Source organism: Streptomyces sp. ISL-99 (assembly GCF_018614005.1).
In the GTDB taxonomy this organism is placed as follows: Bacteria; Actinomycetota; Actinomycetes; order Streptomycetales; family Streptomycetaceae; genus Streptomyces; species Streptomyces flavidovirens.
Genome location: NZ_JAGGPC010000048.1, coordinates 1 through 115,343, shown reverse-complemented (window position 1 = coordinate 115,343; position 115,343 = coordinate 1). Strand labels below are relative to the sequence as shown.

Below are 115,343 nucleotides of genomic sequence, written 5' to 3'. Positions count from 1 at the left end.
ACCCCCAGCACATTGCCGATCTCGGCGAGGGTGAGACCTTCGTAGTAGTACAGCGTGACCACGGTCTTCTCGCGTTCGGGCAGCGTGTTGATGGCGCGGGCGAGCATCCGGCGCAGTTCCCGGTCCTCGGCCACCTCGACCGGGTCGTCGGCGTGGGTGTCCTCCAGCGTGTCCATCAGACTCAGCCGGTCGCCGCCCTCTCCTCCGGCGTGCAGCAGTTCTTCCAGGGCGACGACGTTCGCCAGCGACAACTGGCTGAAAACCGCGTGCAGTTCCTCCAGCAGGATGCCCATCTCCGCCGCGACTTCGCTCTCGGAGGGCGTACGGCGCAACTGCGCCTCCAGCGTCGCGTACGCGCGCTCGACCGCCTTGGCCTTCTGCCGCACCGATCGCGGGATCCAGTCGAGGGCCCGCAGTTCGTCGATCATGGCGCCGCGGATGCGGGTGATCGCGTATGTCTCGAACTTGATGGACCGCTCGATGTCGAACTTCTCAATGGCGTCGATGAGCCCGAAGACTCCTGAGGAGACGAAGTCGGCCTGCTCGACGTTGGGCGGCAGCCCGACGCTCACCCGCCCCGCGACGTACTTCACCAGCGGCGAGTAGTGCAGGATCAGCTGCTCCCGCAGCCGCTCGTCGCCCGTGGTCTTGTACGACCGCCACAACTCGTCGAGCGACGAGGGTGCGGCGGGCCGCACGCTGCCACGCGCCGCGTGTGGCACTGCCGCGCGGTCAGACCCGGAGGTGTGCTGGGGCATGCGTTGCCTTGAGCCGTTCTGCTGTGACGTCGGGGGAATCTTGCGCCTGTATGGGGACCCTCGTGAGCGTAGCGTGACTGCGCCGTCGCAGTCCGCGCAGGATATGGGATGGCCCCCTTCAAGATGAATGCCGGGAGACACACGCCGCTCCGGGGCCGTCACCGTGTACGGCGGCCCCGGAGAGCGGTCCGGGAGGGCTGAGAAGGCCATAACCAGTACCTTTTCACCCGAATGCCGCTGGTCAAGTACCGCCTCGCCGCACATTCGCAGGGCGCACGGCCCCGGGCGTCAACTGCCAGCCGTCACCCAGCCGTTCGACGAACCCCAACGAGTGCAGTTCGTACAGCTTGCCGAGGGCGTCCTCGGGGGTGGTCCCCGCGCCCCGGGCGACGCCGCGCGCGTCGACGGAGCCCCGGACCGGCAGCGACTCCAGTACGAGAGCCGCGACCGGATCCAGCAGGTCCCTGGGCAGTACGGGCCCCCGGCGCGCCGGGGCGAGATCGCCGATGTCCCCGACCAGTTCCACCACCTCCGCGGCGTCGGTGACCAGCACGCCCTCGCCCCGCAGCAGTTCGTGCACGCCCGCCGAGAGTCCGCTGGTGGCGGGGCCGGGTACACCCATCGTGAAACGCCCGAGCCGCTGCGCGCTGCGTGCCGTGACCAGTGAGCCACTGCGGTACTCCGCTTCCACCACGACCGTGCCCCGGGTGAGGGCGGCGATCACCCGGTTCCGGAGGATGAACCGGCTCCGCGTGGGATGGCCCCCGGGCGGCAACTCCCCGATCACCAGTCCTTGTTCCGCGATGCGCCCGATCAGCTCCGCGTGCCCCCGCGGATAGACGACGTCGACCCCGCAGGCCAGCACCGCGACGGTGGCGCCGCCCGCCGCGAGCGCTCCCCGGTGGGCGGCGCCGTCGACGCCGAACGCGGCCCCGGACACCACGACCCAGCCACGCTCCGCGAGCCCGGCGCCCAGCGATGCCGCCATGTGCGCCCCGTACGAGGTGCAGGCCCGGGCCCCGACGACGGCGACGGACCGCAGCGCCCACATCCTCAGATGCGGCCGGCCCCGCACCCACAGCCCGACCGGCCGGCCGTCCCCCAGGTCGTCGAGCTGCCCGGGCCACTCCTCGTCGCCGGGGCAGACGAAGCGGCCGCCGACCGCGGCCACCGCCGCCAGGTCCCGCGCGGGGTCGGCCGCCGCGGCCCGCATCCGGTAGCCGCCGAGCCGCTTCCCCGTCACGCCGGTCAGCACCTCGGCCGCTTCCTCGAAGTCGGTCGAGGTGAGCCTGCGCATCAGCTCCACCGCCCCGCACTCCCGAAGCCACCGCCCGCCGTCCTCGTCCCCCGGCTCGATGACCCGGGTCAACGCCGCCCGCGCCAGCCGCTCCAGCTCATCCACTCCCTGACCCGATCCCGTCCCGACACCACCGGCCTCCCCCTCGACAGTCCCCTCGCCCGTTCCTTCGGCCGTCTCCTCCCCCGCGCCCCCGTTCACCCCGCGCCTCCCATCAGCGCCGGGGCGCCCCGCGCGATCCCCGTACGCAGCTCAAGCGCCAGGTCGACATGGCGTTCGTCGGGGCGGTCGCAGCCGGCCAGGTCGGCGACCGTCCAGGCGACGCGCAGTACCCGGTCGAGGCCACGGGCCGTCAGCAGCCCCCGTTCCATGTCCTGCTCGGCCGCGCCGAGAGCCCCGGGCGCCGGCTGCCAGCGCGTACGCAGCTCATGTCCTGGCACGTCACTGTTCGTGTGCCACGGAGTGCCCTCCAGCCGCGCCGCCGCCCGCGCCCTCGCCTCCCGGACGCGCTCGGCGACCACGGCCGTCGGCTCGCTGCGCCCGCCCTGGCCCAGCAGATCGGCCCGCTGCACCGGCTCCACCCGGACCCGCAGGTCGACCCGGTCGAGCAGCGGCCCCGACAGCCGCGCCTGGTACTTGCGGATCGCCGACGGCGGGCACTCGCACCCCGAACCGTGCAGCGTGTGACGCCCGCAGAGACACGGATTCGCCGCCAGAACCATCAGGAACCGGGCGGGCAGCCGCACCACACCGGCGCTCCGCGCCACCACCACGTGCCCCGACTCCAGCGGCTGCCGCAAGGAGTCCAGGGCACGCCCGCTGAACTCGGGTGCCTCGTCCAGAAAGAGGATGCCCCGATGCGCGAGCGAGACGGCCCCGGGCCTCGGCAGTCCGTTGCCCCCGCCCACCAGCGACTGCATCGTCGCCGAGTGGTGCGGGGCGCAGTACGGCGGTGTCCTGACCAGCGGCTCGCCCGGCGGCAGGATGCCCGCCACCGAATGCACTGCGGTCACCTCCAGCGACTCCTGCCGGGTCAGCGGCGGCAGGATCGCCGGCATCCGTTCCGCCAGCATCGTCTTGCCCGCACCCGGCGGGCCGTGGAGCAGCAGATGGTGACCGCCCGCGGCCGCGACCTCCAGGGCCGTACGCGCCGCGTGCTGCCCCGCGACATCCGCCAGATCGGGGCCGTCGCCCCCGCCCCCTCGGTCACCGGCCGCCAGTCCGGTCCCCACCCCGGCGCCCGGCACCATCAGCCCCGCGAGCATGGCGTCGGGCCGCCCTGCCTCGGCCAGGTCCTCCTGCGGCACCTCGGCTCCGGTGAGCACGGCGATGAGCTGGCGCAGGCTCCGCACGCCGAGGACCGAGACGCCCGGCACCAGCCCGGCCTCCGCCGCCGTCTGCTGCGGTACGACGACCTGCCGGTACCCGGCTTCGGCGGCGGCGAGGACGGCCGGCAGGACGCCGCGCACCGGGCGGACCCTCCCGTCGAGCCCCAGCTCCCCGATCATCACCAGATCGGCGATCTCCTTGGGGTCGATGCGCTCCGCCGCCCCCAGCACGGCCACGGCGACGGCGAGGTCGAACCCGCTGCCGCTCTTGGGGACGAAGGCCGGGCTGAGCCCCACCGTCAGCTTCTTCTGCGGCCAGTCGGCCCCGGAGTTGACGACGGCCGCCCGCACCCGGTCCCGGCTCTCGATCAGGCTCTTGTCCGGCAACCCCACCAGCGTGAAGGCGGCCACTCCCGGCTCCAGGTCCGCCTGGACCTCCACCACCACACCCTCGACACCGGCCAGGGCCACCGAGCACGTGCGTGCGAAGCCCATCACGCCACCCCCCGCGCGTGCTCGACGAGGGGCGCTCCGCGCCGGGGCAGCACCACCCCGACAAGGTCGATACGCACCCCGCCCGGCGGGGGTCCTCCGTGCTCGTGCGTCCAGCGCTCGGCGAGGCGGCGCAGCCGCTCTGCCTTCGTGGACCTGAGGGCCTGCATCGGGTGCTCGAACGGTCCTGCTCTGCGGGTCTTGACCTCGCAGATGACCAGTGCGTCGCCGTCCCGGGCGACGATGTCGATCTCTCCCGCGCGGCAGCGCCAGTTGCGCTCCAGGACGGTCATGCCGTCCTCGACGAGCCTGCGCGCCGCGAGATCCTCGCCGTACCGGCCGAGAGCTCCTGTGGCATTCTTCGCGTTCATCCGGTTCCACCTCCGGAACCGAATGTGCCGCGATCATCACCAACTAGTGGATCTTGGTGGACAACCCGCCAGTTGTGGAAAAGTCAGCCACTCGGAAGCTCAAGATCACTCTTGTTGAGCTCCTCGATATTCACGTCCTTGAACGTGAGCACCCGCACCTGCTTGACGAACCGCGCCGGCCGGTACATGTCCCAGACCCAGGCGTCCGCCATGGAAACTTCGAAAAAGACCTCACCCTGGACCGAGTGCACCTGCATCTCGTAGTCGTTCGTGAGGTAGAAACGCCGCTCGGTCTCGATCACGTATTTGAACAGACCGACGACATCGCGGTACTCCCGGTAGAGCTTGAGCTCCATCTCGGTCTCGTACTTCTCGAGGTCCTCGGCGCTCATGGCATGTTCCCCTTCAGCCTTGCGTCCCCCTATTGTGCGCCAGCCCCGTGCGCCCCTATGCGACTTCCGGGGCCAATACCGTCGGCGTACCAGGAGGACCCTCGTCGAGCAGCGTACGCAGCAGCCCGGCGAGCTTGATGGGGTACACCGTCTCACGCGTCGCGGACAGTTCGGCGGAGGTCCACCACCTCAGGCCGGCGACGCTCCGCTGCTCGAGTCCGGTCAGCCCGTCCAGCACCGTCTCGGTCCGCGTCGTACGGGCCAGGTAGAACCATTCGTCCTGGTCCCAGCGCCGCCCGTCGAACATGAACGAGCAGTGCCGCTGCCAGATCACCGGGCCGAGTTCGACCTCTGTGATCCCCGTCTCCTCAGCGAGCTCACGCAGCGCGGCCTCGGCCCTCGTCTCGTCGCCCTCCAGCCCGCCACCAGGGGTGAACCACCAGGTCAGCGCTGGGTCCTCCGGCTCGTACCCGTGCAGCAGCAGGACGCGGTCGTCCGGGTCGAGCAGGATCACCCGCGCGACCTTCCGGAGCCGGCCCCGCGCCTCGGTCAGCGCCCGCGTCTCCACCCTCGCCTCACCGCTCGTCTCGCCGCCCGCCTCACCGTCCACCGGTACCCGCCTTCCGCCGCCCGACCCGCTTCGCGACAGGTCCGTACGCCGCCCCGCCGAAGATCAGGACCACACCGGCCCCCACCGCGGCCAGCACGGGAGCGATCGGTCCGGGCTCGGAAACCCCGCCCGGCAGCGCCTCGAAACTGTCCGGCCGGTCGAGGGTCCCGCCCCACGGCCAGGCCACCGCGTCGACGCGCGCGTCCACCTTGCCCACCGGGACCGTTCCCTTCGCGGCGTCCTCGATGTGCCCCCGTGAGTCCACCGACGTACGCCGCTCGTCACCCAGCAGGAAGAGATGCCCGCCGGGCACCTCGGAGGTGAAGGGAGTAGTCGACGCCGGCTCCCCGCCCGCCAGATAGGGCTCGTCCAGGGGCTTGCCGTTCAGGGTCAGCCGGCCGTCCTCGCCGCAGCAGGCGACCTTGTCGCCGCCGACTCCGACCACGCGCTTGACCATCGGCAGATCGCCCCACACGGAGTCGGTGAAGATCACCACGTCTCCGCGCCGCACCTCGCCGCCGTCGATTCGCTGCGCGAGCACCCGGTCGCCCGCCTTGATCGACGGGGTCATCGAATCGGTCGGCACCGTGTACGGCTTGTACTGCACCGCTCCCCAGGCGAAGCCGCCGAGGAAGAGCACACAGCCGACGGCCACGGCCAGCCCGGACAACACGTTGCCGAGCCGGCCGTGGCCGCCTTCTGTACGTCCTGTTCCGCTCATCGCAGCGCTCCCCACTCGGAGATCGAAAATCGCTGATCCGAGCGGCACCCTACCCGGCGGTACGCCCGCCGGTCAGCCTCCGCCTGCGCCACAGCACCAGCGGCACCGCCCCCGCGAGCCCCAGCGCACCGGGCGCAGCCGACATCGCGACGCCCGCGGCACTGAGCCCCTGCTGGTCGAAGGTGCCGGGGACCGACAGCATGGACCAGCGGTTGACCGGCCACGCCACCACGATGGCGCGCCCGACGACCTCGTCGTTCGCGACGGTGCCGTGGCCCGGCAGCTCCTGGTGGTAACGCGAGTCCAGCGAGTTCTGGCGGTGGTCGCCCATCACCCAGATCCGGCCCTCGGGCACCTTGAGCGGCCCGAAGGGCTCGTCGTTGCACGGGGTGTCACCGGGGAAGATGTACGACTTCTCGTCGAGCGACTTCCCGTTGACCTTGACCGGCCCGTTCTTCTTGCACTCGACCGTGTCCCCGCCGACCGCGATGACCCGCTTGATCAGGTCTTTCTCCTCAGCGGACGGCATCAGGCCGATGAAGCTGAGGAACTTCTGTACGACGTTCGGGTCCGGCGCCGCGGTGTTCTCCAGCCAGCCGCCCGGGTCGTGGAACACCACGACCTCGCCGCGCTCCGGCTCGGAGCCGAACCACGGTGTCAGCTTGTCGACCAGCACCCGGTCACCCCGCTGCAGGGTGTTCTGCATCGAGTCCGAGGGGATCGAGAACGCCTGCACCAGGAAGGTCTTGATCAACAGCGCGAGCATGAGCGCGATGATGATCAGCAGCGGCAGCTCCTTCCAGAACGAGCGCGGCTTCCTCGGCCCCACGCTGTCCCCACTGCTGCTGTCGCTGTTGTCGCTGCTGGTCGGGTCTTCGCCCCGTACGTCATCGCTCACGGCTGCGGGTGACTCCGGTCGTTCCTCGGGCTCGTCGCGTTCGGATCGTGCGCCGACCGCCAAATCCCCCACATCCACTCCTCACTCCGTTCCACCGCCCGCGCCATACCTGACGCAGGCCCACCACTCCCATAACGAGCGGGAGTTCCGCAGGGGTCGGGAGCAGGATCATCGCGTTCGGATCCTGGGACGACACCCTATTCGACGGCCCGGCCGCCGAGGTCGCCCCGGCGCGCGGCTCAGGCACGCTCGCGTACGTCCCGGGCTCCTCCAGCTTCCGCCAGTGACTGAAGGGCCACGCGATGAAGACGGCCTGCCCGACGACCTCCTCCTCCCCGACCGTTCCCTCGAACTTCTCGTCCAGGTGGAAACGGGAATCGGCGGAGTCCGACCGGTGGTCCCCCATCACGAACAACCGCCCGGCGGGCACCTTCACATCGAACTCCAGCTCGGAGGGACGGTCGCCCGGATTCAGATACGGCTCCGCGAGCGGTACGCCGTTGACGGTGACCCGCCCGTCCTTGTCGCAGCACTTGACGGTGTCCCCGCCGACCGCGACCACCCGCTTGATCAGGTCCTGTTCGTCCTCGGACGGCAGCAGCCCGATGAAGGTCAGGGCTCCCTTGATCTGCTTGACGCCCACCGGGTCGTCCTCGATGCCGGTCTTCTCCTCCTCCTGCAGCCAGCCGCCCGGGTCCTTGAAGACCACGACGTCGCCGCGCTCCGGCTTCGAGCCGAACCACGGCGTGAGCTTGTCGACCAGCACCCGGTCGCCGATCCGGATCGTCTGCTCCATCGAGCCCGACGGGATCACGAAGGCCTGCACAAGGAAAGTCTTGAGTACGAGCGCGATGAGCAGCGCCACCGTTATCAGGATCGGTATCTCCTTGACGACCGATCTCTGCCGCCGGCGCTTCACCCGCTTCGCCAGCTTCCGCCGGTCCGCCCTGCCCGGCAGCGCGGGCCCGCTCGTCGGCCGCGTACCCGTGGGCAGCCGGGTGTCCGCACGGTGGCTCGCCCGTGCCCGCCCGCGGTTACCCATGGAACCCGACCGGCCCCGGCGCGGTGACGCGCGTACTGTGCTTCGCCGGGGCGCTGCCCCCGGATCCCCGGTCGCCGGACTCGTCCAGCGAGGACCAGCGGCCCACCGGCCAGCCGATCCAGTCCGCCCGCCCCACGACCTTCTCGACAGGCACCATGCCCCCGCCCGGCTCGCCCAGATGGTCGCGGGAGTCGCGCGAGTGCGATCTGTGGTCGCCCATGACCCACAGCGTGCCCTGCGGTACGACGATGTCGAACGGGACCCGCGACGGGGCGTCGCCCGGGTACAGGTACTCCTCGTCCACCGGCCGACCGTTCACCTCGACCCTCCCCCGCTTGTCGCAGCACACGACCCGGTCGCCCCCCACGCCCACCACGCGCTTGATGTAGTCGGTCTCGGCGGGCTCGGCCAGTCCCACAGCCGCGGCCGCCCACCGCAGCAGCCCGGTGACCGGGTTCCCGGCGGGCTCCTCGCGTACGAAGGACCCGGTGCCGTCGAAGACGACCACATCACCGCGCTGCGGTACGGACCCGAAACGGTACGCCAACTTGTTGACGAGCACCCGGTCCCCGATCTCCAGGGTGGGCTGCATCGAGCCGCTGGGAATGAGGAAGGGCTGCATGACGAAGGTGCTGAACAGCAGCAGAAAAGCCGCGCACGCGGCGCCGAGCAGAGCCGGCCCGCGCCACGGAGCTTCGAGAAAACGCGCGGAGCGCGCCCCCTCCTCGTCCCCTGTTCGCGGGGTCGAGGAGCGGTCGCGCTCCGTGTCGTGTGCTTCGGTGTCCATCGGGACGTGAGCCTATCCGGCCGGTCCCGGGCGCCGAATGCGCGACTAGCGGTCGCGCTTCTCCTTGATCTTCGCGGCCTTGCCGCGCAGCTCACGGAGGAAGTACAGCTTCGCGCGGCGGACGTCACCGCGGGAGATGAGCTCGATCTTCTCGAAGATCGGGCTGTGCATCGGGAAGGTGCGCTCGACGCCGACGGAGAAGGAGACCTTGCGGACCGTGAAGGTCTCGCGGACGCCCGAACCCTGGCGGCGGATGACTACGCCCTTGAACTGCTGCACACGCGAGCGGTTGCCCTCGATGACGCGGACGTGAACGTTCACGGTGTCACCGGGACGGAACGCGGGAAGGTCGGTACGCAGCGATGCGGAGTCGACGGAGTCGAGAAGGCTGGACATGTGAGTCTGCTTCCTCGCCGATGCCACAGGTCATCGACGGAATTCGATAAGAGAGTTTCTGGGCGCTGTCCGCGTCGGGCGGGCGTCGTTCCCCCTGTGGCAGGGGCGCACGCCGGACGTACAGCAGCGGCCTATTCTTCCACGGCCTCGGGGTTACGCCCAAATCGGCCGTCGGGGCCGGGACGCCAGCCGAGGATGCTCAGCATCTCGCGGTCCTTCTTGTCGAAGGCCCTGGGGTCGCAGCGCTCGATGAGGTCCGGCCGGTTGGCGGCCGTACGCCGCAGCGCCTCGTCCCGCCGCCACCGGGCGATCTTCCCGTGGTGGCCGCTGAGCAGCACCTCCGGGATGCCCCGGTGCCGCCACTCGGGCGGCTTGGTGTAGACGGGGCCTTCGAGCAGGTCGGCCATCGCGCCGGGCGCGAAGGAGTCGTCGCGGTGCGATTCGGCGTTGCCGAGCACTCCGGGCAACAGCCGGGCCACCGCCTCGGTGATCACCAGTACGGCAGCCTCGCCGCCCGCGAGGACGTAGTCCCCGATGGACACCTCGTACACCGGCATGCGGGTGGCGTACTCGTCGATGACGCGACGGTCGATGCCCTCGTAGCGCGCGGGCGTGAAGACCAGCCAGGGCCGCTCGGAGAGCTCGACGGCGAGTTCCTGGGTGAAGGGGCGGCCGCTGGGCGTGGGCACGACCAGTACCGGGCCGTGCGCCCCGCTCTCGTAACCGTCCGCCAGAGCCTCGTCCAGGGCCTCGCCCCAGGGCTCGGTCTTCATGACCATGCCGGGACCGCCGCCGTAAGGAGTGTCGTCGACCGTGTTGTGGCGGTCGTACGTCCAGTCCCTGAGGTCGTGCACGTGTACGCCGAGCTGCCCGCGCGCCCTGGCCTTGCCGACGAGCGAGACGTTCAGCGGCTCCAGGTACTCGGGGAAGATCGTGACGACGTCGAGCCTCATGCGCCGTCGTCTTCCTGGTCCTGAGCCTGGCTCTTACCCTCGCCCTCGTCCCGCGACGACGCGACCACGGCCTGGCTGTCGTCGATCAGACCGGGCGGCGGGGTGATGACCGCTCGCTGCTCCTCCAGGTCGATCTCGGTGACGATCTCCTCGACGAAGGGGATCATCACCTCGCTGCCGTCGGGGCGCTTCACGATGAACAGGTCCTGCGAGGGCAGGTGGGTGATCTCGGTGATCCGGCCGATCTCGGTGCCGTCGGCGAGGACGACGTCGAGGTCCATCAGCTGGTGGTCGTAGAACTCCTCCGGGTCCTCCGGAGTCGCCGCCGGGTCGACCTCGGCGATGAGGAGGGTGTTGCGCAGCGCCTCGGCGGCCGTGCGGTCCTTGACGCCCGCGAAGCGCAGCAGCAGCCGCCCGCTGTGCACCCGGCCGGTCTCGACGGTCAGCGGCCCGACGGAGGCCGGGTCCGTGGCGAGTACGGCGCCGGGCCCGAGCCGCAGCTCCGGCTCGTCCGTACGCACCTCTACCGTGACCTCGCCCTTGATCCCGTGGGCGCGGCCGATCCGCGCGACTACGAGCTGCACTTGATGTTTCTCCTGTCTTACGACTACGGGCCGGGAAGGGCTCGTGAGCCCTTCCCGGCCCGAGCCGGCGTATCTAGGTAAAAACGGCCAACTTGTTCAGCGGACCTGGTCCACGTCGACGAGGTCGACACGGATGCCACGGCCGCCGATGGCGCCCACGACCGTACGCAGAGCGCGAGCGGTGCGGCCGTTGCGGCCGATCACCTTGCCGAGGTCGTCCGGGTGAACCCGGACCTCCAGCACGCGTCCGCGGCGCAGGTTGCGCGAGGCGACCTGCACATCGTCGGGGTTGTCGACAATGCCCTTCACGAGGTGCTCAAGAGCCTCCTCGAGCATGCTCAGGCCTCGGTCGACTCAGCGGACTCAGCCGCAGGAGCCTCGTCAGCCTTCTTGTCGGCCTTCTTCGCCTTCGGGGTGATCGCCTCGCCCTTGGACTCGTCGCCACCCTCAAGGCCCTTGGCGAACGCGTCGAACGCGGCACGCTTGTCGGCCTTGGGCTCCGGCTGCAGCAGCGGCGCCGGGGCGGGAAGGCCCTTGTGCGCCTGCCAGTCACCGGTGAGCTTCAGGATGGCCATGACCGGCTCGGTCGGCTGGGCGCCGACGGACAGCCAGTACTGGGCACGCTCCGAGTTGACCTCGATGCGCGACGGGTTCTGCACCGGGTGGTACAGACCGATCTCCTCGATGGCCCGGCCGTCACGGCGGGTACGGGAGTCGGCGACGACGATGCGGTAGTGAGGCGAACGGATCTTGCCCAGACGCTTCAGCTTGATCTTGACTGCCACTGGAGTGGTGTCTCCTGGTCTATGACGTGGTTGGGCACAACGAAGATGCCACGTGGGGTTGCGGTACTCGGGTGCCCGATGGACGCGTCAGCCGGAGGCGAGAGGGTTCCTGTGCGGCTGTCGAGTACAGCTAGCCATTGTGCCACACACCTGTGGCACAGACATCACCCGCCCAGCACCCGGCCGGCAGGCCCGCACGGGCGTTGAGTGGCGTCAGCAAAAGGCGGTCAGCTCGCTGCGGCCACCACTTCCGGGATGCGGAACGGTTTTCCGCAGCCACCGCACACGATCGGGGCCTGGGCCAGGACCGAAGGCACGACGCGGACGTTGCGCCCGCAGTCGCAGACGGCCTTGACCCGCACCCCGCCGCCGGACGAGCCGTGCCGGGCGGCGGGCCCGCGGAAGGAGCGTTTGGTGTCCGACGTGGTCGCGACCGTGTGCGCCTTGAGGGCGCGCTGGAGCCGCTCGATCGTCGGCCGGTAGCGCCGCCTCGCCTCGGGGTTGAGCGAGACCAGCGAGAATCCGCTGCTGGGGTGCGGCTCCTCGGGGTGGTCGAGGCCCATCTCCTCGGCGATCGCGAGGAATCTGCGGTTGTGGTAGCGGCCGGCGCGCGAGGTGTCACGGACGCCGCGGGAGGCGGCGATGCCGTGGACTGCCTCGTGCAGCAGTCGTTCGAAGGAGAGCTCGGCGCCACAGGCGGACGAGGACTCTCCGATCAGGGATTCGGGCGCGGCTAGGTCTGGCAGCTCGGGGTGGTACCGCTGAATGTCGGCCCACGCCTGCGCCAGCTCTGCGGCGAGAACAGGTGGTGTCGTGCTCACGTCGTGACAACGAGCCGGGGTGCCCCGGTGTTCCTATTCCGGGCCATCCCAAATAATTTGCACGTACCAGTCAGTTGCCATTGATGCGTCCTGACGAGGGCGGGTGCGCTGATCTGCGGAGGACCCGCCCAGCGGCCATCATCCCGGGGCGTACCCACGCGTACGCTCCGGCGCGTACGAAAAGACCGCACGCCGGGGCATCAGCGCCTCCGGGGGCGCGAGTTGCCACCCGGACGCCGACGGGCGCTCCCATGGGGCAACGGCCCGGACGGCGACAGTACCCGGGGCACACCGTCGGCCGGGCACCGCCCCGTCCCCGATGACCGGACACCGTACGGTCGCGTTCCTTCGCGTGGCGCGATCCGCCCGGCGACGGCACTCTGGAACCTGGATCCGCTCCGGCGCGGGGGCGCACGGCAGGGGCACGCAAGCATTGCCTTACGACCCCTGGACTTGATGCCGGATGCGGAGTTCCCTGGCTACGGGGAGTACAGGCGCACGCACACGGGGGAACGTCCATCAAGGACACGCAATGACCTCTCGGCGGATTGGGGCGCTTTCGATGACACCTACGCTCGTCCGGCACCACCGGCACGACCCGAACACAGCCTCAGCGCCGGCGACCGACGCGGGCGCGCGCGCCCGCGACTGGGCCGAGATCCAGGAACGGATGCTGGTCCCGCTCTACGAAGCGGCGTACGAGCGGCTTGAGGTGGGCCCCGCCACCCGGCTGCTCGGCCTCGGCTGCGGCTCGGGACTCGCCCTGCTGATCGCCGCATCGCGAGGCGCGCAGGTGACAGGCGTCGAAGCCGATCCCGAGCGGGTCGCGCTGGCCCGCGAGCGTCTGCTGGCGGACGCGCCGCGGAGCGGGAGCAGCACCGAGGACACCCCGGACAAACCCACGCGCCTGTACGAGGGCGCCTCGGCGGAGGTCTGCGACGGCTCTGCCCCGGCGTACAACCTCGTCACCGCCTTCGAACCGCTCGGCTGTGCGTCCGGCGATTCCGAGGGGCTCGCCGTGGCGCTCGAAAGCGCGATACCCCTCGCCGAGCGCGGCAGCGCAGTGGTGCTCGCGGGCTGGGGTCCGCCCGAGCGCTGCGCGACCTCCGCGGTGCTGCGGGTCGCTTCCCGGCTGACCGAGACGCTGCGCGCCACCGGCGGCCGGGGCTGGCGTCCTGCGCGGAGGGACGACCTGGAGGACGTGGCCTCGCGGGCCGGCCTGAGACCGGACGGCTCGGGCCGGGTCGCGTGCCCCTTCGGTTACGCCGACATGGACAGCGCCGTACGCGGCCTGCTGTCGACCGGGCTGTTCCACGCGGCCGTACGGGCCACGGATCCGGCGCAGGTCGAGAAGGAGCTCACCGAGGCGCTCCACCCCCATGTGCGGGGGGACGGAACGGTCTGGATGTCGAACGTCTTCCGCTATCTGATCGCCCGTAGGCCATGAGCGGCTGTGGGCGCCCCCTCCGTGCCGGAGGAGGCGCCCACAGCGCGGTGTGCGTACGGCCGGGCGTCAGCCCATGAGCTGCTAGCCCATGAACTTCTTGAACTCGTCGGGCAGTTCGAAGTCCTTCGCGCCCTGACCGGCCGGCAGGCCCAGCGCGCCGCCCGACTGCGCGGCCTGCTCGCGGCGCTCGGCCGCGGCCTGCTCCTCCAGCTTGCGCTTCATCGGGTTACCGCTCTTGCGCTTGCCCTTGGCCTGCTTCTGCTGCTTCTTCTGACGGCCGGGACCGCCACCCATGCCCGGAATCCCCGGCATACCCGGCATTCCGCCGCCCTGAGCCATCTTCGACATCATCTTGCGCGCCTCGAAGAACCGCTCCACCAGGTTCTTCACGGCGCTGACCTCGACGCCCGAGCCCTTGGCAACGCGGGCACGGCGCGAGCCGTTGATGATCGTCGGGTCCTGGCGCTCGGCCGGGGTCATCGACTTGATGATCGCGGCGGTACGGTCCACGTCGCGCTCGTCGATGTTGTTGATCTGCTCCTTGATCTGCCCCATGCCGGGCATCATCCCGAGCAGCTTGGAGATGGAGCCCATCTTGCGGACCTGCTCCATCTGGGCCAGGAAGTCGTCGAGCGTGAACTCCTTCGGCCCCTTCGCCAGCTTGGCCGCCATCGCTTCGGCCTCTTGCTGGCTGAAGGTCTGCTCGGCCTTCTCGATCAGCGACAGCATGTCGCCCATGCCGAGGATGCGGGACGCCATGCGGTCCGGGTGGAACGCGTCGAAGTCGTCCAGCTTCTCGCCGTTGGACGCGAACATGATCTGGCGGCCGGTCACCTTGGCGATCGACAGCGCGGCACCACCACGCGCGTCACCGTCGAGCTTGGACAGCACCACGCCGTCGAAGCCGACGCCGTCGCGGAAGGCCTCGGCGGTGTTGACCGCGTCCTGGCCGATCATCGCGTCGACGACGAAGAGGATCTCGTCGGGGCTGACGGCGTCGCGGATGTCCGCGGCCTGCTGCATCATCTCCTGGTCGATACCGAGGCGGCCCGCGGTGTCGACGATGACGATGTCGTGCAGCTTGTTCTTGGCGTACTCGATCGAGTCCTTGGCGACCTTGACCGGGTCGCCGGAGCCGTTGCCGGCCTCCGGTGCGAACACCGCGACACCGGCGCGCTCGGCGACGACGCTCAGCTGGTTGACGGCGTTGGGGCGCTGGAGGTCACAGGCGACCAGGATCGGAGAGTGGCCCTGGCCCTTGAGCCACAGGCCGAGCTTTCCGGCGAGGGTCGTCTTACCGGCACCCTGGAGACCCGCGAGCATGATCACGGTGGGCGGGTTCTTGGCGAACCGCAGCCGACGGGTCTCGCCACCGAGGATGCCGACGAGCTCCTCGTTGACGATCTTGATGACCTGCTGAGCGGGATTCAGCGCCTGCGAGACCTCGGCCCCGGCGGCGCGCTCCTTGATCTGCTTGATGAACGCCCGGACGACGGGCAGCGCGACATCCGCTTCGAGCAGCGCGATACGGATCTCACGTGCCGTGGCGTCGATGTCCGCCTCGGACAGGCGGCCCTTGCCCCGGAGGTTCTTGAATGTCGCTGCGAGGCGGTCGGAAAGAGTATCGAACACGGCGGTCGCGAATCCTCGGGTCGGGGGGCGGGGGGACACAGATGCCCCCAGGGTATCTGTCCGTCTGCGGTGGGGGCTGCCCCCTTCCCCCTACCGCAGCGCACCCTCCAGCACCCTGGCCACCTCGGCCGCCTCCGTCTCCGGCAGCGGGGCGCCTCCCGGGCCTGTGACGTAGAACGCGTCGACCGCGTTCGCACCCAGCGTCGACACGTGCGCGCTGCGCACCCGTACCTTCGCGGCTTCCAGTGCGTGGCCGATGCGGTGCAGCAGCCCGGGGGCGTCCTGGGCGCGTACCTCGATCACGGTCGCGAGGCGGGACCCGGCGGCGGCGACCGTGACGCGGGGTGGTGGGGCCTGGGCGCCCCGGCGGCGCGGGTTCTTCTCGTACGCGCGCTCCCGCTCGGCCAGGCGCGAGGGGATGTCCAGCGAGCCGTCCAGGGCGCGTACGAGGTCCGCCCGCAGCCGGGCGGCCTGCGGCAGTGCCCCGTACTCGGCCGCCACCCGCCAGTCCAGCAGCAGTACGCCGGCCCGCGAGGCCGGACCGTCGGCCGCCACCGGGTCCGGGAGTTCGGCGGCCCGCAGTTCCGCCGTCCGTACGGTCAGCCGGTGCATCGCCAGTACGCCGGCCACGGCCGGCAGGACACCGGGCTGGTCCGGTACGGCGATCAGCAGCTCGACGCCCAGCGGCTCCGGCTCCTCCCCGGCGTCCTCCGCGTGCGCCTCCGGTTGCGCGCGCAGCGAGAGGACGGGGCCGCCGGTACGGAACGCCTCGATGGCCAGGCGCTCCTGCTCGGCGCTGGGGGCGGCGGGTTCCGGCTCGGCCGGTTCCGCGCCCGCCAGGACGGCGGCGACGCGCTTGACCAGGTCGGTGACGAGTGAGGCGCGCCAGGTGGACCAGGCGGCGGGCCCGGTGGCCAGCGCATCGGCCTCGGTGAGGGCGTGCAGGAGTTCGAGGGTGCCGGTCGATCCGACCGCGTCGGCGACCGCGCGGACGGTCGCCGGGTCGTCCAGGTCACGCCGGGTCGCGGTCTCGACGAGGAGGAGGTGGTGGCGTACGAGCGTGGCAATCACGCCCACGTCCGCGCGGTCGAAGCCGATGCGGGCGGCGATGTCGCGGGCGATGATCTCGCCGGCCACCGAGTGGTCGCCGGGCCAGCCCTTGCCGAAGTCGTGCAGCAGGGCAGCGGTCAGCAGCAGGTCGGGGCGGTGGACGCGGCGGGTGAGCGCGGAGGCCCGTACGGCCGTCTCGACCAGGTGCCGGTCGACGGTCCAGGTGTGGACGGGATTGCGCTGCGGACGGCACCGCACCCGCTCCCAGTCGGGCAGCAGCCGCGTGATGAGGCCCTCGGCCTCCAGCGCCTCCCACACCCCGATCGTCGCCTCGCCCGCGCCGAGCAGCGTGACGAGTTCCTCGCGCGCCTCGGCCGGCCACGGCACCGGCAGCGGCCGCGCGACGGCCGCCAGGCGGCGTACGGCGTGCAGGGAGACCGGCAGTCCCGACTGCGCCGCCGCGGCGGCGGCCCGCAGCGGGAGCACCGCGTCGCGCTCGGGTCGCGCGGTACGGGCCAGCACCACCTCGCCGTCCTGCTCGACGACGCCCTCGGCGAGCGGGGTGCGTTCGGGCGCGGCCTTGCCGCCGCCGAGCATCGCGCGCAGCCTGGGCCGCACGGACCGGGCGCGCAGGACGCGGTTGACCTCGCGCCAGGTGACGTCACCGGCGTACGCGATGGTGCGCGCCGCCTCGTACACCTCCCGCAACAGCGTGTCGGCGTCCAGCAGCCCGAGTTCGCCGGCGACCTGGTCCTGTTCCTGGAGGGCGAGGCGGTCGGTGGCGCGCCCGGTGGTCAGGTGCAGTGCGTCGCGTACGTCGAGGAGCCGGCGCCGCGCCGCGTCGAGGCCCTCGCGCGGGGCGTCGGCCAGCCAGGAGGCGGCGACGGCGCGCAGCGCGGTGGCGTCGCGCAGGCCGCCGCGTGCCTCCTTGAGATCGGGTTCCAGCAGGTACTGGAGTTCGCCCTGCCGTACGGCCCGTTCCTGGCACAGCTCGTGGAGTTCGGGCAACCGCTTGGGGGCGAGATTGCGCCAGTCGGCGAGTACGGCGGTGCGCAGTCCGGCGGTGATCCCGAGGTCGCCGGCGATGTGCCGGGCGTCGAGGAGTCCGAGGTGCACCTTGAGGTCCTCGCCGGCGGTTTTGCGGGCCTCGGCGGGCGTACGTACGGAATGGTCGAGGGCGAGGCCCAGGTCCCAGACGGGGTACCAGACGCGGTCGGCGAGCGCCGCGACGGCGCTCGGGTCGGCGCGGCCGTCGTGCAGGAGCAGCAGGTCGAGGTCGCTGCGCGGGGACAGCTCGCCCCGCCCGTAGCCCCCGACGGCGACGAGGGCCGCGCCGCGTACCCCCGCTTCGAGGGCGGCCGTGGTGAACAGCGCCTCCAGCCAGTCGTCGGTCAGCCGGGCGAGGCCGGAACGGCGCGACGGCCCGGACTGCGACTTCTCCTGGAGAAGTCGCAGCCGGGCCGCCGCGTAGCCGCTGGGTCCCGAGTCGTCGGACGGTTCGGTGATCACTTCTACGCTCGTCACCCAGCAGCTCCCGTTTTCATGCGTTCCGGTCGGAGAGGTCCGGCCGGTCAGGTCAGAGGGCGTCCGGGCCGCGTTCGCCGGTCCGTACCCTGACCGCCGTCTCGACCGGCACGCTCCATACCTTGCCGTCGCCGATCTTGCCGGTACGGGCGGCCTTCACGACCACTTCGATGAGCTGTTCGGCGTCACTGTCCTCGACCAGCACCTCGATCCGGATCTTCGGTACGAGGTCTACCGTGTACTCGGCGCCCCGGTAGACCTCGGTGTGGCCGCGCTGGCGCCCGTATCCGCTGGCCTCGGTGACTGTGAGTCCCTGGACTCCGAAGGCCTGGAGGGCCTCCTTGATCTCGTCGAGCCGGTGCGGCTTCACGACCGCGGTGATGAGCTTCATGCGTCCACCTTCTTGTTCTGCGCGGCGCCGGCCTTGTCGGTCAGGCCGGGAGCGGGTGCGGCCGTGCGGGAGGCGGAACCGCCGCCCGCTCCGCTGAAGTCGTACGCGGTCTCGGCGTGCTCGACCTGGTCGATGCCCAAGACCTCGTCGTCCTCGGGGACCCGCATGCCCATCACCTTGTCGATGACGAAGGCGAGGAGCGCGGAGACCACCAGAGAGTAGGCCAGCACCGCGAAGACACCCACGGCCTGCTTGCCGAGCTGGTCGAGTCCGCCGCCGTAGAAGAGGCCCTTGGCGTCGGACTGCACGCCGCCGGTGGCGAAGAAGCCGACGAGGAGCGAGCCGACGATGCCGCCGACGAGGTGGACGCCGATGACGTCCAGGGAGTCGTCGTAACCCAGCTTGTACTTGAGGCCGACGGCCATGGCGCACAGCAGACCGGCGATGGCGCCGACGGCGATCGCGCCGAGCGGGCTGACGGAGCCGCCGGCCGGGGTGATGGCGACGAGGCCCGCGACGGCGCCGGAGGCGGCGCCGAGCGTGGTGAACGAACCGTGGCGGATCTTCTCGTACGCCAGCCAGGCGAGCATGGCGGCGGCGGTGGCGACCTGGGTGTTGAGGAACATCACGGCGCCGACGCCGTCGTCGTTGCCCAGCCAGGAGCCGGCGTTGAAGCCGAACCAGCCGAACCACAGGAGCCCGGCGCCGAGCATCACCAGCGGCAGGCTGTGCGGGCGCATCGGGTCCTTCTTGAAACCGACACGCTTTCCGATGACGAGGATGACGCCCAGCGCCGCGGCGCCGGCGTTGATGTGGACGGCCGTGCCGCCCGCGAAGTCGATGACGCCCATCTCGAAGAGCCAGCCGCCGGAGCCCCACACCCAGTGCGCGACCGGGAAGTAGACGACGGTGACCCACAGGGTGATGAAGAGCGCCCAGGCGGTGAACTTGACGCGGTCGGCCAGGGCGCCGCTGATCAGGGCCGGGGTGAGGATCGCGAACATCAGCTGGAAGACGGCGAAGACGTAGACCGGGATGGTGTAGCCGTCCCAGAGCTCGGTGACTCCGATGTTGCTCAGTCCGACGTAGTCGGAGGACCAGCCGATGACCGAGCCGACGTCGGTGCCGAAGGCGAGGCTGAAGCCGTACAGCACCCACAGGATCGTGACGATCCCGAGGCTGATGAAGCTCATCATCAGCATGTTCAGGGTGGACTTGACGCGGACCATGCCTCCGTAGAAGAAGGCCAGGCCCGGCGTCATGAGCATCACCAGGGCGGAACAGATGAGCATGAAGCCGGTATTGGCGGCAGACAGTTCGATCTTGTCTGCGGCAAGCGTCGTGATGCCTGGAGGCATCGGCGTCTCCTCGTCGTCGGTGCGGCCCGTGCGGGGGCGGAGCCTGTTGGCCTGTTGACCTGTTGGCCGGTCGGCAGCAAAGGGATGAGCCGGTTATGCGCCATGAGGTTGGCGCAGCGCCGTTTCCGTCGATGCCCCTCGATGTTTCGCCGCAGTGACGAAGAGGTCGTGCGTGTTACGTACGGGTGAACCGCCGGACCGGGGCCCGTGCGGCCGTTATCGTGTCGCAACCATCAAAAAAACCGGCCGCGACGGCTACCCGGTTGACCTGGCGCGGGGGAGCCGAGTCAAGCTTCACGGGGTGGCTGTCGCGACCGGCGTCTGTGGCGGCCGCCGGCCGGGCCCTCAGACCGCTTCGGCGGCTTCGGGCAGCTGGGCTGCGAGCTGGTCGGTGAGGTCGACGACCTCGGCCACGTCGCCGAAGTCCCTGGCGGCGGTGTCGACGGTCTTGCGGAGCCGGGTGTTGACACGCTCGGAGCGGACGCGCCTGGCGACAGCCAGGGCCTTTTCGGCCAGTACGACGGACTGCTCGGGCTCGCGCTTCAGGAGGTGCACGGTGGCCATGCCGATGAGGTTGAGTGCGTACGAACGCTGGTGCTCCGCGTCCCTGCCGAAGAGCTCGACCGCGCGCTCCATGACGGGCTCGGCGAGCGAGGCGTAGCTGGGGCTGCGGCCGGCGACATAGGCCAGGTCGCGGTACGAGTGGGCGTTCTCGCCGTTGAGCTCGGCCTCGGAGAAGAAGCGGATCCAGTCGGGCTCGGGCTCGCCGTCCAGGCCCGCGTCGGCGAAGGTGTCCTCGGCCATCCGGACGGCCCGTTTGCACTTGCTGGGCTGTCCGATGTTGGCGTAGGCGCGGGCCTCCATCGCATACAGCATGGCCTGGGTCCTGGGGGTGGCGCAGTCGCGGCTGCCGTACTGCGCGAGGTGGATGAGCTCCAGCGCGTCGTCGGGGCGGCCGAGGTGGATCATCTGGCGGCTCATGCTGGACAGGACGTACGACCCGAAGGGCTTGTCGCCCGCTTCCTTGGCGGCGTGCAGCGCGAGGACGAAGTACTTCTGGGCTGTGGGCTGCAGGCCCACGTCGTAACTCATCCAGCCGGCCAGCTCGGCCAGCTCGGCGGCGCATTTGAAGAGCCGCTTGGAGGTGGCTTCGGGCTGCGGTTCCTGGAGCAGGTCCGTCACTTCGTGCAGCTGTCCGACGACCGCCTTGCGCCGCAGTCCGCCGCCGCACTGGGCGTCCCACTGGCGGAACATCATGGTCGTGGACTCCAGCAGGTCGAGCTCCGGCCTGGAGAGCCGGGACGGCCGTCGCGACGATCCGGCCGGTTCCGGGCGGCGCGGCTCACCGGCGGGCGCGGGAACGAGCCAGCGCTGCATGGGCTCGATGAGCGCCGGTCCTGCGGCGAGCGCCAGTGAGGTGCCGAGGAAGCCGCGGCGCGCGAGCATCAGGTCGCTGCGCGAGAACTCGCTGAGCAGCGCGACCGTCTGCGGGCCCGCCCAGGGCAGGTCGACGCCCGACACGGAGGGTGACTGGTGCGCGGAGCGCAGTCCGAGGTCCTCGACGGCGACGACGCTGCCGAAGCGCTCGGAGAAGAGCTCGGACAGGATGCGCGGGATCGGCTCGCGCGGCTGCTCGCCGTCCAGCCAGCGGCGTACCCGCGAGGTGTCCGTGCTGATGTGGTGCGCGCCCATCTGGCGCGCCCTGCGGTTCACTTGACGCGCGAGCTCGCCCTTGGACCAGCCGCTGCGCACGAACCACGAGCCCAGCTGCTCGTTCGGGCGCTTTCCAGCGTTCGTACCGCCTGCGCCACTGCCGCTCACTGGAACGCCCCCATCCCGCTGAAGCCTCTTTGCCCTAACCCCTGACAGAATGCCGTGAGTTGCGGCCTGTTGTCCCGGGGATGCGCCCCCTCGAACAGGAAACCGGGTTGCCTCGGGCATACCCACGAGCGTGGTTATTCCGGGTTTCGTGTACCGAAAGTAATCCTACGATCACCCCTCCGGCCATGGCGATTCCACAAACGCCACCATTCGCCACCCCATCGAATGAACTCCCCCGCCGCCGGGCGCGATTCACTTGACAGACGCCGATCAGGAGTTGGCGGAGCGATGTGCGCCGGGGCGCCCGGTCCGGCCCGCACGACCTCCAGTGATCCCGTGCGCCGCCGGACCACCTCGACGGAAGCGGAGCGTCACAGGTTGACTCCATCTCGTAACCATCGGCGCACTGGACCCGTTGGAGGGGGCATGGGCTTCACGATCGGCCGGGAGACGCGGTCCGGCTCACGGCGCCGCGGCCGCATGTCGGACTGCACAACGGTGGCTGAGTACACCGGGCTGTGGGGCTGGACAGTCGTGCCGGGCGCCAGAGCGGGTTCCGGTACGGCGGGTCCGGGAGCGCGGGCCTGCTCGTGCGGCGATACGGCGTGCCGGGCACCCGGCGCCCATCCGCTGGACTTCGCGCCCGAGGTGCCGGCCGGCGCTTCCCTCGACGACGTGACCAAGACCTGGTCGGAGTTCCCGGGCGCGGCGGTGCTGCTGCCCGTGGGCCGTACGTTCGACGTCATCGAGGTCGCCGAGGCCGCGGGGCGCCGGGCGCTCGTACGGCTGGAGCGGATGGGGCTGCCAGTGGGGCCGGTGGCCGCGACTCCGGACGGCCGGGCCCACTTCTTCGTCGCGCCGGGAGCCGCCGCCGAACTGCCCCGGCTTCTCTACCGGATGGGCTGGGACGACGCGGACCTGGACCTGCGCGGCCTGGGCCCCGGCGACCACATCACGGCGCCGCCGTCCGACCTGGCGGGCCTCGGCCCGGTCCGCTGGCTGCGCCCGCCGGCCCTGGACACGGCCCTGGCGCCGCCCCAGGCGCGGTTGCTGGTCGGGACCCTGGCGTACGTGGCGCACCGGTCACCGGCGTAGCGAAGGCCTCAATCGCCGGACGGGCTCCAAGAGAGCCCGTCCGGCGATTGAGGCCTTCGGGGTCGGGGCCGGGCCCCGGTTCGTGCTAGTCGCCGATCAGGGCGTCCACGAACGCCTCCGGCTCGAACGGAGCCAGGTCGTCCGCACCCTCGCCGAGCCCGATCAGCTTCACCGGCACACCCAGCTCGCGCTGCACCGCGATCACGATGCCGCCCTTCGCCGTGCCGTCCAGCTTCGTCAGCACGATGCCGGTGATGTCCACGACCTCCGCGAAGACCCGCGCCTGCACCAGGCCGTTCTGTCCGGTCGTCGCGTCCAGCACCAGCAGCACCTCGTCGAGCGGGCCGTGCTTCTCCACGACGCGCTTGACCTTGCCGAGCTCGTCCATGAGCCCGGCCTTGGTGTGCAGCCGGCCGGCCGTGTCGATGAGTACGACGTCCGCGCCCTCGGCGATACCTTCCTTCACCGCGTCGAAGGCGACCGACGCCGGGTCGCCGCCCTCGGGCCCGCGCACCGTGCGCGCGCCGACCCGGTCGCCCCAGGTCTGGAGCTGGTCGGTCGCGGCCGCGCGGAAGGTGTCCGCCGCGCCCAGCACCACGCTGCGGCCGTCGGCCACCAGTACGCGGGCGAGCTTGCCGGTCGTGGTGGTCTTGCCGGTGCCGTTGACGCCGACGACCATGACGATGCCCGGGATGTCGGCGCCGCTCTCGGTCTTCACCGCGCGGTCCATGTCCGTACCGAGCAGGTTGAGCAGCTCCTCGCGGAGCAGGACGCGCAGCTCGTCCGGCGTACGCGTGCCGAGCACCCGTACGCGCTCGCGCAGCCGCTCGACCAGTTCCTGGGTCGGGGCCACGCCGACGTCCGCGGTGAGCAGAGTGTCCTCGATCTCCTCCCAGGTGTCCTCATCGAGGTGTTCACGGGAGAGCAGGGTCAGCAGACCCTTGCCGAGGGTGTTCTGCGAGCGGGCGAGCCGGGCGCGCAGCCGCACCAGGCGGCCGGCGGTGGGCTCGGGAATCTCGATCTCGGGCGCGACGGGTTCAGCGACGACCGGGTCCTCGACGGCGACGGGCTCCTGGACGGCGGTCGACGCGTCGGGGAGATCCACCTCCTCGATGGTCCGGCGCGCTTCGTCGCGCGGTGGCGCCGCGTCCTCGCCGACCTGCGGTTCGGCGGGCGGGGCGGCGATGGTCGGCGTGCTCGGCGGCGCCTGGGGCGGCAGCTGCTTCTTCTTGCGGCTGCTGACCACGAGCCCACTGATGGCGCCGATCGCGACCAGGGCGATGACTACAGCAAGGATGACGATTTCCATAACCCACCCAGTATCAGCCACACCCGTACGGGACGGGTCTACTAGGAGGATCACACGAGAGCCTTGGGGAGGATTTGGACCTTTTGGGGGGACCGTACGTTCGTCTGCCCGTAAGATGCTGTTGGTCCCCCCACCCCTGCACGGAGTTCCCCCATGCCAGAAACCGTCGCCCCGGAGTCCGAGGGCGCGATAGAGACCCGCGGTCTTGAGCCCGTCCCCGACAACGAGCGCTCGGGCCGCGTCCGTGAACTCTTCCCCACCTGGGTCGCCGCCAACATCAGCGTGCTGCTGCTCACCATGGGCGCCGGCCTGGTGGTCTTCAACCGCCTGAACATCTGGCAGGTGCTGGCCGTCGCCGTCGCGGCGCCCGTCGTCTCGTACGGACTGACCGGCCTGATCTCGATCGCGGGCAAGCGCGGCGGGTCCCCGGGCATGGCGCTCTCCAGGGCGGTGTTCGGCCAGCGGGGCAATCTCTTCCCCGGCTCGCTGATCTGGATCGCGCGCTGGGGCTGGGAGACGATCAACGCAGTGACCGGTGCGTACGCCGTACTGACCGTGCTCGATCTGCTCTTCGGCATCAAGAGCAACACCACGCTGATCGTCGTGACGCTGCTGCTCTTCGTGGGCTGCACGTTCCTCGTCTCCGGTCTTGGCATCAACGCCCTGCGCCGGTGCAGCACCTGGTCGACGTACCTCTTCGGCGCCTTCAGCGTGCTCGTGCTGATCTACCTGATCGCCAGCACCGACTGGGCCGCCGTGTTCGCCAAGCCGGCCGGTTCGACCGCGATGATGATCGCGGGCATCGGCACCATCGCGGCCGGCGGCATCAGCTGGGTGCCTTCGGGCCCCGACTTCACCCGCTACCTGCCGCGCACGGCGTCGGGCAAGGGCATGGTCGGCGCCACCGTCGGCGGCGCGGGCGTCGTCGTCCTGCCGATGGTCCTCATGGGCGCGGTGATGGCCGTCAGTACGCCGGACCTGGCGTCGGCCAAGGACCCGGTGTCCTTCATCGGTGAGCTGCTGCCGAGCTGGATCGCCGTTCCGTATCTGCTGATCGCCCTGATCGGCATGCTGCTGATCAACTCGATGTCGATGTACTCGGCCGGCTTCACCGCGCAGACGCTGGGAATCAAGGTGCCGCGCGCCTGGGCCGTGAGCGTCAACGCGCTCATCAGCCTGGTCTTCGGCTTCCTGCTGATGGTGGTGGCGACGAGCTTCTTCGGCTCGTTCATCTCCTTCCTGACGCTGCTGGCCGTGGCGTTCTCGGCGTGGATCGGTGTCTTCGGTGTGGACATGCTGAGCCGTCGTACGTACGACGGTGAGGCGCTGATGGACACCACCCGCACCAGCGGCTACTGGTACCGCGGCGGTTTCGCCTGGCAGGCCATGACGGCGTGGGGCGTCGCGCTGATGATCGGCCTGCTGTTCACCAAGGTCGACTGGTTCACCGGACCGCTCGCCGGTTCCTGGATCGGGCGCAACGGCCTGGGCTGGGCGGCGACGATCGTCGTGGCGGCGCTGCTGTACGCGGTGCTGCCGAGGACGAGGGCCGAGGAGCCGGAGCAGAAGGCCGAGGCAGAGAAGGCGCCCGAGCCCGTCGGGAGCCTGTCCATCTGACGTAACGTCAACTAACGTCCCCCTTCGCCACATCGACACCCGGCGGAGGGGGACGTTTCGTCATGGCCTTCACAGTGGTCCGCTTCAACCTCGTCGATCCCGACGCGACCCCCAAGACGCACGCGGCCCGTTACCGCGCCGCCCTGGAGATGGCGGCGTACGCCGACGACCGCGGCATCGACACCGTCCAGACCGAGGAGCACCACGGCGCCGCCAACGGCTGGCTCCCCTCCCCCTTCGTCTTCGCGGGCGCGGTCCTCGGCGCGACGCGGCGCATCGCGGTCACCGTCTCCGCGGTCATCGGGCCGCTGTACGAGCCGCTGCGGCTGGCCGAGGACATCGCCGTACTCGACCTGATCGGCCAGGGACGCCTGGTCACGGTCGCGGGCACCGGCTACCGGCCCGAGGAGTACGAGCAGCTGGGCGTCGACTGGGGGCAGCGCGGCAGGCTCCAGGACGAGGTGCTCGAAACGCTGCTTCTGGCGTGGACCGGCGAGCCCTTCCCGTACCGCGGCCGTACCGTGCGCGTCACGCCGCGCCCGTACACGCGGCCGCATCCGCCCCTGCTGGTCGGCGGGTCGTCGCGGGCGGCGGCGCGGCGCGCGGCCCGCTTCGGCCTGCCGTTCTTCCCGAGCGCGCATCTGCCCGAGCTGGAGGCGTACTACCACGCGAAGCGGGCGGAGTTCGGGACCGACGGCTTCTGCATGATGCCGGCCGCCGAGACGCCGATGCTGCATGTCGCGGAGGATCCGGACCGTACGTGGGCCGAGTACGGGGAGCACTTCCTGCACGAGGCGCAGACGTACGCCTCCTGGCAGTCCAAGGACATCGCGTCGGCCGTACGGTCGCGGGCGACCACCGTCGATGAGCTGCGCGGCGAGGGGGTCTACCGGGTCGTGACGCCGGACGAGTGCGTGGCGCTGGCCGCCGGCAGCCTCGTACTGCATCCGCTGTGCGGCGGGATGCCCGTCGACGAGGGCTGGCGCAGCCTGCAGCTGTTCGCGGAAAACGTACTGCCCCGGCTCAACGGGTGAGCCGGGGCAGTGCCGTGTCCGAGGAGAGGGGCAGCGGGGGTTAGCCCATCTCCTCCAACGCCTTGCCCTTGGTCTCCTTCACGAACTTGAGCACGAAGGGGATCGAGAGCACGGCGAAGAATGTGTAGATCACGTACGTCCCCGAGAGGTTCCACTCGGAGAGGCTCGGGAAGCTCGCGGTGATCGCCCAGTTGGCGATCCACTGCGCGGAGGCGGCGACGCCGAGCGCGGCGGCGCGCAGCCGGTTCGGGAACATCTCGCCGAGGAAGACCCAGACGACGACACCCCACGAGAGGGCGAAGAAGAGCACGAAGACGTGGGCGGCGATCAGCGCGACGATGCCCTGGGTGTGCGGCAGTCTGCCGTCGATGAGGTCGGCGGAGAAGGCCCAGGCCTCGAAGGCGAGGGCGAGCGCCATACCGGTCGAGCCGATGAGGGCGAGCGGCCTGCGGCCGATCCGGTCGACGAACATCATGGCGATCACGGTGCCGACGATGTTGATGATCGACGTCGTGAACGAGTAGAAGAACGAGTCGCTCGGGTTGATGCCGACCGACTGCCACAGCGTCGCGGAGTAGTAGAAGGCGACGTTGATGCCGACGAGCTGCTGGAAGACCGAGAGGCCGATGCCGATCCAGACGATGGGCAGGAAGCCGAAGCGGCTGCCGAGCAGGTCCTTGAAGGTGGACTTGTGCTCGCTGCGCATGGCGTTCTCGATCTCGGTGACGCGCAGGTCGAGGTCGACGTTCTTACCCTCGACGTCGGCCAGGATCGCCTTGGCCTTGTCGACCTTGCCGACGGAGATGAGGAAGCGCGGCGACTCGGGGATGGCGAAGGAGAGCATGCCGTAGAGGACGGCCGGGACCACCATCACACCGAGCATGACCTGCCAGGCCTCGATGCCGAGCAGCTTGCCGCGCTGGTCGCCGTCGGCCAGGTTGAGGATGCCCCAGTTGACGAGCTGGGAGACCGCGATGCCGATGACGATCGCGGCCTGCTGGAAGGAGCCGAGGCGGCCGCGGTACGCCGGCGGGGCGACCTCGGCGATGTAGGCCGGGCCGATGACCGAGGCCATGCCGATGGCGATACCGCCGAGCACCCGCCAGAAGGCGAGGTCCCACAGGGCGAACGGGAGCGCGGAGCCGACGGCGCTGATCGTGAACAGCGCGGCCGCGATCTGCATGACGCGGATGCGGCCGATGCGGTCGGCGATCCGGCCCGCGGTGGCGGCGCCGATGGCGCAGCCGATCAGGGCGATGGCGATGACCTGGGCGAGGGTCGCGGATCCTACGTCGTACTTGCCTCGGATGCCTTCGACCGCGCCGTTGATCACCGAGCTGTCGTAGCCGAAGAGGAAGCCGCCCATCGCGGCTGCCGCCGTGATGAAGATGACGTGGCCGAGGTGGTCCGGGTGGGCCTCGCGGGCTCCGGACGCCGGTGGTTGCGCTGTGCTGGTCACATCAACTCCTGAGGCCTGGCCGCGTCGCCTGGCGTGGGGGGCAAGCACTTCCAGTGGGCACAACATGGGGCTGCCCACCACTTGAAGGTAAAAACGACGTTGCCGAGACTATGCCTTCAGGTTTCGAAGTCAAGAGCACGGCAATGTGAAGTTCGTGGATGCGGCGTGGCGGCTTGTGTTCAAGGTTTGAAGGTGAGACGGGCGGCAGGGCAACGCTCAGCGAAGACGCTGGCTGATGACCTTGGAGACGCCGTCCCCCTGCATCGAGACGCCGTACAGCGCGTCGGCGACCTCCATCGTCCGCTTCTGGTGGGTGATCACGATCAGCTGCGAGCTCTCCTGGAGCTCCTCCATGATCCGGATGAGCCGCTGGAGGTTGGTGTCGTCGAGCGCGGCCTCGACCTCGTCCATCACATAGAACGGGCTCGGCCTGGCCTTGAAGATCGACACCAGCATGGCCACCGCGGTCAGCGACCGCTCGCCACCGGAGAGCAGCGAGAGCCGCTTGACCTTCTTGCCCGGCGGCCGCGCCTCGACGTCCACACCCGTGGTGAGCATGTTGTCGGGATCGGTCAGGATCAGCCGGCCCTCGCCGCCCGGGAAGAGCCGCGAGAAAACCCCTTCGAACTCCCTCGCCGTATCCCGGAACGCCTCGCTGAAGACCTGCTCGACGCGCTGGTCGACCTCCTTGATCACCTGCATCAGGTCGGTGCGCGTCTTCTTCAGGTCTTCGAGCTGCTCGGAGAGGAACTTGTGGCGCTCCTCCAGTGCGGCGAACTCCTCAAGGGCCAGCGGGTTCACCTTCCCGAGCTGCTGGTACGCCCGTTCGGCTGCCCGGAGCCGCTTCTCCTGCTCCCCGCGCACGAACGGCCGCGGCTGGTTCCGGGGGTCCTGCGGGTCCTGGGGCACGTCCTCGCCCTCGGCGGGCGGCGACGGCGGTACGGGCTGATCGGGCCCGTACTCCGCCACCAGTCCCGCCGGTTCCACGCCCAGTTCCTCCAGGGCCTTCGTCTCCAGCTGCTCGATGCGCAACCGCTTCTCGGCGCCCAGCACCTCGCCGCGGTGGACCGAATCAGTCAGCTTGTCGAGCTCACCCTTCAGGTCGCGGCCGCGGCCGCGCTCGGCCGCCAGTTCCCGCTCGCACTCCGCCTTGGCCGCCTCGGCCGCGGCCCGCTCCTCGTCGGCCCGTACGAGCGAGACCTCGGCATGGGCCAGCAGTTGCCGCGCACCGGACGCGACGGCCGCCGCCACCTGCGCCTCGTGCCGCAGCCGCGCGCGCCGCTGCTCGACGCGCGCCCGCGCCTCACGCTCCGCGCGCGCCCCCCGGTCGAGGGCGTCGGCCCGTCCGGCGAGCCCCTTCACCCGCTCCTCGTGCGTGCGGACCTGGAGCCGGGCCTCCATCTCGGTCTGGCGGGCGTTGGCCCCGTCGGCGGCGAGCCGGTCCCGCAGGGAAGTGTCCGGCTCCTCCTCTACGGGCGCTTCCTCGGCCGCCAGCAAGCGCTCGGCCAGCTCCTGGGCCTCCTCAGTGGCCCGCTCCAGCGCTTCCTGGGCGCGGGCGGCGGCAGCGGCCGACCGCTCGGCCTCGCCCGCGGCGCCACGCGCCTGTCCGGCGAGCCGCCCGAGCTGCTGCGCGACGCCCGACTTCTCCCGGTCGGCGGCGCGGCGCCGCTGAGCCAGCTCCTCGACGAGTGCGGCACACGCGTTACGCCGCTCCCCCGCCCGGTGCTGGGCTCCCGCCAGCTCCTCGCACCGTACGGCGAGCTCCGCCAGCTCGGCGGCGGCCTCGTCGACGGAGGCCTGCACCTCCAGCAGGCTCGGCGCCCCCGCCGAGCCGCCGTGTGCGTAGTACGCCCCGAGAACATCGCCCTCGGCGGTCACAGCGGTCAGCCCCGGCCGGGCGGCGACCAGATCCTCGGCGTCCTCCAGCGTCCCGACGACGACCATGTCCCGCACGAGCCGCCGCACGGCAGGCATCAACTCGGCAGGCCCCCGCACCAGCTCCGCAACGGCCGGCGCCCCACCGCCCTCCCGCCGCGGCGCGACGACACCACCCCGCACAGCCACTCCCGCCACCCCGCCCCCCGAACCGGACGGACCGCCCTGGCCGGGTACGCCGTGAGGGGCGACGGGGCCCTCGGGGGCCGTGCGCTCGGTGGCCGCGCCACCGGGGTCGGCCGGCCGGCGGGGCGCGACGTCGACGGTGGCCGAGGCGCCGGTATCGCCGTCGCGCCCGGCGGACGCCGTGGTCCCCGCCGGGACGCGTGCGGGTGCTGCGCCCGCCGGTCCGCCCGGCAGGAGTACCGCCCGGCCCGCGTCCTGCTTGCGAAGGAGGCGGATCGCTTCGGCTGCCGTCGCCGGGTCGGTCACCGCGATCGCGTCGGCCGCGGCGCCCAGCGCCGCCGCCACCGGGATCTCGTAGCCGGGGGTGACCGTGAGGAGCTCCGCCGCCGGGCCCAGCAGGCCGGTGAGCCGGGGCTGCGCGGCGAGCAGTGCGCCCGTGCCGTCCTTGCGCCGCAGCCCCAGGGCCAGCGCGTCGTGCCGCGCGGAGATCGCGGCCCGGCGGCGCTCGGCGGAGGTGGCCGCCTCCCGGGCCGCCGTGAGCCCGGCTTCCGCCTCGGCGAGCTCCCGCCTGGCCGCCTCGTGCTGCTCGGCCAGGTCGGACTCGCCCGCGTCCAGCCCCTCCACCTCGGCCCTGAGCTGCTCGTACTCCTCCTGCGCGGCGGCGGCCCGCTCCTGGGCGCCCTCGTGCGCGGCGGCCAGCCGGTCGATCTCCGCCTGGGCCGAACCGGCCCTGCTGCGGGCCGCGTTCACCTGGCCGCTGAGCCGGGCCAGCCCCTCGCGCCGGTCGGCGATGGCCCGCGCCGCGTCCTTGAGCCTGCGCTCCTCGGCCGCCAGCTCGCGTTCGAGTTCGGCCCGGTGCTCGACCGTGTCCTCCAGCGCCCGCCGCGCCGCCTCCAGCGCGGCTTCCAGCTCCGCCTCCTGCTCGCGGATCCTGACGGCCTCGCGCTCCATGTCCTCCGGGTCGCGCCCGCGCCGCTCCTCCTCCTCCTGCGGAGCCGTCGCGCTCTTCACCCGGGCGTCGGCCAGCGAGACCGTGCCGCGCACCCGCTCCGCCAGCTGCGACAGCTCGTACCAGGTCTGCTGTGCCCGCTGGAGTCGCGGAGCGAGGCGGCGTACCTCTTCCTCCAGTTCCGCCTCGCGCGCCAGCGCGGCCCTCAGCTGCGCCTCGGCCGCGTCCTTGCGCTCCTTGAGCGCCGCCTCGTCGGCGATCTCCGCGCGCAGCGCCTCGCGCAGCTTCACCAGGTCGTCGGCGAGCAGCCGCAGCCGGGAGTCGCGCAGGTCGGCCTGGATGACGGCGGCCCGCCGCGCCACCGCCGCCTGCCGCCCGAGCGGCTTGAGCTGCCGCCGCAGCTCGCCGGTCAGATCCTGTATGCGCGAGAGATTCGCCTGCATCGCGTCCAGCTTCCGCAGCGCTTTCTCTTTCCGCTTGCGGTGCTTGAGAACGCCTGCGGCCTCCTCGATGAACGCCCTGCGCCCCATCGGATCGGCATGCAGTACGGAGTCGAGCTGGCCCTGCCCGACGATCACATGCATCTCTCGCCCTATCCCGGAGTCGGAGAGCAACTCCTGGATATCGAGCAGCCGGCACGTATCGCCATTGATCTGGTATTCGCTGCCGCCGTTGCGGAACATGATCCGCGTAATGGTGACTTCGGCGTACTCGATGGGCAGCGCACCGTCGGAGTTGTCAATGGTCAGGGAGACCTCGGCCCGGCCGAGCGGCGGCCGGCCGGTCGTCCCGGCGAAGATGACGTCCTCCATCTTGCCGCCGCGCAGCGACTTCGCGCCCTGCTCCCCCATGACCCAGGACAGCGCGTCCACGACGTTGGACTTGCCCGAACCATTGGGTCCTACGACGCAGGTGATCCCTGGTTCGAACCGCAGCGTCGTGGCCGATGCGAATGATTTGAAACCGCGGAGAGTCATGGCCTTGAGATGCACCGCCGCACTCTACCTTTCACCGCCGGTTTCACCCATGAAGGTGCAGGGCACATCAGACGGTAAGGGAAGAGGCCTACATACAGGGCGGAAAGAAAGAAGGGACGCCGAAGCGTCCCTTGCATTGTCTTGCTGATAGATCTTGAGCAGATCTCAAGCGGCTGATACGGACAGCCTGACGGGCTCGGATTCTCCTACGAGCCGTGTCAGGTGAGCGCAGGCTCCGCCTGGGGTACGTCGATGTCGATGCTGTCGAGCAGCGAATCTCCGCGGTGGTGAGCGGCGGCGCTCAGCGCGTCGTTCTCGGACTGAATCCGGTTGAGCTCGGACTCAAGATCCTGGACGCGCTGCTGAAGCCGTCGCATCTCGGCGAGGAGTCGCGGGTCGGAGCCGCCGACGTAACCGAGAAGCGCCTTTGCCATGATGGATGGTCCTCCACACTGAGTGACCGACCGAAGCGGTGGTGGGTCGTGAGGGAATCGCACCCGCGGTGCTTGTCATCTCTGTTGTTCTCAATGCCAAACAGCTAAGGTGCGCGGGGCTTCCAGAGTCTCACCAAAAAGTTTGACGGTCAACACGATCACGCCCCGTATCGCGGGCAGCCCGGGGGCGCGCAGGCGCGAAAGCGCGCCGTGCCGCCTCTACTGCGGGGCCCTGAGGGCGTAGAGATCATCCGTCCTTCGGCAGCTTTCCACGACATGCGTTTCTTGGCAACCACCAGGTCATTTCTGTCCCAGGCACCCACCACGGGCACTTCCGCAATGCGCCGGTGGCGCCTGCGAGCCGGGATCTGTCAGCGGACGTCGAATCCCGCGTAACCGCCGCGCGGTGTGCCCCAGATCTCGGTCACTCCCTCGACCCGCCCGGGAGTGTCGTCCGAGCACAGCCATTCCAGCAGACGGTGGCAATTCTCACGCGGACCCTCGGCCACGACCTGCACCCGGCCGTCGTCCAGGTTGAGGGCGAAGCCGGCGATGCCGCCGATCTCCAGAGCGTTTGCCCTGGTGAACCAGCGGAAGCCCACTCCCTGTACTCGGCCGCGTACCCAAGCGGTGAGCCGCACGTCTTCGTTCATGCCTGCACGCTAACTGGCCAATTGCTCACGAGGCACTTCGCCCCCACGCGTCATGGCGTACAGTCCCGACGAAATGAGGCCTCACTCGTTCGGGTGAGGCGCATTGACGTTGACCACGTCGAGCAAGCATGAGGAAGGCCAGCAGATGGGACGCCATCGTCGCTCCGCCGCCGGACCCGTGGCAGACCACGCGGACGCACCGGCAGGCCAGCACCAGGGTGGTGCGCGCCGCCGGAAGAAGCGGGCCGCACCCGTACGCACCGGGCTGCTCGGTGTCTCCGCCGCCGTGGCCCTGGGAGCCGTGGCCGTCGCCTCCGGGCTGGTTCCCGGCGGTGAGAACTACTCCTTCAGCGGGGGCACGGGGGACCAGGTCCGCGCCGAAGGCCCGGCCGGGTTCGAGACCCAGGGCGGCAGCACGGCGCAGCCCACGGACCGGGCGACGACGCCCTCCGCCGAGGACACCGGGGGTGCGCAGGCGCCGTCGAAAACTCCTTCGCCCAAGCCGTCCAAGCCCACGAAGGACGCGGAGAAGCCCTCCGCCAAGCCGTCGGCCAAGCCTTCCCAGCGGGAGAAGGCCGTGGACAAGCGCACGGAGAAGCCGGCCGAGCCCCGGAAGACCGCGAAGCCCGAACGCGTCGTGCCCACCCCCACCGTGAAGGCCCCGGGGAACGGCAGCACGGTCGGTTCAGGCGCCGAGTCCGCCGCCGAGGCGGCCGTCCTGACCCTGGTCAACCAGGAGCGGGCGGCGGCCGGCTGCTCTCCGGTCCGCGCCGACGGCCCGCTGGCCGCGCTGGCTCAGGACTTCAGCGAGGACATGGCCGCCCGTGACTTCTTCGATCACACCGATCCGGACGGGGCGACCCCCTGGGACCGCGCCGAGAAGGCGGGCATCGACGGCCTGGGCGGCGAGAACATAGCCCGCGGCCAGGCCGATGCCCAGTCGGTGATGGACGCCTGGATGAACAGCGAAGGCCACCGGGCGAACATACTGAACTGCGACTTCAAGACCCTGGGCGTCGGCGTGCACATGGCCTCCGGCGGCCCCTGGTGGACTCAGAACTTCGGCTTCTGAGCTTTCCGCAGGTCAGCGGCCTAGTCTGACGCTTGGGCCGTGTCAGGGCCGTCGGCGGGCTGACTTTGGTGAGCGAAGACCCCATCGACGGCTGCCCCGGGTCCGGGTCTTGCTGTTCGGCATCAGGTGTGTGTACGTCCGGAGGGTGTAGCCCGGATCGTGGTGCCCGAGGTATTCGCTCAGTGCCTTGATGCTCTCGCCCGCGTCCAGGAGGACCGAGGCGTAGAAGTGGCGCAGCGCGTGCATCCCGTTCTCGCGTCCGGTCGTTATGCCGGCCGAACGCAGGGCGGGACGCCAGACGCGATCGTTGAAACGGTTCCGGTTCAGCGCCAGCCCCTCAGCGCTGACGAAGATGAGCGTTGCCGTCACCGGCGGCCCATCCACGGTCTTCCACGGCAGCGTTACCTCAGTGGGCTTGTGCCGAGTGATGTGAGCCGCGAGTGCGAAGACCACCGACTCGGGGAGCGGCACGTCACGCTCCTTGCCACCCTTGGGCGGGGCGAACACGGCGCGGCTACCGAGCAGCTTGACTTGGCGAACGGCGTGCAGGACACCGCCGAGGAAGTCGACATTTTCGACAGCGAGCCCAAAGACCTCTCCTTGTCGCAGCCCGCATCCGGCGGCAACCTCGATCATCTCGCTGTAGCGGTCGGGGAGCTCCGGGCGCACGCTCATCACTTGCTCGTACGTCCAGGGCTTGACCTTGCGAGGATCGAGCCGAGGAGCCTTGACCGAGCGGGCACGGCACGGGTTTTCCTTGATGACGCGGTCTTCTACAGCGGCGGTGAAAACCGTAGAGACGTGCGCGAAGATCACACGGCGGTAGCCGGGCGAGAGTCCGGCGTCCTCCATCTGCCGCATCCAAAAGCCGCAGGTGTGAGGGCTGGATTGCGCCCATGGTGCGCGAGCCCAAGTAAGGGACAGCGTGCAGGCGAAGCCGCATGTCGACGGCCCGCGTCGCCGGGTCAGTGGTTTGTGTCTTCAGCCAACCAGTCACCTACTGCCGGAACGTGGTCTTGCCCCAGGATCACAGCCTGCCCGAGTTGCCGGCCAGCGTACGGCCCCCTGATCATGCTCGACCCCAAACCGGGCAGGCCACCGGCCAAACCCGCTCCACCGACCTTGCAGATGTCTGCGCGTCGCAACGCCATCACTCCCTGTTGTCACGTAGGGCGTAGAAGATGTTGCGGTCGGTGATCAGCGAGCTGAAGCTGAGCGGGATGCACCGGATTTCAGCGAGCGCGGACGGAACCGCGCAGGTCGCGGTGCGCGAGGAGAGCGTGCGATGCGGATGATGATGAAGGCCCGCATGGACACCCAGATGTCGAATCAGGTGACGAAGGGCGGAGCGATGCCCAAGTCACTGAAGTCAGCCATCGAGCAGCTGAAGCCCGAGGCCGCCTACTTCACCCCTGAGGGCGGGCGCACCATGTTTCTCGTATTCGACATGGAGGACAGCTCGCAGCTGCCATCCATCGCCGATCCGTTCTTCCAGGAGATGGGCGCGGAGGTCACATTTGAGCCGATCATGAACCTCGACGATTTGCAGAGGGGCCTTGCTGCCCTGCAGTAGCAGAGTTGAGCTCAGCGGCCGCATGCTGATCAGCCGGAAAGACTTCAGCGACCGGCCCGCCCAGTCGGCCAAACTGTGGTCGCAGAACTCAATGCTATCGATCGGCTCGGTGGGGTCGGTGTTGTCCATCGGGCCGGTCGGCTCGGCCCTGTCGGTCGGCTCGATCGGTTCCGCCCTGTCGCGGATCTCAGCCGGATCCTTGCTGAGCTCGGGATCACTGTTGTCGGCCCAGTCGCAGTGGTCGATACTGTCCTGGCGTTCCTCTCGCGGCTTCCTCTCCGCCGAGGCGAGTGTCTGACTGCGCAACAGCGCCGTGGACTACCCATGGACGAGAAAGCGCCCACCTTCTCTGACATCCACGGCTGACATCAACGACGCCGGACGGCGGTGCACCCCAGCATCCCTGTCCAGCCGTCGTGCTGGTGAATCGCGGCGGCCGGAACAGCCTCTGATCGAACTCCTAGAGCGGATGTCATGGCACGACGGAGCGCTGTCCCGGGGCCGTCTCGGGGCCGTGGAAGGGCGCTCAACGATGACCAACGCTGACAACTGTCGACAGCTCAGCAGCAGGTCACAGCTTTGATCAATTATGCGACCGCAGGTCAGAAACACCCTGTGTCACTTCTTCGGCTTCTGAGCCCAGTACGCACCCAGCACGAAGGCCCCCGTCCCATGGCGACGGGGGCCTTTGCTTTCGCGCACCAGCAGGGGATCGCGGGACAGCTGCTCGCCCTGATCGAGCTCGTCGAGGGGCGCATGCCGGGGGTACTGACGGCGCGCGCGTTACGACGCGAAGCGCGGCAATGCAGAGGGGAGCGCGCAGCGCTCTACTGAGGGCGGCGGGAGACGGGCGGGCGCTGACAGCGCGGGCAGAAGTAGCTGGAGCGGTTCATCCAGGGGCGCCGGCGCATCGCCGTGCCGCAGCGGCGGCAGGGTTCGTCCTCCCGCCCGTACGCGTCCAGGGACCGCTCGAAGTAGCCCGATTCGCCGTTCACGTTCACGTAAAGACTGTCGAAGCTGGTGCCGCCCACGGCGAGCGCTGCGTTCATCACGTCCCGCGCATGGCCGAGGAGTTCGGCCGCGCGGGGGCGCGTGATGGTCGCGGTGGGGCGCTCGTAGTGCAGCCGCGCGCGCCACAGCGCCTCGTCCGCGTAGATGTTGCCGACGCCGCTGATCAGTGACTGGTCGAGCAGGGCGCGCTTGATGGTCGTACGGCGCAGGCGCAGCGCCGTACAGAACGCGGCGTCGTCGAAGGCGGGGTCCAGGGGGTCGCGCGCGATGTGCGCGATGACGTCGGGGAGCCCGTCCGGGGAATTGTCGTGCAGCGACAGCCCGCCGAAGGTGCGCTGGTCGACGAAGCGCAATTCCGTACGGAAATCGCCCGCGGCGGAGCCGCTATCGGATTCCGTGAAGCGGACACGGATGCGCAGGTGCTTCTCGTCGGGGGCGGACTCCGGCTGTACGAGCAGCTGGCCGCTCATCCCGAGGTGACCGAGGACGGAGGCGGCGGTGTCCTCCAGCGGCAGCCACAGGTACTTGCCGCGGCGGCGCGCGGCCCCGACGCGGTGCCCCTTGAGACGTACGGCGAAATCCTCACCGCCGGCGAGGTGGCGGCGTACGGCCCGGGGGTGCAGGACCTGCACCTCGGAGACGGTACGGCCGGTGACCCAGCGCTCCAGCCCGCGACGTACGACTTCGACTTCGGGGAGCTCGGGCACGGATGCAGGATACCTCTGTGCCCCCTGCCGGATTCCGGCAGGGGGCACAGAGGGTACAGCGTGGGTGACTCAGGCGGTGGCCTGGGCCGACGGCGTCGCTTCGTCGGCCGTGGCCTTCACGGGCGTCGCCGCGGCCGTGGCCTCGGCCGCCGCGCGCTCGTCCGCGGCCGCGCGAATAGCGCGCCACGCGGACTCCGCCGCCTGCTGTTCCGCTTCCTTCTTGCTGCGGCCGGTGCCGGTGCCGTACGAGACACCACCGACGCGGGCAGCAGCAGTGAAGGTCTTCTCGTGGTCGGGTCCGGTCTCCGAGACGAGGTACTCGGGGACACCGAGGCCCTCGCTCGCGGTGAGTTCCTGGAGACTGGTCTTCCAGTCCAGGCCCGCACCGAGGCTCGAAGACTTCTCGATCAGCGGATCGAAGAGCCGGTGCACCAGTTCCGATGCGGCTCCGAGACCCTGATCGAGATAGACCGCGCCGATCACCGCTTCAAGGGTGTCGGCGAGGATGGATGCCTTGTCCCTGCCACCCGTGCCCTCTTCGCCCCGGCCGAGCCGGATGAAGGAGCCGAGTTCGAGGCCGCGGCCCACCTCCGCGAGTGCACGAGAGTTGACCACCGCGGCCCGCAGTTTGGCCAGCTGGCCTTCCGGCAGGTCGGGGTGGGTCCGGTACAGCGTGTCGGTGACCACCAGGCCGAGCACGGAGTCCCCGAGGAACTCCAGGCGCTCGTTGGTGGGCAGACCGCCGTTCTCGTACGCGTACGAACGGTGGGTCAGCGCGCGCACCAGAAGGGCGGACTCGAGCTGATACCCGAGCCGCCCTTCCAGAAGCGTGTGGGACGAGGCCGTGTTCTCCGCCGGCATTTTGGCGTTGTCCGCCTTGGCGTCAGACATCGTGCCTCTCACCAGCCGCTCAGACCTCGAGGACCTGGCGCTTGTTGTACGTGCCGCAGCTCGGGCACGCGATGTGCTGGAGCTTCGGCTCCTGGCAACGCTCACACGAAACCAGGGTGGGGACCGCAGCCTTCCACTGCGACCGGCGGTGGCGCGTGTTGCTGCGCGACATCTTCCGCTTCGGAACAGCCACGGCTACTTCTCCTGCTTCTCGTCGACGCCCGACTCGGCGGCGTCGCCAATGTTGTCCTTCTCGCCGTCCTGGTTGGTCCCGGCGAGTCCTTGCAGTGCCGCCCATCGAATGTCGACGGCGTCATGGTTGTGATCGGGATTCTCGTCCAGCCTGATCCCGCACTGCGGGCACAGGCCGGGGCAGTCCTCCCGGCACACCGGCTGCATCGGCAGTGCGAGCACTACCGCATCACGCAGCACGGACTCGAGGTCGAAGAGACCTTCCTCGAGGTAGAGCGTGTCCTCGTCGTCCTCGTCGTCGTCGGCCGGTTCCGCCTTGTGGCGGCCCCGGTCATCGGCGGCAGGGTACGAGAACATCTCCTGGAAGTCCGCTGCAACGTCGAGCTCCAGCGGCTCCAGACACCTTACGCACTCCCCCTCGGCCGTCGCACGGGCGGTGCCTGTGACAAGCACCCCTTCCATGACGGATTCGAGGCGGAGCCTGAGATTGATCGGTGCGCCGTCGGGCACGCCGATGACCCCGTCGAGACCGAAGTTCTTGGGGGCCGCTACCGAGCGGGTCAGCCGCTGGAGCGCACCGGGACGCCGACCCAGCTCGTGCGTGTCGAACACGAGGGGGTTGCGGTGGTCGAGGTGGGCGTTCAGGGGTCTTCCTGCTTTCGGTTCGCTGTGGTGGGCCGTCGTGTCGCTGTCGCGAAGGCGAAGCGGGCAGCCGTGATCGCGGGCATACGCGCGACCGAAGAGCCAGGATACTTGACGCTTCGCTCAGGGCCCAATCGGTCCCTACCGCCCCTGCTCGTACTCCCGCAGCCGGTCGAGGTCGATCATGCCCGTGTCGAACAGGCTGGTCTCGTCGAGAGCCGCCTGCTGCTGGGGCACCTGCCCGGCCGGCTGCGGGTGCTGCTGGCCATAGCCCTGCCCTTGGTCGTAGCCCTGCTGCTGGTACGCGTAGGGGTCCTGCTGCTGGTAGGCGTACGGATCCGGCTGCTGAGCGGCGTAGGGGTCCTGCGGCTGCTGGTAGGCGTAGGGGTCCTGCTGCTGTTGCGGCTGCTGGTACGCGTACGGGTCGTACGGCTGCTGCGCGGGAATGTGCGGCTGCTCCGGCACCGGCACGGGGGCCGGCTGGGCGTGCTGCTGCACGGCCTGCGGCTCCGCCAGGTCGGCGAGGAAGTCCGCGTCGCTGCTGTGCTGCTGTCCGGCCTCGTCCTGGGCCAGCATGTGCGCGCCGAGCTCGTCCGTCGCCACCCGCCCGTGCAGCTTCTGCCGGCCGCGGCCGACCGCTTCGAGGGTCTTGGAGAGCACGGCCTCGAAGGCGCCGAGCTTGGTGTCGACGTACTCGTCCGCGCGCATGCGCAGGGTCTCCGGGTCGTGGCTGCGCTCCGGGGCCTCCGCGAAGTCGGGGTCCCCATAACCCTGGTCGTCGAGGCCGGGGCCGCGGCCGAGCAGCTTCTCGCGGCCGCGGTCGACGGAGCCGAGGGTCTTGGTGAGGACGACTTCGAAGTTCGCGAGCTTGGAGTCGACGTACTCGTCGGCCTCGGCGCGGATCTCCTCGGCGTCCCGGCGGGCCTCGCCGAGGATGCGGTCGGCCTCCTCCTGGGAGCGGCGGACGACCTCGGTGTCGGAGATGAGGGCACCGCGCTGGGCGTGCGCGGACTCGATGATGCGCTCGGCCTCCTGGCGGGCCTGCTCGGTGATCTGCTCGTGGCCGCCGATCAGCTCCTGCGCCTGCGCGAGGGAGCCGGGCAGGGCCTGGCGTACCTCTTCGAGCATCGAAAGCAGATCGGCGCGGTTGACCACGCACGAGGCCGACATGGGCATGGACCGGGCGCTGCCGACCGCTTCGACGATCTCGTCGAGCTTCTTCTGCACGTCCACCGTGTGCTCGCCACCTGTTCTTCCGGCTGGAGACGGACGGGACGACTGTACGGGCAGTCGGCCACCGGCCGACACCTGGTGACGTTCCGTCAGATTGTCACTTCTTCGCGAGACGCTCGGTGAGCGCGCCGAGAACCCTCGGGGGGACCAGGTGGGAGACGTCGCCGCCCCAGGCCGCGACCTCCTTGACCAGGCTGGAGGAGAGGAAGCTGTAGGTGGGGTTGGTGGGGACGAACAGGGTCTCGACACCCGAGAGGCCGTTGTTCATCTGGGCCATCTGGAGCTCGTAGTCGAAGTCGCTGACCGCGCGCAGCCCCTTCACGATGGCCGGGATGTCGCGCTCCTTGCAGAAGTCGACGAGGAGGCCGTGGAAGGACTCGACCTCGACGTTGCCGAACTCGGCGGTGATCTCGCGGATCAGGTCGATCCGCTCCTCGATCGTGAACAGTCCCTGCTTGGACTGGTTGATCATCACCGCGACGTGTACGACGTCGTACAGCTTGGAGGCGCGGGCAATGATGTCGAGATGTCCATTGGTGATCGGGTCGAATGACCCGGGACAGACTGCGCGGCGCATCTGTAGTCCCTCGCTCTCCGGTCCGGTCATCGTGCGTCTTCGCACGTAGAGGCGGCGCGACCGTACCAAAGCGTCCCCTCGCCGTAGCGACGGGCCCGCAGTGGCTCAAATCCCTTGGGCCAGTTGAATTCTCCACCTCTTGTGCTGCGCTCCACGGTGGCCACGGCATCGCCCGCAAGCCAGCCCTGGGTGCGGAGTGTGAGGAGGATCTCGCGAAGATCGTCGTCGGTGACGGCGTACGGCGGGTCGAGGAACACCACGTCGTACGGCGTCTCGGGCGCCGGACCTGTGATGATCTGCTCCGCTTTGCCCGCCCGGACTTCGGCGCCGGGCAGGCCCAGGGTGCGGACGTTGTCCCGGACGGTGCGGGCGGCCCGGCTGTCGGCTTCGACCAGCAGGGCGTGCACGGCGCCGCGCGACAACGCCTCCAGGCCCACGGCGCCCGAGCCCGCGTACAGGTCGGCGACCCTGATGCCCTCGAGCGTGCCGAGCAGCGACTCCCAGGTGGAGAACATGCCCTCACGCGCGCGGTCGGATGTGGGGCGGGTGCCATTGCCCGGCGGGACGGCCAGGCGGCGTCCGCCGGCCGTGCCGGCGATCACGCGGGTCATGGGTGTCGGTTCCTAGGGTCATGGGCTGTGGGCCGTGGGCGGAGCGGTGCTGTTGCACCCATTGTCAGCCCTTGTCGAGGTACTGCTCCCTCTCCTTGTCGAGCAGGGCGTCCAGAGCGGTGCGCAGCTCCGGCAGCCGTCGCAGCTCTGGGTCGTCGTTGACGACGGCTACGGCCTCCTCGCGGGCCGCCACGATGACCTCCTCGTCGTCGATGACGGCGAGCATCCGCAGCGACGACCGGACACCGGACTGGGCCTGGCCGAGTACGTCGCCCTCGCGGCGCTGTTCGAGGTCGATACGGGAGAGCTCGAAGCCGTCGAGGGTCGCGGCGACGGCGGACAGCCGGGCGCGGGCCGGGCTCGCCTCGTGCATCTCGCTGACGAGCAGGCACAGCCCGGGCGCCGAGCCACGGCCCACCCGGCCGCGCAGCTGGTGCAGCTGCGATACGCCGAACCGGTCGGCGTCCATGATCACCATCGCGGTGGCGTTGGGGACGTTCACGCCGACCTCGATGACCGTGGTGGCGACCAGGACGTCCACCTCCCCGGCGGTGAATCGGCGCATCACGTCGTCCTTGTCGTCGGGCTGCATGCGCCCGTGCAGGACTTCGACGCGCAGGCCCTTCAGCGGACCCGCGGCGATCTGCTCGGCGATCTCCAGGACCGCGAGCGGCGGCCGCTTCTCGGGGTCCTCGTCGGCGGCCGCGGCCTTCTTCCTGCCCCCCTTGGGATCGTCCTCGTCGTCGCCGATACGCGGGCATACGACGTACGCCTGATGCCCGTTCTCCACTTCCTCGCGCACGCGCTCCCACGCGCGGGCGAGGAAGCGCGGCTTGTCCTTGGCCGGGACGACGTGGGTGGCGATGGGCGAGCGGCCGGCCGGGAGCTGGTCGAGGACCGAGGTCTCCAGGTCGCCGAAGACGGTCATCGCGACCGTGCGCGGGATGGGGGTCGCCGTCATCACCAGCAGGTGCGGTGGCTGCTTGCCCTTCGAGCGCAGGGCGTCGCGCTGCTCGACGCCGAAGCGGTGCTGTTCGTCGACGACGACGAGACCCAGATCGTGGAACTGCACCTTGTCCTCGATCAGCGCGTGCGTACCGATGACGATGCCCGCCTCTCCGGTGACCAGGTCGAGCAGGGCCTGACGGCGGGCGGGCATGCCCATGGAGCCGGTGAGCAGCACGACCTTGGTGCCCTGCTCGGCGCCGCCGAGCATGCCGCCCTCGGCCAGCTCGCCCATCATCTCGGTGATGGACCGGTGGTGCTGCTGGGCGAGCACCTCGGTGGGCGCGAGCATCGCGGCCTGGCCGCCCGCGTCGACGACGGCGAGCATGGCGCGCAGCGCCACCATCGTCTTTCCACTGCCCACTTCGCCCTGGAGGAGGCGGTGCATGGGGTGTTCGGTGGCCAGGTCGTCGAAGATCTCCTTGGAGACCTTCTGCTGGCCGTCGGTGAGGGTGAAGGGCAGCTTGGCGTCGAAGGCGTCGAGCAGGCCGCCGGGGACGGGGCGGCGGGCAACGGCCGGGAGCTGGGTGTCGGCGAACCGGCGCCGGGCGAGGGCTACTTGGAGTACGAACGCCTCATCCCATTTGAGCCGGTCCCGTGCCTCGGCGATGTCCGCCTTGGTGCGCGGGCGGTGCACCTTGCGGAACGCGTCGGGCAGGTCCGTGAGCCCGCGGCCCTCGCGCAGGGCGGGCGGCAGGGGGTCGGCGATCTCCTGCCAGCCGGTGGCCTCCATGGAGGCCAGTACCAGGTCGATCGTCTTGGCGATCTTCCAGCTCTCCATCTGGGCGCAGGCCGGGTAGAGCGGGATCAGCTGGTTCGCCCAGGCTTCGACGGCGTCGGCGCCGCTGTCCTTGCCGAGCATTTCGTAGGCCGGGTGGGAGAGCTGGCGGATGTTGCGGAACATGCCGACCTTGCCGGAGAACATGCCGCGGCGGCCCGGCAGCAGTTCCTTCTGGTGGTGGTAGATCGACTTGCCGAAGAAGACCAGCTGGAGCCGTCCGCTGCCGTCGGTGAGCGTCACCTCCAGGCGCTGGCCCCTGCCGTTGTTGAAGCGCAGGACGCGAGCGTCGGCGACCTGGGCGACCACGGTGGCGTGCTCGTCGAGGGGGAGGTCGGCGAGCTGGGTCAGCTCGCCGCGTTCGGCGTACCGCCGGGGGTAGTGATGCAGCAGGTCACCGACCGTGTGCAGGTCGAGGTGCTCGGCCATCACCTTCGCGGTGGTGCCGCCGAGCGTCTTCTTGAGTGGTTCGTCGAGCGCGGGCACGAAATCCATTGGACACCATGGCTCTGACAACTGGCGGCCGCCCGATCCCGGAATCCGGGAGCGCAGACGTCAGCCCGGGTCCGCGGTACCGCGGACCCCGTTCCCGGGCGCTCTCATTCCACGCCGATCAGCAGCGGGGAAGACTGGCGGCCGCCGTCGTACGTGACCGTGTCCACCGCCAGGTGGGACTCGCGTACATGGGCAGCCAAATACTCCGCCAGGTCCGCCGGCGCCTCCTCCCCCAGCACCAGCGTCACCATCTCGCCGCCCGCCGCCAGCATCCGGTCCAGGACCGTGCGGGCCGCCGCCGTCAGGTCGGACCCGATCACGACCACGTCGCCGTCGATCAGGCCGAGCACATCACCGGCCTGGCAGATGCCGGCCATCGTCCATGACTGCCGCTCCGCGATGGTCAGTTCGCCGTAGCGGGTGGCGCCCGCCGCCGACGTCATCGCCACGACGTCCTCGTCGAAGCGCCGGTCCGGTTCGTGGACGGCGAGGGCCGCGATGCCCTGGACCGCCGCGCGGGTCGGGATCAGGGCGACCCGTACCCCTTCGGTACGGACCTGCTCCGCCGCCGCGGCCGCCGTGTGCCGCAGGTCGGCGTCGTTCGGCAGCAGGACGACCTCGCGGGCGTGGGCGCGCCGGATCGCCTCCGCCAGTTCCCCGCTCGCGGGCGGCTCTCCCGGGCGCGCGAGCACAGTCGTGGCGCCGGCCTCGGCGCACAGCCCCGCGAGCCCTTCGCCGGGTACGACGGCGACGACCGCCCGCTGGGCCCGTTCGCGGGGCGGCGCGACCCGGTCGGCGGCGAAGTGCGTGATGCGGATCCGGTACGGGCGGCCTGCCTCGACGCCCGCCTCGACCGCGGCGCCCGCGTCGTCCACGTGCACATGGACGTTCCACAGGCCGTCGCCGCCGACGACGACGAGCGAGTCCCCGAACCCGTCGAGCCGGGTGCGCAGCCGGGCCACCGCCGCGTCGTCCGCTTCGAGCAGGTAGATCACCTCGAACGCGGGGCCGCCCTCCTGCCCCGCGTCCGCCGGGCAGTCGTCGGTCACGGGCAGCGGCGCCGGCGCTTGCCGCTTGTGTACGGCGACGGCCTCGCCCGAGACCGCTTCGACCAGCGCGCCGAGTACGGCCACCAGCCCCCGCCCGCCCGCGTCCACCACGCCCGCACGCCCGAGCACGGCCAGCTGCCGGGGGGTCGCCTCAAGCGCGGTGCGCGCCCCTTCGTACGCCGCGCGCACCACCTCGGTGGCGTCGCCGCCCGTTCGCTCGGCGGCGTCGGCCGCCGCGGTGGCGACGGTGAGCACGGTGCCCTCGACGGGGTGCGCGACCGCCTGGTAGGCGGATTCGGCTGCCCTGCGCAGCCCTCTGCGCAGCCCTTCCGCGTCGGCGCCCCGGTCGGAGAGCACCTGTGCCATGCCGCGCAGCAGCTGGGCCAGGATGGTTCCGGAGTTGCCCCGGGCGCCGATGAGCGCGCCGTGCGCCATGGCCCGTACCGCGTCCGCGAGAGCGGGACCCGATGCCTGCGCAGCCCGCGCACCATCGGTGCCGGTGACGGTCTCGTGCGCGGTGAACACCGCTTCGACGGCCTGCGCGGCGGATTCCACGGTCAGGTAGAGGTTGGTGCCGGTGTCCCCGTCCGCGACCGGATAGACGTTGATCGCGTCGATTTCCTCGCGGGCTCTGCCCAGCGCCTCCAGGGCCAGTGAGCACCAGGTCCGTACCGCGACGGCGTCGAGGGTCTGCGGCACCTGGCGTCCTCCTTGAGAGCGGGTTGAACCGCAGGGTAGTCGCGCCATGCGCCACCTCGATGGCGGGGGCGGACGCGGGGGGACGGGGCGAGGGGCCTCGGGAGCCATGGTAGTTTCGTTCTACGGGAGCAGCCGATGTATGCTGCTCCGGTTGCCCGATGAAAATCGGGACATTCCCCCGGCTACGCCACTCGATTCTTCGATCCCGGCATGCCGGGATCCACTGTAAGTGCATCTGAAGTCTTTGGAGTGACCCGTGGCTGCCAACTGCGACGTCTGCGGCAAGGGGCCGGGCTTCGGCAACAACATTTCGCACTCGCACCGCCGTACGTCCCGTCGCTGGAATCCCAACATCCAGCGCGTGCGTGCAGTGGTCGGTCGGACGCCGAAGCGGCTCAACGTCTGCACCTCGTGCATCAAGGCCGGCAAGGTCTCGCGCTGACGTATGCCAAGCGCGGCCACCTAGCTGGTTGCTTAAGAACCGGTCCACCCTTGTGGTGGGCCGGTTCTTTTTATGACTGACCCTGCTATTCCTGGCTGTTCCTCAGGCGCCAGCCGTGGTCGACCGGGCCGATCCCGGTGCCCAGCGCGAACCCGGCCGCGATGGCCTCGGTCACGTACTCCTTGGCCGCGGACACGGCCTGCGGTACGTCGAGGCCCTTCGCCAGGCCCGACGCGATCGCGGACGCCAGTGTGCAGCCCGTCCCGTGCGTGTGCCGGTTGTCGTGGCGGGGGGCCCGGAGCCAGTGCTCCTCCGTGCCGTCCGTCAGGAGGTCAACCGCGTCGCCCGGCAGGTGGCCGCCCTTGACGAGCACCCAGCGCGGCCCGAATTCGAGGAGCGCGCCCGCCGCCCGCCGCAGTCCCGCCTCGGACTCCACGCGTACGCCGGTGAGCTGGGCCACCTCGTCGAGGTTCGGGGTGGCGACGGTCGCCGTGGGCAGCAGCTTCGTCCGTACCGATTCGAGGGCGGACGTGGCGAGCAGCGGGTCGCCGTGCTTGGAGACGCCCACCGGGTCGACGACCACTGGGACGTCGGTGCCGGCGAGCAGTTCCGCGACCGTCTCGACGAGTTCGGCCGAGGACAGCATCCCGGTCTTCACGGCCTGTACGCCGATGTCGTCGACGACGCTGCGGTACTGGGCCCGTACGGCCTCCACCGGCAGGTCCCAGGCCCCTTGCACACCCAGGGAGTTCTGCGCCGTCACGGCGGTGAGCACGCTCATGCCGTGCACGCCGAGGGCCAGCATCGTCTTGAGGTCGGCCTGGATGCCCGCACCGCCGCCGGAGTCGGATCCGGCGACGGTGAGGACGCAAGGAAGTATTCGCATACGGGCGAATCTAGTACGCCGGGGCTGCGGGACTAGGGGGCGGTCTCGATGTCCCCGAAGTGGTCCCAGCCGCCCTTGCTCGTCCAGGGCGCCCCGTCGACCGTCACCTGCGGCAGCGCGGAGGGGTTGAGGACCTCACCGATGATCTTCCAGCGGGCGGGCAGCTTCGTGTCCGGCGGGAACGTCGCCACGATAGCGTGGTCCTCTCCCCCGGTCAGCACCCACTGCAGCGGGTCCACGCCCACGGCCTGCCCGATGTCGGACATCTGCGTCGGGATGTCGATGAGCCCGGACCGCAGGTCGATACGGACCTTGCTGGCCTCCGCGATGTGGCCGAGGTCGGCCACGAGCCCGTCGCTGACATCCGTCATGGCGGTGGCGCCGAGCTCGGCGGCCGCGGGGCCCGCGTGGTACGGCGGCTCGGGGCGCCGGTGCGCCTCGACGAAGGCGCGCGGCGAGCGGAACCCGCGCGAGAGGACGGCCAGGCCCGCCGCCGACCAGCCCAGCCAGCCGGTGACGGCGACCACGTCGCCGGGCCTCGCGCCCGACCGCGTCACCGGTTCGTGGTTGCGCAGATCGCCGAGCGCGGTGATCGCCACGGTGATGGTCTCGCCGCGTACGACGTCACCGCCGACGACGGCGGCGCCCGCGACCGCGCACTCGTCCCTGATGCCGTCCATCAGCTCGGTCGGCCAGCTCACGGGAAGTTCGGCGGGCACGACGAGGCCGAGCAGCAGCGCGGTCGGCACCGCGCCCATGGCGGCGATGTCCGCGAGGTTCTGGGCCGCCGCCTTGCGGCCCACGTCGTACGCCGTCGACCAGTCGCGCCGGAAGTGCCGTCCCTCGAGCAGGATGTCCGTACTCGCCACGACCCGCCCGTCGGGTGCGGCCACGACGGCGGCGTCGTCGCCGGGCCCCAGCCGTACCGCCGGGGTGGAGGTGAGCCGGGAGGTGAGCTCTCTGATGAGCCCGAACTCCCCCAGTTCGCCCACAGTGCCCTTCATGGATGTGCCCCTTCTGCCCCAGTGCGCTTGCGGTCGCGAGCCATCACTGCTGTAGGTACCGTCAACACATACGTCAACTTCTGGTCTCCCTACGCCACGCTCCGTACGCCGACGGCCGCGCAGGTCTCCCCGCTGCCCGCGACGACGCGATACGGTGGCGTCTCTTTATCTCCCACATGATCCTCGTGGCCGCCCTGGAGGTTCCGTGGTACAGGCGTACATCCTCATTCAGACCGAGGTGGGCAAGGCGTCGTCCGTCGCCGAGACCATCGGCAAGATTCCGGGAGTGATCCAGGCCGAGGACGTGACCGGACCCTATGACGTGATCGTGCGGGCGCAGGCCGACACGGTCGATGATCTCGGCCGGCTGGTGGTCGCCAAGGTCCAGCAAGTGGACGGGATCACCCGCACTCTGACCTGCCCGGTCGTGCACATCTAGCCCCCGTCTACTCTTGGCCGGTGACTTCCACTTCCCGCCGGCTTCTGTCGTACTGGTCGGTGTCGGCGCTCTCGTGCGCCGCCCTGCTGCTCGCTGCCGTCGGCTGCTCCCTCACGGACGATGCCGTGGCGGTCCCGGTTCCCACCCCGTCCTCGGAAGAGGCCGAGGTGTGCCGGGCACTGCACCGTGAGCTGCCGGAGGCCGTCGACGGGCAGCAGCGGCGCACCGCCGAGCCGGAGTCGGACCTCACCGCCGTATGGGGAGATCCGGCGATCGTACTGCGCTGCGGTGTCCCGCGGCCGGAGAAGATGGACGATCCGGCGGCGAAGGCGGTGGAGGCGGACGGCGTCAACTGGATGCTGGAGCGGCAGGGGGACGGCAGTCCGCGCTTCACCACGACCTACCGCGAGGCCTACGTCGAGGTGACCCTCCCCGCGAAGTACGCCCACGACGTCACGCCGTTGGCGGCCTTCGCGGCGCCGGTGAAGAAGACGGTGCCGGACAGCCTCCAGCCGCTGCCCGGCGCACGTCGCGTCGCTGGCTAGCGCAGGCCCGTCGGGCGGCGCAGCGCGGCCTGGATCAGCCGGTCGACGAGCTCCGGGTAGGACACCCCGGTCTCCTGCCACATCCGCGGGTACATGGAGATGGGCGTGAAGCCCGGCATGGTGTTGATCTCGTTGATCACGAACTCGCCGCTGTCGAGCAGGAAGAAGTCGGCGCGCACCAGGCCCTCGCAGGACGCGGCGTCGAACGCCTCGACCGCGAGCCGCCGCACCTCGGCGGTCTGCTCGTCGGTCAGCGGCGCGGGCACCAGACCGGCCGCCGAGTCGATGTACTTCGCCTCGAAGTCGTAGAAGTCGTGGGACGTGACGGGCGGGATCTCGGCGGGCACACTCGCGCGCGGGCCGTCCTCGAACTCCAGCACACCGCACTCGATCTCGCGGCCGCGCAGCAGCGACTCGACGAGGATCTTGGGGTCGTGGCGCTGCGCCTCCTCGATCGCCTCGTCGAGGCCGGAGAGGTCGCTGACCTTGGTGATGCCCATGGAGGATCCGCCGCGCGCGGGCTTGATGAAGAGGGGCCAGCCGTGCTCGCCGGCGAAGTCGACGATCCTCTTGCGGGCGGCGGAGGGGTCGTTCTCCCACTCCCGGGGGCGGATGACCTCGTACGGGCCGACCGGCAGCCCGAAGGAGATGAACACCCGCTTCATGTACTCCTTGTCCTGGCCGACGGCCGAGGCGAGCACACCGGAGCCGACGTACGGGACACCGGAGAGCTCCAGGAGGCCCTGGAGGGTGCCGTCCTCGCCGTACGGGCCGTGCAGCATGGGGAAGACGACGTCGACCTCGCCCAGCGCCTTGGGCACCGAGCCCGGCTCGCTCAGGACCACTTCGCGGTTGCCCGGGTCGACCGAGAGGACCACGCCGCCCTCGGTCGATTCGGCGAGGTTCTCGACGCTCGGCAGGGTCCGGTCGGTGATGGCCATCCGGTCGGGCTCGTCGGCGGTCAGCGCCCAGCGGCCGTCCGTCGTGATGCCGATCGGCAGTACGTCGTACTTCTCGCGGTCGATGGCCCGCAGTACGGCGCCGGCCGTGACGACCGAGATGGCGTGCTCGGAGCTGCGGCCGCCGAAAACGACGGCCACGCGCGGCTTGCGGGGCTCCTGCGCGGGGCTCTGGGGGAGGTTCTCGCTGCTCATATCGAGCTGAGACTACCGTGCACATCCGGTGCCGTGGAGTGCGGGCGCGGGCGCGGCGTGCTGCCCGGCTCCCCGGCCGGTGCCCGGAGGCCACCGCAGCGCCTCGCAGCCCGCCAAGCGGCGCGACAGGTGCGTGAAGAAGGGGTCAGCTGCGCTCGGGCTTGGCGCTGCGTGACATCAGTTCCTTCAGCGCTACGATCGGCGGCTTCCCGCTGTGGACGATGTCGACGACCGTGTCCGTGATCGGCATGTCGACGCCGTGCCGGCGGGCCAGATCGGCCACCGACTCGCAGGATTTGACGCCCTCGGCGGTCTGCTTGGTGACCGCGATGGTCTCTTCGAGCGTCATCCCGCGGCCCAGGTTGGTGCCGAAGGTGTGGTTGCGCGAGAGCGGCGAGGAGCAGGTGGCCACCAGGTCGCCGAGACCGGCGAGACCGGAGAAGGTGAGCGGGTCGGCTCCCATCGCCAGGCCCAGGCGGGTCGTTTCGGCGAGGCCGCGCGTGATGAGCGAGCCCTTGGCGTTGTCGCCGAGGCCCATGCCGTCCGCGATGCCGACGGCGAGGCCGATGACGTTCTTGACGGCGCCGCCCAGCTCGCAGCCGACGACGTCGGTGTTGGTGTACGGGCGGAAGTACGGGGTGTGGCAGGCCGCCTGGAGCCGGGTGGCCACCGACTCGTCGGTGCACGCGACGACCGCGGCGGCGGGCATCCGGGCGACGATCTCCTTGGCCAGGTTGGGGCCTGTGACCACGGCGACCCGCTCGGCGGGCACCTTGGCGACCTCCTCGATGACCTCACTCATCCGCTTGGCGGTGCCGAGTTCGACTCCCTTCATGAGGGAGACGAGGACGGTGTCTGCGGGCAGCAGCGGCGCCCAGGCGGCGAGGTTGCCGCGCAGCGTCTGCGAGGGGATGGCGAGCACCGTGAAGTCGGCGCCCTCGGCGGCCTCGGCGGCGTCGGTGGTGGCGCGCAGCGAGGCGGGCAGTTCGACGCCCGGGAAATAGTCGGGGTTCGTACGGCCCTTGTTGATGGCGTCGGCGACTTCGGCGCGGCGGCCCCAGAGGGTCACGTCGCAGCCGGCGTCGGCCAGCACCATGCCGAAGGCCGTGCCCCAGGACCCTGTTCCGAATACGGCCGCCTTGACCGGCTGGCGTGTCACTTTGCGTTCTCTCCCTCGGCCTTGCGCCGCTGCTGCGCGCGGGCCATGCGGTGGTCGTACGGCTGGGTGGGCGCGGGCTCGCCGCGCAGCTCGGCGAGCTGCCCCGTGATGGCGGCCATGATGGCCTCGGTTGCTTCGCGCAGCACTTCGGGCGTCGGTTCCTTGCCGTAGAACCGGTTCAGGTCGACCGGCGGACCCGCCTGCACCTGAAGCGTCTTGCGCGGGAAGAGCTGGAGTTTCTTCTCCTTGGCGTACGGCGGCATCGCCAAGTTGGCGCCCCACTGGGCGACCGGGATGACGGGGGCCTTGGTCGTGAGGGCCACGCGCGCCGCTCCGGTCTTTCCGGCCATCGGCCACATGTCGGGGTCGCGGGTGAGCGTGCCTTCGGGATAGAAGGCGACGCATTCGCCTCGCTCGATGGCGGCAACGGCCGCGCGGAAGGCGTCGAGTGCGTTGGTGGTCTCGCGGTAGACGGGGATCTGGCCCGTACCGCGCAGCATCATTCCGACAAACGGGGTTTTGAAGAGGCCCGCCTTGGCCAGCAGCCGGGGAACACGTCCCGTGTTGTACTGGAAGTGCCCGTAGGAGAGCGGGTCCAGGTACGAGTTGTGATTGACCGCGGTGATGAATCCGCCCTCGGCCGGAATGTTCTCCATTCCGCGCCAGTCCCGCTTGAACAGAACCACCAGCGGCGGTTTAGCGATGACCGCCGCCAGGCGGTACCAGAAGCCGATTCTGCGGCGGGACACTCGGACACCTTCCTCTAGGACCGGGCTGCTTGTACGTGTGCGCCTGGTCAGCCGCACAAGTGTCGCGCCAGGTCCCCTGTCTGTCGAGAACACCGTACGCCCCGGCCCAGGGGCCCGGATCCCCTTCCGGCCGTACGGGCAGGCCACAATGAGGCCCGACGCGCACTGGACGGAGGGCCCGCCACTGAACACGCTCCGGACCGCTCCCTGGTCCCTGGTAGTCCCCCTGAAGCCCCTGTTGCTGGCCAAGAGCAGGCTCGCCCCCTCGGCGGGTGACGCGTTGCGCCGGAGGCTCGCTCTCGCCTTCGCCGAGGACACCGTGGCGGCCGTGCTGGCCTGCCCCGCCGTACGGGATGTGGTGGTCGTCACGGACGACGGCCCCGCGGGCGCCGCCCTGGCCGCCCTCGGGGCGCGTATCGCGCCGGACGCCCCGGCCGCGGGTCTCAACGCCGCCCTGGCGCACGGGGCGCGCACGGTGCGCGCGCTGCGGCCCGGTGCGGCCGTCGCGGCGCTGAATGCCGATCTTCCCGCACTGCGGCCGGGCGAATTGCAGCAGGTGCTCGATTACGCCGCCGCATTTCCCCGCGCATTTCTGGCTGATGCGACCGGAATCGGCACGACGCTGCTTTCCGCGGCGCCGGGGGTGGAATTGGCGCCGTTCTTCGGCGGCCCTTCGCGCGCCCGGCATTCAGCTGCGGGCGCCCGGGAAATACCTCTCGACGGAGTCGATTCCGTACGCCAGGACGTGGACACCGGCGACGATCTCCGGGCGGCGCTGGCGCTCGGCGTGGGTCCGCGCACGGCCCGGCTGAGCGCGGCGGTCACCGGCAGATACGCTGCGGTCATGCAGGCGACCGCGTACACGTACGACTCCGAGACCCGCAGCGGCAGTGTGCTGCTCGACGACGGCACCCCGGTGGACTTCGACGCCACGGCCTTCGACGCGGGCGGCCTGCGGCTGCTGCGCCCGGGGCAGCGGGTGCGCATCGAGGGGGAGGGCGAGGGCGCGGACCTGCGCATCACCCTGGTGACGCTGCAGACGTTCTGAGGGGCCCGCTGGGCCGCTCCCGGGCACACCGCGGGCCGGGCTCCCCGGAGGGAGCCCGGCCCGGCGCGTGAGTCGTTGCTGCCCCTGCTACTTCCCCGCAGCGGTCTTCTTCGCGGTGGTCTTGCGCGCCGTGGCCTTCTTGGCGGGGGCCTTCTTCGCGGTGGCCTTCTTGGCCGGCGCGGTCTTCTTGGCGGTGGCCTTCTTGGCGGCGGGCGTGGCCTTCTTGGCGGCGGCCGTCTTCTTCGCCGTCGCCGTGGTCTTCTTGGCGGCCGTGGTGGTCTTCTTGGCGGCGCCCGTGGCCTTCTTGGCCGGGGCCGCCTTCTTCGCGGCGGCGGTGGTCTTCTTGGCGGGGGCCGCCTTCTTCGCCGGGGTCGCCTTCTTGGCGGCGGCCCTCTTGGTGGCGGCCTTCTTGGCCGCTGCCTTGGCAATGGTGGGGGGCGGACCCGAAAGGCTGCCCTTGGGCGCCTTCTTGACGGCTACCTCGCCACCCTTGGGGAGCTTCTTCGAGCCGCTGACCAGGTCCTTGAAGCCCTGACCGGCGCGGAAGCGCGGAACCGAGGTCTTCTTGACCCGTACCCGCTCGCCCGTCTGCGGGTTGCGCGCGTAACGGGCCGGACGCTCGACCTTCTCGAACGATCCGAAGCCGGTGACCGACACACGGTCGCCGGCGACCGTTGCACGGACGATCGCGTCGAGTACCGCGTCGACCGCGTCCGCGGCCTGCTGACGGCCGCCGACCTTGTCTGCAATCGCTTCTACGAGCTGCGCCTTGTTCACGTCTTCCCCTTCGGAGACATTGCCAGAACGAATGTGTTCAAGCTTTTTCGCACGTTAGGCAGATATATACCGCAAATCAAACACGAAACGGGCTAATCACCCTAGTGCCGCAACGAAGTAGACCGGCGGGAGTTCCACAGGTCTCAGTCACCTTCAGGGAATCGACCCTCATCGAGGTCCTTCATCAACCTGTCCAGGCGCCTTGCCGCATCGGCGAGATCGTGTTTCGCCGCGGCCGTTATGACCAGCAGCTTCCGGGTCAGCGCCATCCGTACGCCCTCCGGGACTTGCAGTGTGCGCACCCTTGTGTGTGCTTCTTTCAACCGGTCCGCGACTGCCTCATAGAGCTTGAGTTGGCTGTCGCGTTCCATGCACCGATTGTGCCATCTGGGGCGAGTTGTCGCCTCCGGCGGGGGCAACTAATGGAATCCGGGTGTCCAAAAGACCTCCAGAAGACTTGCCTCGACCCCCTCATCTTGCACGCGTACCACGGGAGTTGAGGCCCAAACATGCCGTTGCCCCCCACCGCGGACGGCAGGGGGCAACGGAGTGACGGCAGGGGGTCAGACCTGCACCGTACTGGGCTTGAACGACGGCCTGGCGGCCTCGTAGGCAGCGATGGACGGCTCGTTCTGGAGGGTGATGCTGATGTCGTCGAGACCGTTCAGCAGTCGCCAGCGGGCGTTCTCGTCAAGCTCAAAATCAGCCGTAATGCTTCCGGCACGGACTTGACGGTCCTCAAGGTCCACGGTGATCTCCGCCGTGGGGTCCGCCTCGACCAGATCCCAGAGCGCGTCCACGGTCTTCTGGTCCAGTACGACGGTCAGCAGCCCGTTCTTGAGCGAGTTGCCGCGGAAGATGTCCGCGAACCGCGAGGAGATCACGGCTTTGAAGCCGTAGTTCTGCAGGGCCCACACGGCGTGCTCACGCGAGGAGCCGGTACCGAAGTCGGGGCCCGCCACCAGAACCGTGGCACCTTCCCGCTCGGGGCGGTTGAGCACGAACTGCGGGTCCTTGCGCCAGGCCTCGAACAGCCCGTCCTCGAAACCGTCGCGGGTGACCTTCTTCAGCCAGTGGGCCGGGATGATCTGGTCGGTGTCGACGTTGCTGCGGCGCAGCGGAACGGCCCGGCCGGTGTGTGCGGTGAAAGCTTCCATGGCCATGATGCTCAGGCCTCCACGAGCGTCGGAACGTCGGACAGGTCGGCGGGCGCGGCCAGGTGGCCCAGCACCGCCGTGGCGGCGGCGACCTGCGGCGACACCAGGTGGGTACGACCGCCCTTGCCCTGCCTGCCCTCGAAGTTGCGGTTGGAGGTGGACGCGGAGCGCTCACCGGGCGCCAGCTGGTCCGGGTTCATGCCCAGACACATCGAGCAGCCCGCGTGCCGCCATTCGGCCCCGGCGGCGGTGAACACCTTGTCCAGGCCCTCGTCGATCGCCTGCAGCGCGACTCGCACAGACCCCGGAACGATCAGCATCCGTACGCCGTCGGCGACTTTGCGGCCGTCCATGAGCGCTGCGGCGGCCCGCAGGTCCTCGATCCGGCCGTTGGTGCACGAACCTACGAAGACGGTGTCGACCTTGATCTCACGCAGCGGCTGCCCCGCGGTCAACCCCATGTACTCCAGGGCCTTTTCGGCGGCGAAGCGCTCCGAAGCGTCCTCGTACGAAGCAGGGTCGGGGACGTTCGCCGACAGCGGCGCGCCCTGGCCCGGGTTGGTGCCCCAGGTGACGAACGGCGCCAGTTCGGCGGCGTCGATGACGACCTCGGCGTCGAAAACGGCGTCGTCGTCGGTGCGCAGCGTCTGCCAGTAGGCGACGGCGGCGTCCCAGTCCTCGCCCTGCGGCGCGTGTGCCCGCCCTTCGAGATAGTCGAAGGTGGTCTTGTCGGGGGCGATCATGCCCGCCCGCGCGCCGGCCTCGATCGACATGTTGCAGATGGTCATCCGGGCCTCCATCGAGAGCTTCTCGATGGCGGAGCCGCGGTATTCGAGTACGTAACCCTGACCGCCGCCGGTGCCGATCTTCGCGATGATCGCCAGGATCAGGTCCTTGGCGGTTACGTCGGCGGGCAGTTCGCCCTCGACCGTGATCGCCATGGTCTTCGGGGGCGCCATCGGCAGGGTCTGGGTAGCCAGGACGTGCTCCACCTGCGACGTACCGATACCGAAGGCCAGCGCGCCGAACGCGCCGTGCGTGGAGGTGTGGCTGTCGCCGCAGACCACGGTGGTGCCGGGCTGGGTCAGGCCCAGCTGCGGTCCCACCACGTGGACGACGCCCTGCTCGACGTCGCCGAGCGGGTGCAGGCGCACCCCGAAATCGGCGCAGTTCTTGCGCAGCGTCTCCAGCTGGACCCGGGAGACCGGGTCCGCGATCGGCTTGTCGATGTCGATGGTGGGGGTGTTGTGATCCTCGGTGGCGATGGTGAGGTCGAGCCGCCGCACCTGGCGGCCGCTCTTGCGGAGGCCGTCGAAGGCCTGCGGGCTGGTCACCTCGTGCAGCAGGTGCAGATCGATGAAGAGGAGGTCCGGCTCGCCCTCGGCGCGCCTGACGACATGGTCGTCCCAGACCTTCTCCGCAAGTGTCCTACCCATCGCTTTCCCTTCGGCCGGCGTCTTCGCCGGCCCATCTAGAGATCGGATCGCCCTCGCCTCGACCCCCGTACGGGGCGGTGACTACGGGCCGTTGTGCGGCCTCCCCTACAGATTCGCAAGTTCCCGGAAAAATTGAACTTGCGTTTCACAGAGTGAGACGCGAGTATCGACGCATGGACAACTCTAGCGGCGTCGGCGTTCTCGACAAGGCAGCTCTGGTACTGAGCGCACTGGAGTCCGGTCCGGCCACCCTCGCCGGGCTGGTCGCGGCGACAGGGCTCGCACGACCCACGGCACACCGTCTTGCCGTGGCACTGGAACACCACCGGATGGTGGCGAGGGACATGCAGGGCCGGTTCATCCTCGGCCCGCGGCTGTCGGAGCTTTCCGCGGCGGCGGGCGAGGACCGGCTGCTGGCCACGGCAGGACCCGTACTCACGCACTTGCGTGACGTCACCGGCGAGAGCGCGCAGCTCTACCGCCGGCAGGGCGACATGCGCATCTGCGTGGCGGCGGCCGAGCGGTTGTCCGGACTGCGGGACACCGTCCCGGTGGGCTCCACGCTCACCATGAAGGCGGGCTCCTCCGCCCAGATCCTGATGGCCTGGGAGGAGCCGGAGCGCCTGCACCGCGGCCTCCAGGGCGCCCGCTTCACGGCGACCGCTCTGTCCGGTGTACGCCGCCGGGGCTGGGCACAGTCGATCGGCGAGCGCGAGCCGGGCGTGGCCTCGGTGTCGGCGCCGGTGCGCGGCCCGTCCAACCGCGTGGTCGCGGCCGTCTCGGTATCCGGACCGATCGAGCGGCTGACCCGCCACCCGGGCCGGATGCACGCCCAGGCAGTCATCGACTCGGCGGCCCGCCTCTCGGAGGCGCTGCGGCGGTCTGGCGGCTGAGCGAGGCGCTGCGCTCGGGTGCGGGTGCGGGTGCGTGGGCGGTGGGGTTGCCTGCGGCACTGTTCCCCTACCCGCCCCTTCCCGGCTGTGACATTGCGGCTTCGCCGCGGGGAGCTCCGCCCCAGACCCCGCTCCTCAAACGCCGGAGGGGCTGGATAGTGCCGCGTTGCGGCAACCATCCAGCCCGTCCGGCGTTTGAGGACACGCCCGCAGGGCGTCCGGGGGTCTGGGGGCTTGCCCCCGGTTCGGGAAGGGCGGGGTGGGGAAAGGCCCCGCGCAGCGGCCGCCGCCTTCAGAGGCGTTCCGCGTTGCCCTTCCCCCCGTACCGCAAGCGCAGCCGCATCCTGCCGTCCACCATCCGGATCTCGACCGATTCACAGAGGCTGCGCATCAGCCACAGCCCGTCGAACGGGCCGGCCTGCTCACCGGGCGGTACGAACCCCGCCCAGGCCGCCGGCGCCGAGGTGGCCGGCCCGGTGGCGAACAGGTCCCAGGCGACGATCCCGGGCTCTTCCCAGGCGCACACCTCCGCCCCCGTCGCCCCGCGCTCCAGCAGGCAGGTCAGGGCCTCGTTGGCGACTGTCTCGGCCATCGCGAGGCGCGCCCCCGAGAGGCCCGCCGCCGCGGCGCTGCCGCGCACGAAGGCGCGTACGGCGGCCGGTGTGGCCGGCCCGTCCAGCCGGTCGGCGCCGACCGGCGGCGGCAGCAGCGGGGCATCGGCCGCCGCGGCGTACGCGTCCGGATCGACGTACGCCGCGCAGGGCAGGATCTTCGCCCCGACCACATGAGCCGGGTGGGTGGCGACGGCGGCCTGCGCAACGTCCTCGGGGACCGTCCTCGTGTCGTACGGACAGATCATCCAGACGTCGGAGTCCGCGAGCAGCACGTTCAGCCCGGACTCCATGCGCTTCCACTCCGCGATCTGGCGCGCGGATTTGCCGGCCCACAGGGGCTCGGCGATGATCCGCGTCCGCCGGCCGCGTACGTGGCGGCGGTTCACGTACCGCAGGAACGACGACACGCGCTCCACGGGTCTGCGGCCGAAGTAGGCCGTCTCCGCCGTGTCGAGGGCGTGGGCCCGCGCGCCCAGGGCGTCACGGAGCAGTTCGATGTTGGCGGGCGTGGTCGCGGCCAGTACGGGCTCCCCCGCGTCCAGACCCTCCTCGGCGAAGGGCAGAGCCATCGCGAGGAACGCCTCGTCGCCGTCGTACAGGGAGGCGTGATGAACGAAGCCCGCACCCTTCCCGCCACTGTCAGTTGACATGGTTGACTCCCAGTCGCAGGCCGGGGGTCTCGTCCCAGCCGACCAGTGAGATCACTTCACGCAGATGCGGAGCGAGACCCACCAGCTCCACCTGGCTTCCCGCGGCGCGCGATCGAGCGAAAGCCATCAGCAGCCGCAGCCCGCCGAGATCGAGGAACTCCAGCCCGGACAGGTCGAGTTGGACATCTCCATCGGCCTGGTCCAGCGCGTGCAGGGCGGTACGGAGATGCGGGTGGCCCAGCGCGTCCACGACACCTTCGAAACGGAGCCCGTCCGGCCGGTACGTCCGCAGGACACGTAACTCCGCGGTGCGTACGAGGGGTTCCAACGTCGGCGCTCCTGGACTGGGCGGTTGCGAAGGCTTCGATACGCGGCCCAGCGTAGCCCTCTGCCCAGGGCCCGGTCCGCCTGTCCGCGCAACCACACGCAAGAAGGCCCTCCGCGCGATGCGGAAGGCCTTCTTCTTGTACGTACCCCCGACCGGATTCGAACCGGCGCTACCGCCTTGAGAGGGCGGCGTGCTAGGCCGCTACACAACGGGGGCCTTGCAGAGTGCTGCGTCTACTTCAACAGCTCCTGCGAGCTGGGCTACCAGGACTCGAACCTAGACTAAGGGAACCAGAAACCCTCGTGCTGCCAATTACACCATAGCCCAAAATGGTTTAGACCAATGCGGTTTCAACCCGTACCCCCGACCGGATTCGAACCGGCGCTACCGCCTTGAGAGGGCGGCGTGCTAGGCCGCTACACAACGGGGGCCCTAGCGATCCTTCCACGCGACGGTAGTCGCATGGTGACTTCAGCAGCGCATCCGGGAGCGACCCGAAGGCGATGGAAAGAAAGGATCTGTACCCCCGACCGGATTCGAACCGGCGCTACCGCCTTGAGAGGGCGGCGTGCTAGGCCGCTACACAACGGGGGCCTTGCAGAGTGCTGCATGTACTTCAACAGCTCCTGCGAGCTGGGCTACCAGGACTCGAACCTAGACTAACGGAACCAGAAACCGTCGTGCTGCCAATTACACCATAGCCCACCAAAACACAACCCCCTGGTGGGGGTTTGTTTGGTTTGCGCTTCCCTGCCGGACCTTTCGGCCCTCTCGGGCGGCGCAGAAAGAACATTACCCGAAGGTGGACGGCGCTCCAAAACGGGTATCGGCCCGCAACAGCCCAGGTAGCTGCTCAAGGCCGGTGATCCGGACGAGCTCCGGACGGCCGCCCAGTCCGCCGCGGTCGAGCCAGATGCCCACCAGCCCGGCCGCCTCGGCGCCCCGGGCGTCGATGTCGGGCTGGTCACCGACGTACGCGACCTCGTGCGGAGGCAGTGAGAGCGCGTCGCAGGCGGCGTGGAAGGCCTCGGCGGCCGGCTTGCAAAAGCCCAGCTCGGCCGCGCACAGCAGGACCTCGAACCGGTCTCGCACACCCAGCACGCGCAGCTTGCGGTCCTGGTTGTGGACGCTGGAATTGGACAGTACGGCGTGGCGGTAGTCGGCCGCCAGGACGTCCAGCGCCGGGACGGTGTCGGGGAACAGCTTCCACGCGGCCTCGTAGTGGGCGACGTACCGCACGAACCAGTCGTCCGCCTCGGCGTCGCTCAGCGGCGTACCGAGAAAGGACCGCACGCGGTCGCGCCGCTGCTCCTCGAAGGTGACCTCCCCCGCCGCGAACCGCGCCCAGTGCAGAGCGGTGATCTCGCGCCAGCGGTCGAGGGCCTGCTCGACGGACTCGTACCCGCCGAGCAGCCCCTCGGCCGCGAGATGATCACGCATGCCGGCGGTGTCGGCACTCGCATAGTCGAAGATCGTGTCATCGATGTCCCAGACCACGGCACGGATCGGCATGGTCCGACGGTACCGGCGGCGCCGAACCCCCGGCCGGGGGTTCGGGGGTTGTCCCCCGAAGAACCCAGTGCGAAGGGCCCGGACGCCGGTGCGGCTTCCGGGCCCTTCGGGGGTACGGGCTACGCGGTGAGCCTGGCCAGGGCCGTGTCGATGCGGGACAGGGTCTTGTCCTTGCCCAGGATCTCCAGGGACTCGAAGAGCGGCAGGCCGACCGTGCGGCCGGTGACCGCTACGCGGACCGGGGCCTGGGCCTTCCCGAGCTTCAGGCCGTGCTCCTCGCCGGCGGCCAGGACGGCCTCCTTGAGGGACTCGGGGCTGGCCCAGTCGGCCGCTTCGAGCTTGGCGCGGGCCGTGGTCAGGAGGGCGGCGGGGTCGCCCTTCATCGCCTTGGTCCAGGACGCCTCGTCCTCGACCGGCTCGTCGAGGAAGAGGAAGTCGACGTTGGCCGTGATGTCGGACAGGACCGTCACGCGGGTCTGCGCGTGCGGGGCGATCCGCTCGAAGGCCGCGCGGTCGAAGGACTCCGGCTTCCAGTTGGCGTACGGAGCCTTCAGCCAGGGCTCGCAGGCCGCGGTGAACTCCTCCACCGAGAGCTTGCGCAGGTGCTCGGCGTTGATGTGCTCGCACTTCTTCAGGTCGAAGCGCGCCGGGTTGGCGTTGACGTCCTTGATGTCGAAGGCGGCGACCATCTCCTCGATCGTGAAGATGTCGCGGTCCTCGGCGATGGACCAGCCGAGGAGGGAGAGGTAGTTGAGCAGTCCCTGCGGGAGGAAGCCGCGCTCGCGGTAGAGGTTGAGGGACGCCTCGGGGTCGCGCTTGGAGAGCTTCTTGTTGCCCTCGCCCATGACGTACGGGAGGTGCCCGAACTGCGGGATCTCCTTGGCGATGCCCAGCTCGATCAGCGCCTTGTAGAGCGCGATCTGGCGCGGGGTGGAGGACAGCAGGTCCTCGCCGCGCAGGACGTGGGTGATCTCCATCAGCGCGTCGTCGACCGGGTTGACGAGCGTGTAGAGCGGGGCGCCGTTGGCGCGGACGATGCCGTAGTCCGGGACGTTGTCCGGGTTGAAGGTCAGCTCACCGCGGACCAGGTCCGTGAAGGTGATCGGCTCGTCGGGCATCCGGAAGCGCACGATGGCTTCGCGGCCCTCGGCCTTGTAGCGGGCGATACGGTCCTCGCTGAGGTTGCGGCAGGTGCCGTCGTAGCCCGACGGCTTGCCGGCCGCGCGGGCGGCGTCGCGGCGGACCTCCAGCTCAAGGGCGGTGCAGAAGCACTCGTACGCGTAACCGCCGGCCTTCAGCTTCTGGGCGACGTCCTGGTAGATGTCCATCCGCTGCGACTGGCGGTAGGGGGCGTGCGGGCCGCCGACCTCGGGGCCCTCGTCCCAGTCGAGGCCCAGCCAGCGCAGCGAGTCGAGCAGCTGGTTGTACGACTCCTCGGAGTCGCGGGCGGCGTCGGTGTCCTCGATGCGGAAGACCATCGTGCCGCCGTGGTGCCGGGCGAAGGCCCAGTTGAACAGGGCGGTGCGGACCAGGCCCACGTGGGGGTTGCCGGTCGGCGAGGGACAGAAACGTACACGTACGGGTGCGCTAGCCACGCTTGATCACCTTGTTGGTGAGAGTGCCGATGCCTTCGATGGTGACGGCGACTTCGTCGCCGACGTTCAGGGGTCCGACTCCGGCCGGGGTCCCCGTGAGGATGACGTCGCCCGGGAGCAGCGTCATGGCCTCGGAGATGTGCACGATCAGGTCCTCGACGGAGCGGACCATGTCGCTCGTACGCCCCAGCTGGCGCTGTGCGCCGTTGACCGTGCACTGGATGGCGAGGTCACCGGGGTCGAGGTCGGTCTCCACCCAGGGGCCGAGCGGGCACGCGGTGTCGAAGCCCTTGGCCCTGGCCCACTGCTTCTCGCGCTGCTGGACGTCACGTGCGGTGACGTCGTTGGCGCAGGTGTAACCGAAAATCACGTCCTTGGCGCGCCCGCGCGGGACCTCACGGCACATGCGGCCGATGACCACGGCCAGTTCGGCCTCGTGGTGCAGCTCGCTGGAGAAGGAGGGGTACGCGATGTCGTCGCCCGGGCCGGTCACCGAGGTGGACGGCTTGAAGAAGGTGATGGGGACGTCCGGGACCTCGTTGCCCAGTTCCGCCGCGTGCTCCGCGTAGTTGCGGCCCACGGCCACGACCTTGCTGGGGAGCACGGGGGGAAGGAGGCGGACCTTGCTCAGCGGGACCTTGACGCCGGAGAGCTCGAAGTCGGCGTACGGGATGCCCTTGATGATGTCGAGGACGAGGTCGTCGGACCGCTCACCCTCGACCGAGCCGAAGGCCACATTGCCGTCGATGGAGAACCTGGCGATGCGCACGGGATGCTGCCGCCCCTTACTTGCTGGCTGGCTGGAGACTGACGCCCCAGGCTAACGCGGCCGGGGCGTCCGACCTCCCGTATTGCCGCCGTGCCCGCCTACGCGGCGGGGGCTTCCATGAGAATGGTCCGGCGCGGGTTGGCGGTCTCGGAGGGCAGGTCGACGGGGTGCTCGGGCCGCTCGGGCTCGCGCAGGTCCGCGGCGTCCTCCAGATGCACCAGCGTGGTGCGGCGGGGGTTGGCGGTGCTGCGGAACATCGACGTGGTCTTCATCTGCTGTTCGGGCCTGTTCGGTTCGGGCGCCACCTGGGCGCGGTGTTGTCGGATTCGCCATCCCTGCAAAGCGTCAGGCTAAACACCCGATTCCCCGCCAAAGATGTGAAGCAGGCGAGAACAGTGTGTGAGTTTCCTCACGAGATGGCGGACATATTTTGCATTTCGGGCGGCGTCCGCGCGTCAAGGAAACGGACATTGCGCCATTGAAGGCACCATTCCGCTCCTGATCATGAGGACTGGGACACCCCCTACCCCTAAGCGACTCGCTCCCCTTTGCCCCTTTTCATGCTGAACACTTTCTACGCCTGGTTACGCGGTACTCACTGGGCGTAACCCCGGTCCCGGCCCGACACGCGGGCCTTGTTGGAGATCCGGCACTGTGCTGAAATTCCCCGGACCGCCGCGAGATTCCAGCCGGCGCGCAGGGCGCAACGCAGCGCCGAGTGGCGGCGGGAAGGGGAGAAGCGCCGGTCACTCACGACCACCCATGGGGCCGCTCGGTGCCCCACGACTCGACACCGTTCCGCCGTTCGCGCGGAGGAACGCCTGGTCCAGAGGTTGCGACGCTAGTGCAGGGACGTTTCAAGAGGGATGGCAGCGCTGCGGCGGAGCAGGAGCCGCGCGGGACAGACCGCGGATCCTCACCCCAGCACGCCCAAAATCACGCGTCGACCGCGGCCGATGGCGGCGATCGTGCCGTGCGCACCGGGGTCAAGGGCGGCGGCGAGCAGGCGGCTTCCGTACGAGCCAAGGAGCCCACTTCCACGGGCTCGCGAATAGCCCTGCGCAACTGGCGCATCAGCACCCGTCTGGTCTCCCTGCTGGCGCTGCCCGTGGTCGCGGCGACCACGCTCGGTGGTCTGCGTATCAACGAGTCCATGAACGACATGGAGCAGCTGGAGCACATGCAGCTGCTGACCGACATGACCAAGCAGGCGACCGAGCTCGCCCTCGCGCTCCAGGAGGAGCGCGACCGGTCGGCCGGTCCGCTCGCCAACGGCACCAGCCCCGCCGACTTCAAGGTCAAGGGCCCCCGCGAGAAGACCGACCGGGCCAAGGCCGCGTTCATCGCGGGAACCCAGCAGGTCGACCCGAACGGTGACGAGAGCCTCCAGAGCATCAGGGGCAGCCTCTACCAGATCGGGGTGCGGCTGAACTCGATCCGCCAGATCCGCGAGGGCGCGTACCAGAAGAAGACGACCAACTCGCAGACGGTCAACAACTACAACCAGTTGATCGAGTCACTGCTCAGCCTCTCCCAGGACATGGCACAGGCCACCTCCAACCCGGAGATGATCAAGCGGACGCGTGCCCTGTCCGCGTTCTCCTCCGCCAAGGAGTACGCCTCCATCCAGCGCGCGATCATCGCCGCCGCCCTTCCGGCGAATAACCGCGAGGTCGGCAAGCTCACCGAGAACGACCGCCTGTACGCGAAGTCCGCGCAGGACAACGAGGCCGCGGCGCTCAAGCAGTTCGACCAGGTCTACGTCGGCGACAACGAGGATCTGACCGCTTCGCTGGAGAGCGGCAACGACGCCACCATCGAGGCCGCCAACAAGTACGCGGACCGGGTACTCCAGACACCGGGCAGGCTCAAGAGCGAGCCCGAGCGCTCGTACATGGACTGGATCGACGCCGACTCCACCAAGATCCAGGCGATGAAGCGGATCGAGGCCACGCTCCTCAACGAGATGGAGCAGAAGGCCCGTGAGCTGCGCAACGAGTCGCAGCAGGACGCCATCCTCAACGGTGTACTGATCCTCCTCGTCCTCGGCGTTTCCCTCGTCGGCGCGTTCGTCGTCGCCCGCTCCATGATCCGCTCGCTGCGCCGCCTCCAGGACACCGCGACCCGGGTCGCCCAGGACCGTCTCCCCGAGCTCGTCAAGCAGCTCTCCGAGGCCGACCCGCAGGACGTCGACACGTCCGTGGAGTCCGTCGGCGTGCACTCGCGCGACGAGATCGGCCAGGTGGCCGCGGCCTTCGACGACGTGCACCGCGAGGCGGTCCGACTGGCCGCCGAGCAGGCGCTGCTGCGAGGCAACGTCAACGCGATGTTCACCAACCTGTCGCGGCGTTCGCAGGGTCTCATCCAGCGTCAGCTCTCGCTCATCTCCGAGCTGGAGTCGCGCGAGGCCGACCCCGACCAGCTGTCCTCGCTCTTCAAGCTCGACCACCTCGCGACCCGCATGCGCCGTAACGGTGAGAACCTGCTCGTTCTCGCCGGTGAAGAGCCCGGCCGCCGCTGGACCCGCCCTGTGCCGCTCGTCGACGTGCTGCGTGCCGCCGCGTCCGAGGTGGAGCAGTACGAGCGCATCGAGCTGTCGTCGGTGCCGGGCACCGAGGTCGCCGGCCGAGTCGTCAACGACCTCGTGCACCTGCTCGCGGAGCTGCTCGAAAACGCGACCTCCTTCTCCTCCCCGCAGACCAAGGTCCGCGTCACCGGTCACGCGCTGCCCGACGGCCGTGTGCTCGTCGAGATCCACGACACGGGCATCGGCCTCTCCCCCGAGGACCTCGCGGCGATCAACGAGCGGCTCGCCTCGCCGCCCACCGTGGACGTCTCGGTCTCGCGCCGCATGGGTCTGTTCGTGGTCGGCCGCCTGTCCCTGCGACACGGCATCCGCATCCAGCTGCGCCCCTCGGACTCCGGTGGCACGACCGCGCTGGTCATGCTTCCCGTCGATGTCGCCCAGGGCGGCAAGAAGGCTCCGGCGAAGACCGGCGCCGCCGCTCAGCCGCAGGTGCCTTCCGGTCCCGGCGCACGCATGCCGGCCGGTCCGGCCGGCGGCGGTGGCGCGCGCGGCCAGGTCGCGGGCTCCGGTCCGCGTACGGCGCTGCCCGGACGTGACGGCGGCCCCGCGCAGGGGCAGCAGCCCGGCGCCGGTCAGGGCGGTCAGGGCGGCGGGCTCGGCGGTGCCTTCGGCGGCCGGCAGGCCGGGAACCGTGAGCGTTCCGACGTACGCCCCAGCGCTTTCCAGAAGAGCGGCCCCGCCCAGGGCGACCAGGGCCGTCCGCAGCAGCCGCAGCCGAACCGGGGCGGCGCCCGCGCCGAGCTGCCCGGCGGCAGCCCCGCCGCGCAGCGTCCCGCGCGTCCGCAGACGACCAGCTGGGGCAGCGACCAGCCGCGCGGTCACGAGGAGGCGGAGACGGCGTCCCGGCAGGGGCCCGGCTCGACTCAGGAGTTCCAGCGGCCGGACTTCGGCACACCGGACGCACCGCCGCCCGCGTCCACCGGCGTGTTCGAGCGTTCCGATGTCCGCGGTCCGGTGGGACCGGCGGCCGCGGGGCAGTACGAGCGCCCCGGACAGCGCGGTCCGCAGGACCCCGCGTCCGCGAACCAGTTCGCCAGGCCCACGGCCGACTTCCCGCAGAACAACGCCCCGCACGGCAACGTTCCGCAGGGCAACGGCCAGACCGGCCAGTACCAGCGGCCCGAGCTCCCCGGCCCCCTGGACCCCGCGTCCACCACCCAGCTCCCCCGGCCGGACTTCAGCGCCCCGCAGCAGGCCAACCCGGCCGGCGCGTACGGCGGACAGGTCCAGCACGGCCAGGGCCAGGGTCAGGGCCGGCGTCCGGGCCAGAGCCGTCCCCAGGCCGGCCAGAACCAGGGCGGACCCCAGGCCCTCGGCCCGGCACCGCGCCGTCACGGCCGCGACGCCCAGAACCCGGGTGCCGGTGCACCGCGTCAGCCCGCCGCGAGCCTGCCTCCGCAGCCGCAGCAGCAGCACGAGCTGCCGCCCGCCCCCGGTCCCGGTGACGGACGTACGCCGCTCTTCGACACGCTCGAGTCCAACTGGTTCCAGCAGCAGGGTGAGCAGCAGGCGCCCGCCGCACCACAGCAGTCCGGGCGTCCCGCGCAGCAGTCATCTGCCGGGCAGGCCGCCACCCCTCCGATGCCGCAGCGCGCCCAGGCGCGTGACACGGGTGCCGCGAGCAGCACCACCAACGGTACGAACGCCACCAACGGCGCCGCCTGGCGCACCTCGCCGAACGACGAACTCGTAAAGCAGGCCGAGCGGGTCAAAAAGCCCGCAGCCGGCGGTGTCACGACCTCGGGTCTGCCGCGTCGCGTCCCGCGCGCCAATCTGGTGCCGGGTACCGCGCAGCAGCAGAACCACCAGACCGGTCCGCAGGTTTCGCGTGCGCCAGACGACGTACGCGGCCGGCTGACCAATCTTCGTCGGGGTATCCAGCAAGGTCGACAGGCCGGCAGCGGCTCGTCGACCGGGAGTTTCAACATTGACCCCACTCACCAGCAGGAGCGTTAGTTGAGTCCGATGAGCCAGGCGGCGCAGAATCTGAACTGGTTGATCACCAACTTCGTGGACAACACCCCAGGGGTGTCCCACACGGTGGTGGTCTCCGCCGATGGACTCCTTCTGGCGATGTCCGAAGGCTTCCCGCGTGACCGTGCCGACCAGCTGGCGGCCGTGGCCTCCGGCCTGACCTCGCTGACCGCGGGGGCTTCCCGGATTTTCGAGGGCGGGGCTGTGACCCAGACCGTCGTCGAGATGGAGCGCGGTTTCCTCTTCCTCATGTCCGTCTCCGACGGCTCCTCCCTGGCCGTGCTCGCTCACCCCGACTGCGACATCGGCCTCGTCGGTTACGAGATGGCGCTGCTGGTCGACCGGGCCGGCAGCGTACTCACCCCTGACCTCCGTGCGGAGCTTCAGGGCAGCCTTCTCCACTAGGCAGCGCACCCTCAGGTATTGCCGAGAAACAAACCGTCAGGCCGCGCAGAAGCCCCCCACCCCGGCCCCGTCAGACGGCAGGCCCATCCACTGCTGTCATGCCCGGAGGATCGATCCATGACCCCGCCCCCCGCCTCTCATGATCCGTACGGAGTGCGTCTCGACGCGTCGTACGATCACGAAGGCGACCAGCCGCTGGTACGTCCGTACGCGATGACCGGCGGCCGGACCCGGCCGCGCTACCAGCTCGCCATCGAGGCGCTGGTCAGCACAACCGCCGACCCCGCGCACCTCTCCTCGCTGCTGCCCGAGCACCAGCGGATCTGCCACCTGTGCCGCGAGGTCAAGTCGGTGGCCGAGGTTTCGGCGCTGCTGTCGATGCCGCTCGGTGTCGCGCGCATCCTCGTCGCCGACCTGGCGGAGGCCGGCATGGTGGCCATCCACCAGCCGGGTAATGGAGAGGCCGGCGGCACGCCGGATGTAACGCTGCTGGAAAGGGTGCTCAGTGGACTTCGGAAGCTCTAGCAGCGGAGCGGCCCGCTCCACCACCTCCGCGAAGATCGTGGTGGCGGGCGGCTTCGGCGTCGGCAAGACGACGTTCGTGGGCGCCGTCTCCGAGATCGACCCGCTGCGCACCGAGGCCGTCATGACCAGCGCGAGCGCCGGTATCGACGACCTCACGCACACCGGTGGCAAGACGACGACGACCGTCGCCATGGACTTCGGCCGCATCACCCTGGACCAGGACCTGATCCTGTACCTCTTCGGTACGCCCGGTCAGGACCGCTTCTGGTTCATGTGGGACGACCTCGTACGGGGCGCGATCGGCGCCATCGTGCTGGTGGACACCCGTCGTCTCGCCGACTGCTTCCCGGCGGTCGACTACTTCGAGAACAGCGGGCTGCCGTTCGTCATCGCCCTCAACGGCTTCGAGGGGCACCAGCCGTACACGCCGGACGAGGTGCGCGAGGCCCTGCAGATCGGCCCCGGTACTCCGATCATCACCACCGACGCCCGCCACCGGGCGGACGCCAAGAGCGGTTTGATCACGCTCGTGGAGCACGCGCTGATGGCACGTCTCAAGTAGTCCCTCGCATACGGCAGTTGTCGTAGCGGATCGGGGGCGGACTGTGTCCTTTGACACTCTCCGCCCCTGTGTTCATAACGTTTCGAAAGAGAATTGCGCCGCGACCGCCACCGCACGCGTTCGCGCGGTGTCACTGCGCTCACATCTGCCCCGCCATTTGGCGGGGCTCGCTCTTTTTGACCGTTTTATCTGAGGCTTACAACACTCGGAATGGTCGGTTCCCCCTGTTTGGAACGCAGCCGCTCCCCGTGCTGGAATTCGTCGAACTCCCGAGTAGTACGGCCCTGAACGAGAAAAACGGCACAACGTAGGTGCCGGCGCCGAGAGGTTGTTGGTCGAGTGAGGCGTAGCAGCAAGACGAGCTCCGCACAGCAGCAGGCGCGGGGCAACTTCACCCCGCCGCCGCGCACAGCGACGTCGCCCGCGACCTCGCCCGCTGCCGCGCCGGCGAGCAGCGGCGGCAGCAACAGCAAGTTTTCGCCGCGCAACTGGCGCGTGCCCACCAGGCTGAACGCGATCCTGCTCATCCCCGTGCTGGTCGGCCTTGTCATGGGCGGCTTCCAGGTCAAGGGCTCGATCGACACCTGGAAGGAAGCCCAGGACGCCGAGAAGACCGCAGTCCTCGTCCGCGCCGCTTCCGAGTACGGCCAGGCGCTGCTCAACGAGCGTGACCTCACGGCCGCCCCGCTCCTCCAGGGCAAGCGCAAGAGCTCCGAGGTCACCCAGGCGTACGCCGTGACCGACGAGGCCGCGAAGAAGTTCGCCGATGCCTCGAAGGAGATCCCCGAGAAGCAGGGCCTCGAACGCCGTCTCGGCCTCTTCGCGAAGGAGGAGCCGAAGCTCGCCGCGCTCCGCAAGGCCGCGTACAGCGAGGCCCTCGACCCGGTGAAGACCGAAGAGGGTTACGTCCAGATCCAGCACTCCCTGATGGAGCTGTCGAACGAGCTGGGGCTGGGCACCGGCAACATCACCGCCTACGGCCGTACGGTCTACGCCGTCCAGCTCGCGAAGGCCGCCGCATCGCTCCAGCGCTCCATCGGCATGCACCTCCTGGTCCGCCCGAGCGGTGACCCGGAGAAGCTCGCGCAGCAGACGGTCGCGTTCAACTCGTACAACTACCTGGAGCAGATCGCCCTCGGCGAGTACGTCTCCGGCGGTACGCAGGAAGACACCGACAAGCTCAAGCGCATCATGAAGGGCAAGGCGGAGGACGGCGCCAAGAAGCTCGCCGCCGCCAAGCAGCAGGCCGACCAGGCCGGCGTCCCGTTCGTGACGCCGCCGAGCAAGAACGGCTCGATCCTCGACGGGATGGCCGGGAAGATCGGCCAGGGCAAGCCCTCGGGCCTCAAGGCGCAGGGCGTCACGCCCGAGGTGTGGATGGCCGCGGCCACCGCCAAGTTCGACGGCTACACCGAGATCGAGAACGACCTCGTCGACAAGGCGGTGGAGGAGGCCGCGACGATTTCCTCCGACGCCAAGACGGACGCCATCACCAACGGTCTGATCGTCGTCATCGCCCTGCTCGCCTCCGTCATCCTGGCCGGCATGATGGCGCGCCAGATGAGCAACGCGATGCGCCAGCTGCGTACCGCCGCCTTCGGCATCGCCGAGCAGCGTCTGCCGATGCTGGTCGACCAGCTCTCCCGTACGGAGCCAGGCCGCGTCGACACCCGTGTCGAGCCGATCCCGATCACGTCGCACGACGAGATCGGCGAGGTCGCCCGCGCCTTCGACCAGGTGCACCGCGAGGCCGTGCGGCTCGCAGCCGAGCAGGCCATGCTGCGGGGCAACGTCAACGCGATCTTCACCAACCTCTCGCGCCGCAACCAGTCCCTCATCGAGGGCCAGCTGACGCTGATCACCGACCTCGAGAACAACGAGGCGGACCCGGACCAGCTGGAGAACCTGTTCAAGCTGGACCACCTCGCGACCCGTATGCGCCGCAACGGTGAGAACCTCCTGGTCCTCGCCGGCGAGGAGCCGGGCCGCCGCTGGAACCAGCCGGTTCCGCTGGTCGACGTGCTGCGCGCCGCCTCCTCCGAGGTGGAGATGTACGAGCGCATCGAGCTCACCGGCGTACCGGAGTCGGAGATCCACGGCCAGGCCGTGACCGACCTCGTGCACCTGCTGGCCGAGCTCCTGGAGAACGCCACCACGTTCTCCTCGCCGCAGACGAAGGTGCGCGTCACCGCGACCCGGCTGCCCGACGGCCGCGTCATGATCGAGATCCACGACAAGGGCATCGGCCTCACCGCCGAGGACTTCGCGGACATCAACCACAAGCTGGCGAACCCGCCGACCGTGGACGCCGCCGTCTCGCAGCGCATGGGCCTGTTCGTGGTCGGCCGCCTCGCGGACCGGCACAGCATCCGCGTCCAGCTCCGGCCCTCGGGCGAGCAGGCCGGTACGACGTCGCTGGTCATGCTCCCGGACGCGATCACCCACGGTGGCGGTGGCGAGCCGCTCCCGCACGACGACTTCACGGTCTCCTCGATCATTCCCGAGCAGCAGGCGTACGAGAGCGCTCCGATGCGCACCGCGGCCGAGCTGGGCTTCGACGACTCGCGCTACGGCAACGAGGGCGACGACACGCAGCTGGACCCGGTGGGCCGCTCGCTGATGCGCGGGGAGCGGCGTGCGCAGCTGGGGGCGCAGGTCACCGGCGACCGCCCGCTGTTCCGTGACGAGATGCAGCAGCAGGGGTCGTACGACGACCCGCAGCAGTCGTACGAGGACCCGCAGCAGCAGTACGAGCAGCCTCAGCAGCCGGCGTACGACCAGGGCGGGTACGACGACTACCCGGCGTACCAGACGTATCCGGACGCCGAGTACCAGGACCCGGCGGCGCCCCAGGCCACGTACGAAGACACGTACGATTCCCCCTCCCACCAGGGAAACTGGCAGGACCAGGGTTCCTACCAGAACGCGTACGAACCGGAGTTCGAGTCGGAACCGGAATCTGCGCCGGGCGCTCCCGCGAACGACCGGGAACGCGTAGGCTTCGACCGTCCGGATTCCGCCCCGGCCCCCGGCCACCCGCTGACCGACGTCGGCCTCCCGCGGCGTGGCGGCCAGCAGCACTGGCAGCCCGGTGGGGAGGCCGCCGGACAGGACGCGGTTCAGCAGCAGCAGCCGGTCGTCGCCCAGCAGCCGCAGCAGAACGCGCCGCAGCAGGACGGGGACGGGAAGAGCAGCGGAACCGATGACTGGCGGTCGTCGAACGACGAGCGCTGGCAGCGGGCGGAGAAGCTCCGTGAGCCCAAGGCGGGCGGAGTCACCTCCTCCGGTCTCCCCCGGCGGGTGCCCAAGGCCAACCTGGTCGAGGGAACCGCGGAGCAGACCCCGCAGGGCGGCCCCCAGGTCTCCCGCGCTCCCGAGGACGTGCGGGGCAGGTTGAGCAACCTGCGCCGCGGTGTCCAGCAGGGACGGAACGCGGGAACGGACACGAACACGGCGGCCACCTACGATCAGAACGGTGGCCATGGCAACACCTACAACCAGGAGCGTTAGTGTGAGCCCGATGAGCCAGGCGGCGCAGAATCTGAACTGGTTGATCACCAACTTCGTGGACAACACCCCCGGGGTGTCGCACACGGTGGTGGTCTCCGCCGACGGACTCCTGCTGGCGATGTCCGAAGGCTTCCCCCGGGACCGCGCCGACCAACTGGCAGCGGTGGCCTCCGGACTGACTTCGCTGACGGCGGGTGCGTCCCGGATCTTCGAGGGCGGCGCGGTCAACCAGACCGTGGTGGAGATGGAGCGCGGCTTCCTCTTCCTCATGTCGATCTCGGACGGCTCCTCGCTGGCCGTGCTCGCCCACCCGGAGGCCGACATCGGTCTCGTGGGTTACGAGATGGCTCTCCTGGTGGACAGGGCCGGCAGCGTCCTCACCCCGGACCTGCGCGCCGAGCTGCAAGGAAGTCTTCTCAACTAGCAGACAGAGAGTGCGCTTTGGTGTCCGCGGGCTTTAATGTTCGAGAACGCGGCACCAACAGCGATTTGGCGCCCGGCAGTCGGAGGAGGAAACGTGGCAACACCCCCGGATGGTTCTTCGGCCAACTGGCCTTACGGCCAGGGTCAGAATCAGGGTGATACCTCGCACAACAGGTTCAACTTCCCCTCCGCGCCGAGCCGGCCGCAGCAGTACGAGCAGCCGCCGCAGCAGCGGCAGCCGCAGCAGCAGCGCATCCAGTCGGCGCAGTCGCGGCGGGCTCCCGCGCCCGCCGCCTCGCAGGCGAACCACAACCCGCTGGTCCGGCCGTACGCCATGACCGGCGGTCGCACCAGGCCGCGCTACCAGCTCGCCATCGAGGCACTGGTCAGTACCACGGCGGACCCGTCACGTCTGCAAGGGCAGTTGCCCGAGCATCAGCGGATCTGCCATCTGTGCCGGGAGATCAAGTCGGTCGCCGAGATCTCGGCACTTCTCACCATCCCCCTCGGGGTTGCCCGGATCCTCGTCGCCGACCTGGCAGAGGCCGGACTTGTAGCCATTCACCAGCCCGGCGGCGACGAGTCCGCCGGCGGTCAGCCAGACGTGACACTGCTCGAAAGGGTGCTCAGTGGACTTCGCAAGCTCTAGCAGCGGAGCAGCCCGCTCCACAACCTCCGCGAAGATCGTGGTGGCGGGCGGTTTCGGCGTGGGCAAGACCACGTTCGTCGGAGCCGTCTCGGAGATCAACCCGCTGCGCACCGAGGCCGTCATGACGTCCGCATCGGCGGGTATCGACGACCTCACTCACACCGGGGACAAGACCACCACCACGGTGGCCATGGACTTCGGCCGTATCACCCTGGACCAGGACCTGATCCTGTACCTCTTCGGTACGCCCGGTCAGGACCGCTTCTGGTTCATGTGGGACGACCTCGTGCGCGGTGCCATCGGCGCTGTCGTCCTGGTCGACACGAGGAGGCTCGCCGACTGCTTCCCCGCCGTCGACTACTTCGAGAACAGCGGGCTGCCGTTCGTCATCGCCCTCAACGGCTTCGACGGCCACCAGCCGTACAACCCCGACGAGGTGCGCGAGGCCCTGCAGATCGGCCCCGACACCCCGATCCTCACCACCGACGCCCGCCACCGCGCGGACGCCAAGAGCGCGCTGATCACGCTCGTCGAGCACGCCCTGATGGCGCGGCTGCGGTAGGTACGGACGAGAAAGGCCCCCGCCACTCCGAGGAGTGGACGGGGGCCTTCGTCGTACGAGCTGAAAAGCTGTGGGGCTCAGCCCTGCCAGCTGTGCGGCGCGCGGAAGCCGGGCGTGCGCTCCAGGCGGCGCCAGCCGGCCGTGGAGCGGCGGTGCGCCGGGGCGACGGCGTCGGAGCGGTTCGCGGCGCGGGCCATCAGGATCGCGGTGATCGCGGCCAGCTCCTCGGGCTCGGCGTGGCCCTTCTCGACGCGCAGCAAGGATTCGGTCATGGAGTCTCTCCGTCTTCGTCGCAGGATTACTGCGGGGGGTTGCCGTGCTTGCGCGACGGCAGGTCTGCGTGCTTGTTGCGGAGCATCGCGAGCGAGGCGATCAGGACCTCGCGCGTCTCGGCCGGGTCGATCACGTCGTCGACCAGGCCGCGCTCGGCGGCGTAGTAGGGGTGCATCAGCTCGGCCTTGTACTCCTTGACCATGCGGGCACGCATGGCCTCGGGGTCCTCGGCCTCGGCGATCTGCTTGCGGAAGATGACGTTGGCGGCACCTTCGGCGCCCATCACCGCGATCTCGTTGGTGGGCCAGGCGTAGGTGAGGTCGGCACCGATGGACTGGGAGTCCATGACGATGTACGCACCTCCGTAGGCCTTTCGCAGGATCAGGGAGATCCGGGGCACGGTGGCGTTGCAGTAGGCGTACAGCAGCTTGGCGCCGTGGCGGATGATCCCACCGTGCTCCTGATCGACGCCCGGCAGGAAGCCGGGGACGTCCAACAGAGTGACGATCGGGATGTTGAACGCGTCGCACATCTGGACGAAGCGCGCGGACTTCTCGCTGGCCTCGATGTCGAGGACACCGGCCAGGGACTGCGGCTGGTTGGCGACGATGCCGACGACCTGACCGCCGAGGCGGGCCAGCGTGCAGATGATGTTGGTGGCCCAGCGCTCGTGGATCTCCAGGAAGTCGCCGTCGTCGACGAGCTCCTCGATGACCTTGCGCATGTCGTACGGGCGGTTGCCGTCGGCCGGCACCAGGTCAAGGAGCACGTCCGAGCGGCGGTCCGCCGGGTCCTCGGACTCGACCGTCGGCGGGTTCTCGCGGTTGTTGGACGGCAGCATCGAGATCAGGTAGCGGACCTCGGCGATGCAGGTCTCCTCGTCGTCGTACGCGAAGTGCGCGACGCCCGAGGTCTCGGCGTGCACGTCGGCGCCGCCGAGGCCGTTCTGGGTGATCTCCTCACCGGTCACGGCACGGACGACGTCCGGGCCCGTGATGAACATCTGCGAGGTCTCGCGGACCATGAAGACGAAGTCGGTGAGGGCCGGGCTGTACGCCGCGCCGCCCGCGCACGGGCCGAGCATCACGCTGATCTGCGGGATGACACCGGAGGCGCGGGTGTTGCGCTGGAAGATGCCGCCGTAACCGGCGAGGGCGGAGACGCCCTCCTGGATGCGGGCGCCGGCGCCGTCGTTCAGGGAGACCAGCGGGGCACCGGCCGAGATGGCCATGTCCATGATCTTGTGGATCTTGGTGGCGTGGGCCTCGCCCAGCGCGCCGCCGAAGATCCGGAAGTCGTGGGCGTAGACGAAGACCGTGCGGCCCTCCACCGTGCCCCAGCCGGTGATGACACCGTCGGTGTACGGCTTCTTGGCCTCCAGGCCGAACCCGGTCGCCCGGTGCCGGCGCAGCTGCTCGACCTCCTTGAACGTACCCGGGTCCAGCAGCAGCTCGATGCGCTCACGGGCGGTCAGCTTGCCCTTGGCGTGCTGGGCCTCGGTCGCCCGGTCACTGGGGCCGCGGCGGGCCTGCTCGCGCAGCGCCAGCAGCTCGGCCACCCGGCCTCGGGCGTCGGTGGGCTCGCTCGGGGTCTCGTCCAAAACGGTCATGTACCGACCCTACGAAGGAGTACAAGAAAAACAGGCCGTCGACTCTTCACAGTCTCCGGCCCGTTCTCCTGTCACCACTGGACAGAACCATCCGCCCATGCAGCCTAAGTACCAGCTCATGGACGTCGATGATTGTGGGGGTCCGACAAGGACCTACAGGGGCGTCAGCTGAGAGCCACCTCACAGCGGTGGCCGGCTCCGGCCGTCCCCGGCGTGACGCGGAGCTTCAGCGTACGACCGGTGGACAGCACTTCGACGCCGGGGTCCTTCGAGACGACACGGACGCTGCGGCGCTCCCAGGTGATCTCCAGGGGCTGCCCGGTGCGCGTCGGCTCGCTGACGACGAGGGTCGCGGTGCGCCGCTTGGCGCGTACGAGCACACTCGCCGGGGCGGTCGCCGTGAGCCGCTCCACCGTACCCGGCTGCCAGAAGTTGGCGGCCGCGACACCGAGGGAACGGATCGCCACGGCCTGGACGGCGCGGTTGTTGGCGAGGATGTCCAGCCAGTCGCGGTCGGCCGAGCGGGCGGCGACGGTACGCCGGGACGCACCCGGCATCAGGAGGTAGGCGTAGTCGGCGTCCACCGGGTCGGTGCCGTGGTCGAGCCAGAGGGTCTGGTAGCGGCGGGTGCGGCGCTCGGTGGTGCTGGTGGTGTTGATGTCGCTCCAGGAGCCGGTGCGGTCCTCGCGCAGGGTCTTCAGGTCCGCGCCGCCCGCGCCGCCGGCTCCGGGGAAGACCCAGCCGCCATGGCCTTCGAGGTGGGCCCAGCGGGGGCCGGCGTGGTCGTCGTCGACGGTGAGGACGTTCGTACCCCCCTCTCCCAGCATCCGGTTGTCGACGATCGTCTCGGCGGGTACGCCGTCGGTGGAGGTGATGCCGGCGCCGAGGCAGACGACCGTATCGGCCAGGCAGAACCACGACTTGCGGGCTTCGAGGGTGGAGCCGAGGCCCTTGAGGTGCTGGCCGACGGCGGCGAACTCGCCGTCGGTGGCGCCGCCGACCCACTGGGTGGCGGGCTTCGGCGCCCCCCATTCGCCGCCCGCTTTGTCGGCAAGTCGCTTGGTGGACACGGTGGTTCCGGGGAGGCGGTAGAAGTCGACGGTGGGCCAGAACCAGTCGGTGTACTGGTCGTTCGCCTTCTCCCCCGGCCACCAGTAGAGCATTCCGGCGCCGGTGTGCCAGCCGCGCGGATTCTCGCCGTTGCCGCACTCGTAGTACGAGATCCGCTCCGAGGCCATCGAGATGCCGGCCGCCCAGCCGGGCCGCCGGTGCACGGCCCGGTCCATGGAGGCGAAGAGCTTGTGCGCGACGGGCTCGGGGGCGGCGGCGATGGGCGATGCGGCGACGGCGTGCAGCCGGGAGAGGTCGGCGACGTTGAACTGGGGCGCGGTGAGCAGTGGCGTCGTACGGTCACGCTCGATCCAGCCCTTGACCATGGCGGTCCAGCGCTCGCGCTCGGCCTTCGACGCGCCGCCCGCGAGCAGCGGGATGGCGGCGATGAGTCCCTGCCCGTGGAAGTGGTCGCTGCGCATGACCTTGCGGTCGTCGTTCTTGAGGTAACCGCGGCTGATGGCACGGCCGTTGACGCTGTCCATCATCAGGCCGTTGTAGATGAGGGGCGCGTAGGCGTTCTCGACGGAGTCGAGGATGATCTGGCGGTTCGGGTCGGTGACGGCCCAGGTGGAGCCGGCGAGGAGGGTGAAGAGGCGGCCGAGCCCGTCGAGCATGACCTGGCCGTACGTACCGGAGTAGGCGACCCAGGTGTGCTGGACGAAGGATCCGTCGGCGTACAGGCCGTCGCCCTTGGTGACGTACGGGAAGACGGGCGAGAGGGCGTCGCGAGCGAGGGCGATCTTCGCCGGGCTGCGGCCGAGGACGCCGCGCAGGGCGACGGAGCGGCAGAGGTCGACGCGGTTGGCGCCGGTGCTCGTGCCGGAGTACGTGGTGAGCATGGAGTCGGGGATGAAGTGGTCGACGGCGGCGCAGGCGGCTTGGCGCTGGGCGTCGGTGAGGTGGTCGTGGAGGGCGGCGACGATGTCCATGAGGAGGCGGGGGCTGCCGATCTGCCACTCCCACCAGTTGCCGTAGCGGGTGGTGGAGGGGTTGTAGATCTTGGCGGAGAGGTGGTCGAGGCCGCGGACGATGTCGGCGCGGAGGCCCGCGTCGGCGGTGAGTCCGGTGCCGGGCTGGAGGTAGGCCTGGGTCATGGTCCACAGGCGGCCGTAGCTCTGGGTGATGCCGGCGGGCGGGTCGAAGGAGTAGCCGGGCCAGAGGGAGTTGCCGGCCGGGGCCATGGTCGCGCGGAAGCCTGCGGCGAGGCGGCCGGTCTCCTTGAGGCGGGACGCGTACGGCTCGGCGGCCGCGTCGAAGCCGGTGCCGAGCGAGAGCTCGACCCAGCGTCGGCGGAGCGTGTCGAACTCGTCGGCGGGTTCTGCCGCTTGCGCGGGGGCGTGCCCGGTGAGGGCCAGGCCGAGTGCGGTGGCGGAGGTGGTGGCGAGGAAGGTGCGGCGGGACCAGGGCGGGGTGGGCGGCACGTGGACGACCTCCGGGCGGGGGTGGTTTAGACCTGTGCCCGATGGTGTAGCACGGGGTTCGGGGCGCATTCAATGCCCAGGACGGGGTTGCCGGAAAGCGCTTACTCCTGGCGGGGGGGCGCCGGCGGTGCGGTGCGGGTGCCTGCGGCGCTGTTTCCCCGACCCGCCCCTTCCCGAAACTGGGGGCAAGCCCCCAGACCCCCGGACGCCCTACGGGCGTGTCCTCAAACGCCGGACGGGCTGGATGGTTGCCGCGGCGCAGGCTGGATCGTCGCCGCGGCGCGGGCGGAGTTTTGCGGGCAGCGCCGCAAAACTCGCCCCCGGCCGTCTTCAGCCCCTCCGGCGCTTGGGAGCGGGGTCCGGGGCGGAGCCCCGGTTCGGGAAGGGGCGGGGTGGGGAAAGGCCCCGCGCAGCGGCACCCCTGCACCCCGGCACGCTTGCCGCACGGCACCGCGTCGCGTCGCGCCGCACCCCGCCCCCCGGGGGCCCGTCACCCCCCGCAGTGGAAGCGCGCGTTCCCCCAGTCCGCGTGGTCGTTGCCGGGGCCGTCCCCGCCGTCCCCCGTCAGCAGGTCGACGTACTTCGCCCCGGCCACATCCGCCGTCAGCGACCACGCACTGTCCGCCGCCCGCAGCACCGGCGACTTCACCCTCTCCACACCGTCCGCGGCGACGCTGAACTGCACACTCCCGCGCGTCCCCTGGGAGTCGTCCTGCCCCACCTGTGCGGTGAAGGACGTGCACTTCCCGCCCAGGTAGTAGCGGATCTTCCCCGGTGACGCGGTGCCGAGGCCCTTGGCGAACACCGTGCCGTTGACAGTCAGCGGCTTGCCGTCACCCGCCGCCGTCCCGCCGTTGGACATGTCGCGCTCGGCCGGACCCCAGCCGTTCTCCATCGACGTCCAGTCATGGTCACTGGCATACGTATCGACGGCCGGCGGAGGCGGCAGCGTACGTACAGAAGCGGTCGCACCCAGCTTTCGCGGCTCGCCGCCCACGCTGTACGCCGCCTCCGAACGCAGGCTGTACGCCCGGTACTCCGCGTCCACCGGCGGCGTCACCTGCCACGTCGCCACCGCCTTCGCCCCCGCCGCGACCGTCGCGAACTCCACCGCCCCCGCAGGCTCCGCCCGCCAGCCGTCCGGCAGGGACAGGCTCACCGAAACACCCGTGGCCGGCGCCGCCTCGAAGTTGGTGAAGGTGGCCTTGACCTCGTTCTTCCGACCGGGCTCCAGGGTGTCCTGCGCGGCCGCCAGCGAGAGGGTGCCGCATGCGGCCTTCTCCGGGGCGGGCCCCAGGTCGGTGACCGTGAAGCCGTCGAGGACGAAGTCCGCGCCGTCCGGCGCGCCGCCCTTCTTGCGCAGGCCGGTCCAGGTGTCGCCACAGCCCGCCGTGACGGTCTCGGACAGGTGGGTCGTCGTGGTCTTCGTCCCGATGGGAGTACGCCGTGTCTCGACCGAGGCAGGAACACCGTCGGCGCCGATCCGGTCGTACCCCGTCACCCACTCGTACGCGTCGGCGTGACTCGACTGGTAGTCGAACTCCACGCGGTAGCTCCGCCCTTCCTTCATCGGGACGGTGCCCGGCCCGGTCCGGTAGACGAGACCGGTGTTCTCGTCGTGGGACTTCAGGGACTCGGAGCCCCCGAGTACGTCGTCGATTCGTTTCCCGTTCCAGCCCGCCTGGGTGTACGGGGCGTGCTTCTGCGCGACGTGGGTGCGGGGGTCCGTGACGCCGCCCGCGTTGCCCTTGAAGAAGGGCCCCCAGCCCTGGTCGACGGCCTCGAAGTCGTCGTACACGACCGTGCCCGGCTTGGTCGCGGGCGCGTTCGCGACGAGTCTTACGTCGTCGATCCGGACCCTCGCCGCACTCGCCTCCTCCGTACTCCCCTTCGCCACCTCGACCCGGAAGGTGGTGGCGCCGGACGCGGGCGCGGTGAAGTTGACCTTGGCGCGCTGGAAGTACGAACCGTGCCAGTCGTTCGCGGCGGTCTGTTCCCTGGCGGTGGACCGCTCGATCACTCTCTCCTCACCACCCGCCGAGAGTGTCGTACGCCGCTCCTTGCCCGGCTCGACCTCCAGCCAGGCGGACGCCGTGTAGCGCGCGCCGGGCTTCAGACCGGAGACGCGCTGCTGCACGGAGGCCGTGCCCGTACCGCTCAGCTCGGCGCTGTTGCGCCCCTGACTGTCGGTGTCCCGTTCGACGGCTCCGGTCTTCTTCCAGCCGTCGAGCCCGGCGTCGTTGAAGCCGGGGTCCTTGATTCTGGTGCCCTCGCCCCAGGCGGTGTCGCGCGCCTCGGGGGCGCGGCCCCGCGGGTAGAGGACGTACGGCTGACCTGCCGTGGCGTCCAGCGTGACCTTGCCGTCGTTCACCTCTGCCGTCCCGGCGTTCACCCGGCCGTTGTCGGTCAGCCTGTAGACGGTGAAGGCGTCGGCCTTGCGGTACTTCTCCGGCAGCTCCCAGGTGCTGGCGCCCCCCTGCTTGTTGTAGTGGTAGAGCTTCTTGCCCTGCCACGGCAGCAGGTACCTGTCCCCGTCGAGGACCTTCGCGCCGCCGACCGTGACCGTCCGCCTGCCGTTCTCCACCGTGCCGCGGACGCCGTCGGTGAAGTCGATGGTGTTTCTGGCCTTGTCCCAGCGCTGGATGTCGTAATGCTGGAGGAACTTGGCGGGCAGGTTCTTCTGCCAGATGTTCGCCGAGAACTTCGTCCAGTCGGTCTCGCCGGTCCAGCCCTCGAAGTCCTCCAGCGCTGTCTGGCCCAGGACCGGATCGGCGTTCCAGACGTCCTTCTCGCCGTTGCGGATGAACCGGATGATCTGCGAGTTGAGGCCCTTGTTGGTCGCCCCGCCGTAGCTCAGGTCGTTGGCCCAGTGCGACCAGAGGGAGGTCCGCTCGAACTTGTCGGCCCACTCGGTGGCGACGTTCCAGCCCTGGGCACCGACCTCGGCCATCGTCTTGTCGGCGATCCAGCCGTGCGTGTAGTAGACGTCGATGTAGAGCAGGCTGAGGTTGGGGTCGGTCTCGTCGCGCAACTGCTGGAACCTGCGTGCCATGTCACCGCTGTTGAGGTCGCGGCGCTGGTCGATGTAGTAGCTCTGGTTGAGCCAGTTCCAGCCGGGGGCGTTCTTGTTGACGAGGGTCTCGCTGAAGGCGTTCGCCTCCGGGTACGCCTCGGTCTGGTTGACGTGGACCCCGAAGGTGGCACCCCACTTCTTTCCGCTCCTGAGCAGCTTGTTGAGGTCGGTGAGACCGCCGGCGCGCTTGTTGTAGTTGCCGCCGTAGTCGGGGTGCGCCGAGTCGTGTCCCTCGGACCCGTACCCCTTCAGCAGGGCGAGCTGCCCGAGCCCGTCCGTCGCCAGCGACACCCGCTTGACGTCGTCGAGGGTACGGAGGAAGGGGTGCGTGGCCTGGCTCGCGAAGTTGAAGGGGATGTGGGTGATGACGCGGTCCGGGGTCTCGTCGCTGCCCGGTGCCTTCACGCCGATCTCGCGGAAGGCGACGGCGCCGTCCTGCCAGTCGACGGTCTGGTCTCCGTTGGCGTCGGGCGTGACGACGATCTTGGCCCACGGCAGGTCCGCGCCGGAGGCGGGGGCGGGTGCGCCGGCGCCCCGGTAGGTCCACTGGCCGGACCACACGCCGAGGCGCACGCTGCCGTCGGCGGCCTTGCGGGCCTGGTGCCAGAAGCGGGCGTCGTCGCCGTTGGTCGGGCCGCTCGGTATGTCGTACGAGGAGTTCGACTCGACGGCCGCGGCGAGCTGGTCCGTGTTGACGATGGCGTACGAGGCCCCGACGGGCGCGGCTTCGGCCGCCGTCCCGTCCGTGACCTCGGCGAAGACGTCGGCGGTCTTCGTCGAGTCGGGGTCGAGCCGGGTGAACGCCGTCTCGGCGCCGCCGTCCCGGCTGCCGACGGAGACGAGGTCGTGGCCGGGTATGTCGAGGGTCCCGACCCGGAACGCCTCGGTGTCCCGTACCGCGGTGACCTCGAAGGTCGTCGCCCGCCCGGCGACGGACAGCTTCGCGTCGATCTCCACACCCGCGAGGGCCGGGAAGACGAGGGTGTACGCCGCACTGTCGGCCCCGACGACCGGTTCGCCGCCTTGTACCTCGACGGCGTACGCCTTGCCGTTGAGGGTGATCTCGGTGACGGGTTTCGTACTGCCGAGGAGCCGGGCGCCGCCCGCCCGGTCGGTGTAGGAGACGACCCGTGGGAAGTCCTTGGCCACGGCGACCGAGAGCTGCGCGGAGCCGATGACGAGGTCGGCGGCCGGGGCGGCGACGGGAGGCTCGGCCCCGGCCGGGAGGGCGGGTCCGGCCAGGGCGAATACGGCGGACGATGCGGCTGCGACAGCGCACGCCGCTCTGAATCTTCGTGACATGAGGACTGCGTAGTCCTCCGCTCTCACCACCGTCAACGAAGTCGTGCGCCGAGGCGGCCAGTAGTCCAACAACCCTCGTGCGTTAGTCCAAGTCCCACCGCGCGAAGAATCTGAGAGCGCTCTCAGGCGCAAGCCTTGACGCCCGCCCCAGCCGTAGCAACAGTGGAACTGCGAACTGGCGCTGGTGAACAAGTCGTTGCCCGGCTCGGTCAACGCCTACGTCACCGGCCACGAGCAGGGCACCGGCCGCTGGGTCCTGCTGCGCCCCGGCGGCGTCTACTACCCCCAGTCCCCCGCCGCGCCCCAGAGCCCGCTCCCCGTCGACTGCGCCATCCCGCTGCGCCCGGCGGGCTCGGGGTCGGTCGTGCTGACCCTGCCGCAGATGTTCGGCGCGCGCGTCTACTTCGTACGCGACAGCAAGCTGGACTTCTTCGTGAACCCGGGCCCCGCCCTGGTCGAGCCGGCTTTCACGACCTCCACCGACGCCAATTACGGCCGCACCTGGTCGTTCGCCGAGTTCACCTTCAACCCGCAGCAGCTGTACGCCAACATCAGTTACGTCGACCTGGTGACCGCCCTCCCCATCGGTCTCACCCTCACCGGCGACACCACTCACACCGTCGCCCCGCTGCCGGCCGGCGCGCTCCAGCGGATCGCCGACGCCCTCGTGGCGCAGAAGGGGCGTGACGGCCAGCCCTGGGACAGGCTCGTCATCCGCGGTCCGGGCGGCCAGGTGCTGCGGGTGATCTCACCGCAGAACCTGATGGCGCCCTTCTTCGACCGCCCCGCCGAGATGCCCTTCCGTAACGTCTTCGACGGCTACATCAACCGGGTCTGGGACAAGTACCGCTCCACCGGCCTGCGGATCGACCTCCAGGGCGGGCGCGGCGTACGGACCGGCCGCGTCAGCGGTGACGTCATGACCTTCACCGGCGGGCACACCTTCACCAAGCCGTCGTCGCGGGGCGTCTTCACCTGCAACCACGGCCCCTTCGCCAACAACCCGGGCGACCCCGACGACAAGAAGGCCCTGCTGGCCAGGCTCTCCGCCGCCTTAAACCGCACGACCCTCCTCACCCACCCCGACCAGCCGAACGGCACGGCGGCAGCCGACTACTACCGCGACCCGGCCACCAACCACTACGGGCGCGTGCTGCACGCCAACACCCCCATCGGGTACGCCTTCCCGTACGACGACGTACGCCCGGACGGGCAGCCGGACGTCTCGGGAGCGGCGCACGACGGCAACCCCCGGCGCTTCACCCTGACGGTCGGTTCCTGACGGGCTGCCGCTGCGCGTACACAAGCCCGCATCGGGGCGATGCGGGCTTGTGAGGAGATAAGAGCCGAAGCGCGATCAGGTTGTCTCGCCCGGTCGTCCCGGTTCAGCAGCCGCCGCAGTTGTAGTACGTCACGTCCCAGTGGTTGCCCTCGTCCGCGTAGATGTTCCCGGACCCGGACTTCCACTGCGGCGCCCCGTCGGCGCGCACACCGATGTAGGTGAACGTGTTCTTGATGTAGTTCCCGACGCAGGTGTATTTGGCGTAGTCGAGCTTGTAGCCGTTCCAGTGGGAGTACGTGCCGCCGGCGTGCCCGGTCTCGGTGCCGCCGGTGATGTTGAGCGCGCAGCCACTGGCGCTCTTGAGGGTCTGCGCGCCCTCCGCGGTGGCGAGGTTGAGCTGCTCGAACGACGTACAGGTGGGGTTGTTGCGGTCCGAGCAGCCGCCCGACGACGACCAGGTGATCCCGGACGAGCGGAACATCGAGGTCGCGGTGGCATGGCTGATCTTGGTGACGGCGTGCGCGTCGGTCGCACCGCTGACGACGCCGAAGCCGGGCGCGAAGAGCGCGCCGAGCACGAGGGCGAGTGCGGTGAGGACGGAGCGGATTCTCACGAGGTTTTCCTCCTGCTGGTGACCGAGCTGGACCTTGGGGCCGTACGGGACAGCTGTGCAGGTGGAGCAAGGAGATGGTGCCCGAGTTCTACGCGCGTTCGCCAGAGGGTGTCGCGGCGGACCCCGGCACGACCGCGATCCAAGTTGTTGAAATTTGAAGGACACGGGTCTACAGTGAATCTCGTTGAAGGTTAAACAACCGGATCACACATCACCCGAGGAGGAGCCATGGCTCTGTTCACCCGCAAGAACAACACCGCCCCGGCCGCAACCGCCACCCTCGCGGTGGACCCGGCCCTGGCCGCCCTGACCGGCGACTACACCATCGACCCGGCGCACAGCAGCATCGGCTTCACCGTCCGCCACGCCATGGTCACCAACGTCCGGGGCAGCTTCGCCGACTACGACGGCACGCTGACGCTGAACGGCTCGGACCCGGCCGGCTCCGCCGCCGCGATCGACGTCAGGATCGCCAGCATCGACACCGGCATCGGCGACCGCGACGGCCACCTGCGCAGCGCCGACTTCTTCGACGCGGAGCAGTTCCCCCTCATGACCTTCCGCTCCACGTCGGCGGAGCAGCTCGGCGGCGACGACTACCGGATCGTGGGCGACCTGACCATCAAGGGTGTCACCAGGCCCCTCGCCATCGACCTGGAGTTCCACGGCTCCGCGACGGACGTGTACGGCAACGAGCGCGTCGGGTTCGAGGGCAGCGCGGAGATCCTGCGCTCCGACTGGGGCCTGACCTGGAACGCCGCGCTGGAGACCGGCGGCGTGATGGTGAGCGACAAGGTCAAGCTGACCTTCGACATCTCCGCGATCAAGAACGCCGCCGCGCAGGCCTGACGCATCAAGAAAATTCCGGCAATCTCTTGACTCGCGTCAAATCGGGAGGAAAATCCTAAATACACCAGAAAACCGGAGCGAGCCGCACAGTCGACGAAGACGTTCGTCGACCAGCGTGACGACCCACTCGCAGGCTCTGGCCAGGCCCCCGGCAGATCCCCTCGGCCTCAGAGCTTTCAGCGACGGCTGGAACTCATGAGACCGGGACGGACTACCGGGGACTGCATGTGTTCAGGCCCTTTCAGCGGACTGCCAGGAAGCGGACCGCTAGAAGCCGCCACCGCCGAAGTCGCCGCCACCGAGTCCACCACCGCCGAAGTCGCCCCCGCCGCCGAAGTCCCCGGCGTTGAAGTCGCTGCCCGAGAGGTCGCCTCCCTCGTAGCCGCCGGCGCCCGGGTCGGCGTAAGCAGGCGTGGAGAGCATCGAGCCGAGCATCGTCCCCACCAGCAGGCCCGGCAGCAGGCCGCCGCCGTAGTAGCCGCCGATCCATGGGGCGTACGCCGGACCCGCCTCCCAGTACGGGCGGCGGCCGTCCGCCGTCTCGACCGTCCGGGACATCGGGTCCTGGCCGTCGGCCAGCCGGGTGGCGTCCGCCGCGCAGACCGGCACCCGGCGCGTGTAACCGCCGGCCGGGGCCCAGTCGACGTCCGCCGTGGAGGGTCCGTGGCGCGGATCGAAGAAGCAGGGCGGACACCGCTCGGGCAACGGAGCGCCCTCGCGGCGCGCGGCGAGCACGGCGAGCGAGAAGCGGCCGTCCTCCAGCGCCTCGGTGACCTCCCGGACATCCTCTGCCCTCTTCGCCCTGGCCATGGCCGACTTGGCCTTCTCGTACGCGTCCAGGGCGCGCTCGTAGTCGGCGCGCATCGCGTCGTCGGCGCCGGGCTCGGCGGGATGGAAGTCGAGGCGGTCCAGGGTCTCCCCGAACGCGGTGATGTCCTCGTCGACCACCACCCGCACCTTCTCCAGCGCGGCCCGTTCCTGCTCGGCCCGCCGCGTGCGGCTGCGCTTCGCCACCAGGAAGACACCGGCGCAACCGGCGACGAGCACCAGTGCGAACGTGACGAGGCCGACGACGGACGACGGCCCGCTCTGGGCGCCTTCCCAGCTGCTGGGGGCGCTTCCCCGCGCCTGCTCAAGCGCGTCGTCGACGAAGGTGTTCAGCTGGCTGACGGCGTCGATGCCGCCCGCCGGCTCGACGGAGGCGGTGAGGTTGGCGACCGCCTGCCGCGACATCACGGTGGAGTCGGCGCCCGCGTCGAACGCGTCGCCGAGCCTGACGGCGTACACACCGGTGATCCCGGTCTTGGTCCGCAGGTCGGCGAGCAGTCCGTCTTCGGGGAACTCCGCGTTCTGCGGGAGTACGGCGACGAAAACCGGCTTCCCGGCGTCGAGGATCTTCTCCTCCAGCGCGTCCGCCGCGCGGGGTGGCAGCTGGTCACTGGCGCGCTGATCGACGTACACAGGCCCCTGGCGCAGCGACTGGGCCGCGGCATCGAGCCCCGTGGCTGCCTGCGCGCCCGGCGCCACGGCGAGTGCGGTGGCCGCCAGCGAGAGCAGCAGCCCTGACAGGGTGGAGAACAGTCGTGCCCTCATACTTAAAAGCTACCCGAATGGGTGCATTTTAAGACATATGCGTTTGAGCTTCAGTCCTGCGTACGGACGGTGGTCCGCCCGCACACAGGACCGACCTCAACGCTGACCTCGGCGCGCCAGGTCTACTCCGCGGGCTCGACGCCTGCCTTCAGCAGGCCGTACGTGTACGCGTCCTCCAGGGCCTGCCAGGACGCCGCGATCACGTTCTCGCCGACACCGACCGTGGACCAGTCGCCCTCGCCGTCTCCCGTGGTGATCAGCACGCGGGTCGTGGACTCCGTACCGTGCTTGCCCTCCAGGATGCGGACCTTGTAGTCGACCAGTTCCAGCTTGGCGAGCTGCGGGTAGATCCGCTCCAGGCCGACGCGCAGGGCGCGGTCGAGGGCGTTGACCGGGCCGTTGCCCTCCGCCGTGGCGACGATGCGCTCGCCCTTGGCCCACAGCTTCACCGTGGCCTCGTTGGCGTGGGTGCCGTCGGGGCGGTCCTCGACGATGGCCCGCCAGGACTCCGTACGGAAGTAGCTGAGCGCGCGGCCCTCGGCCTCCTCGCGCAGGAGCAGCTCGAAGGAGGCGTCGGCCGCTTCGTACGTGTAGCCCTTGAGCTCGCGCTCCTTGACGCGGGCGACGACGCGGCCGACCAGCTCGCGGTCGTTGCCCAGGTCGACGCCGAGCTCCTTGCCCTTGAGCTCGATGGAGGCGCGGCCCGCCATGTCGGAGACGAGCATCCGGATGTGGTTGCCGACCTGGCCCGGGTCGATGTGCTGGTACAGGTCGGGGTCGACCTTGATCGCGGAGGCGTGCAGGCCGGCCTTGTGCGCGAAGGCGGAGACGCCGACGTACGGCTGGTGGGTGGAGGGCGTGAGGTTGACGACCTCGGCGATGGCGTGCGAGATGCGGGTCATCTCGGCGAGCGCGCCGGGCGGGAGGACCTGCTTGCCGTACTTCAGTTCCAGGGCCGCGACGACGGGGAAGAGGTTGGCGTTGCCGACGCGCTCGCCGTAGCCGTTGGCGGTGCACTGGACGTGGGTGGCGCCCGCGTCGACGGCGGCGAGGGTGTTGGCGACCGCGCAGCCCGTGTCGTCCTGGGCGTGGATGCCCAGGCGCGCGCCGGTGTCGGCGAGGACGGTGGCGACGACGGCCTGGATCTGCGCGGGGAGCATGCCGCCGTTGGTGTCGCAGAGGATGACGACGTCGGCGCCGGCCTCCGAGGCCGCGCGTACGACCGACTTGGCGTACTCGGGGTTGGCGCGGTAGCCGTCGAAGAAGTGCTCGCAGTCGACGAAGACGCGGCGGCCCTGGGCGCGGAGGTAGGAGACCGTGTCGCGGACCATCGCGATGTTCTCGTCGAGCGTCGTGCGCAGGGCGAGTTCGACGTGGCGGTCGTGGGACTTGGCGACCAGGGTGACGACGGGGGCGCCGGAGTCCAGGAGGGCCGCGACCTGCGGGTCGTCCTCCGCCTTGGCGCCGGGGCGGCGGGTGGCGCCGAAGGCCACGAGCTGCGCGTTCTTGAAGTTGATCTCGTTCTTCGCGCGGGCGAAGAACTCGGTGTCGCGCGGGTTGGCGCCGGGCCAGCCGCCCTCGATGAAGCCCACGCCGAAGTCGTCCAGGTGCCGGGCGATGGTCAGCTTGTCGGCGACCGTCAGATTGATGCCTTCGCGCTGGGCGCCGTCGCGCAGCGTGGTGTCGAAGACGTGAAAACTGTCGTCGGGGCCTGAAGTGGTCATGGCTTTCTGGACTCCTGTCGAGTGGAAGGACTGGCTCCACTTGCCCCCATCATCGCGCGCACCTCGCCCCGGCCGTGATGGGGCCGGGAAACGAAAAAACCTCTCGCGGGTGCGAGAGGTCTGCGCGCGGGTCTGGGGCACGGTGGCCGCGCCGTACATGGTGATACGGAAGCGGTCACTGGGGACCGGCGCGCCTGCTGCCCATAATCATGGCGAACGAGAACACAAGGGCAGTCTGGCACGTCTCGCGTGGCGTGGTATCCCCGTCTCACGATGTGGGCGGGCGTGATCACGGATCAATCACCCGCCCGCACCGTGTCACGGCACGCGACACCTGCCGCGGATCAGCGCAAGCGGCGTACGAAGATGTCGGACTCGCCGCTGGTGTCACCCGGCACGAACGTGAGCGTCCAGGCCCGGAATCAATGGAGCGTCTCGTCGAGGAACTCGCCGATCTGGGCGAGGACCTGCGACCGCTCCGAGCCCGGCAGGCCCATCGCGACATGCGTACTGAAGCCGTCGAGCAGCGCCCGTATCCGCGTCGCGAAGCGGTCCGCGTCGACCACCGTGCGCAGTTCGGCGCGCGAGGCGCCCTCGACGAGCAGGGCCACCAGGTCGCGGTGCCAGGACAGCTCGATGTCGAGGAGCCGGGCCCTGGCCTCCTCGTCGACGGCGTGCGAACGGTTCCAGAGTTCGAGCCACAGCGCCCAGTGCGGATCGCGGGGCCCCGACGGCACGTACAGGTCGACGTACGCGTCGAGGCGCTCGCGGACCGGGACCTGGCGGGCGAGCGCGGCCCTGCGGTCCATGCCGAGCTGCTCCTCGCTCCATTCGAGTGTCTGGAGGAGCAGCTCGTCCTTGCTGCGGAAGTAGTAGAGCAGGTGCCCACTGCTCATTCCGACCTCACGACCGAGCCCGGCCATGGTCAGCCGCTCCAGCCCGTGCTCGGCGATGCTCGCCATGGCGGCGGCGAGCACCGTCTCGCGCGGCGGGGCGGAGTTGCGGCGGCGGGACGGCGGCTTGGCAGAGCCGGAGCCGGAGCCGGACGCGGACCCGGTCATGAGGCGTTCTCGTTCACTCGTATGTTTTACCCGATGTTTTACCGATCAGCTGTGCCTCGCGGGCTGCTGCTGGGTGATGCAGTGGATGCCGCCCCCGCCCGCGAAGATCTCGCGGGCGTCGACGAGGGTGACCGTACGGTCGGGGAAGAGGCCACGGAAGATCTCGGCCGCCTCCTCGTCGCGGGGGTCGTCGAAGGCGCACAGGACCACTCCGCCGTTGCAGAGGTAGTGGTTGATGTACGAGTAGTCGACCCAGTCGCCGTCGACCTTGACCTTGGTCGGGGCCGGCACCTCGATGACCTTCAACGGGCGGCCCTTGGCGTCCGTCTGGGAGCGCAGCAGCTCGACGTTGGCCTTGCACGGCTCGTGGTCGGGGTGCGACGGGGCGGGCTGGGTGTGCGCGAGGACGACACCGGGGGCGGCGAACGCGGCGACGATGTCGACGTGGCCGAGGGTGCCGAAGCCGTGCGGCGGGTAGTCGGTGGTCAGGCCGCGCGGCAGCCAGATCGCCTTGGTGGTGCCGAGCTTGGCGTGGATCTCCGCCTCGACCTGCTCGCGCGTCCACTGGGGGTTGCGCTCGGGGCCGAGCTGGACGGTCTCGGTGAGCAGGACCGTACCCTCACCGTCGACGTGGATGCCGCCGCCCTCGTTCACGAGCGGGGAGCTGAGCGTGGGCACGCCGACGAGATCGGCGACCATGCCGGCGATCTTCGAGTCGTGCTCCCAGGTCGCCCAGTCCTGGGCGCCCCAGCCGTTGAACACCCAGTCCACGGCGGCCAGTTCGCCGGTCTCGTCGTCCTTGACGAAGGTCGGGCCGATGTCGCGCATCCACGCGTCGTCCAGCTCGCGCTCGACGAGCTCGATGTCCGGGCCGAGCAGCTCGCGGGCGCCGTCCGACTGGCCGGGGCCGCAGACCACGGTGACCGGCTCGTAGGCGCGTACGGCGCGGGCGACGCCCGCCCACGCCTCACGGGCGGCGGCGAGCTCCTCGGCGTCGGAGAAGGTGACGTTGGGGCCGGGCCACGCCATCCAGGTGCGCTCGTGCGGGGCCCACTCGGCGGGCATACGGAAAGCCATGGGGGGTCCTTACTGGGATCAGAGGAAGTAGAGACGGTTGAGGGAGACGGAGTCGGCGGGTTCCGAGCGGAGCGGGTCGCCGTCGAGAGTGACGAGTCCGCTGTGTCCGTCCACCCCCACCTGCCCGATACGGGAGTTCAGGCGCAGGTCGGCGGGACCGATACCGCGCGTGCCGCGCACGGCGACGCGGCGCCGGCGCGTGGGCATCAGGTCGTTGCCCTGGTCGAGGGCGGCCTGGGCGACGAAGGCCACCGAAATGTCGGCGGGCGTCGCGCCGTGCGCACCGAACAGCGGTCCGAGGACGAGCGGCTCGCAGGTGTCGGTCGCGGCGTTCGGGTCGCCCGTGACGCCGTACGCCGGGAAGCCGGACTTCAGGACCATCTGCGGCTTCGCGCCGAAGTACTGGGGCCGCCACAGCACGATGTCGGCCATCTTGCCGACCTCGATCGAGCCGATCTCGTGGGCGAGGCCGTGGGCGATGGCGGGGTTGATGGTGAGCTTGGCCATGTAGCGCAGAACGCGGGCGTTGTCGTCGGCCGGGCCGTCGCCCTCCATCGGGCCCAGCTCGGCCTTCATCTTCCCGGCCATCTGGAACGTACGGCGCACGGTCTCGCCCGCGCGCCCCATCCCCTGCGCGTCGGACGAGGTGATGCCGATCGCGCCCAGGTCGTGCAGCACATCCTCGGCGCCCATCGTCCCGGCGCGGATCCGGTCGCGCGCCATGGCGGCGTCGCCGGGCAGGTCGGTCTTCAGGTCGTGTACGGAGACGATCATCCCGTAGTGCTCGGCGACCGCGTCCCGCCCGAAGGGGAGGGTGGGGTTGGTGGAGGAGCCGATGACGTTCCGTACGCCCGCCATCTTCAGCACGTTCGGGACGTGCCCGCCGCCGCAGCCCTCGATGTGGAAGGCGTGGATCGTACGGCCTTCGAGGACGGACAGGGTGTCCTCGACCGACAGGCACTCGTTGAGGCCGTCGCTGTGCAGGGCGACCTGTACGTCGTGCTCCTCGGCGACCCGCAGCGCGGTGTCCAGGGCGCGGGTGTGCGCGCCCATGTCCTCGTGCACCTTGAAGCCGGACGCGCCGCCCTCGGCGAGGGCCTCGACGAGCGGTGCGGCGTCGGACGACGAGCCGCGGCCGAGGAAGCCGATGTTGACGGGCCAGGCGTCGAAGGCGCTGAAGGCGTGGCGCAGGGCCCACGGCGAGTTGACGCCGACGCCCCAGACCGGGCCGAACTCCTGGCCGATGATCGTCGTCACGCCGGAGGCGAGCGAGGCCTCCATGATGCGCGGCGAGAGCAGGTGGACGTGCGTGTCGACGGAGCCCGCCGTCGCGATCAGGCCCTCGCCGGACACGATGGACGTACCGGTGCCGACGACGACGTCCACGCCGTCGAGAGTGTCCGGGTTGCCGGCCCGCCCGATGGCGTGGATCCGGCCTTCCCTGATACCGATCGACACCTTGCGGATGCCCTGCGCCACGTCGATGACCAGCACATTGCTGATGACGACGTCGCAGGTCTCGCGAACTGCGGCGGCCTTGAGGTGCAGTCCGTCGCGGGCGGTCTTGCCGAAGCCCGCGAGGAACTCCTCGCCCGGCTTCTGGGCGTCGGACTCGACGCGCACGGTCAGCCCGGAGTCGCCGAGCCTGACCCGGTCCCCGGCGCGGGGGCCGTGCACGGCGGCGTACTCGTGCGGATCGATGCTCATGCCTCAGCTCCTCCTTCGGGCTGTGCTCCCAGATAGCCGCAGGCCACGGCCCTGCGGAGGGCCTCTTCCTTCGCTCCCGGCGCGTCCAGCGGACCGTCGACGAGCCCCGCGAAGCCGATAGCGATCCGCTCGCCGCCGATGGGTACGAGCCCGACCTCGGCCGCACCGCCCGCGTCGAAGCGGACCGAAGAACCCGCCGGTACGCACAGCCGCATGCCGTACGCCGCCGAGCGGTCGAAGTCGAGGCGCGGGTTCGCCTCGAAGAAGTGGAAGTGGGAGGTGACGCTGACGGGGACGGTCGCGGTGTTGCGTACGGTCAGCCGCACGTCCGGCTCCGGCTCCGCGTCGGCGGGGCCGGGCAGGACCGCGCCCGGGGCTTCGTCACCCAGCGTCGCGCCGCCGCCGATCGGGGACGACACGACCGCGAGCCGCGAGCCGTCGTCGAACACGGCCTCCACATGCACCTCGGTCACCACATCGGCCACACCCGGCAGCACGTCGTCGGGGCCGAGCACGGAGCGTGCCGCCTCGATCGCCTCCGCGAGCCGCCGCCCGTCGCGGGCCGCCTCGCAGACCGTGTCCGCGATGAGCGCGGTCGCCTCCGGCACATTGAGCCGCAGCCCGCGGGCGCGGCGCGCACGCGCCAGCTCGGCGGCTCCGAACAGCAGCAGCCGGTCGCGTTCCGTCGGGGTCAGTCGCACGCCGCCACACCTCCAAAAGTTTAGAGCTTTACTCTAACCACGAGATTCGTGCGCTGGAAACATTGACGCGCCACCTTGAGCCAAGTCACATTGAACAGCACTCAAAACTTTGTTGTCCGGCGGACCGGGAGGACCCAGCCATGCCGATAGAACAGCGCGGAGTCGACACCATCCCCGACGAGGAGCGCACCAGCGGGCCGCGCGACCTCGTCTCCATCCTGCTCGGTTCCAACCTCTGCCTTGGCGTCATCGTCTTCGGCTGGCTGCCGCCGTCCTTCGGCCTCGGCCTGTGGCCGTCGCTGACGTCGATCATCGTCGGCACCCTGGCCGGCATAGCGGTGACGGCCCCGCTGGCGCTCATCTCACTGCGCACGGCCACCAACCTCTCCACCTCCAGCGGCGCCCAGTTCGGCGTACGCGGCAGGCTCGTCGGCTCGGTCGTCGGCCTGCTCCTGTCCCTCGGTTATACGGCGCTCACGCTGTGGATCGGCGGCGACGTGATGGTCGGGACGCTCTCCCGGCTGACCGGGCTGCCGGACGGCGGGGCCTCCCGCGCCCTGATGTACACCGTGCTGGCGGCCGCCACGGTCGTCGCGGCGGTGTACGGCTACAAGCTCCTGCTGAGCCTCAGCAAGGTGCTGTCGATCGGCATGATCGTCCTGCTGCTTGCCGGCGTCTACGCCTACGCGGGCGACTTCACCACGGCCGCGCCCCCGGACACCCCGTCCCTCCTCGGCTCGTTCTGGCCCACCTGGCTGCTCGCGGCCGTCGCCGCCGGCCTGAGCGGCCCGGTCGCCTTCATCACCCTGCTCGGTGACTACACGCGCTACGTCTCGCCGCGCCGCCACACCTCGCGCAAGGTCTTCTGGGCAACCTGTCTCGGCCTGCTCCTCGGCCTGCTGGTCCCGCAGCTCTTCGGTACGTACACCGCACTGGCCGCCCGCGCCGGCCTCGACTACGCCGGACCGCTCGTCGAGGCCGCACCCGTCTGGTACCTGGTGCCGCTGCTCCTGGCGGCCTCGGCCGGGTCCGTCGGCAACGCCGGCCTGATGCTGTACTCGATGGGCCTCGACCTGGACGCGATCGTGCCGAGGGCGACCCGCACGCGGGCGACCGTGATCGCGGCGGCCATCGCGACGGTGTTCGTGTTCGTGGGCTCGTTCGCCTGGTCCGTCCAGTCCGCGATGACGTCGTTCGTCCTGCTCCTGACGGCCATCGGCACCCCGTGGGCGGTCATCTCCCTCATCGGGTACGTGCGCTGCGGCGGCCAGTACGACGCGGAAGCCCTCCAGGTCTTCAACCGCCGCGCCAAGGGCGGCATCTACTGGTACCGGTCGGGCTGGAACGTCCAGGCCACGGTGTCCTGGGCACTGGGCGCGGCGGTCGGCCTCGCGGCGGTGTCAACAACGGTGTACGAAGGCCCACTTCTGGCCCTCACCGGCGGCGTGGACTGCAGCTTCATCCTCTCGGGCCTGGTGGGCGGCATCGCGTACGCCACGCTGACGGCGAAGAGCCGGACGACCGCCGTTACCGAAGCCGAGCCCGTGATGGAAGCCGAAAGCGAGACGCCAACCCCCGCGTAGGCACCGGAGGTACGCGCGAGGCCGCGCCCGGTGGGGATGCCGGGAGCGGCCTCACGTACGTACGGCTCCACGCTGGTGACCGAGGCGGCACAGCGCGTACGGCCCGCTCGCTCTAACGGCCGGGAGCCCGAGCGGCCAAAGCCGGGATGGAGGCGATCTTATCGGCGTCCAGGTCCTCCCAGACGAGCCCGGAAGGACGATGGGCACCGGGACAGGCAATGACTTCATCAGGCGTCACGATCAGATCGACGCCGAAGTCATGTGTGGTTGAAGGCAGTTCGCCTTCGACCACTTGCAGGCCATGGACTGTCGTCACCACGACCGTCTTCGAGCTGATGAGTCCGGCTTCCATCAGGAAGGCGAATTCCAGGTCCGAGTAGCCGGCTCCCTTGCCGATGCGGACTCCCGAACGGTTCACGGCGACGCTCCCGACCACCACCATGTCGACCGGCAGCATCGACTCGACATCGACCTTGGGTGCGATGGTCGCGGCGACCTTGCTCGACGCCGCTTCGGCGGGCGAGACGGTCAGCGCTGTCGGGTCCAGCAGATAGAAGGGTCTTTGGGCGGCGAGCCTCGGAACGGCCATGAACACCGTCTTGCCCTCGGTGAGAGCCCGAGCACGCACCGGCAGCTGCGCCTTGTCGGGCACTGCCTTGATGACTTGAACATCTGCCCACTGAGACAGGTTCGCGAGGCGCCCGGCAGCCACCTCGGAGCCCTTGAAATTCGGGATGCGTCCCCGTACAGAGGCGTCGTGGGCCGCGTTCGCCGCGTCGAGGAGGCCCCAGACCTGCTCCCGTACTCGCTGCTTCTCCTGATCCACCTGTGTGTGCACCCTGCCGCCCTTCACGCCGCTTCCATCAGTGCCATGAGCCGGTCCTGTGCCTCCTGCACGGCTGGCTCACTTCGCCAGGTTCGCAGCTCGCGGGCGGCACGGAAGATGATGTTCATCCCACCGCCTCCGCGCGTGCCCTGTAATTCGTCCACGGCGTCCATGAAGGCCACCAGCGCGGCATCCAGGTCGCCCGCCCGGATCCACGAGAGCGACAGGTTGCCAAGGACGATCGCTCGGGACTTGCGCCGATCCTGCAAACCGACCGCTGTGTCCTCCAGAAGGCGCTGTGCCTTCCGGTAATCGCCGAGCGTCAGATAACAGGAGCCCGCCAGTCGGCCGAAGTGCGTGGGAGACAGAAGTTCGTGTGCAGCGTCTGCACTGTTGGCTTGATCGAGGTGCCGCTCGGCACCAGCGAGGGCTCGTTCGCATTCACGGCCCTCCCCGAGGAAGGCGTGGGCTTCGGCTGCGTGCAGTATGGCGAGACCGGTGATCACATGGCTTGTGTATCGCGTCGTACGGGCGGTCTCCAGCGCAAGATCGAGCGCCTCGCGGTAGTCGTTGGCGCCGTAGAGCGCCACGTAGCAGGTTCGCAGGAGCGCGTGCCCCTCGGCGGTGCGGTCCCGGAGATAACGTCCCACTTCCAGGCTCTGGGCGTAGTACGACCGCGCCGTGCTGTGGTCGTGCCGCTGAGAGGCATCCCAGACGAGCTGGCCCATGAAGGTCGCTGAGTCCGCCTGAAGCACGCGCATCTCACGCTGCACGCGGCCCGCCGGTGCTTCCCCGGCGAGGAAGACTACGTGGCCGGCGTGCCGTCCCGCCTGCGCCAGCAAGGTAGTGGAAGGCATCCGGTCGTAACGATCCGCGAGCGTCTGCATTCCGTCTCGGAGCTCGGCGACCACGACCAGATCGACACGCGAAGGGTTCTGCATCGCGTACCGCGTCCGCTCGGTGGAAGGCACTTCAGCCTCCGTATTCACAGCGAGGAGGTCACTCAACTCCTCGACGCTCACGCACAGGACGGCCGCCAGCCGCGGTCGGATGTACGGCTGCGGCGACACCTTGCCCGACTCCCACCGGGAGACCGTGGACCGCTCCACGTTCATCGCCTCGGCGAGGCTCTCCTGTGTGAAACCCACCGCACGACGGCGGCGCACGAAGCCGTGCCGTTTCAGCGCCATGGGTCAATTCTCTCCTCGTAGAAAAGGTGGTTCGCGCAGGAGCCGAACACACCAGGTCATGCCCTGCTGTGCCTCACGGATGCATAGCGCGTGCCGCAATTCTGCTCACCACGGCTCTGGGCCGACGAGCAGGCGCGGACGATGCACGGCTCGCTTCGTGGCAGCGCCTACCGGACAGTCGGAGACAGAACAGTGCGGTTGGCCGTCGTCGGAAACTGCTACACCGATGAACGACAGCTCCGCGACGGGCTCCGCGCAGTTCGGGCAGGCCAGTGGGCAGACCTTACTCACTGGCCGGGCAGTTACCTGGTCGTGGCCGATGACGGCTATCTGACGGTCGTCATCACGGACGTGGCAGGGACACGTCCCGTGTACATTGCCGAAGCGCAGGGACGCACTCACTGGTCAACGTCCGCTCGCTCCCTTGCGCTTCGCATCAGGGCGAACGTGGACCATGCGTCGATCACCGCCCGCCTGGTGTGCCCCACGGTTCCCGAAGTCACAGGTGACGGGACCGCCTTCGCGGGCGTCCGGCGGATGCCGGGGGGCCATGCACTTGTCATCGACCGCCAGGGCCGGCACTCCATTCATGAATACGAGCAGCCCCGAGCGCTCGGCTTCACAGAAGCGGTTGACGAACTGCGCCAGGGTTTGGTCTCGGCGGTCTCACACCGAGCGCGATCGGCGGGAAGACTGACTGCGGATTTCTCCGGCGGCCTCGATTCCACTTCGCTGGTACTACTGGCCACAGACACCGTGGGCGCCGAAGTGTTCGCAGTGACCGACGCGGATGCCACCAGCCTCAACGAGGACGTCTCTTACGCCCAACGAGCGGCCCACGGCCGACCGGGGCTCCACCACGAGCTGATCACCGACGCCGATGGTCTGTTCTTCGCCGAACTGCTCGATGCCCCGGCTACCGACCAGCCGTTCCCGGATGCGGCACGCTGGCGCATGCGCGCCGCCTACCAAGACGCATGCGTCGAGCGCGGAAGCGACGTACATCTCACTGGGTCAGGAGCCGACACCCTGCTCGCCACTTCCCCCACCTACCTCGCGGACGTGGCCGCGTCCCACGACATGCCGACTCTGCTCCAGCACTCCCTGGCCCGCGCCAGGCTCCGCCACCTGCCCATGTACGCGGTCATCGCTGCGGCTGTGCGTCTGGCCCACACCACCCATTCCAGCGCCTTACGGCAGCTCGCCCAAGACCTCGCCATCGACCCGGCCACCGCGCGCCCCGAACCACCGGCCAGGCTGCGCTGGGTCATGGCCGCCGGTCTCCGCGCCTGGCTCACCCCCAAGGCCCGCCACCACTTGTCGCTCCGCGCCGCCGCAGCAGCCGAGGACTGCACCGTCGACCCCAGCCAGATCAGCGGCCACCGTGCCTGGGCGGAACTGCGGGAGTTCGGCACCTACGAGGCAGAGCTGCGCAACCAGGCTCAGGCACTGGGGCTACCGCATCACGCGCCCTACCTTGACAACGCCGTGGTCAGAGCGGCCATGGCCGTACCCGCGGCCGCTCGCGCTTCCGTCACCGTCCAGAAACCACTGCTCGGCGCCGCCCTCCGAAACCTCGTACCCGACTGGTTGTTGCAGCGCCGGACCAAAGGCGCCTACGACGGAAACGCGTACGCCGGACTCCGACGCCACAGCTCAGCTCTGCGTGGCCTCCTGGCGCACAGCGAACTGGCCGCCGAAGGATGGATCGACGCCACCGCCGCCCGCGCCGAACTGGACCGTCTCACCGCCGGCGTCCCCGGAAAGCTGGCCGCCCTCGAATCACTCGTCGCCGCCGAACTCTGGCTGCAACAGCACCGCAGCAGCATGGCGGCCTCCGCCTCCGAGGTGTTCCATGCCTGACCTCCGCCCGGCATCCACTGTGCGCGCCACGATCACCGAGGCTGCGCCATCTTGAAGTCGCTGGTCAGCAGGGGTGGTGTGACCCCGTTTCGGGCTGCTCGTGCTGGTCGCGGGCGGCAGTCTGGGGTGTAGATCGTCTGGCAGGGCGGTTTTGCCGATGAGTTCACCGTCCTCGAACGGTCTACCCAGCGACACGACCGTTCTCGACAGGAGTGCTATGTCCACCATCCAGCCAGTGATCATCACTGCCGACCAGGAAGTCCTGCTCGGCTTCTATACGAAATTGTTCGGCGCCGAGGAGATCTTCCGGGTACCGGCGGAAGGCCCGGCCTTCTACCTCGGCTTGCGCATCGGCGACACCGACCTCGGGCTGGTGGCCAAGACGAACCCGGGGACCGGGGCGGCACCGCGGATCCTGCTCAGCATCGGTGTCGACGACGTCGACGAGATGCTCGGCCGGGTGACGGCGCTGGGCGGTTCGGTCCGCGACGGCCCCAACGACATGCCGTGGGGACAGCGCGTCGCCCACATCCAGGACCCCGACGGCAACCCGTTGAACCTCACCCAGCCGATCCCGGCTCAGTGACGCTGTTTCGGGTGCTTGTGCTGGTCGTGGGCTGCCTGCGGTAGAGATCAATTGCCTGTAGTGGCCTCGATGTTCGTCAGTACGAGCAGCGCGCGAAGCAGGTGGGTGGCGCGAGCGGGGTCAGTGCGGAGCTTGGTGAGGATCCGCCAGTTCTTTAGATGGGCGAAGCCGCGTTCGACCGGAGCGCGTCCGGCGGCCAGGATGCGGATGGCCTCCCTTTCGGCGGGTGCGAGCTTGCGGGCACGGGTGGCCCTTGAAGCCGGTGACGACCACGGGGTCGTCCCCGTCGTCGTCCAGGCCGAGGAAGCCCAGGTCGGCCAGGGCGCCGAGACCGGCAGCGCGCAGGTGGGCCAGGATATGGTCGCGGCGGGCGGCGGTGATGTCGTGGGTGCGGCCGGGCCGGGCGGCCGATATCCACACCAGACGGCCCCGCTCGTCGGTCAGGGCAAGCACGTGCAGTCCGTGGCGGCGATGCTTGCCGGAGTAGTTCGGGCGGTTCGCTTTGCCGGTGCGGCGCTGGGTGGGGATGAGGGTGCCGTCGATCAGGACGACCTCCCCGCCCCGCTTGGCGATCTTCTTCAGGGCGCGGTCCAGACGCGGGGCCTTCGCGGCGAGGAGGGCGATCAGCTCGTCGCGCCAGCGGCGGACTGTGGTGGCGGAGATGTCGTTGCCGCCGGCCATGTCGGCCAGGCGCTGGTCGTGCCGGAGCACGGCCAGGACGATCACCGCGATCCTCCCGGGCGGCAACGCCCGCCACCGGGAGCGTATGGCCTTCAGATGGCGTCGCAGCAGGTCGGCGAGGTAGGTCAGGGTGCGCGTGGACAGCGGCAGGCGGCACTGGTAGACCAGGGACACGGTGTCCCCGGCGTGCTCTTTGGTATTCGTCACACAATTCCAACAGCCGCCGGGGGCACCTCGGTTACGCCCCGCCGCTGTGCGGCCTGGTCACGCGCGGGCGGTGAACTTCCCGTCGGGTCGTTTGTGCAGCCAGCCGCGGTCAGCCAGCTTCGTGAGCTTCCCGCGCAGCGGCTCCAGCTTGCCCCTCACCCCGGTGTCCAAGCCCAGTACCTCGCCGATCTGCCGGGTGGAGACCGGGCCGCCGGCCTGCCGCACGGCGGTCAGGATGCGCTGGTACTCCGCCGGCAGCGCGGACTCAGCCAACCCCGGCGCACGATCCGGAACCAGCCGCACCGCCCGACCCGCCACCTGGACGACCGGCGACCCGGCCTCCGTGCGCTCGTCGGCGAGCTGCTCACTCATCCGCTGCCACACCCGCTCGGCCACGGCGAGCTCATCCCGCTCAGCCCGTACCTCCGACAGCTGCTTGACCAGCTGTTCTTCGAGCCCGTCCAGCTCCGCACGCCGCGCGGCGATCCGCTCCAGCACTTCAGGATCCATCATGCGCCGGAGCGTAGGAGCGGCACCCGCGACGACGGACAGGAATCCGCAAACCCACCCCTGCCCAACGATCTACACCCCAGACTGCCGCCCACGACCAGCACGAGCACCCCGAACCGGCGTCACACCAGCACCCTGACCAGCTACTTCAAGATGGCGCAGCTTCAGATGAAGCTTGCGCGGTGGCAGAGTAGGGCGCCTTGCAGGTGGCGCGCTGGTCGATGACCGACAGCAGGTTCACCACCGTGGCGGATCGGCCGAACTCAGCCCGACGCGATCGGCCCGCCGCGCTCACCGCTCGGCAGCCTCTTCTGCCGCATGCGGCGGAGGAGGCCGGGCACTGGTGTCCGTCGGTAGCGCGGGCCCTCTCCCCGGAACACCTCGTCCTGCGTTTCCGACGAGGCTTACACCACGTCCAGTATTCAGCGACTTGACTTTTATATATGGATGTCTTGCCGAGACCGGCCTGACGATCACGCCAGCCTAACCGTCCACGCGAGTTCAACCTCAGTAACGCAACACAGTGCGCTTATCTGTATCACCAGACCACAGCACGGTCTTTCCATCCAATTCGCCCACCCAAAAAGTAGCGGAGCAACCCGATTCAAATTCGAGATCAACATCCGTCCCGCCGTCGTACGTCAACGCAGACCATGTGCCCTCACCATTCAGTTCCTGCCAGTTTCCACCATTCTCACCGCTAGCCGCGCAGGAAAAATAATCAGATGCGAGATTCTTTGCCTTGAATTTTCCGCCCCCTTTCAAACTAAGCACAGACCGCCCTGATTCCCACTCGTGAGCAAGCACTTCGCTGGCCGCCGCCCGCTTCTTCGGGAGGTACGAGCCGGAATCCTCTAGGAAACCACAGGCCCCCAGAGAAATAACGAGCAGCGATACCGCCGCAACCCTCAATGGGAAAATACCGCCACAGGAGCGTCTCAATTTCAATTCCCCCCATTTTGCAAAGTAAGACCTTTAATGACCTTCATGACTATATCATTGAGTATTTTTCACCGCAATCTCGCGCATATCTGTTCCGCAACAGTCTCCGCTGAACCATGCACGGCATGACGCCGCCTCCATTGCCTTGCGAAATATTTGCGAAGCGTGAGACCCGTCCCGCGCGGGCGGTCATGCCTACTGCTCGGCACATGACCGCCCGCGCGAGTGCGATTCATCAGGACCTAGAGTTAGTACCTGATCTCCGCACGAAACACGATCTCCATGTGGTGCACTTTACCCGCAGCACCGTTGAGAGCTCCTTGGGTAGCAATGATTCCGTCTAGATCGAACCATCTCTGCACGAACCTGTCAGCACTTGTCCCGTAGCCCGTTGCGATATGGGTGAACGAAGACCAGGACATGCTGTTCTTGATGGTAATGCGCGCCTGCACACCCTTGGGACTAGCTCTGAGAACCTTGTATTTGGCCGTATAAGATCCCAGTGCTGCCGTTGCGAGGTTTCGGTCGCCCGTCACCAGGGATTTCGCGTCCTTCTTGAACTGTGATTTCGAATCACCGTCCGATATCGAGTTCCTCAACACTCCTTCAGCTTTCCCTGCGTCGGAAGCATACGCGCGGGCAATCTGCTCCAGATGCCCGGCCGTCAAGTCTGTTTTCTTTACTTGTTTCGCTATTTCACTGTCCTCACCGTACGTTTTGCTATATTCCAAATTCCCGAGCAGCCATTTCATGCCCACCTCCCGGAATCCGTCGTCTCCTCCGCCAAGGACGGCATCCTCCGGGTTGCAGGCCAGATCGATGCCATTGCTGGCGCAGTAGCTGGTAGAAAGAACTTCTGGGCTCATGGGACCGACTACTGGTTGGCTGAAGATCGGCAGACATGCGGTACACAGGGGAAGGGGCGCCGGTCCCATCACATAGGTAATGGGAGGGGGGATGCTGCCAGTGCCACCGCCTCCATCACCACTGCCACCGCCACCACCGCCACCACCGCCACCACCGCCACCAGCGGCACCACTCGTGCTGAGTTTGGGCGGCCCCGGAACTTCACCTGGGGTTGTGTTCTCGTGGTCGGGGGTGGGACGGGTCGGGCAGTCAATTTCGGCACAGAGCCCTGTGGGGTCAGCGTTGTTGACGGGGTTGTTGTTGCCGTATGCATATCCGTTGAGGGATTGCGCCTGATCAGACATCAGCAGGGGATCGACGCTGATGAACTGCCCGGTGGTCGGGTCGTACTCTCGGGCACCGATGTGGGTAAGACCAGTGTCAGTGTCAGCAGGCTTTCCAAGGAACGACTTGTCGTCCGGCCAAGGGCCGCTGGCCGTTCCGCGGCTGGTGCCGAACGGGCCGCTGTAACGCTTTGAGATGGCCTGCGTACCGGAGTCGAGGGCAAGGCTGGATGTACCGTGATGGTCTGCGGCGAGCCAAGTCACCTTGGTAGTACCGGTTTCGTTACTGCGCAAGGCAACTGTGGTGCCGGCCACGCTGTAATAGCGGTTGGCCCACTTCTTATTGCCCTTGGTGTGGACTTCGGTGGCACCGAGGTAGAGCACTGTTTCGCCGCCTGCTTTACGGCGGATAAGGAGCTCACCGTCGGCGTCGTAGAGGTAGTCCGTGCCGATCGTGTCCTCTGTCAGTTTGCTCAGCTTGCCCTCAGCATTCCAGACGAGCGCCTGGCTGGTGGCGTTGCCGATCTTCTCGACGCGCTGGGTGGTGTTACCTGTGGCGTCGTACTCGTACTGCTTGGCAACCCCGGTGCAGCTGGCGCCTGTGGTGGTGGCTGTCACCGCGTGTGGGCGTGAGGTGCTGTAGCAGTAGGTGGCCTTGGTGGAGGCACCACCCGGGGCGTGATCGGTTTCGCTGGCGCGTTGGCCTGCGGTGTTGTAGGTGTAGCTGCTCCAGTAAGGGGCTGCGCCGTCGAGGTTGGCGGAGGTGCGGCCTGTAGTGGCACAGTCGGCGGTCTTGGGGGTCCAGGCTTCGGTCAGGCGGCGTTGGCCGTCGATGCTGAAGCACTGGTAGTCGGCTTTTGAGGTCCCCCCGAGCGTGGACGGGTCGAAGATGGAGGTGACGTTGCCCGCCGGGTCGTAGGCGTAGTTGAGGTCCTGTGGCATCCAGGGGTGGGTCTGGTCAGTGACGAAGGACCGCAGGAGGCGCCCGGTGCCCTCCTCGAAGGTGCTGTTGAGATAGGCCTTCTTCACGCCTTCGGCGGTGGAGGTGCCAAGTGTCAGCTGCCATGCCTGGCCAAGCGCGGAGTAGTCGACCCCGAGGAGGTACCCGGAGCTGCCTGAGAGGCCTGTAGGAAGGCCCTGCGAATTGTATTCGGGGGAAATGATTTCCGAGGGGAGGCCTGCGGCAGAGGGTTCCTTGCTGTTGTTGACTGTGCCGTCGATCCGGTAATCGGTGGTGAAAGTGCTAGTGGCAGTCACAGCCCCGGAAGTCACCAGCGGGTCGTCGCTAGGCAGGATCAGGTCCTTCCTGGTGGCACGGCCCATACTGTCGTAGGCACTGACGCGCTTGGTGTATGCCTTACCTGTAGTACCGCCGACGTACCGAGTTGAGGAGTCAGGCAGGCCCTTGAGAAGGGAGTCGTAGGTCAAGGCGGTGAGCTTGTTCGCGTCCGTCTTCGACGCCTGCCACATACCAGTCTTGCGGCCAAGCTCGTCATAGCTGTACAGCAGTTGCGGGGTGGTGGTGCGTGCGTCGTCGGTAGTGGCTATCTGGTCAAGAGCCGTGTAGGTGGTAGTGGTGGTGCCCCTGTCCGGGTCGGAATTGCTGGTTTCGCGGCCGAACAGGTCGTAGCTGTACGTCCACTTGGCATCGTCCGGACCGATGATGCCGTCGCGTTTGCCGTCGCGTGTGTAGCTGTACTTCACGCTGGTGTAAGGGCTGCCGGCGGTGGTGCCGTAGTCAGGATCTGCAGGAGAGGTGCCCTCGTAGGTGCGTATCTCCGTGGGGCGGCCGAGCGCGTCGGTGAGGGTGCGACTGGCTGTGCCGCCCTTGACAGCAGTGGTGGCAACCGAATCGCCGGTGTAGCTGGTGGTGGTCCCCCACTTCTTGACGCCGAAGACGGTCAGACTGCTGCTTGTAGCCCGTCCAGAACCGTCGAAGGCAGTGCTGGTCAGTGCAGGGGTGTGGGCGTAGGAGGCGCGGGCGTATACCCCGTTTGGGCTTGTTCCGTCGTCGTAGATGTCGGCGTACGTCTCGTACGCCAGGCCGCGAGAGTCATAACGGGTGTCGGTCAGGATCCGGCCACCCAAAACCGACGGAATCTGGGTCTGCAGTGGGCGCAGCAGGGCGTCGGCGACGGTGTACATGGTCTGGTAGGTAGCACCGTCGGCCTTGAGGGTGGATACCGAGGTCCAGGGCTGACTGCTGCGGGCGAGGTGGTAGCCGTACTTGGCGGTCGGAGTGTCGCCGGCGGTCTTACTGCGGTCGGGCAGCCAGGTGGCGGTGATGCGTCCGAGCGCGTCGTAGGTGTTTTCGGTCTTCTTCAGGTTGGCGTCGAGGCTGCTGGTGACCGAGCCTCGGGCGGGGTCGATATAGGCATAGGCCTTGTGCTGCTGTCCGTTGGACGCGAGCTTCGGCGCCGCAACGACAGTGGACGTAAGAGGGCCTGTCGCGGCCGGGTAGTAGGTCGTGCTGGTCGTGTTGCCGTCGGCGTCGGTGACAGTGAGCGGGCGGCCGAGCTTGGCGGTGGCTGTGTCATAGGTGGTGGTAGCGGTTGTTTGCCAGCCGCCGTTGGGGGCCGGGTGGCGTTCGCTGGTGCCGATGGCGGCCGGGTACATCTTGGCGCGTCCGGTCCAGGTGGCCAGGCCCAAGGTGGGGGTCTGGGAGTCGGACCACCCAGTGGCGTTCAGGGTGTCGTAGACGGTCGCGGTGTCAGAGAGCACATCACCGCGGGTAGCGGTATTGGCGGGCAGGTTGAGTTTGTCGTCGGTGATGACCGCGCCGGCGGAGTCGACGCAGGCGCTGCCAACGACCCGGGTCCGGGAGACGAGGCTTGTCAGTCCCTTAGCCGAGTTGCGGGCGTACCAAGTGCGGGAGCACGTCTCGTCGCCTGTTTTGGCATAGTCGCCGGAGGAATGGGTGCGGTACGTCATGCCGTAGTCGTCATAGGTGTGCTCGACTAGGGTGCGCCGCCAGGTAGACGAGGCGGTCAGGAAGGTTGCGCCCCACACCCGCTTGGTGCGGAGCATGTACGCCTCGGTATCAGCGTAGGACTTGTGCTGTGTGGCGGTCACCTTTGACCACGGCGTGTTGACGGTGACTGAGATGGGCTGGGTCCCGTTGTAGGTGAGCTCCTGCCGCAGGAAGCCTGCGTAATGGTCGTAATCCGGGACGTCGGATGTGTCCAGCCCTGTCACTGCGATGCCCTGAACAGAGACGGTGCGGGTGGTGCCGTTCAGACGCTTGTCACCGTGCATCCCCTGCATGAACAGCTTGACAGCCTTGGACTGCGTGTTGTCGCTGTCGCCGGTGTAAGTGGTCACCTGCTGGTAGCCGCGCCAGTCAGACCAGGTGCGCTCGTCTTCCGGGGTCATGGGGTCGTCGTTGTAGCGCCATGCTGGTCTTTCGTAGACGTAGGAGTTCTCTACCGCCTCGTTCTGGCCAGCAGGGTCGGAGGTGACGACAGCAGTGACGTTGTACTTATGAAACCAGTCCAGGGCAGGCTCGCCGCCATTGACCGCCCAGTAGACGGGATAGCAGGACAGATTGTTGTCGTCTTCCGCAGCAGGCATCTTGCTGCCGCGTACACACTGCGGGTCCGACAGCGTCACAGTGGTGATCGCTCCGGCCTCGGAGGTGACGGTGCTTACACGCGGTCGGCTCAACGGCAGGATGTCATCCGTCGCATCCACCCGGTTGGGCCGCATGTGATAAGTGAACTCGACCGGCGGAAGGGTAGTCGCAGTACCGTTTTTGCCCGTGCGCTGGATCGATTCCAGGACCAAGGTCTGGTCCGAACTGTTGCCGATGTCGTTGCCGTCGAGGAATCTCTGAGTCAGCTTGTAGCTGTCAACCGGCTTGTAGGCGTCAGGCTCGAGAGCGGTGGACCAGACGCTGGCTTCTATGCCAGTGAGGCGTTTGCGGGTGAAGAACGTCGGTCCGGTAGCCAGGCAGTCGCTCTCACTCGCGGAGCAGATTGCATCAAAGGGGACGTCGGGCCAGTTGTCGGCGGTGTCTTTGGTCAGCGCTGTGCAGTCGGAGGCCGTACACCGCTCAGTGTAGGAGAGGTCCACCTTGCCCGACGGGGTGCCGGTGAAGAGAGTGTCCGAACGCTGTCCATACTGGATTTGGTGGAGGTAACCGCCGCGCGTGTAAGAGGCAAGGTCGCTCTTGTCACCGGTCTTGGCGTAGTTATTGGCTTCGGCTTTGTACCAGTATGTGGCGGCGTTGCCGTGTACATCCTCAGCCAGGTCGAGATTCCAGCGCCATGCCTGGGTTTTGGCACGGCCTGAGAAGCTGCTGGCGGAGGAATGGCCGGGCTCACCAGAGTCGTCGCCGAAGACGGGAACGGTCCACACTGAATTGGTGCGATCGGCGCCGGCGCCCGGCAGTTTGTTCAGGCCGAAGGTATATGTGGTGCCGTCGCCGGTGACGACCTTCCAGTATTCTCCCCTACCGTCTCCTTTACCACCAACGATGTCGTCGCCGCCATCGCCGTTTTCGGCGCCGGTCTCATGAGTCACTCGCGAGGCGTCGTCGTCCTTGAGCCGCCAGGTGCCGGAGGTGTCGTCCTTGACCAGCTCGGTTGCCTTGCCGTTCAGCACGAGCGAAGCATTTTCGTATTTCCAGCACAAGTCATTCTTGTCGTCCTGGCCGTCGTCGTCGCAGGACCCGTACTTGCGCTCGATGTAGGAGGAGGTGAGGTCGAAGCCCTCGCCGACCTGTGAGCCTTGGTTGTTGGTGTTCGCGGTCCGTCCGTCGACGCTGCCGGAGTTGTAAGAGAGAGACAGCTTCGGCGCCGGGCCTGCCGCAGCAGACGGCACGGTGATCGGGTAGGACCATGTGAAGGCTCCCGAGGAGCCGCCCGCTTCCCAAGTAGAGGATGCCGCCAGCGGGGTCGCCTTGTGGTCGCCTGTGCCAGAGGCGGGCGTCGCCGAGGTAGCTGCCAGGGCGAACACCGCCGGTGCGGCGGTGTTGCTCTGAGCCGTTCGACGAGCGGAACTCTGTTTCGTCGTACCCAAGCTGAACTGGCCAGTCACTGTCTGTTTCGAGATGCTGTTACGCGACGTCAGCGGCGTCTGTTTGCGGCACTCGGCCTTCTGCGGCGTGGTCAGCGCACAGGCGGGCAAGCTCACGAGACCCAGGCGCGCGGCCCAGCCGCCACCCACCGCCGAGGCGAACGTGCCGTAGTCGACCGTGACTTGCGCGGCGCCGGGCGTCTCTGCAACAGCAGAGAACAGAACGCCAGTGATCCCCGCCTTGCGGGCGGCCTTCTGGGGCAGGACCTTTACCGTTGCGGTGCCGTTGGCAAGGGGCACCTCGTCGCTCTTGGCCCCTGCCTTCTTCTTCCCCTTGCTGGCCTTCACTTCAGCCAGGTGGACCAGACCCGACTCCGCGGGCTTGGCGGCAAGGTCGTGTGTGCGCTGGGAAGGCTGCGGCCATGCGGCAGATCTCTCTCTGCGGGCCTGCGCTGCCTGCTTGGCGTTGGCGGCCTTGTTCTTCATGACTCGTTCGCGGGCTGCCTTTGCTCCCGGTGACGTGATGGCCTTGACCTGGCTGACGCGGGGCTTGGGCACATCGGGGCGGCCCAGCGCGTCGGCCGCGGTCGCCACCGGTGCCAGCGCGCCTGATATGGACAGAGCCAGGGCCAAAGCGCCAACGAGGGGGGTACGAAGCCCTGTGGCTCTCACCGAATCCTGTTGTCCACCGCCCGTGGGCGGACTCTTCCTTGGAGCACGGAGGGATAGGGGCATGAACATGTCTTCTCTCACGTGTGGCCCGCCCGAGGGCTGGCAGCAGGGTTGGCAGAGACACGCGAGCAGGGGGCCAATTCTCTGGGGACGGCCCCCTGCCATGCGTGTGGTGTGGTTGCTGTAACGGCGTCAGGTGCCCACGACGGCGTCGATCTGGTTGCTGTCGCTGAGCGCGCCCGCCCACAGGCGGATGTCACTAATGCGGCCGGGCAGGTAGTTGCCCCAGGCGCTGTTCAAGTACCCCTTGCCTGCAGCGAAGTCTCCGCTACCGACAGCAGCGGTGTACGCGAGGTCGGTGCCTTGCTGGTCGGCAGTCAGGTACAGACTGATGGTGCGGGCCTGAGCGTCGTACACACCGGTCAGGCGGGTCTCGGAGCCGAGCAGCGCATACTCGTCACTGGCTACCGAAGTGCCACTGCTGTCCGTGGTCAGCCGGCCGAAGTTCCAGCGGCCCACCGCGACCTTTTTCACGTGAGGGTTGCCGTTCTCATCCAGCACCGGGTCGTCGTTGTCGTCCAAGACCAGCTCTTCTGTAGTGCCGGTCTTTTCGAACCAAAGGCTCCAGGAGGAGCCGGTGGCTGTGCGCTGGCCAAGGATCTGTGCCTTGTAGCCGTCAGGTTTGGACGACACCTTCGCCTTGTCCACGAGCGCTTCGGTGGTGACGGTGAAGGACCCGGAATCGTCGACGAGCGGGCCTGCCGTCGTTCCGGCGCCGCTGGAGCCGTCCAGGACAAGTTCCTCCCCGTTGAGGGTGGCGCCTGAGGAAAGCGCGAGCTTTTTGCCGTAGCCAGAAACGGTGTCGGTGAGCGTCGTGCCCTGCGCGCCGGCTGGGTTGAAAGCGGCGACGAGTTCGGCGTACGCCTTGCCGTCCGTGTCGCGCAGCGCGGTGTGCTCGGCGATCTGGGTGCCGATCCGGGCTTCCTGCCAGACGGCGACCTCGTCGATGACGCCGGGGAAGTAGTCAGTGTAGGCGCCCGACCACAGGACCCGGCCGATCTGAAGCGCACCGGTTGCAGCCCACGGCGTGGTGTAGGCGGTGGTGCCCTGCAGGGTGCCGTTGACGTAGAGGCTGAGAGTGTTTGCCTCTGCGTTGTAGACGCCGGTCAGATGGGTCCACACCCCGAGGGCTGCCGGATTCTTGGAAGAGACGCTCTTAACAGTCGAGGGGCTGCCGATGGGGGTATCGGTCTCGACGGCCCGGAAGGACCACTTTCCGAGGGCGTGTTCGTAGCTGAGGAGGAACGGGCTGCGATTCACGCCGTTCTGGCCAAGGACGGTGTGGTTGCTCGTTGCCTTGTCCAGGCGGACCCAGGCTGCCACCGTGTAGGAGGCACGGCTGTCAATGACCTGTCCGGAGGTTGCAGCGTAGGCGGTACTTCCATCCAGCCGTAGACCGCGATCAGTGCCTGAAGCGGTCTCGCCGCGGCGTCCAGATTCGGTACGGGCGGCACTGGCGGAGAGGGTGGCATTGTCCCGGAGCGTGGGATCGGTGGTCGAGGAATCGATGGCAGCTCCCGATGCCTCGTGGAAGTTCCATGAGCCGACGGGTCCCGAGCCTTCCCTGACGACGAATTCGACTACGTTCTGAGCGCCCCACCCGTAGGTGTCCTTTGCCCTGGCGTACAGGCGGATCGTGCCGGAGGTTTCCGGGATGGGGAAGATGTGTGCCGTGGTTCCGGGTTTCTCGTCGGACCAGGCGAACTCCGTGGACAGCCGGTACTTGTAGGCCGTGTTGACGTCACCTGTCGCAGGGCCGAGTGTGAAGTGCCCGGCCATGCCGGGCTTGCCGTGGGCGGCACAGTCATTGGTCGTGCAGGGTGTGTAAGGGCCGTTGAACGTGATCGTCGGCGGCTTGGGCGCCTTGGAATCGATTTTGAAGTAGCACCAGCCGGTCGTCGAGGCGTTCGAGGGGCCGGACAGCCAGTCGGAGCCGTAGAACGAGCGGGTCCAGGCGCGGTAGCGGTAGAACACGTTGTCGGTCAGTGTCGGCGTCGTCGCTGGGACCTTGACGTTGTCGCCCACGTAGCCGGTGGTCGGGCGCTCTATCTCGCTTATCCCGTTGACCCAGTTGCCGTTCTGTTTCTTCTCCACGTCCATGGCGATCCGCAGTTTCGCTCCCGCCTCGCCGCCCGGCGCGGTCTGTGCTGTAGCAGTCAGGGTCGGTGTGGGGTCGGTGACGACGACCGGGTCTGACGCGTCCGTTTCACAGGTCTGGCTGGATCCGGTGACCACGCCGATGCTGGTTGGCTTGGCCGGCTTACCGACGTAATCGACGCTCAGGACCGCGTCGTCGTCGAAGCGCTTCCAGGAGACGGTGTCGGACTCGTCCTTGGCCATCAGCATCAGTGTCAGCCGGGAAATCTTGCCGGCTGCGAAGTCGCGGACCGTGGGCGTCAGATTTTCGTCCGACTCCTCAGCGTTGTCATTGAACTCAATCGGCGCACGCGGCTGGGACGGGCTGCAGTGGCCACCGCGGCCCGCGGAGACGTTACGGTCACCCATCTGGTCCAGCTTGGTGGGGCCAGGCCACTCGGTGGCCGAGGAGATGTTGTTGGTGCGTTCCAGGTCGACCCACCGCGCGTCACAGGAAAACGACCAAGTCTCCGTGACCCTGAAGGTGGCGTCCAGGATGTGCTTGCCCTTGAGTTTGTCCGGCTTGAACTCGAAGTACATGCGGTTCACGTAGCCGCTGCCGCAGTAGTACGACACCCCGTTGACCACGCCGATGCCGCACTTTCCGACGCTCATGCCGTTCTCGCCGCCGGAGAAGTTGTAGAACTTGTCCCCGTCCGAGGAGAGCACCGTGCGCTCGTCATCGTTCAGCTCGATGGAGGGATCGATGTAGAGGGGGAACTCGTCCGCTTTCGTACCAATCAGCAGGTCGGTATCCGGCTTCACCGTTACCGTGCCGTCGGCGACCGCGATGTCGAGGACGGCTGACTCATCACCCGCGCCCGGGCCCGCAAGCGGATCGCCCTCCTCAACCGGAGCCACTGCTACCGGCGCCGGGTCCTCCGCCAATACTGCGGCAGCATACGACTGAGCCGAAGTCCCCGACGACGTTTCACCGGGGGCAGAGGGCACGGGGGCAGCCGCCGCCTCGCCGGCTGAGTTCCACATCTGGGCAGCGGGTGAGCTGAAGACCACCTGACCATTGCCGTCCAGAGCGTCGACGCCCCCGCCGGCGCCCTCCTGGACTTCGAGGTTCTTGGAATCCAGCGCGTAATCCAGGGTGGAAAGCGCGGGGTTGGCCGCAGCCTCGGGCGTCTCCACCTCAAGGACCTGGCGGAAGCCTTCCACCGTCGCCGTCATGATCAAGTTTACGTCGGGGAGCACGTTCTCGTAGATCGCGCGTTCGCCGTCCAACCGTGGCGCGGGGAGTTTGCCGGGCCACCCCAGCGAGACAGACTGGCCACCCTCGGCGATCGTGACCAATCCCTTCCCGTCACCACCGGGCGAGAAGTCCACATCGACCGCCGCGGCCTTCGGCCCGACCGAGCCGTCGGCCCGCTTCACCAGCGTCGCGTCTGGCGCCGCCCAACCGCCCTCAGACGTAGCCACCCGCACAGGAGTAATCGACTTCTCCAGGGTGAACGTCACTCCGTCGGGGTTGGCGAAGACGGTGTCCCGCTCGCTGCGCTCACCGGGAACCTCCACCCGCTCCCCGGACTCCAGTGCTCTTGTCTGCGCGACCTGATCCGCAGTCAAATTACTGCCCCGCGTAGCGGGCACTGCTGTCGCAGCGGACGCGTAGGCGGGCCCTAAAGGCGCCACCAGGCTCATCCCCAGCAACCCGGCAGCCGCTTGCACGGCCCCCCGTCTGAATCCATGCACCACTAACCCACCCCTCCACGGGAGGGCCTCCCCGGCCCCCACACATTTCACGATCGTGTAGAGACCGTGAACGGAGAGTAAGGGGCGTGTAAGTGGCATGACAATGCTTGCCCAGCGACACGCCCACAAAGATCCGAAAACTGACCTGTGCGCAAGAATGAACAGATGACGGTGGTTTGGTGTGTGGTCAGAAGCCGTATTCCTATCGATCATGTGGACGGTTCTGATCGAACAGGGTGCCTGGTCGGGTGATCTTGGCCGGGTGGGTGCATGAAGGCAGGGCCTCAGGTGCAGCACGAGGGTTGTTGAAGCCAACTCGTGAGACCGGAGGCCCTGTTGATCCAGTTGTACGCTGTTTCGTCCCCTCAGTTCAACTCGGCGCCGTCGGCGTGCGGTTGCCTCGCTCACCGGTTCGGGAACGCAGCCGACCGGCCGGAGAGGGTACGGCGCTACCCGTCGGACATGACCGACGCGGAGTGGGCGGTGGTACGTGACGCGCTGCCGGTACCTGCCTGGCTGGAGGGCCGGGGCGGCCAGCCGGAGGGCTACTGCCACCGGCAGATGCTCGATGCGGTCTTCTACGTCACCGATAACGGCGTCAAGTGGCGCTCCGTTCCTGCGGACTTTCCCGCATGGGACCGCGTCTATTCCTTCTTCCGCAGGTGGCGCAGAGGCGGCCTGGTCAAGGAGCTGCGCGGCCAGGTCCGCGAGGCCGCGGGCCGCGATGGCGAGCCGACTGCGGCGATCATCGACTCGCAGTCGGTCAAGGCGGCCGCCTCGGTGCCCGCAGCCTCACGCGGTTACGACGGCGGGAAGAAGACATCCGATGCGAAGAACGTGTCAAGCGGCGAGGGCAAGATGGGGTTCTCGCGAGGTCGGGAAGGCTACGGCCTCGTTGAACGGGACGCGGTGAGTCAGGCAGTGGTGGAGGCAGCCGATCATCCGGTTGAAGAGGTTCCTCTGGGCGGCTGTGTGCCGGTCTCCGGCCTCACGTCGGCGGTCGTAGTGAGCCCGCGCTCCGCCTGAATGGGCCATCGCGGAGAAGGCCCACATGTAACCGACGCCGGCCAGTCGCTGGTTCTTCACCCTGCGGGCCGCGACGGACACACTCTTGCCGGAGGCCCGGGTGACCGGTGCGGAACCTGCGTACGCCTTCAATCCTCTGGCGTCGGCGAACCGAGTCCTGTCGTCGCCGATCTCGGCCAGGACCCGAGCCCCGCTGAGCGGACCGAGCCCTGGGAAACTGGTGATGATCCCGGCATCGGCATGTGCCTCGAACGCCTGCACTGCGGCTTCGGCAAGATCGTCGGCGCTCGTGCACGCGGCTTCCAACTGCCGGAGCAGCGCGAGGGCCTGGCGCCCCATGGCCTCCTCCACCAGGGGAAGATGGCGCATCTGCGTTGCGCGAAGTGCGCTGTGCAGACGCTCGGCCTCCCTGTCGATGGTGTTCTTGCGCCCGGCCTTCCTTAGCACGGCCCGCAGCTGCGGCCGGGTCAGCTTGGCCGCCTGGCGCGGAGTCGTCGCCACAGCCAGGAGAGCCCGGGCTATCGGGTGATAGATGCCCTCGCGGCGATTCCCGACGGCGGCCAGGTAACTGGGGAAGTACTCGCGCAGGTGAGAGGTCAGCTTGTTGCCGGCCTGGGTTCGGTCCCAGACGGCGTCCTGCTGTGCGCGGGCGAGGACCGCAACGGCCTGAGCCACCTCCGAGTCGGCGGGAAGCATGCGGTGAGCGGCAGCGTCGGTGCGAAGAATGTTCGCCAGGACCATGGCGTCCAGGTGGTCGGACTTCTTCCGGGAGACCGTGTGACGGTCCCGCTACCGTGCGGCGGCCATCGGGTTGATCGCGTAGACGGGGCGGCCGGTTGCCCGAAGGCAGGCGACCAGAAGACCGCGGGAGGTCTCAATGGCCACTGGGATGGGATCCTGCGAACCGTCGCCATGCTCGGCGAGCATCTGAAGCAGCTGGTCGAGGCCCTCTGCGGAGTCATCGATGCGAGCCCGGGCCAGCAGTGAACCCGTTTCGTCGACGATGGCTATGTCGTGGTGGTCGCTGGCCCAGTCGATGCCGCAGAACACTCTCACTCGCCTCACGCTTTCCCATCGAACCCGTGTTGTGGCTGGTCACAGCCGTGCAGGGCATGCGTCTCTCTAATGGAAGGGCTCGGTGGCCCGACATCCGATTAGCCGTTCATGACCCCAGCGACCTGCGGGGCCCTCGGTCTTGATCGGAGCTGGTGGCTCCCGAGCACGTAAGAGGTAGTCCCCGCAGGGGGCTTGGACCACGATCATCATCGGTGATCAAATGTTTGCTCTCGATGTCGACGGCGAGCGCCAGCACACGTCAGTCTTCTTTGAGGGCTCAAGGCCCGGATCAACGGAGGACGTCGTGCTGACGCTGGCGATCGGCATCGAGAAGGTGGTTCAACGAGCTCAGCTCCCGCCCATTAGATCAACGGCAGGCGCCGGCACGTCATCACGGACAGCCTCGGCCTGCTGCTGATGGTCCTGGTCACTGCCGCGGACGTCACCGACCGCCAGGCCGCCCACATCATGCTGCCCCGGCTGCGGACACGGTTTAGGAAGATCAGCCTGGTGTGGGCCGACGGCGGCTACACCGGTCGCCTCGTCGCGTGAGCGAAGGAGAAACTCCAGCTCACCCTGCAGATCGTCAAGCGCAGTGACGACATGAAGGGGTTCGTGGTGCTGCCGAGACGGTGGGTGGTGGAACGAACCCTGTGCGCCACGAGGCGCTCTGTTTGTATCCCCCGGCTGAGCCGGGAGGAACTCGGAAGGAGGTTCCTGGGCCGAATGACTCACCTGGATCCGAAAGGTGAAGGGGACAACAGC

Annotated in this window: 94 protein-coding genes, 5 tRNA genes and 5 pseudogenes (1 of these 104 running past the window's edge); 27 read left to right on the top strand and 77 right to left on the bottom strand. The window is 69.2% G+C overall.

Annotation, left to right across the window (positions count from 1 at the left end):
- From whiG to J7E91_RS28065, 16 genes are all read right to left on the bottom strand, one after another.
- Positions 1 to 758, bottom strand: partial view of an RNA polymerase sigma factor WhiG gene (gene whiG, locus J7E91_RS28140; RefSeq protein ID WP_214909378.1) — the 5' portion only. The gene continues 79 nt to the left of window position 1, outside the view; the window shows 758 of its 837 coding nt (coding positions 1–758); its start codon is at positions 756 to 758; its stop codon lies off the left edge, out of view.
- Positions 759 to 999: 241 nt separating this feature from the next.
- On the bottom strand, positions 1,000 to 2,160 hold the full coding sequence (gene dprA, locus J7E91_RS28135; RefSeq protein WP_214909502.1) for a DNA-processing protein DprA: 1,161 nt from the start codon (positions 2,158 to 2,160) through the stop codon (positions 1,000 to 1,002).
- A gap of 92 nt (positions 2,161 to 2,252) precedes the next feature.
- Complete coding sequence (locus J7E91_RS28130) at positions 2,253 to 3,878, bottom strand: YifB family Mg chelatase-like AAA ATPase (protein ID WP_214909376.1); 1,626 nt, start codon at positions 3,876 to 3,878, stop codon at positions 2,253 to 2,255.
- Positions 3,878 to 4,246 (bottom strand): YraN family protein, encoded by a 369-nt coding sequence (locus J7E91_RS28125; RefSeq protein ID WP_214909375.1) that lies wholly within the window; start codon positions 4,244 to 4,246, stop codon positions 3,878 to 3,880. Before J7E91_RS28125 ends, J7E91_RS28130 begins: the two co-directional genes overlap by 1 nt.
- Positions 4,247 to 4,329: 83 nt before the next feature.
- A complete protein-coding gene (locus J7E91_RS28120) occupies positions 4,330 to 4,638 on the bottom strand; it encodes a DUF2469 domain-containing protein (protein WP_003993268.1) in 309 nt (102 codons plus the stop codon).
- Positions 4,639 to 4,693: 55 nt separating this feature from the next.
- A complete protein-coding gene (locus J7E91_RS28115) occupies positions 4,694 to 5,191 on the bottom strand; it encodes an NUDIX hydrolase (protein WP_214909501.1) in 498 nt (165 codons plus the stop codon).
- 46 nt (positions 5,192 to 5,237) lie between these two features.
- Positions 5,238 to 5,969, bottom strand: a complete 732-nt coding sequence (gene lepB, locus J7E91_RS28110; RefSeq protein WP_214909374.1) for a signal peptidase I — start codon at positions 5,967 to 5,969, stop codon at positions 5,238 to 5,240.
- A 49-nt stretch (positions 5,970 to 6,018) separates the two neighbouring features.
- The gene (gene lepB, locus J7E91_RS28105; RefSeq protein ID WP_214909500.1) at positions 6,019 to 6,930 is read right to left on the bottom strand and encodes a signal peptidase I; all 912 of its coding nucleotides are present in this window, start codon (positions 6,928 to 6,930) and stop codon (positions 6,019 to 6,021) included.
- Positions 6,857 to 7,909, bottom strand: a complete 1,053-nt coding sequence (gene lepB / locus J7E91_RS28100; RefSeq protein WP_214909373.1) for a signal peptidase I — start codon at positions 7,907 to 7,909, stop codon at positions 6,857 to 6,859. Before lepB (J7E91_RS28100) ends, lepB (J7E91_RS28105) begins: the two co-directional genes overlap by 74 nt.
- Positions 7,902 to 8,696 (bottom strand): signal peptidase I, encoded by a 795-nt coding sequence (gene lepB / locus J7E91_RS28095; protein WP_214909372.1) that lies wholly within the window; start codon positions 8,694 to 8,696, stop codon positions 7,902 to 7,904. Before lepB (J7E91_RS28095) ends, lepB (J7E91_RS28100) begins: the two co-directional genes overlap by 8 nt.
- 45 nt (positions 8,697 to 8,741) lie before the next feature.
- Positions 8,742 to 9,092 (bottom strand): 50S ribosomal protein L19, encoded by a 351-nt coding sequence (gene rplS / locus J7E91_RS28090; protein ID WP_214909371.1) that lies wholly within the window; start codon positions 9,090 to 9,092, stop codon positions 8,742 to 8,744.
- Between the two features lie 131 nt (positions 9,093 to 9,223).
- On the bottom strand, positions 9,224 to 10,045 hold the full coding sequence (trmD, locus tag J7E91_RS28085) for a tRNA (guanosine(37)-N1)-methyltransferase TrmD (RefSeq protein ID WP_214909369.1): 822 nt from the start codon (positions 10,043 to 10,045) through the stop codon (positions 9,224 to 9,226).
- The gene (gene rimM / locus J7E91_RS28080) at positions 10,042 to 10,629 is read right to left on the bottom strand and encodes a ribosome maturation factor RimM (protein WP_214909367.1); all 588 of its coding nucleotides are present in this window, start codon (positions 10,627 to 10,629) and stop codon (positions 10,042 to 10,044) included. The genes trmD and rimM overlap by 4 nt, the downstream gene beginning before the upstream one ends.
- A 96-nt stretch (positions 10,630 to 10,725) precedes the next feature.
- Positions 10,726 to 10,965 carry an RNA-binding protein gene (locus J7E91_RS28075; protein ID WP_005311361.1) on the bottom strand — a complete coding sequence of 80 codons (240 nt, stop codon included), beginning with the start codon at positions 10,963 to 10,965 and terminating at the stop codon, positions 10,726 to 10,728.
- Between the two features lie 2 nt (positions 10,966 to 10,967).
- Positions 10,968 to 11,414 (bottom strand): 30S ribosomal protein S16, encoded by a 447-nt coding sequence (gene rpsP, locus J7E91_RS28070; protein WP_028814561.1) that lies wholly within the window; start codon positions 11,412 to 11,414, stop codon positions 10,968 to 10,970.
- 227 nt (positions 11,415 to 11,641) lie between these two features.
- Complete coding sequence (locus J7E91_RS28065; protein WP_214909365.1) at positions 11,642 to 12,235, bottom strand: hypothetical protein; 594 nt, start codon at positions 12,233 to 12,235, stop codon at positions 11,642 to 11,644.
- Positions 12,236 to 12,797: 562 nt separating this feature from the next.
- Between J7E91_RS28065 and J7E91_RS28060 the strand changes: the two genes are divergently transcribed.
- Complete coding sequence (locus tag J7E91_RS28060; protein ID WP_214909364.1) at positions 12,798 to 13,682, top strand: methyltransferase domain-containing protein; 885 nt, start codon at positions 12,798 to 12,800, stop codon at positions 13,680 to 13,682.
- An 81-nt stretch (positions 13,683 to 13,763) separates the two neighbouring features.
- Here J7E91_RS28060 and ffh read toward each other — a convergent pair whose 3' ends face one another.
- From ffh to J7E91_RS28035, 5 genes are all read right to left on the bottom strand, one after another.
- Positions 13,764 to 15,314, bottom strand: a complete 1,551-nt coding sequence (ffh, locus tag J7E91_RS28055) for a signal recognition particle protein (protein WP_214909363.1) — start codon at positions 15,312 to 15,314, stop codon at positions 13,764 to 13,766.
- Positions 15,315 to 15,404: 90 nt separating this feature from the next.
- Entirely contained in the window at positions 15,405 to 17,888 is a 2,484-nt protein-coding gene (locus tag J7E91_RS28050) for a [protein-PII] uridylyltransferase (RefSeq protein ID WP_214909362.1), read from the bottom strand.
- Between the two features lie 52 nt (positions 17,889 to 17,940).
- Positions 17,941 to 18,279, bottom strand: coding sequence for a P-II family nitrogen regulator (locus J7E91_RS28045; protein WP_136723172.1), 339 nt, complete (start codon positions 18,277 to 18,279; stop codon positions 17,941 to 17,943).
- A complete protein-coding gene (locus tag J7E91_RS28040) occupies positions 18,276 to 19,637 on the bottom strand; it encodes an ammonium transporter (RefSeq protein WP_214909361.1) in 1,362 nt (453 codons plus the stop codon). The genes J7E91_RS28045 and J7E91_RS28040 overlap by 4 nt, the downstream gene beginning before the upstream one ends.
- A 345-nt stretch (positions 19,638 to 19,982) precedes the next feature.
- Positions 19,983 to 21,458: a hypothetical protein gene (locus tag J7E91_RS28035; protein WP_214909360.1), complete on the bottom strand. Its 1,476-nt coding sequence runs from the start codon at positions 21,456 to 21,458 to the stop codon at positions 19,983 to 19,985.
- A gap of 426 nt (positions 21,459 to 21,884) precedes the next feature.
- Here J7E91_RS28035 and J7E91_RS28030 point away from each other — a divergent pair, with 426 nt between their 5' ends.
- Entirely contained in the window at positions 21,885 to 22,553 is a 669-nt protein-coding gene (locus J7E91_RS28030) for a bifunctional DNA primase/polymerase (RefSeq protein WP_214909359.1), read from the top strand.
- 85 nt (positions 22,554 to 22,638) lie between these two features.
- Here the strand turns inward: J7E91_RS28030 and ftsY are convergent, their stop codons facing one another.
- Positions 22,639 to 23,862: a signal recognition particle-docking protein FtsY gene (gene ftsY, locus J7E91_RS28025; RefSeq protein WP_214909357.1), complete on the bottom strand. Its 1,224-nt coding sequence runs from the start codon at positions 23,860 to 23,862 to the stop codon at positions 22,639 to 22,641.
- 153 nt (positions 23,863 to 24,015) lie between these two features.
- Here ftsY and J7E91_RS28020 point away from each other — a divergent pair, with 153 nt between their 5' ends.
- Positions 24,016 to 25,479 (top strand): cytosine permease, encoded by a 1,464-nt coding sequence (locus J7E91_RS28020; RefSeq protein ID WP_214909355.1) that lies wholly within the window; start codon positions 24,016 to 24,018, stop codon positions 25,477 to 25,479.
- A gap of 62 nt (positions 25,480 to 25,541) precedes the next feature.
- On the top strand, positions 25,542 to 26,513 hold the full coding sequence (locus J7E91_RS28015; RefSeq protein ID WP_214909353.1) for an LLM class flavin-dependent oxidoreductase: 972 nt from the start codon (positions 25,542 to 25,544) through the stop codon (positions 26,511 to 26,513).
- Positions 26,514 to 26,553: 40 nt separating this feature from the next.
- On the opposite strand, the gene J7E91_RS28010 is transcribed toward J7E91_RS28015, so the two are convergent.
- The 4 genes from J7E91_RS28010 to J7E91_RS27995 all read right to left on the bottom strand — a co-directional run bounded on the left by J7E91_RS28010 (position 26,554) and on the right by J7E91_RS27995 (position 33,046).
- Positions 26,554 to 27,972, bottom strand: a complete 1,419-nt coding sequence (locus tag J7E91_RS28010) for a sugar porter family MFS transporter (protein WP_214909351.1) — start codon at positions 27,970 to 27,972, stop codon at positions 26,554 to 26,556.
- A gap of 216 nt (positions 27,973 to 28,188) precedes the next feature.
- Positions 28,189 to 31,974, bottom strand: coding sequence for an AAA family ATPase (locus J7E91_RS28005; protein WP_214909349.1), 3,786 nt, complete (start codon positions 31,972 to 31,974; stop codon positions 28,189 to 28,191).
- Positions 31,975 to 32,177: 203 nt separating this feature from the next.
- Positions 32,178 to 32,393, bottom strand: coding sequence for a hypothetical protein (locus J7E91_RS28000; protein WP_028814575.1), 216 nt, complete (start codon positions 32,391 to 32,393; stop codon positions 32,178 to 32,180).
- Positions 32,394 to 32,764: 371 nt separating this feature from the next.
- Entirely contained in the window at positions 32,765 to 33,046 is a 282-nt protein-coding gene (locus J7E91_RS27995) for an acylphosphatase (protein WP_214909347.1), read from the bottom strand.
- A gap of 145 nt (positions 33,047 to 33,191) precedes the next feature.
- Here J7E91_RS27995 and J7E91_RS27990 point away from each other — a divergent pair, with 145 nt between their 5' ends.
- A complete protein-coding gene (locus J7E91_RS27990; RefSeq protein ID WP_214909345.1) occupies positions 33,192 to 34,118 on the top strand; it encodes a CAP domain-containing protein in 927 nt (308 codons plus the stop codon).
- Between the two features lie 42 nt (positions 34,119 to 34,160).
- Here J7E91_RS27990 and J7E91_RS27985 read toward each other — a convergent pair whose 3' ends face one another.
- A complete protein-coding gene (locus J7E91_RS27985; RefSeq protein ID WP_251016359.1) occupies positions 34,161 to 34,970 on the bottom strand; it encodes a site-specific integrase in 810 nt (269 codons plus the stop codon).
- Between the two features lie 433 nt (positions 34,971 to 35,403).
- On the opposite strand from J7E91_RS27985, the gene J7E91_RS27980 reads away from it, so the two are divergent.
- Both J7E91_RS27980 and J7E91_RS27975 read left to right on the top strand, forming a co-directional pair.
- Positions 35,404 to 35,691 (top strand): DUF3303 family protein, encoded by a 288-nt coding sequence (locus J7E91_RS27980; RefSeq protein WP_214909343.1) that lies wholly within the window; start codon positions 35,404 to 35,406, stop codon positions 35,689 to 35,691.
- A gap of 22 nt (positions 35,692 to 35,713) precedes the next feature.
- The gene (locus J7E91_RS27975) at positions 35,714 to 35,989 is read left to right on the top strand and encodes a hypothetical protein (protein ID WP_214909341.1); all 276 of its coding nucleotides are present in this window, start codon (positions 35,714 to 35,716) and stop codon (positions 35,987 to 35,989) included.
- Positions 35,990 to 36,518: 529 nt separating this feature from the next.
- Here the strand turns inward: J7E91_RS27975 and mutM are convergent.
- From mutM to J7E91_RS27930, 9 genes are all read right to left on the bottom strand, one after another.
- Positions 36,519 to 37,409 carry a bifunctional DNA-formamidopyrimidine glycosylase/DNA-(apurinic or apyrimidinic site) lyase gene (gene mutM, locus J7E91_RS27970; RefSeq protein ID WP_214909339.1) on the bottom strand — a complete coding sequence of 297 codons (891 nt, stop codon included), beginning with the start codon at positions 37,407 to 37,409 and terminating at the stop codon, positions 36,519 to 36,521.
- A gap of 69 nt (positions 37,410 to 37,478) precedes the next feature.
- Positions 37,479 to 38,300: a ribonuclease III gene (gene rnc / locus J7E91_RS27965; protein WP_251016358.1), complete on the bottom strand. Its 822-nt coding sequence runs from the start codon at positions 38,298 to 38,300 to the stop codon at positions 37,479 to 37,481.
- 19 nt (positions 38,301 to 38,319) lie between these two features.
- On the bottom strand, positions 38,320 to 38,493 hold the full coding sequence (gene rpmF / locus J7E91_RS27960; protein WP_003965982.1) for a 50S ribosomal protein L32: 174 nt from the start codon (positions 38,491 to 38,493) through the stop codon (positions 38,320 to 38,322).
- 2 nt (positions 38,494 to 38,495) lie between these two features.
- Entirely contained in the window at positions 38,496 to 39,137 is a 642-nt protein-coding gene (locus J7E91_RS27955; RefSeq protein WP_214909499.1) for a DUF177 domain-containing protein, read from the bottom strand.
- A 138-nt stretch (positions 39,138 to 39,275) separates the two neighbouring features.
- On the bottom strand, positions 39,276 to 40,367 hold the full coding sequence (locus tag J7E91_RS27950; RefSeq protein WP_214909336.1) for an ATP synthase F0 subunit B: 1,092 nt from the start codon (positions 40,365 to 40,367) through the stop codon (positions 39,276 to 39,278).
- 97 nt (positions 40,368 to 40,464) lie between these two features.
- Positions 40,465 to 40,974 (bottom strand): pantetheine-phosphate adenylyltransferase, encoded by a 510-nt coding sequence (gene coaD, locus J7E91_RS27945; RefSeq protein WP_028814582.1) that lies wholly within the window; start codon positions 40,972 to 40,974, stop codon positions 40,465 to 40,467.
- A complete protein-coding gene (gene rsmD, locus J7E91_RS27940; RefSeq protein WP_214909335.1) occupies positions 40,971 to 41,555 on the bottom strand; it encodes a 16S rRNA (guanine(966)-N(2))-methyltransferase RsmD in 585 nt (194 codons plus the stop codon). The genes coaD and rsmD overlap by 4 nt, the downstream gene beginning before the upstream one ends.
- Positions 41,556 to 41,619: 64 nt before the next feature.
- Complete coding sequence (gene recG, locus J7E91_RS27935; protein WP_214909334.1) at positions 41,620 to 43,833, bottom strand: ATP-dependent DNA helicase RecG; 2,214 nt, start codon at positions 43,831 to 43,833, stop codon at positions 41,620 to 41,622.
- 104 nt (positions 43,834 to 43,937) lie between these two features.
- A complete protein-coding gene (locus J7E91_RS27930; protein WP_214909333.1) occupies positions 43,938 to 45,629 on the bottom strand; it encodes a DAK2 domain-containing protein in 1,692 nt (563 codons plus the stop codon).
- 208 nt (positions 45,630 to 45,837) lie between these two features.
- Here J7E91_RS27930 and rpmB point away from each other — a divergent pair, with 208 nt between their 5' ends.
- Positions 45,838 to 46,023 (top strand): 50S ribosomal protein L28, encoded by a 186-nt coding sequence (gene rpmB, locus J7E91_RS27925; RefSeq protein ID WP_003957616.1) that lies wholly within the window; start codon positions 45,838 to 45,840, stop codon positions 46,021 to 46,023.
- Positions 46,024 to 46,108: 85 nt separating this feature from the next.
- On the opposite strand, the gene thiD is transcribed toward rpmB, so the two are convergent.
- Both thiD and J7E91_RS27915 read right to left on the bottom strand, forming a co-directional pair.
- Complete coding sequence (thiD, locus tag J7E91_RS27920; protein ID WP_214909332.1) at positions 46,109 to 46,909, bottom strand: bifunctional hydroxymethylpyrimidine kinase/phosphomethylpyrimidine kinase; 801 nt, start codon at positions 46,907 to 46,909, stop codon at positions 46,109 to 46,111.
- Positions 46,910 to 46,941: 32 nt separating this feature from the next.
- A complete protein-coding gene (locus J7E91_RS27915) occupies positions 46,942 to 47,913 on the bottom strand; it encodes a thiamine-phosphate kinase (protein ID WP_214909330.1) in 972 nt (323 codons plus the stop codon).
- A gap of 205 nt (positions 47,914 to 48,118) precedes the next feature.
- Between J7E91_RS27915 and J7E91_RS27910 the strand changes: the two genes are divergently transcribed.
- Both J7E91_RS27910 and J7E91_RS27905 read left to right on the top strand, forming a co-directional pair.
- Positions 48,119 to 48,352: an Lrp/AsnC family transcriptional regulator gene (locus J7E91_RS27910; RefSeq protein WP_069926747.1), complete on the top strand. Its 234-nt coding sequence runs from the start codon at positions 48,119 to 48,121 to the stop codon at positions 48,350 to 48,352.
- A gap of 20 nt (positions 48,353 to 48,372) precedes the next feature.
- Positions 48,373 to 48,897, top strand: a complete 525-nt coding sequence (locus tag J7E91_RS27905) for a DUF3515 domain-containing protein (RefSeq protein WP_214909329.1) — start codon at positions 48,373 to 48,375, stop codon at positions 48,895 to 48,897.
- Here J7E91_RS27905 and J7E91_RS27900 read toward each other — a convergent pair.
- The 3 genes from J7E91_RS27900 to J7E91_RS27890 all read right to left on the bottom strand — a co-directional run bounded on the left by J7E91_RS27900 (position 48,894) and on the right by J7E91_RS27890 (position 51,959).
- Entirely contained in the window at positions 48,894 to 50,051 is a 1,158-nt protein-coding gene (locus J7E91_RS27900; RefSeq protein WP_214909328.1) for a D-alanine--D-alanine ligase family protein, read from the bottom strand. The two genes, J7E91_RS27905 and J7E91_RS27900, sit on opposite strands and share 4 nt — an antisense overlap.
- Positions 50,052 to 50,196: 145 nt before the next feature.
- Positions 50,197 to 51,210, bottom strand: coding sequence for an NAD(P)H-dependent glycerol-3-phosphate dehydrogenase (locus tag J7E91_RS27895; protein ID WP_214909327.1), 1,014 nt, complete (start codon positions 51,208 to 51,210; stop codon positions 50,197 to 50,199).
- A complete protein-coding gene (locus J7E91_RS27890; protein WP_214909326.1) occupies positions 51,207 to 51,959 on the bottom strand; it encodes a 1-acyl-sn-glycerol-3-phosphate acyltransferase in 753 nt (250 codons plus the stop codon). The genes J7E91_RS27895 and J7E91_RS27890 overlap by 4 nt, the downstream gene beginning before the upstream one ends.
- 148 nt (positions 51,960 to 52,107) lie before the next feature.
- Here J7E91_RS27890 and cofC point away from each other — a divergent pair.
- Positions 52,108 to 52,779 (top strand): annotated as a pseudogene (gene cofC, locus J7E91_RS27885) (2-phospho-L-lactate guanylyltransferase); the annotation flags it as partial.
- A gap of 315 nt (positions 52,780 to 53,094) precedes the next feature.
- On the opposite strand, the gene J7E91_RS27880 reads toward cofC, so the two are convergent.
- The 4 genes from J7E91_RS27880 to leuC all read right to left on the bottom strand — a co-directional run bounded on the left by J7E91_RS27880 (position 53,095) and on the right by leuC (position 56,377).
- Positions 53,095 to 53,784, bottom strand: a complete 690-nt coding sequence (locus tag J7E91_RS27880) for an HU family DNA-binding protein (protein ID WP_214909323.1) — start codon at positions 53,782 to 53,784, stop codon at positions 53,095 to 53,097.
- Positions 53,785 to 53,927: 143 nt separating this feature from the next.
- Positions 53,928 to 54,155 (bottom strand): hypothetical protein, encoded by a 228-nt coding sequence (locus J7E91_RS27875; protein ID WP_028813741.1) that lies wholly within the window; start codon positions 54,153 to 54,155, stop codon positions 53,928 to 53,930.
- A gap of 192 nt (positions 54,156 to 54,347) precedes the next feature.
- Positions 54,348 to 54,941, bottom strand: a complete 594-nt coding sequence (leuD, locus tag J7E91_RS27870) for a 3-isopropylmalate dehydratase small subunit (protein WP_028813742.1) — start codon at positions 54,939 to 54,941, stop codon at positions 54,348 to 54,350.
- Positions 54,942 to 54,952: 11 nt separating this feature from the next.
- Positions 54,953 to 56,377 carry a 3-isopropylmalate dehydratase large subunit gene (gene leuC, locus J7E91_RS27865; protein ID WP_214909321.1) on the bottom strand — a complete coding sequence of 475 codons (1,425 nt, stop codon included), beginning with the start codon at positions 56,375 to 56,377 and terminating at the stop codon, positions 54,953 to 54,955.
- Between the two features lie 173 nt (positions 56,378 to 56,550).
- On the opposite strand from leuC, the gene ndgR reads away from it, so the two are divergent.
- The gene (ndgR, locus tag J7E91_RS27860; protein WP_028813744.1) at positions 56,551 to 57,270 is read left to right on the top strand and encodes an IclR family transcriptional regulator NdgR; all 720 of its coding nucleotides are present in this window, start codon (positions 56,551 to 56,553) and stop codon (positions 57,268 to 57,270) included.
- A 292-nt stretch (positions 57,271 to 57,562) separates the two neighbouring features.
- Here the strand turns inward: ndgR and J7E91_RS27855 are convergent, their stop codons facing one another.
- From J7E91_RS27855 to J7E91_RS27800, 12 genes are all read right to left on the bottom strand, one after another.
- A complete protein-coding gene (locus J7E91_RS27855; protein WP_214909319.1) occupies positions 57,563 to 58,534 on the bottom strand; it encodes an MEDS domain-containing protein in 972 nt (323 codons plus the stop codon).
- Complete coding sequence (locus J7E91_RS27850; RefSeq protein WP_214909318.1) at positions 58,524 to 58,862, bottom strand: STAS domain-containing protein; 339 nt, start codon at positions 58,860 to 58,862, stop codon at positions 58,524 to 58,526. The genes J7E91_RS27855 and J7E91_RS27850 overlap by 11 nt, the downstream gene beginning before the upstream one ends.
- Positions 58,863 to 59,005: 143 nt before the next feature.
- Positions 59,006 to 59,078, bottom strand: a tRNA-Glu gene (locus J7E91_RS27845).
- Positions 59,079 to 59,117: 39 nt separating this feature from the next.
- Positions 59,118 to 59,189, bottom strand: a tRNA-Gln gene (locus J7E91_RS27840).
- A 31-nt stretch (positions 59,190 to 59,220) separates the two neighbouring features.
- Positions 59,221 to 59,293: transfer RNA gene (locus J7E91_RS27835), tRNA-Glu, on the bottom strand.
- A 90-nt stretch (positions 59,294 to 59,383) separates the two neighbouring features.
- Positions 59,384 to 59,456 (bottom strand) — tRNA-Glu (locus tag J7E91_RS27830).
- Positions 59,457 to 59,495: 39 nt separating this feature from the next.
- A tRNA-Gln gene (locus J7E91_RS27825) sits at positions 59,496 to 59,567 on the bottom strand.
- An 87-nt stretch (positions 59,568 to 59,654) separates the two neighbouring features.
- Positions 59,655 to 60,374, bottom strand: coding sequence for an HAD family hydrolase (locus J7E91_RS27820; RefSeq protein WP_214909317.1), 720 nt, complete (start codon positions 60,372 to 60,374; stop codon positions 59,655 to 59,657).
- A gap of 119 nt (positions 60,375 to 60,493) precedes the next feature.
- Entirely contained in the window at positions 60,494 to 61,969 is a 1,476-nt protein-coding gene (gltX, locus tag J7E91_RS27815; protein ID WP_214909316.1) for a glutamate--tRNA ligase, read from the bottom strand.
- Positions 61,962 to 62,738 (bottom strand): fumarylacetoacetate hydrolase family protein, encoded by a 777-nt coding sequence (locus tag J7E91_RS27810; RefSeq protein WP_214909315.1) that lies wholly within the window; start codon positions 62,736 to 62,738, stop codon positions 61,962 to 61,964. Before J7E91_RS27810 ends, gltX begins: the two co-directional genes overlap by 8 nt.
- Positions 62,739 to 62,836: 98 nt before the next feature.
- The gene (locus J7E91_RS27805; protein WP_214909509.1) at positions 62,837 to 63,043 is read right to left on the bottom strand and encodes a hypothetical protein; all 207 of its coding nucleotides are present in this window, start codon (positions 63,041 to 63,043) and stop codon (positions 62,837 to 62,839) included.
- A 290-nt stretch (positions 63,044 to 63,333) separates the two neighbouring features.
- Positions 63,334 to 63,492, bottom strand: a complete 159-nt coding sequence (locus J7E91_RS27800) for a hypothetical protein (RefSeq protein WP_214909314.1) — start codon at positions 63,490 to 63,492, stop codon at positions 63,334 to 63,336.
- A gap of 90 nt (positions 63,493 to 63,582) precedes the next feature.
- Here J7E91_RS27800 and J7E91_RS27795 point away from each other — a divergent pair, with 90 nt between their 5' ends.
- From J7E91_RS27795 to J7E91_RS27760, 8 genes are all read left to right on the top strand, one after another.
- A complete protein-coding gene (locus tag J7E91_RS27795) occupies positions 63,583 to 67,281 on the top strand; it encodes a nitrate- and nitrite sensing domain-containing protein (RefSeq protein ID WP_214909313.1) in 3,699 nt (1,232 codons plus the stop codon).
- A gap of 9 nt (positions 67,282 to 67,290) precedes the next feature.
- Positions 67,291 to 67,704, top strand: coding sequence for a roadblock/LC7 domain-containing protein (locus J7E91_RS27790; RefSeq protein WP_037649408.1), 414 nt, complete (start codon positions 67,291 to 67,293; stop codon positions 67,702 to 67,704).
- 117 nt (positions 67,705 to 67,821) lie between these two features.
- Positions 67,822 to 68,229, top strand: a complete 408-nt coding sequence (locus tag J7E91_RS27785; protein ID WP_028813750.1) for a DUF742 domain-containing protein — start codon at positions 67,822 to 67,824, stop codon at positions 68,227 to 68,229.
- The gene (locus J7E91_RS27780; RefSeq protein ID WP_214909311.1) at positions 68,210 to 68,791 is read left to right on the top strand and encodes an ATP/GTP-binding protein; all 582 of its coding nucleotides are present in this window, start codon (positions 68,210 to 68,212) and stop codon (positions 68,789 to 68,791) included. Before J7E91_RS27785 ends, J7E91_RS27780 begins: the two co-directional genes overlap by 20 nt.
- Before the next feature lie 339 nt (positions 68,792 to 69,130).
- Positions 69,131 to 72,301 (top strand): nitrate- and nitrite sensing domain-containing protein, encoded by a 3,171-nt coding sequence (locus tag J7E91_RS27775; RefSeq protein ID WP_214909309.1) that lies wholly within the window; start codon positions 69,131 to 69,133, stop codon positions 72,299 to 72,301.
- A gap of 10 nt (positions 72,302 to 72,311) precedes the next feature.
- A complete protein-coding gene (locus tag J7E91_RS27770; RefSeq protein WP_037649449.1) occupies positions 72,312 to 72,725 on the top strand; it encodes a roadblock/LC7 domain-containing protein in 414 nt (137 codons plus the stop codon).
- A gap of 93 nt (positions 72,726 to 72,818) precedes the next feature.
- Positions 72,819 to 73,373: a DUF742 domain-containing protein gene (locus J7E91_RS27765; RefSeq protein ID WP_214909308.1), complete on the top strand. Its 555-nt coding sequence runs from the start codon at positions 72,819 to 72,821 to the stop codon at positions 73,371 to 73,373.
- The gene (locus J7E91_RS27760; RefSeq protein ID WP_028813754.1) at positions 73,354 to 73,935 is read left to right on the top strand and encodes an ATP/GTP-binding protein; all 582 of its coding nucleotides are present in this window, start codon (positions 73,354 to 73,356) and stop codon (positions 73,933 to 73,935) included. The genes J7E91_RS27765 and J7E91_RS27760 overlap by 20 nt, the downstream gene beginning before the upstream one ends.
- Before the next feature lie 77 nt (positions 73,936 to 74,012).
- On the opposite strand, the gene J7E91_RS27755 is transcribed toward J7E91_RS27760, so the two are convergent.
- The 4 genes from J7E91_RS27755 to J7E91_RS27740 all read right to left on the bottom strand — a co-directional run bounded on the left by J7E91_RS27755 (position 74,013) and on the right by J7E91_RS27740 (position 82,726).
- The gene (locus J7E91_RS27755) at positions 74,013 to 74,207 is read right to left on the bottom strand and encodes an acyl-CoA carboxylase subunit epsilon (RefSeq protein WP_214909307.1); all 195 of its coding nucleotides are present in this window, start codon (positions 74,205 to 74,207) and stop codon (positions 74,013 to 74,015) included.
- Positions 74,208 to 74,233: 26 nt separating this feature from the next.
- Positions 74,234 to 75,817 (bottom strand): acyl-CoA carboxylase subunit beta, encoded by a 1,584-nt coding sequence (locus J7E91_RS27750; protein WP_214909306.1) that lies wholly within the window; start codon positions 75,815 to 75,817, stop codon positions 74,234 to 74,236.
- A 164-nt stretch (positions 75,818 to 75,981) separates the two neighbouring features.
- Complete coding sequence (locus J7E91_RS27745) at positions 75,982 to 78,351, bottom strand: polysaccharide lyase 8 family protein (RefSeq protein ID WP_374224788.1); 2,370 nt, start codon at positions 78,349 to 78,351, stop codon at positions 75,982 to 75,984.
- 490 nt (positions 78,352 to 78,841) lie between these two features.
- The gene (locus tag J7E91_RS27740; protein ID WP_214909304.1) at positions 78,842 to 82,726 is read right to left on the bottom strand and encodes an endo-alpha-N-acetylgalactosaminidase family protein; all 3,885 of its coding nucleotides are present in this window, start codon (positions 82,724 to 82,726) and stop codon (positions 78,842 to 78,844) included.
- A 169-nt stretch (positions 82,727 to 82,895) separates the two neighbouring features.
- Here J7E91_RS27740 and J7E91_RS27735 point away from each other — a divergent pair.
- Positions 82,896 to 84,008 (top strand): annotated as a pseudogene (locus tag J7E91_RS27735) (glycoside hydrolase family 64 protein); the annotation flags it as partial.
- Positions 84,009 to 84,111: 103 nt separating this feature from the next.
- On the opposite strand, the gene J7E91_RS27730 reads toward J7E91_RS27735, so the two are convergent.
- Positions 84,112 to 84,621 (bottom strand): hypothetical protein, encoded by a 510-nt coding sequence (locus tag J7E91_RS27730; RefSeq protein WP_214909300.1) that lies wholly within the window; start codon positions 84,619 to 84,621, stop codon positions 84,112 to 84,114.
- A 228-nt stretch (positions 84,622 to 84,849) separates the two neighbouring features.
- On the opposite strand from J7E91_RS27730, the gene J7E91_RS27725 reads away from it, so the two are divergent.
- A complete protein-coding gene (locus tag J7E91_RS27725) occupies positions 84,850 to 85,470 on the top strand; it encodes a YceI family protein (protein ID WP_214909298.1) in 621 nt (206 codons plus the stop codon).
- Positions 85,471 to 85,737: 267 nt separating this feature from the next.
- On the opposite strand, the gene J7E91_RS27720 is transcribed toward J7E91_RS27725, so the two are convergent.
- The 6 genes from J7E91_RS27720 to ureA form a co-directional block, all read right to left on the bottom strand.
- Positions 85,738 to 87,063: a hypothetical protein gene (locus J7E91_RS27720; protein WP_214909297.1), complete on the bottom strand. Its 1,326-nt coding sequence runs from the start codon at positions 87,061 to 87,063 to the stop codon at positions 85,738 to 85,740.
- 122 nt (positions 87,064 to 87,185) lie between these two features.
- Positions 87,186 to 88,787 carry a citramalate synthase gene (gene cimA / locus J7E91_RS27715; RefSeq protein WP_214909296.1) on the bottom strand — a complete coding sequence of 534 codons (1,602 nt, stop codon included), beginning with the start codon at positions 88,785 to 88,787 and terminating at the stop codon, positions 87,186 to 87,188.
- A gap of 422 nt (positions 88,788 to 89,209) precedes the next feature.
- A complete protein-coding gene (locus tag J7E91_RS27710) occupies positions 89,210 to 89,848 on the bottom strand; it encodes a TetR/AcrR family transcriptional regulator (protein ID WP_214909295.1) in 639 nt (212 codons plus the stop codon).
- A gap of 45 nt (positions 89,849 to 89,893) precedes the next feature.
- The gene (locus tag J7E91_RS27705) at positions 89,894 to 90,925 is read right to left on the bottom strand and encodes an agmatine/peptidylarginine deiminase (RefSeq protein WP_251016356.1); all 1,032 of its coding nucleotides are present in this window, start codon (positions 90,923 to 90,925) and stop codon (positions 89,894 to 89,896) included.
- Positions 90,926 to 90,943: 18 nt separating this feature from the next.
- Complete coding sequence (locus J7E91_RS27700) at positions 90,944 to 92,632, bottom strand: urease subunit alpha (RefSeq protein WP_214909294.1); 1,689 nt, start codon at positions 92,630 to 92,632, stop codon at positions 90,944 to 90,946.
- Entirely contained in the window at positions 92,629 to 93,333 is a 705-nt protein-coding gene (ureA, locus tag J7E91_RS27695; RefSeq protein WP_214909293.1) for an urease subunit gamma, read from the bottom strand. Before ureA ends, J7E91_RS27700 begins: the two co-directional genes overlap by 4 nt.
- Before the next feature lie 140 nt (positions 93,334 to 93,473).
- Here ureA and J7E91_RS27690 point away from each other — a divergent pair, with 140 nt between their 5' ends.
- Positions 93,474 to 94,916 carry a cytosine permease gene (locus J7E91_RS27690; protein WP_214909292.1) on the top strand — a complete coding sequence of 481 codons (1,443 nt, stop codon included), beginning with the start codon at positions 93,474 to 93,476 and terminating at the stop codon, positions 94,914 to 94,916.
- Between the two features lie 112 nt (positions 94,917 to 95,028).
- On the opposite strand, the gene J7E91_RS27685 is transcribed toward J7E91_RS27690, so the two are convergent.
- Together J7E91_RS27685 and J7E91_RS27680 are read right to left on the bottom strand one after the other, a co-directional pair.
- Positions 95,029 to 95,742, bottom strand: a complete 714-nt coding sequence (locus J7E91_RS27685) for a 5-formyltetrahydrofolate cyclo-ligase (protein ID WP_308377329.1) — start codon at positions 95,740 to 95,742, stop codon at positions 95,029 to 95,031.
- 23 nt (positions 95,743 to 95,765) lie between these two features.
- A complete protein-coding gene (locus J7E91_RS27680) occupies positions 95,766 to 96,932 on the bottom strand; it encodes a helix-turn-helix transcriptional regulator (RefSeq protein ID WP_214909291.1) in 1,167 nt (388 codons plus the stop codon).
- Between the two features lie 141 nt (positions 96,933 to 97,073).
- On the opposite strand from J7E91_RS27680, the gene J7E91_RS27675 reads away from it, so the two are divergent.
- On the top strand, positions 97,074 to 98,795 hold the full coding sequence (locus J7E91_RS27675) for an albusnodin/ikarugamycin family macrolactam cyclase (protein WP_251016373.1): 1,722 nt from the start codon (positions 97,074 to 97,076) through the stop codon (positions 98,793 to 98,795).
- Between the two features lie 217 nt (positions 98,796 to 99,012).
- Positions 99,013 to 99,381, top strand: coding sequence for a VOC family protein (locus J7E91_RS27670; protein WP_214909289.1), 369 nt, complete (start codon positions 99,013 to 99,015; stop codon positions 99,379 to 99,381).
- Positions 99,382 to 99,428: 47 nt separating this feature from the next.
- Here J7E91_RS27670 and J7E91_RS36270 read toward each other — a convergent pair.
- The 6 genes and pseudogenes from J7E91_RS36270 to J7E91_RS27645 form a co-directional block, all read right to left on the bottom strand.
- A pseudogene (locus tag J7E91_RS36270) lies at positions 99,429 to 99,569 on the bottom strand (IS5/IS1182 family transposase); the annotation flags it as partial.
- Positions 99,502 to 100,269 carry a transposase family protein gene (locus tag J7E91_RS27665; RefSeq protein ID WP_308377325.1) on the bottom strand — a complete coding sequence of 256 codons (768 nt, stop codon included), beginning with the start codon at positions 100,267 to 100,269 and terminating at the stop codon, positions 99,502 to 99,504. The gene J7E91_RS27665 and the pseudogene J7E91_RS36270, both read right to left, overlap by 68 nt.
- A 57-nt stretch (positions 100,270 to 100,326) precedes the next feature.
- Entirely contained in the window at positions 100,327 to 100,782 is a 456-nt protein-coding gene (locus J7E91_RS27660; RefSeq protein ID WP_308377322.1) for a hypothetical protein, read from the bottom strand.
- A 504-nt stretch (positions 100,783 to 101,286) separates the two neighbouring features.
- On the bottom strand, positions 101,287 to 101,727 hold the full coding sequence (locus J7E91_RS27655) for a hypothetical protein (protein WP_214909287.1): 441 nt from the start codon (positions 101,725 to 101,727) through the stop codon (positions 101,287 to 101,289).
- A gap of 242 nt (positions 101,728 to 101,969) precedes the next feature.
- Positions 101,970 to 108,530, bottom strand: coding sequence for an RHS repeat-associated core domain-containing protein (locus J7E91_RS27650; RefSeq protein ID WP_374224789.1), 6,561 nt, complete (start codon positions 108,528 to 108,530; stop codon positions 101,970 to 101,972).
- A gap of 261 nt (positions 108,531 to 108,791) precedes the next feature.
- Positions 108,792 to 112,370, bottom strand: coding sequence for a LamG domain-containing protein (locus tag J7E91_RS27645; protein ID WP_308377313.1), 3,579 nt, complete (start codon positions 112,368 to 112,370; stop codon positions 108,792 to 108,794).
- Between the two features lie 588 nt (positions 112,371 to 112,958).
- Between J7E91_RS27645 and J7E91_RS36265 the strand changes: the two are divergent.
- Positions 112,959 to 113,129, top strand: a pseudogene (locus J7E91_RS36265) (transposase); the annotation flags it as partial.
- 207 nt (positions 113,130 to 113,336) lie between these two features.
- Here J7E91_RS36265 and J7E91_RS27635 read toward each other — a convergent pair.
- Positions 113,337 to 114,578: pseudogene (locus J7E91_RS27635) on the bottom strand (IS110 family transposase).
- A gap of 366 nt (positions 114,579 to 114,944) precedes the next feature.
- Between J7E91_RS27635 and J7E91_RS36260 the strand changes: the two are divergent.
- Positions 114,945 to 115,130 (top strand): transposase, encoded by a 186-nt coding sequence (locus tag J7E91_RS36260; protein ID WP_308377395.1) that lies wholly within the window; start codon positions 114,945 to 114,947, stop codon positions 115,128 to 115,130.
- The last annotated feature ends 213 nt before the right edge of the window (positions 115,131 to 115,343 follow it).

Coding starts and splice junctions, on each gene's coding strand:
- thiD (WP_214909332.1), bottom strand. CDS start 46,909: ATGCGAATACTTCCTTGCGTCCTCACCGTCGCCGGATCCGACTCCGGC.
- J7E91_RS27985 (WP_251016359.1), bottom strand. CDS start 34,970: ATGGAGGACGCCGGACTCTCGCCCGGCTACCGCCGTGTGATCTTCGCG.
- J7E91_RS27690 (WP_214909292.1), top strand. CDS start 93,474: ATGCCGATAGAACAGCGCGGAGTCGACACCATCCCCGACGAGGAGCGC.
- lepB (WP_214909372.1), bottom strand. CDS start 8,696: ATGGACACCGAAGCACACGACACGGAGCGCGACCGCTCCTCGACCCCG.
- J7E91_RS27750 (WP_214909306.1), bottom strand. CDS start 75,817: ATGACCGTTTTGGACGAGACCCCGAGCGAGCCCACCGACGCCCGAGGC.
- J7E91_RS27705 (WP_251016356.1), bottom strand. CDS start 90,925: ATGGCTTTCCGTATGCCCGCCGAGTGGGCCCCGCACGAGCGCACCTGG.
- ftsY (WP_214909357.1), bottom strand. CDS start 23,862: ATGGAAATCGTCATCCTTGCTGTAGTCATCGCCCTGGTCGCGATCGGC.
- J7E91_RS27915 (WP_214909330.1), bottom strand. CDS start 47,913: ATGAAGGGCACTGTGGGCGAACTGGGGGAGTTCGGGCTCATCAGAGAG.
- J7E91_RS27875 (WP_028813741.1), bottom strand. CDS start 54,155: ATGGAACGCGACAGCCAACTCAAGCTCTATGAGGCAGTCGCGGACCGG.
- recG (WP_214909334.1), bottom strand. CDS start 43,833: ATGGATTTCGTGCCCGCGCTCGACGAACCACTCAAGAAGACGCTCGGC.
- J7E91_RS27680 (WP_214909291.1), bottom strand. CDS start 96,932: ATGGCGCTGAAACGGCACGGCTTCGTGCGCCGCCGTCGTGCGGTGGGT.
- rplS (WP_214909371.1), bottom strand. CDS start 9,092: ATGTCCAGCCTTCTCGACTCCGTCGACTCCGCATCGCTGCGTACCGAC.
- J7E91_RS27740 (WP_214909304.1), bottom strand. CDS start 82,726: ATGTCACGAAGATTCAGAGCGGCGTGCGCTGTCGCAGCCGCATCGTCC.
- J7E91_RS28030 (WP_214909359.1), top strand. CDS start 21,885: ATGGGCTTCACGATCGGCCGGGAGACGCGGTCCGGCTCACGGCGCCGC.
- ndgR (WP_028813744.1), top strand. CDS start 56,551: ATGGACAACTCTAGCGGCGTCGGCGTTCTCGACAAGGCAGCTCTGGTA.
- leuC (WP_214909321.1), bottom strand. CDS start 56,377: ATGGGTAGGACACTTGCGGAGAAGGTCTGGGACGACCATGTCGTCAGG.
- trmD (WP_214909369.1), bottom strand. CDS start 10,045: ATGAGGCTCGACGTCGTCACGATCTTCCCCGAGTACCTGGAGCCGCTG.
- J7E91_RS27930 (WP_214909333.1), bottom strand. CDS start 45,629: ATGGCGCGACTACCCTGCGGTTCAACCCGCTCTCAAGGAGGACGCCAG.
- cimA (WP_214909296.1), bottom strand. CDS start 88,787: ATGACCACTTCAGGCCCCGACGACAGTTTTCACGTCTTCGACACCACG.
- J7E91_RS27710 (WP_214909295.1), bottom strand. CDS start 89,848: ATGACCGGGTCCGCGTCCGGCTCCGGCTCCGGCTCTGCCAAGCCGCCG.
- rsmD (WP_214909335.1), bottom strand. CDS start 41,555: ATGACCCGCGTGATCGCCGGCACGGCCGGCGGACGCCGCCTGGCCGTC.
- J7E91_RS28015 (WP_214909353.1), top strand. CDS start 25,542: ATGGCCTTCACAGTGGTCCGCTTCAACCTCGTCGATCCCGACGCGACC.
- J7E91_RS27675 (WP_251016373.1), top strand. CDS start 97,074: ATGCACGGCTCGCTTCGTGGCAGCGCCTACCGGACAGTCGGAGACAGA.
- J7E91_RS27900 (WP_214909328.1), bottom strand. CDS start 50,051: ATGAGCAGCGAGAACCTCCCCCAGAGCCCCGCGCAGGAGCCCCGCAAG.
- J7E91_RS27700 (WP_214909294.1), bottom strand. CDS start 92,632: ATGAGCATCGATCCGCACGAGTACGCCGCCGTGCACGGCCCCCGCGCC.
- J7E91_RS27670 (WP_214909289.1), top strand. CDS start 99,013: ATGTCCACCATCCAGCCAGTGATCATCACTGCCGACCAGGAAGTCCTG.
- J7E91_RS27660 (WP_308377322.1), bottom strand. CDS start 100,782: ATGATGGATCCTGAAGTGCTGGAGCGGATCGCCGCGCGGCGTGCGGAG.
- coaD (WP_028814582.1), bottom strand. CDS start 40,974: ATGACCGGACCGGAGAGCGAGGGACTACAGATGCGCCGCGCAGTCTGT.
- J7E91_RS27820 (WP_214909317.1), bottom strand. CDS start 60,374: ATGCCGATCCGTGCCGTGGTCTGGGACATCGATGACACGATCTTCGAC.
- lepB (WP_214909373.1), bottom strand. CDS start 7,909: ATGGGTAACCGCGGGCGGGCACGGGCGAGCCACCGTGCGGACACCCGG.
- J7E91_RS28045 (WP_136723172.1), bottom strand. CDS start 18,279: ATGAAGCTCATCACCGCGGTCGTGAAGCCGCACCGGCTCGACGAGATC.
- J7E91_RS27990 (WP_214909345.1), top strand. CDS start 33,192: ATGGGACGCCATCGTCGCTCCGCCGCCGGACCCGTGGCAGACCACGCG.
- J7E91_RS27755 (WP_214909307.1), bottom strand. CDS start 74,207: ATGACCGAATCCTTGCTGCGCGTCGAGAAGGGCCACGCCGAGCCCGAG.
- lepB (WP_214909374.1), bottom strand. CDS start 5,969: ATGAGCGGAACAGGACGTACAGAAGGCGGCCACGGCCGGCTCGGCAAC.
- J7E91_RS28000 (WP_028814575.1), bottom strand. CDS start 32,393: ATGGCAAAGGCGCTTCTCGGTTACGTCGGCGGCTCCGACCCGCGACTC.
- J7E91_RS28120 (WP_003993268.1), bottom strand. CDS start 4,638: ATGAGCGCCGAGGACCTCGAGAAGTACGAGACCGAGATGGAGCTCAAG.
- J7E91_RS27770 (WP_037649449.1), top strand. CDS start 72,312: ATGAGCCAGGCGGCGCAGAATCTGAACTGGTTGATCACCAACTTCGTG.
- leuD (WP_028813742.1), bottom strand. CDS start 54,941: ATGGAAGCTTTCACCGCACACACCGGCCGGGCCGTTCCGCTGCGCCGC.
- J7E91_RS27975 (WP_214909341.1), top strand. CDS start 35,714: ATGCTGATCAGCCGGAAAGACTTCAGCGACCGGCCCGCCCAGTCGGCC.
- J7E91_RS27725 (WP_214909298.1), top strand. CDS start 84,850: ATGGCTCTGTTCACCCGCAAGAACAACACCGCCCCGGCCGCAACCGCC.
- J7E91_RS28040 (WP_214909361.1), bottom strand. CDS start 19,637: ATGCCTCCAGGCATCACGACGCTTGCCGCAGACAAGATCGAACTGTCT.
- J7E91_RS28130 (WP_214909376.1), bottom strand. CDS start 3,878: ATGGGCTTCGCACGCACGTGCTCGGTGGCCCTGGCCGGTGTCGAGGGT.
- J7E91_RS27855 (WP_214909319.1), bottom strand. CDS start 58,534: ATGTCAACTGACAGTGGCGGGAAGGGTGCGGGCTTCGTTCATCACGCC.
- J7E91_RS27785 (WP_028813750.1), top strand. CDS start 67,822: ATGACCCCGCCCCCCGCCTCTCATGATCCGTACGGAGTGCGTCTCGAC.
- J7E91_RS28075 (WP_005311361.1), bottom strand. CDS start 10,965: ATGCTCGAGGAGGCTCTTGAGCACCTCGTGAAGGGCATTGTCGACAAC.
- J7E91_RS27995 (WP_214909347.1), bottom strand. CDS start 33,046: ATGAACGAAGACGTGCGGCTCACCGCTTGGGTACGCGGCCGAGTACAG.
- J7E91_RS27720 (WP_214909297.1), bottom strand. CDS start 87,063: ATGAGGGCACGACTGTTCTCCACCCTGTCAGGGCTGCTGCTCTCGCTG.
- J7E91_RS27980 (WP_214909343.1), top strand. CDS start 35,404: ATGCGGATGATGATGAAGGCCCGCATGGACACCCAGATGTCGAATCAG.
- rnc (WP_251016358.1), bottom strand. CDS start 38,300: ATGTCTGACGCCAAGGCGGACAACGCCAAAATGCCGGCGGAGAACACG.
- J7E91_RS28020 (WP_214909355.1), top strand. CDS start 24,016: ATGCCAGAAACCGTCGCCCCGGAGTCCGAGGGCGCGATAGAGACCCGC.
- J7E91_RS28125 (WP_214909375.1), bottom strand. CDS start 4,246: ATGAACGCGAAGAATGCCACAGGAGCTCTCGGCCGGTACGGCGAGGAT.
- J7E91_RS27790 (WP_037649408.1), top strand. CDS start 67,291: ATGAGCCAGGCGGCGCAGAATCTGAACTGGTTGATCACCAACTTCGTG.
- J7E91_RS28060 (WP_214909364.1), top strand. CDS start 12,798: ATGACACCTACGCTCGTCCGGCACCACCGGCACGACCCGAACACAGCC.